Raw genomic sequence first — 112,249 nt, 5'->3', positions numbered from 1 at the left:
GTTCGACCTGCGTCGCACCGGTCGCCAGGGTCAGGCTACCCTGAGCCGCAGGCGCTGCGGGTTCCGCAGGTGCATCGGCTGTCGCGGCCGGATCGGCTGCGGGCTGCTCGCCCTGCTCTTGCGCGCGCAACTGCTCGGTCAGGGCGTCGAGGTCGCTTCCGACGGGTTCTTCAGCGGCATCCGCCGGCTGCTGGTCGTTTTGCGCGGCAGGGCGTGCGTTCGGACGCGGCTCCGCCGGAGCGTCGGCGGCAGGAGGCGCCTCGCGCTGCGGGTTGGCGCGCGGCGCGGCATCGCCGGCGGCCGGGGCCTCTGCGGCGGGCTCGGCGGCGCGGTTAGGATTTGGCGCGGGTGCGGCCTCGGGCTGGGGTGCAGGACGGGCCTCGGGCGCCTGGTCCGGCATCGCGTCAGGTGCGGGCGGCGGCGGGGTGCCATCCGGTGCGGGCTGCGGTACAGGTTCGGCTGCGGGGGCCGGCTGAGCTTCGGCTTCGGGCGCTGCTGCCTCGGGTGCCGCCGGGGGCGCGGGCTCTGCGGCGGGCGCCGGCTCGGCAGCCGGGGCGGCCTCTGCCGCGGGCGCGGGAGCAGGTTCCGCAGCGGGGGCAGGCTCCGCCTCTGCCGCGGGAGCTGCTTCCGGCGCCTCGGCAGGGGCCTTAGCAGGCTGCTCCGCCGGGGCTTCGGCCGGTGCTTCCTCGGGGGCAGGGGGCGCCTCGGCCGGGGCTTCCGGCGCGGGCTCCTCGACCGGCGCGGGCTCGGGCGCAGGCTCTTCCGCAGGCGCGGGCTCCGCCGGCGGCGGGTTCTGGGCCTGGTTCAAGTCGGCACCGTCCTGCGGTCCCTCCTCGCCGGGGGCCGCGGGCGGGGGCGGGACCTGACCTTCGGGCGCGGCCTGCGCCAGGATTAGGTTCTGGGGGGCCGCCTGATCGGGGGCGGGCATCGCGGTCTGGGCCATCGCAAGATGCGGCGCCATCAGCGACAGGCAGGCCGCGATGGCGGTTGTGTTATGGATAATCCGGCGCATGAGACGCTCCTTGTGGAAAATCGAATGACTGTCTTTGGTGCTTTAACAGGCACTTGCGCCAAGGGTTCCCAAACTTGCCGTGACCATCGCGTGATGGGCGGCGGTGCGCCATGCAAAAGGCCGCGCCGAAACGACGCGGCCCATGGGCGGTTCGATAGAAACGACGTCAGACGCCGTCGCCAACAAAGGCCTTTTCGACGACGAATTCGCGCGGTTCGGAATTCGCGCCCTCGTTCAGGCCGAACCCTTCCAGGACCGCCTTGACGTCGACGTTGAACGCCAGGCTGCCGCAGATCATCGCGCGATCCTGCGCCGGATCGATGGGCGGCAGGCCCAGATCCGACAGCACCTTGCCCGACGTCAGGTTGTCGGTGATGCGCCCCATAAACGGCGATGGCTCTCGCGTCGTCGTCGGATAGTATTTCAGCCGCTGGGCGAAATCGTCGCCATAGATCTCGGTCAGCAGCGGGTCGTGGCGCAGGTTGTTCACCAGCTCGGCGCCATAGACCAGCTCCTCACCGGTGCGGCAGGTATGCATCATGATGACCTGCTCGAACCGCTCATAGGTCTCGGGGTCGCGCATCAGGCTGGCAAAGGGCGCGAACCCCGTGCCGGTGGCCAGGAACCACAGCCGCTTGCCGGGCAGCAGCGCGTCCAGGACCAGCGTGCCCACGGGTTTCGGACGCAGGATGATCTGATCGCCCGGCTTGATGTGCTGCAGCTTGGAGGTCAGCGGCCCGTCGGGGACGATGATGGAATAGAATTCCAGCTCGTCGTCCCAGTTGGGCGAGGCGATGGAATATGCCCGCAGCAGCGGCTTGCCGTTGTCGCCCGGCAGGCCGATCATCACGAATTCGCCCGACCGGAAGCGCAGCGAGGCAGGCCGCGTCACCCGGAACGAAAACAGGCTGTCGGTCCATTTCGTGACCGAGGTCACGGTTTGGGCATCGGGAACGGTAATCTTGGCGGCCTCGGTCACGGGCAGATCCAGCGTCATTGTTGCAATCCTTGTCGTCTAATCGAAGGGGCGCGCGGGTGAAAGGGTCAGCCAGCCAGCTGCGCCCGATGGTCCCAGGCCTTCCAGTCGGCGCGGGCCAGCCATTGGTCCTGCGGCTGCCGGGCGGCGATGTCGGCGGCGACCTCGACCTCGTCGAAGCCCACCCGGCGCGCCATGGCGTATTGATCGGCGATCAGCCGCCCCGTCGCGCGCAGGCGACCGGTATAGCCCAGTTCGCGCAAGCGGCGGGCCAGCGTGAAACCGCGCCCGTCGCTGAAGGACGGAAAGGCGATGCCGATCAGCGGCTGATCCAGGTGGTCGGCCAGGGTCGCGGGGGCGGTGTCGGGGGCCAGCACCACGGCGGGCTGGTCGGTCACCGGATGAAACCCGTCGTCACGGGCCAGGACGGGTTCGCTGTTCAACTGCTCGCTCATGCCGAGACCTTTCCGCGGACCATGCGCCCGCCGATGAAATGGATGCCGCATTCGGATTTCTCCTGGCCGCGCCAGCGCCCGGAACGGGGGTCCTCGCCCGGCTTGACCGGCGAGGTGCAGGGCGCGCAGCCGATGGACGGATAGCCCTTGGCCACCAGCGGATGCCGGGGCAGGCGGTTCTCGACCATGTAGTCCTGCACGTCCTCGGGGCGCCAATGCGCCAAGGGGTTCACGCGCAGGCGCGACGGGGGTTCGGGCTCAAAGAACTCCAGCGCGGCGCGCTGGCCGTTCTGGAACCGCTTGCGGCCCGTGATCCACGCGTCATAGCCCGACAGCACGCGTTCCAGCGGCACCGTCTTGCGGAAATCGCAGCAGGCGTCGGGGTTCGACTTGTGCAGCGTTCCGTCCGGGTCATGGGCCGCGATCTCCGCCTCGCTGGCGGTGATGACCTGCACGTTGGTCAGCGAAAGCCGCTCCGCGACCTCCTGCTGATAGGCCAGGGTCTCGGGGAACAGCATCTGCGTGTCGATGAACAGCACCGGCAGGCCCGGTGCGACCCGGCTGACCATGTGCAGCAGCACGACCGATTCCGCGCCGAAGGACGACACCAGCGCCACCTGCCCCAGATCGGGGTCGGTGACCGCGCGGCGCAGCACCTCGATGGCAGCATGGTGGCGATAGCGGTCGTTCAGCCGCCCCGCGCGTGTGTCCAGGTTCCCGTCAAGCATCGGCGGCCACGGGATAGAGCGCGGCCTTGAACGGGGCCTGACCCAGACGGCGATAGGCGTCGATAAAGCGTTCGGACGCGTCCTCGCGGACCTCCAGATAGGCGCGCAGCAGCCGGTCGATGGCCGGGACGACCTGTTCGGCGGGGAAGCCCGCGCCCGCGCGCTCGCCGATGGCCGGGATGTCATAGGCATCGCCGCCAAGCGTGATCTGATAGTTTTCCACGCCCGCACGATCCAGCCCCAGGATGCCGATATGGCCCAGGTGGTGATGCCCGCAGGCGTTGATGCAGCCCGAGATGCGGATGTTCAGGTTGCCGATCTCCTCCTCCAGCCCGACGGAGCGGAAATGGTCGGCGATCTCCTCGGCGATGGGGATGGAACGCGCGGTGGCCAGCGCGCAGTAATCCATGCCGGGGCAGGCGATGATGTCGCTGGTCAGCCCGGCATTCGCGGTGGCAAGGCCCGCGGCGCGCAGCTCGGCGTACAGCGCCGGCAGGTCCGACTTGTGCACATGAGGCAGGGCCACGTTCTGGTCGTGCATCACGCGCAGGTCGTTGTGGCCAAACCGTTCGGCCAGATCGGCCAGCAGGCGCATCTGGTCGGCGCTGGCGTCGCCCGGCGTCTGGCCCGGCGCCTTGAAGGTCACGACGACGCTGGCATAGCCCTCGATCCGGTGCTGATGCAGGTTCGTATCAGACCAGCTGCGGAAGGCCGGGTTCGCCTGACGCTCGACCTCATAGCCATCGACGGGCGCGTTGCGGAAGGATGGCGCGCGGAAGCGATCCTTGAACACGGCCAGCGCATCGCGGTCGGCGCCGTGGAAATCGCGGCGGCGGGCGAGGAACTCTTCCTCGATCTCGGCGCGCATGACGTCCAGGCCGCGCTCCAGCACGGTGATCTTGATGCGGGCCTTGTACTTGTTGTCGCGGCGGCCGGCCAAGTTGTAGGTCGCGATGATCGCCTCGACGTAAGGCAGCAGGTCCTCCTCGGGCAGGAAGTCGCGGACGACCTGACCCAGCAGGGGCGTGCGACCCAGACCGCCGCCGATCCAGACCTCGAAGCCGGTCTTGCCGTTCTGTTCGGTCAGGCGCAGGCCGATGTCATGGGCGGCGATCACCGCGCGGTCCTTCTTGCCGCCGGAAATGGCGATCTTGAACTTGCGCGGCAGGAACTGGAATTCGGCGTGATCGGTCGACCAGCTGCGCAGCAGCTCCGCATAGGGGCGCGGATCGGCAGCCTCGTCAAAGGCCGCGCCGGCGAAGGCGTCGGTGGTCACGTTGCGGATCGTGTTGCCGCTGGTCTGGATGGCGTGCATGCCGACATCGGCCAGCGCGTCCAGCATGTCCGGGATGTCCACCAGCTTGGGCCAGTTGAACTGGATGTTCTGGCGGGTGGTCCAGTGGCCGTATCCTTTGTCCCACTTCTCGGCCAGCAGGGCCAGGGTGCGCATCTGGTCCGGGCTGATCGTGCCATAGGGGATCGCCACGCGCAGCATGTAGGCATGCAGCTGCAGATAGACGCCGTTCATCAGGCGCAGCGGCTTGAACTCGTCCTCGGTCAGGCTGCCGTCCAGACGGCGGGCGACCTGGGCACGGAACTCGGCCGCGCGCTGGCGGACATAATCGGTCTCGACGGGGCGGATATCAAACATGGGCGGTTTCCGTCTTCTGGGCGTCGGCTTGCCGATCGGCCTGGATGCCGTGGAAATAGTTGGACGGTCCGCGCTGGCGGAAGGCCTCGCGGAAATGGACGGGCTCGGGTCCGTCGGGACCGCGCCTGGCCTCGACCAGATAGGGACCGACGACGATCTCGGATTGCGCCACGGCCTGCAGCAGGTCCAGGTCGGCGATGGCCTCGTCGTCATAGACGGTCGCCTGGCGCGGATCGCGGGTCCAGCCGTCGGCGCACATCCACACATTGTGGCCTTCGCGAAGGTCGTTCGCGGTGATGACGCCGGGGCGTGCGGCCGACAGGGGGAAGGACTTGCTCATGACTGGACCTCGCGGTTTTGCTGACCACTATATAGAATTTCGTTCTGGATTCTGCACAGTGGTCGCGGCAAATAAGGACGATCGACCAAGGAGCGCGCCATGCCGGAACCGATTTCCCCCGATGCGGGCGCAGGCCAAACGCCTGTCCGCCTGGACGAGGTGGACCGCAAGATCCTGTCCCTGCTGCAGCAGGATGCCAGCCTGTCTCTGGACCAGATCGCCGATCGGGTGGGGGCCTCCAAGACCCCGGTCTGGAACCGAATCCGCAAGCTGCGAGAGGCAGGCGTGATCCGCCGTCAGGTCGCCATCCTGGACCCCGAGGCGCTGGGGCTGGAGGCCTGCTTTTTCGTGCTGATCCGCACCAGCGAACATGACCGCGACTGGGCCGCGCGCTTTCTGCGTGCGCTGCGTGAGCGGCCCGAGGTGGTCGAGGCACACCGTCTGGCGGGCGACATCGACTATATCCTCAAGGTGCAGGTCAGGAACGCCCGCGCTTATGACCGCTTTTACCAATCGCTGATCGGCGAGGTGAAGATCCACAACGTCACGGCCCTGCTGTCGATGGAGGAGATCAAGGCCACCAGCGCCCTGCCCATCCCGGACGGGGAGCGCTGAGATGGCCTGGGTGATCTGGCACAAGCCGACCTGCTCCACCTCGCGCTGGGTACTGGCCGCGCTGCGCGATGCGGGGATCGCACCCGAGGTGCGCGACTACATCGCCGCGCCGCCGTCCGAGGATGCGTTGCGCGATGCGCTGTCGCGTCTGGGCATCGGGGCGCGGGGGTTGCTGCGGCGCAAGGGAACGCCATTCGCGGAACTGGGGCTGGATGATCCCGGCCTGTCCGATGATGCGCTGATCGCGGCGATGGCGGCCCATCCGATCCTGATCGAACGGCCGGTCGTCTTTGCGCCGCATGGCGCCGTGCTGTGCCGGCCGAAGGAGCGGGTCAGTGAGCTGATCGCCCGCAATCACGCAGGTGGTCCGCCGTGATCCGGTGGGGGTGCGGGGTGCGAACCGACAGATGACGCCCAGACTGCGGCGACATCGGCAGATGCCTTAAGGATCGATCGGATCGAACGCCCCGACAGAGATGCCCAGCAGCAGCCAACGCCGCCCCTCCAGCCCCAGGACCAGGTCGAAGCTGACATGACGCGGCTGCAGCGGGACAAAGCCGGTCAGGCGCAGCTCCTGCCCGGTATCGGACAGCGCGCTGTCTAGGATGACCGGGTCGACGACCATCGCCTGCAGCAGGTCCAGCCGTTCCTCGCGCAGCGGCGTGAACAGGCCCGCCAGGCGCGTCGGATCGTTGGCCAGTGCGAATTCGGGGGCGGCGATGTCGCGCAGCACCGTGTAGTTGCCCGTCCAGTTGCCGTGGTTCACCGCCGCCAGCACGTCGCGGATCAGGGCGGTGGCATAGCTGGGTTCGACCAGGGGGGCCTCGGCCCGGGGTTCGGGCTGCGGTTCGGCGGGGGCGTCCTGCGCATGGGCGCTGGCGCCGACCAGGGCCAGCGCCATCGCGATGGCCAGGGACAGCGCATGCGCCGTCCCCGTCCGTGTTGCGGCGTGGCCTACCACGCGTAGGTCACGCCGATGCGGCCGCCGACCTGGTTGCGGTCGAAGCCATAGGTGATGCCCGCGTCGAACTGGGTGTTCGCGTCGAAGCGGTAGCCCATCGACGCGGCCAGTGCCTGCGATCCCTCGAAGCTGCCGATGCTGGTCGACACGGCATAGGTCTTGTCCTGGGGGACATAGGGTGTGTTCAGCGCCATCGCCATTGCGATGCCTTCCTTGTTGTCCTCGACCTGCTGGCCCAGAGAGCGCACGCGGCCGTTCAGCGACGACATGCTCTCGCCGATCGACCGGTCGACCGCCAGGTTGCCCTGCGCGTCCGAGGTCACGACGCCGATGGGGGTGCCCTGCGCCGCCGTGCTGGCATCCGACGCGATGCCCGCCGCGCGATAGGTGTTGGCACCGTTGCCCAGCACGAATTCGTTCGCGCGGGTTGCGGTCGCGCCATCACCGATGGCGACCGAGTTGTCGGCCGCAGCGACCGCCTGGTTGCCCAGCGCGATCGACCCCGATCCCATGGCCATCGCGGCCTCGCCGATGGCGGTCGAGCGCACGCCGCTGGCCGCTGCCAGGTGGCCGAAGGCATGGGCGCGTTCGGCGGTGGCCTGCGCCTGCCAACCGAAGGCGGTGGCGGCGGTGCCGTTCGCGACCGATTCACCGCCGACCGCGGTGGTCGACGTTCCGTTCGCGACCGAGGTATCGCCAATGGCCAGCGCGTCCGTGCCGTTGGCGATGGATTCGTTGCCGATCGCGGTCGAGAAATCCGACTGGGCGTCGGCATTCTCGCCCACGGCCAGCGAGCGGACACCCTGCGCGGTGGCCAGGTGGCCGATGGCCTGGGCGCGTTCTGCGGTCGCCATGGACTGCCAGCCGATGGCGCTGGCGCCCGGCCCGGTCGCGACCGACTCGCCACCGATGGCGGTGGTCGAGTTGCCGTTCGCCGCCGCCGTGTCGCCCACGGCCAGCGCATCGACGCCATTGGCGATGGATTCGTTGCCGATGGCGGTGGACAGGTCGGTCTGGGCGTCGGCATTCTCGCCGATGGCCATCGACCGGACGCCCTGTGCGGTGGCCAGGTGGCCGAAGGCCTGGGCGCGTTCGGCGGTGGCTTGGGCCTGCCAGCCGATGGCGCTGGCGCCGGGGCCGGTCGCGACCGATTCGCCGCCGACCGCGGTGGTCGAGTTGCCGTTCGCCGCCGCGGTGTCGCCCACGGCCAGCGCGTCAACGCCGTTGGCGACGGATTCGTTGCCGATGGCGGTGGACAGGTCGGTCTGCGCGTCGGCGTTCTCGCCCACGGCCAGGGACCGGACGCCTTGGGCGGTGGCCAGGTGGCCGATGGCCTGCGCACGTTCCGCGGTGGCTTGGGCCTGCCAGCCGATGGCGCTGGCGCCGGGACCGGTCGCGACCGATTCGCCGCCGACCGCGGTGGTCGAGGGGCCGGTGGCGGTCGCCTCTCCGCCGATGGCCACGCCGTCCACGGCGGTCGCATCGGTAGAGGCGTTGTCGCCGATTGCGACCGACAGCGGGCCATCGGCGATGGCGGTCGGGCCGCAGGCCAGCGATCCGGCGCCGCCTGCGCCCTGCTGGCATTCCTGTGCGGCGGCCGTGCCGACGGCGCCGATCATCGCGACGGCGGCAGCACCGCCGAGCAGCATGGCGCGGGTACGGGTCAGGTGGGTCATGGGATTCTCCTCATCCGTTGGACAGGGCCTTTTGCGGGCCTCTGACCGGGGGACGCGGGAAACCGCCGACCGGATGCAGGATTTGTCGAATTAATTCCCGTGCGGCCTCAGTCGTCCACGACGTTGAGGATCTTGGGCAGCGCGGGGCAGGGCAGGAGCTGGTTCTTCGCCACGTCGGCCAGCGTGTGATTGTGCAGGAAGACATAGACATGCGCGGACAGGCTTTCCCACAGCCGGTTCGACAGGGTCTGTGCCCGCGACCCGGAAATGCCGCCCGACGCGCCCGCGCCGATATGCATGGCGCTGACGGTCTCGTCCACGGCCTCCAGGATCTCGGCCACGCGGATCGTCTCGGGGGTGCGGGCCAGGCGGTATCCGCCGCCCGGACCGCGCACGGATGCCACCAGCCCCGCCCGGCGCAGGCGCACGAACAGCTGTTCCAGATAGGGCAGCGAGATGTCCTGGCGTTTCGAGATTTCGGCCAGCGAGGTCAGGTCGCCCCCCTTGGCGATGGCCAGGTCGGTCAGCGCGATGATCGCGTAGCGTCCCTTGGTGGACAGTTTCATGGCGCGTCTTCCCCCCGATGGTCCCTGCCGGGCCTGCCTTTGCATTGACGCGCGCCGTCGTCGCGCGCTATGCCCGGCCCAGCATGTTTCTTGCCAAACCTGTGCCGGCTGCCCAGATATCCCGTCTAGAAGCCATGCGCGCACGCGTCAAGAAACCCGACAGGACCTGTGAAGGACAACCATGCCCGAGCTGATTTTTCCCGGCCCCGAAGGCCGTCTCGAAGGCCGTTACCACCCTCAGCCCGGCAAGCCAGACGCCCCCATCGCCATCGTGCTGCATCCGCACCCGCAATATGGCGGGACGATGAACAACCGCGTCGTCTACAACCTGCACTATGCGTTCCACCGCATGGGATTCACGGTGATGCGGTTCAACTTCCGCGGCGTGGGCCGCAGCCAGGGCGAATTCGACCAGGGCATCGGAGAGCTGTCCGATGCCGCCTCGGCGCTGGATTACCTGCAGGCGATGAACCCCAATTCCAAGCATTGCTGGGTCGCGGGATTCAGCTTCGGTGCGTGGATCGGGATGCAGCTGCTGATGCGCCGCCCCGAGATCACCGGCTTCATCAGCGTGGCGCCGCCCGCGAACATGTACGATTTCAGCTTCCTGGCGCCGTGCCCGTCGTCGGGCCTGATCGTGAACGGCACCGCCGACCGCGTCGCCCCGCCCAAGGACACCGCCACCCTGGTGGGCAAGCTGCGCGAGCAGAAGGGCATCACCGTCACCCATGAGGAGATCGAGGGCGCGGACCATTTCTTCCGCGACGACGAGACCCACATGAAGCCGATGATCGACCTGGTGCAGGGTTACGTCAGGAAGCGCCTGACCGAGACGTCGCGCTGAGGGCTGCGGCCATGCTGGACGATGCGTTCGCCTTTCTGTGCGAGGCGGACCGGCTGAAGTCGGTCCACCGCGCCAGCGTCCTGATGGACCTGTCGCGCCCCGAGAACAGTGCAGAACACAGCTGGCACGTCGCCCTGTGGGCGATGGTGATGGGCGCCAGCGACCGCGCCATCGCGATGATCCTGATCCACGATCTGGTCGAGATCGACACGGGCGATCAGCCGATCCACCTGGATCATGACGTGGAAGGCCTGGCCATCGCCGAGGCCGCGGCGGCGGATCGCATCTTCGGTCTGGCACCGGACGGGGCGCGTCTGGCCGCCCTCTGGCGCGATTTCGAGGGGCGCGCGGACGCTGCCGCGGTGACTGCCAAGCGCATGGATCACGCACAGCCCATCTTTCAGGTACTCCAGGCGCGCGATCCGATCCCCGACCATGTCCGGATCGTGCGCGACAACCTGTCGGCCGGGCGCGCGGCGCGGTTCGAACGCGAATGGCCGCAGGGGTGGCAGGCCGCGCATGCGCTGCTGTCCGGACAGGAGGTCGCCCAGGGCGATCTGTCCCGCCGCCTGGCCTTTCTGGCCGAGGCCGACGCGCTGAAGGGCGTCCTGCGCGCAAACCGCCTGCTGGACGGATCGCGGCGCGAGAACAGCGCCGAGCACAGCTGGCACCTGGCGCTGTACGCGCTGGTGCTGGGCGGTCTGGCGGGGCCGGGCGTCGATCCGGGCCGCGTCATCCGCATGCTGCTGATCCACGATCTGGTCGAGATCGACGTGGGCGATGTGCCCCTGCATTCCGCCGGCGGGCAGGCGCATGGATCGGCGGCGATCCAAGCCGCCGAGGAGGCCGCCGCGCGGCGCCTGTTCGGCCTGCTGCCCGACCCGCAAGGACAGCAGATGCTGGCCCTGTGGCAGGAGTTCGAGGCGGCGGCCAGCCCCGATGCCGTTTTTGCCAAGGCGCTGGACCGCTGCCAGCCTGTGGTCCAGAACCTGCGGTCGGGCGGCGCGGGCTGGGTCGAATACGACGTGACCCTGGCGCAGGTGGAAAGCCGCGTGGGCCCTTGGATCGAACGCGGCTGCGCGCCGCTGTGGCAGTGGCTGCACCACGGCCTTTGCGCCCATTTTGCAGGCAGCTGATCACCGGACGGGCGTCTTGCATACCATCGCATACCGTCTTTCAATCGGACCCTTTTGCGGCTAGAAGCGGCGCGACCGTATCCACCGCACAAGGGGCAGTTCATGTCGAAGATCAAGGTTGCCAATCCCGTCGTCGAGCTGGACGGGGACGAGATGACGCGGATCATCTGGGACTTCATCAAGCAAAAGCTGATCCTGCCCTATCTGGACATCGACCTGAAATATTACGATCTGGGCATCGAGGAGCGCGACCGCACCAACGACCAGATCACCATCGACGCGGCCGAGGCGATCAAGCGCCACGGGGTCGGCGTGAAATGCGCGACCATCACCCCCGACGAGGCGCGGGTCGAGGAATTCGGCCTGAAGAAGATGTGGCGCAGCCCCAATGGCACGATCCGCAACATCCTGGGCGGCGTGATCTTCCGCGAACCGATCATCTGCAAGAACGTGCCGCGGCTGGTGCCGGGCTGGACGCAGCCGATCATCGTCGGCCGCCACGCCTTCGGCGACCAGTACAAGGCCACCGATTTCCGCTTCCCGGGCAAGGGCAAGCTGACCATCAAGTTCGTCGGCGAGAACGGTGAGACGATCGAGCACGAGGTCTATGACGCCCCCGCCGCCGGGGTCGCAATGGCCATGTACAATCTGGACGATTCGATCCGCGATTTCGCCCGTGCCTCGCTGAACTATGGCCTGGCGCGCGGCTATCCGGTCTATCTCTCGACCAAGAACACGATCCTCAAGGCCTATGACGGCCGCTTCAAGGACCTGTTCCAGGAGGTCTACGAGGCCGAGTTCCAGGACCGGTTCAAGAAGGCCGGCATCCATTACGAACACCGCCTGATCGACGACATGGTCGCAAGCGCGATGAAATGGTCGGGCGGCTATGTGTGGGCGTGCAAGAACTATGACGGCGACGTGCAGTCGGACACCGTCGCGCAGGGCTTTGGCAGCTTGGGCCTGATGACCTCGGTCCTGATGACCCCGGACGGCAAGATCGTCGAATCCGAGGCCGCCCATGGCACCGTCACCCGCCACTATCGCGAACACCAGAAGGGCAACGCGACCTCGACCAACTCGATCGCGTCGATCTTTGCCTGGACCGGCGGCCTCAAGCACCGCGCCAAGCTGGACGACAACGCCGCCCTGCTGACCTTTGCGCAGACGCTGGAGAAGGTGACCGTCCAGGCGGTCGAGGACGGCCACATGACCAAGGACCTGGCGCTGCTGGTGGGTCCCGACCAGAAATGGCTGACCACGATGGGCTATCTGGAAAAGGTCGACCAGTACCTGAACAAGGCGCTGAACTGATCACGAAGGCCGGGCAATCGCCCGGCCTTCTGCTTTCCGAGGGCGCAGGATGCATTTCTCCGTTGTCCAAATACCCCCGGGGGGATCGCCGCAAGGCGATGGGGGGCTGGCCCCCCTTTCTTTGGAACCCGGCCTGCGTTAAGGGCAGGGCGTCCCAAGCAGGAGTCCCGCGATGAAAGCCGCTGTCGTCACCTTTCCCGGATCGAATTGCGACCGCGACCTTGCCGTCGCGCTGGAACAGGCGGGGGCCGAGGTGGTGCGCGTCTGGCACAAGGACAGCCAGCTGCCCGACGGGATCGACCTGGTCGGCGTGCCGGGCGGGTTCTCCTATGGCGACTATCTGCGCTGCGGGGCGATCGCCGCGCATTCCCCCATCGCCGACGCGCTGCGGGCCCATGCGGCGCGGGGCGGCTATGTGCTGGGGATCTGCAACGGCTTTCAGGTGCTGACCGAACTGGGCCTGCTGCCGGGTGCGCTGATGCGCAACACCGGGCTGACTTTCCTGTGCAAGCCGTCGGTCCTGACCGTGGGCACCGCGGACAGCGCCTTCACCGGCGGTTACGCCAAGGGCCAGCGGATCAGCATTCCGGTGGCCCATCACGACGGCAACTATCAGATCGGCGCCGAAGGCCTGGCGCAGCTGCGCGATCAGGACCGCATCGCCTTCACCTATGCCCCGGCGATCAACGGGTCCGTCGGCGACATCGCGGGCGTGCTGTCGGAAAACCGGCGCGTCCTGGGCATGATGCCGCATCCCGAACGCGCCGCCGATCCGGTCACGGGCGGCACCGACGGGGCGGCGCTGTTCACGGGGCTGGCCACGGCGCTGACGCACGCCTGACTTGAGCCGGACCGTTCTTCGCCATAGATTGCGTCAGCCGATCTTGTGGGACGGGTCCGTGCGTGGTCACTGAGGATCATATCGAAGACAGCGCCGAACGCAGGCGCGGCAGGGTCGGCCAGCCGGTCAACCCTTGGTGGCTGCGTGCGACGATCGCGCTGATCTGCATGGCGGCGCTGGGCACGATCTGGGTCACCAACGCATGGCTGACCGATCGCTTCTCCGAGAACACGCGCGTGCGGTCCGAACTGCGTCTGGCGCTGTATTCGGGCAACCTGATGTCGGAACTGCAGCGCAATTCGGTCGTGCCCTTGCTGTTAGCACGTGACCCGGCGCTGATCGGGGCGCTGAACGGCAACGATTTTTCCACCACCTCGGCGCGGCTGATGACCGCGCAGAAGGAGATCGGCGCGGCCTCGATCCGCTTGCTGGACGCATCGGGGCGGGTCGTGGGTGCTACGGACCGCTATCAGATCGGCACGAACAGCGTCGCGGCCCCGCAATATGTCGAGGCGCTGCGGTCGCGCGACACGGTCTTCACCGTGTCCGAACTGGCATCGGGCGCCCACGAGTTCGCCTATTCCCGCGCCGTGGTGTCCGAGGGGCGGACGCTGGGTGTGATCGTCGTCGGCGCCGACCTGACCCGGCTGGAACGGTCCTGGGCGGGCATTTCCGATGCTGTGGCCGTCACCGACAGCGAGGGTGTGATCATCCTGTCGACCGAGCCGCGCTGGCGAGGCCTGACCGTCGCCGAGGCGCAGGCGGTTCGCGATGCACCCTCTGCGATCCGGCGGGCGTTCCAGGTGACGGCGGACTGGACCTCCAGCCCCGCCGACGCCTATGTCCAGGGCCGCGCGGTGATGCAGTCCGAGGCGCGGGTGCCGTTCCGCGGCTGGCGGATGATCAGTTTCACCGCTTATTCGTCCGTGCGCGAGCGCGTCAACGCCATCCTGGCGCTGCAGATCATGGGTTTCGCCATCCTGCTGGCGGGGGCGTTCTGGATGCTGTCGCGGCGCGCGCGCATCCAGAGCCAGGCCTATATGCGCGAGTCGGCCGACCTGCGCGCCCTGAACGCCCGCCTGACCCGAGAGATCGCGGAACGCGAGCGCGTGCAGAAGGAGCTGCGCGTGGCCGAGCAGACCATGCAGCAATCCTCCAAGCTGGCCGCCCTGGGAGAGATGTCGGCCGGCGTCAGCCACGAGCTGAACCAGCCCTTGGCCGCGATGAAGACCTATCTGGCGGGGGCGCGGCTGCTGCTGCAGCGCGGCCGCCCCGAGGAGGCGCTGTCCAGCTTTCAGCGCATCGACGACCTGATCGACCGGATGGGTGCGATCACCCGGCAGCTGAAGTCCTATGCCCGCAAGGGCGGCGAGGCGGTCGAGCCGGTCGATCTGCGCGCCGCGGTCAGCAGCGCGCTGACCATGATGGAGCCCCAGCTGCGCACCCGGCCCATCCGCATCATTCGCATCGTGCCGCGCGAGCGGGTGATGGTCATGGCCGACCGCATCCGGCTGGAACAGGTGCTGATCAACCTGCTGCGCAACGCGGTCGACGCGGTCAAGGGCCGCCCCGACGCCGCGATCGAGATCACGGTCGAGGCCGCGGCTCACGCCTATGTGTCCGTCCGCGATAACGGGCCGGGTGTCTCGGACCTGGAAAAGCTGTTTGAACCCTTCTGGACCACCAAGAAGCCCGGTGAGGGGACCGGGCTGGGGCTGGCGATCTCGTCCACGATCGTCGCCGATTTCGGGGGTCGCCTGACCGCCCATAACGAAAACACCGGCGGAGCGGTGTTCCGGGTCGAGCTGCCGCTGCACCGCCCCGGACAGCCCCGTCAGGCCCTGGCGGCCGAATGACGCAACACGAGAGGATGACAAGAATGTCCCGCAAGCTGAAGATCGCCATCGTGGATGACGAACCCGACATGCGCGAATCGATCAGCCAGTGGCTGGTCCTGTCGGGCTTCGAGACCGAGACCTTTGCCAGCGCCGAGGACGCGCTGAAGGTCATCGGGTCCGACTGGCCCGGCATCGTCGTCAGCGACATCCGCATGCCCGGCATGGACGGCATGGCCTTTCTGAAACGCCTGATGGGCCTGGATTCGAACCTGCCCGTCATCATGATCACCGGCCATGGCGACGTGCCCATGGCGGTCGAGGCGATGCGCCTTGGCGCGATGGATTTCATGGAGAAGCCCTTCAACCCCGACCGCATGACCCAGCTGGCCAAGAAGGCCACGCAGGCCCGGCGCATGACCCTGGACAACCGCGCCCTGCGCCGCGACCTGTCCGAAGGCCAGCAGGTCATGTCCAAGCTGATCGGCGCCAGCCCGGTGATGGAGCGCCTGCGCGAGGACATCCTGGACTTGGGCCAGGCCGACGGCCACGTGTTGATCGACGGCGAGACCGGCACCGGCAAGACGCTGGTGGCGCATGCCCTGCACGCGGTCGGGCCGCGCGCGTCCAAGAAGTTCGTGCCGGTCAGCTGCGCGGCCTATAACGACGAGGCCCTGGCATCGCGCCTGTTCGGGCCTATCGAGGACGGGCTGCCCGCCGTCGAGGAGGCCCGCGCCGGCACGCTGTGCCTGGAGGATGTAGAGGCCCTGTCCGAGGCACTGCAGGCCCGCCTGCTGGCCTTCATCAGCGAGCAGGGCACACCTGCCGAGACGCGCATCATCGCGATCAGCAACGCCCGTGGCGAGGGCCGCAAGGCCGAGGATTCGCTGCGTCCCGACCTGTTCTATCGCTTGTCGGCGCTGAAGATCACCCTGCCGCCGCTGCGCGCGCGGGGCGAGGACATCCTGGCGCTGTTCACCCGCATGACCGAGCAGTTCAGCGAGGAATACGGCTGCGAGCCGCCCCAGGTCAGCGCGCAGGAGGCCGCGCAGCTGCTGCAGGCGCCTTGGCCAGGCAACATCCGGCAGCTGATCAACGTGGCCGAACGCGCGGTCTTGCAGAACCGCCGCGGGTCGGGGTCGATCGCGTCGCTGCTGATGGCGGATGGCGAGGACAACCAGCAGGCCACCACCACCGAGGGCAAGCCGCTGAAGGAATATGTCGAAAGCTTCGAGAAGATGCTGATCGACAACACCATGCGCCGCCACAAGGGCAGCATTTCCGGGGTGATGGACGAACTGTGCCTGCCGCGCCGGACGCTGAACGAGAAGATGGCCAAGTACGGCCTGCAACGCGGCGACTATCTGTAAGGGACCATTGGGGGCGGCGCGACCTGCCGCCCCCAACTGTCCGGGTCCCGCCGTCCGAATAAACACGCGATGGTCACAGCAACACACTGGACCGCAGGAACCGTCTTCAGAAAACTTGTGACACGACCCCGCATCTGCGGGACACTGGTGAAAGCGGGGCGAAAGCCCCGTACCGGTTTTGGGTGAACATCACCCGACCGTGGTTCAACCATAGCTTGCGACCCGTCGGTTTCCAACTGTCCATTTGGACAGGAAGATCAAGCATCCCCCTGTAAACTAACCCTTTATCTGCATTTCCTGCAATTTGTCGGCTAGGCGACAGTTCGGCGCGCCCGGGGTCGCGGGACTTGCGAAAGATGCCTGTGGGGATTACGCCGCAGGAGACCACGGAAAGGCAGCCCGCATGAGCGTTTCGTCCGACGACAAGTTCACCCCCCGCTCCCCCCATCCCCGGACCCAGGCCGTCCATCACGGCACCCGGCGCAGCCAATATGGCGAGATGGCCGAGGCGATCTTCCTGACCCAGGGCTTCGTCTATCCCGACGCCGCCGCGGCCGAGGCGCGGTTCCAGGGCACCGGTCCGGACGAGTTCATCTATGCCCGTTACGGCAACCCCACCAGCCGCATGTTCGAGGACCGCATCGCCGCGCTGGAGGGGACCGAGGACGCCTTTGCCACCGCCAGCGGCATGGCCGCGGTCAACGGCGCGATGTTCGCGATGTGCAAGCCGGGCGATCACGTCGTCGCGGCGCGGGCGCTGTTCGGGTCCTGCCTGTACGTGCTGGATCTGCTGGTGCGGTTCGGGGTCAAGGTCAGCTATGTCGACGGCACCGATCTGGACCAATGGGCCGCGGCGATCACGCCCGGCACGCGGGCGGTGTTCTTCGAGAGCGTGTCGAACCCCACGCTGGAGGTGATCGACATCCGCGCCGTCGCGGACCTTGCCCATGCGGCGGGCGCGACGGTGGTGGTCGACAACGTGTTCGCGACCCCGGTCTTTTCGCGCGCGGTCGAGCAGGGGGCCGATGTGGTCGTCTATTCCGCGACCAAGCATATCGATGGCGGCGGGCGGGCGCTGGCCGGGGTGATCTGCGGCACGCGCCAGTTCGTGCGCGAGGTGGCCGAGCCCTATCTGAAGCATACCGGCGGCGCGATCAGCCCGTTTCATTCCTGGATCATGCTGAACGGGCTTCAGACCATGGACCTGCGCGTGCGCGCCCAGGCCGAGGCCGCCGCGGGCATCGCCGCCGCGCTGCACGGCCATCCGGCGCTGAGCCGCGTGATCTATCCGGGCCTGGCCGATCATCCGCAGCACGACCTGGCCATGCGGCAGATGGGGTCGGGCGGCACGATGATCGCTATGGAACTGGCGGGCGGCAAGGAGGCGGCATTCGCCGCGCTGGATCGTCTGCGGATCATCGCGATCTCGAACAACCTGGGCGATGCGAAATCCATCGTGACCCATCCGGCCACCACCACCCATTCGCGCCTGACCGACGAGGACAAGGCGCGCCTTGGCATCACGCCTGGCCTGTTGCGCCTGTCGGTGGGGTTGGAGGACGCGCGCGACCTGACCGCCGATTTGATGGACGCGCTGCAGGGCTGAGCCGGGCTGCGTCATCGTGGCGTGGCGCATCTGCAGGGGCGGGCTGACATTTGTTGTGCCGCCCCCTATATCTGTGGCGATCACGCCGGAGGCACCATGACCGAGATCCGCCCCCTGACCCCCGCCTATCCCGCGCTGGCGCGCAGCTATGACGCGGACTTCCGCGTGGACCCAGCCTACAAGGACAGCCTGCCGGACCTGCAGAACGGGCCTGCCAGCCTGATCGTGGGTGCGCGCACCGCGATCCAGCATGTGGGCATCTCGAACTTTCGGCTGCCGATCCGCTATCTGGTGCGTGACGGCGGAGAGATCACGCTGGAGACCAGCGTGACCGGCACCGTCAGTCTGGAGGCCGACCGCAAGGGCATCAACATGTCGCGGATCATGCGGTCATTCTATGGCCATGCCGATCATGCGTTCAGCCTGTCGGTGCTGGAGGCGGCGCTGGACGACTACAAGACCGACCTGGACGCGCTGGATGCGCGGATTCAGATGCGGTTTTCGTACCCGGTGCGGGTGGACAGCCTGCGGTCGGGCCTGTCGGGCTGGCAATATTACGACATCGCGCTGGAGGTGATCGACGTGGCCGGCGTGCGGCTGCGGGTCATGCATGTCGATTACGTCTATTCGTCGACCTGTCCCTGTTCGCTGGAACTGTCCGAGCATGCCCGACAGACGCGCGGGCGGCTGGCCACCCCGCATTCGCAGCGGTCGGTCGCGCGGATATCGCTGGTGATGGACGGCCCCGAGCGGATCTGGTTCGAGGATGTCATCGCGCTGTGCCGCGCAGCGGTGCCGACCGAGACACAGGTCATGGTCAAGCGCGAGGACGAGCAGGCCTTTGCCGAGTTGAACGCGGCGAACCCGATCTTTGTCGAGGATGCCGTGCGGGCCTTTGCGGGCCAGCTGATCGCCGATCCGCGGGTGGGCGATTTTCGTGTCGTGGCAAGCCATCAGGAATCGCTGCATTCGCATGATGCGGTCAGCCTGCTGACCAGCGGGCCGACCTTTGCCCAGGCATCGCTGGACCCTGCGACTTTTGCGGGGTTGCGCGCCTGATTTGCGTCCCGCGGTGGCCGGGGGAGCTGCGCGCCCCCCGGACCCCCTGCTGATGGGGCGCACCATTTCGGCACGGATGAGAACATAGGGCGAACGTCGGGCTTTCCTTGGCGCGCGGCGATGCCTATGTTGGCGGGATGGAGCATTTCGACGATTCCGATGATCTGGCGGCGGTGCCGCTGTCGCAGCGCGCGATGGCCGCGCGGCCCGCGCCGTATCTTGACGCGCTGAACGCCGCGCAGCGCGCCGCTGTCGAGGCGCTGGATGGGCCTGTCCTGATGCTGGCGGGGGCAGGCACCGGCAAGACGCGCGCACTGACCACACGGATCGCGCATCTGCTGATGCTGGGCAAGGCGCGGCCCGGGCAGTTGCTGGCCGTGACCTTCACCAACAAGGCCGCGCGCGAGATGAAAGACCGGATCGGCCGCCTGCTGGGCGATGCGGTCGAGGGGATGCCTTGGCTGGGCACCTTCCACAGCATCAGCGTCAAGATCCTGCGCCGCCATGCCGAGCTGATCGGGCACGGCAACCTGCACCTGAAGCCCAGCTTTACCATTCTGGACACGGACGACCAGATCCGCCTGCTGAAGCAGCTGATCGCGGCCGAGAACATCGACGAGAAACGTTGGCCCGCACGGCAGCTGGCGCATCTGATCGACGGGTGGAAGAACCGCTGCATCACGCCCGGCAACCTGCCCCGGGGCGAGGGTGAGGCGTTTGACGGTCATGGCGGCAAGCTGTACGCGGCCTATCAGGACCGGCTGCTGACGCTGAACGCGGTCGATTTCGGCGACCTGCTGATGCATTGCGTGACGCTGTTCCAGGCGCATCCAGACGTGCTGCGCCAATGGCAGGACCGGTTCCGCTATATCCTGGTGGACGAGTATCAGGACACCAACGTCGCGCAGTACATGTGGTTGCGGCTGCTGGCGCAGGCGCATCGCAACATCTGCTGCGTGGGCGACGACGACCAGTCGATCTATGGCTGGCGCGGGGCCGAGGTGGGCAACATCCTGCGGTTCGAGAAGGACTTTCCGGGCGCCGAGGTGATCCGGCTGGAGCAGAATTACCGGTCCACCCCGCAGATCCTGGCGGCGGCGTCCGGTCTGATCGCGGCGAACCAGGGGCGGTTGGGCAAGACGCTGTGGACGGATGCCGAACCGGGCGAACCGGTGCGCCTGATCGGGCATTGGGACAGCGAGGCCGAGGCCCGCTGGATCGGCGAGGAGATCGAGGCGTTCCAGGGCGGCCATCGACAGGCCCTGGGCCGCGTCAGCCTGAACGACATGGCGATCCTTGTGCGCGCGTCGCACCAGATGCGGGCGTTCGAAGACCGGTTCATGACCATCGGTCTGCCCTATCGGGTGATCGGCGGCCCGCGCTTTTATGAGCGACAGGAGATCCGCGACGCGATGGCCTATTTCCGGCTGGTGGTGTCCCCGGACGACGACCTGGCCTTCGAGCGGATCGTGAACACGCCCAAGCGCGGCTTGGGCGACAAGGCGCTGCAGACGGTCCAGCATGCGGCGCGGCGGAACGGCGTGAACCTGCTGGAGGGTGCGCGCATCGTCGTGGAGGAGAAGCAGCTGGGCGGCAAGGGCCTGGCGAACCTGCGCGATTTCGTGGCGCTGATCGGGCGGTCGCACATGGCGGTGCGCGACGGGGTGGGTCATGTGGAACTGGCCGAGCGGGTGCTGGACGAATCGGGCTATACCGCGATGTGGCAGAACGACAAGTCGCCCGACGCGCCGGGACGGCTGGACAACCTCAAGGAACTGGTCAAGGCACTGGAGGAATTCGAGAACCTTCAGGGCTTTCTGGAGCACGTGTCGCTGGTCATGGACCGCGACGACGGAGAGCAGGCCGAACAGGTCAGCATCATGACGCTGCACGGTGCCAAGGGGCTGGAGTTTCCGGTCGTCTTCCTGCCGGGCTGGGAAGACGGGCTGTTCCCGAACCAGCGTGCCATGGACGAACAGGGCACCAAGGGTCTGGAGGAGGAGCGGCGGCTGGCCTATGTCGGCATCACCCGCGCCGAACGCCTAGCCACGATCACCTTTGCCGGAAACCGGCGCATGTACGGGCAATGGCAGTCCAGCCTGCCGTCACGATTCATCGACGAACTGCCCCAGGAACATGTCGAGGTGCTGACCCCGCCGGGCCTGTACGGCGGCGGATACGGCGCGGCCATGGCGATGGCGGGCGGCACGCGGATGGACGAACGGGTGGCCAAGGCCGATGTCTATGCCTCTCCGGGATGGAAGCGGATGCAGGCGCGGGCCGCCGATCGCGGCCAGCCGGTGCATCGCACCCCCGTGACGATCAATGCGGCGCCCGCGTCGCGATTCACCGTGGGCAACCGCGTGACCCACGCCAAGTTCGGCGAGGGTCAGGTCATGGGCATCGCCGAGGACACGCTGACCGTTCAGTTCGAGGCCGGGTTCAAGAACATCAAGGCGGCCTATGTTCAGCCGGCGGGCGGGGGCGACGACGTCCCCTTCTGACGGCGGGACAGGCGGGGCTGTCCCGCGCGGGTCAGGGCCTGGGCATAGGCCGCGTCGACATCCGTGCCCGGATGGTTCTCTGCCAGGCGCAGCAGGCGGAAATGGATGTCTGCGACCCGCTCGTAGTAATCCAGGAAGGCGTAGTTGATCGCGGCCCCCGTCGCCGCGCCCAGGACCGGAACGGCCTGCGCGCCCAGCTTGGTCGTCAGGCGGGTCGCGAACTGACCGGCAAAGCGGGTGATCAGCGTTGACACGGTCTGCCCGTTGGTCAGCAGGCGGTTTGCCAGGAACGATTGCGCGGCCGCGTCGCCGTCCTGTCCGGGCTCGCCGTACTGGAACACCGCCAGGCATTCCAGCCGCACCCGCGGATCGGTGGTGTCAAAGCCATGCTTGCGCGCGACCTTCTGGATGGAATTGAAGATGACCGTGGTCGAGGCCACCAGGTCCGGCACGATGCCCGCCAGCCCGAACCATCCGCCCGTGGCCCCCGACATCACCGCCGCCGCCCTGTTGGCGACCAGCGGCGCGTCACGCACCACGCTGATCCCGTCGCCGCGCGCAGACAGGTCGTACAGTTGGCGGAACGCGCTTTCCATGACCTTCTCAAGTGACAGGGGCGACAGGCCCAGGACGGTGGTGGCCGCGCCTTCGGTCAGCCGGCCCACGGCCTCGACCCCGCGCATCAGCAGGCCGCGCCCGGCCAGCTGGCGGGCGGCCAGCCGGTCCAGTTCGGCCTGCAGGTCGGCGGTCGGGTCGGTCAGCGCGGTCGAGGTCATGGTCATGCTCCTGGTCAGTCGGCCCATTCCGGGTCGGTGGTAAACGCGATGGTCAGCCAACGGTTCGTGATGTCGCCGCCGATGGCCTCGCCGATCTGGTCGCGGATGGCGTCCCATTCCTCCAGCGGGCGGGGGGGCTGGCCCTGGGGGACGATGAAGTACAGCTCGATCTGGCGGCCGCGCCCGACACGGGCGACATAGGCGCGGTGGTCCAGAAAGCCGTGTTGGGCCACAACCTCGCGGGCCACGGCGTCGATCTCGGCCAGCATGTCGGAGGGCGTGATCAGCAGGATGTCGGCCAGCGCCCGGCGGATGGTCGGCACCGGCAGCGGGATCACAATCACGCAGACCAGCGCCAGCACGGCCGGATCGACATAGGGCGACAGGGGCGCCAGCGCCGTTCCCTGGATCGCCCAGCCAAAGACGAAGGCCGCCAGCAGCGCCCCCGTCAGCGCGGCCGAGATGGTCCAGCCCTGCACGTCCAGCGCCACGAAATTCGACCGGATCGACCGGTTGGCGTGACGGTTGTGGATCGCCATGCCGATGGCGACGATCAGCACCACCGTGGCATAGAGGATGGCCCGTCCGAACTGCAGCGGGTGGCCGCCGGTCAGCAGGCTGCCCACCGCCGTCACCAGCGCATAGACCGCGGCCCCCGACAGCAGGATGCCGTTCAGGCCCAGGACCATCGGCTCCAGGTGCCAGAAGCCCATCGTGAACCGCTGGACCAGCCGGGCCTGGCGGCGTTCCGACAGGCGTTGGGTGATCAGCGACGACACCAGCAGCGCGACCGACGTCATGACCGCATCCGTCAGCGAATAGATGCCGTCGAAGATGATCGACGCCGACCCCGACGCCACGCCGAAACCGATCCCCACCGCCGCCGCGACGAAGGTCATGGCGATCGACAGGCGCAGGACGGCTTGTTCGGACATCGGGCGGGTCATGGGGGTCCTTTCGGCCGCCGAACGCCGCACGCGTTCAAAGGGTTGCACGCTGCGCCGCCGTGACGCGACGCGACATCTGGCCCCTGCCGCGCGGGGCGTGCTAACGTGGTCGCCAATGATGACGGGGGCTTTGCGGTGGCGGTGATCCGGCTGTGGCTGTTCGTTCTGGCGGCGCAGGTGGTGTTCTATGTGCTGCTGCGCATGCATATCCGGTCCGGACAGGTCGAACGCCTTGAGAACCGGTGGGATGCCCGCCATCCCGACCAGGCCGGGAACACCGCCGCACGGCGCGCGTTCATCGCCAAGGCGATGGTCGGGTTCAACCGAACCCTGCGGGCGCGGCTGGCCGGCCTGGTCTTCGTGTTGCCCACGCTGGCCGTCGTGGTCATCGTCATCCTGGTCAACTGGCAATAGGAGCTGCCATGTATTATGTGCGCGTCGTCGCAGGCGTCCTGTTCGGCATCCTGGTCTTTGGCCTGCTGGATTACACCCTGCCGTCCCAGAACACGCTGCGGATCAGCAACACCTACAACCGCCTGACGGAGATCCCGCCCTCGGCCGCGATCTTCTGGGCCTCCGACAGCACCGGCACGGTCGAGAACGCCCAGGGCCAGCGCGACGTGCGCTTCATCGACGCGGTGCGGCCCGGCGGGCGGGTCTTCGTCTATCGAAACGAGGATACGGGCTGGGTCTGGCCGCCCTATTTCAAGTACGACAGCGCGAACCTGCAGGCCGAGGCCACGAACCTGCAATCCTCGGCGCGTGATCCGATCTGGGTCAGCGTGACCGCCTATGGTTGGCGTCTGCCGTGGATGTCGACCTATCCCAATGCGATTTCCATCAACACTGTGGCGGGCCCCGACGACCGCCCGACCAACTGGGCCGCGCTGATCGTCTGTGGCGTGCTGCTGGCATTGCTGACGTTGGTCTGGCGCATGTGGGCGCAGTTCCGTCAGCGCAGCACAAGGAGACCGGCATGACCAACCCCGGAACCGACCTGCACCCCGACTGGTTCGAGGGCATCCGCATCAACACCCCCGCGGTCGAACGCCGTGCGGCGACATTGCCCGCGCGCCGCAGCCTGAAGAAGGATCACCAGGCCGCGTGGCTTTTGAACGCGGTGCGCTGCATCGACCTGACCACGCTGGCGGGCGATGACACGCCCGACAGGGTCGCTCGTCTGTGCGCCAAGGCGCGCCAGCCCATCGCCGCCGATCTGCTGGAGGCCGTGGGCGTGACCGGGCTGACCACCGGCGCGGTCTGCGTCTATCCGACGATGGTCGCGCCCGCCAAGCGCGCCCTGGGCAACAGCGGCATTCCCGTCGCCAGCGTGGCGACGGGTTTTCCCGCAGGCCTGATGCCCCTGGACCTGCGCCTGGCCGAGATCCGCTATGCCGTGGATCAGGGCGCCGATGAGATCGACATCGTCATTACCCGCGCCCATGTGCTGCAGGGCAACTGGGCGGCGCTGTATGACGAATTGCGCGCCATGCGCGAGGCCTGCGGTGCGGCGCGGATGAAGGCGATCCTGGCCACCGGCGATCTGAAGTCGCTGGAGAATGTCGCCAAGGCCAGCCATGTGGCGATGCAGGCCGGGTCGGACTGGATCAAGACCTCGACCGGCAAGGAGGGCGTGAACGCGACCCTGCCGGTCAGTCTGGTCATGGTTCGCACCATCCGTGACTTTCATGCCCGCACCGGCATCAAGGTCGGCTTCAAGCCCGCGGGCGGCCTGCGCACCGCCAAGGACGCGATCAGCTGGCAGGTGCTGATGGCCGAGGAGCTGGGCCGCGACTGGCTGGCCCCGGACCTGTTCCGCATCGGCGCCTCCAGCCTACTGGGCGATATCGAGCGCCAGATCAGCCACCATGTGACGGGCCGCTATGCCGCCGCCCACCGCCAAGCGATTGCCTGAGGATCCGATGACCCAAGTGAGCGAGATCATGCAGACGATGGAATACGGCCCCTCGACCGAGGACGCGTCCGCGGCCCGCGACTGGCTGGCCCGGCGGGGGACGTTCGGCCATTTCATCAACGGCAGCTTCACCAAGCCGGGCGAGACGTTCGAGACCCGCGACCCCGCCACCGGCGAGGTTCTGGCCCGCGTGACGCAGGGAACGGCGGACGACGTCGCGACGGCGGTCAAGGCCGCGCGCCGCGCGCAGAAGGGCTGGGCCGCGCTGCCCGGCACCGAACGGGCGCGGCACCTCTATGCGCTGGCCCGGCACGTGCAAAAGCGCGAGCGCTTCCTGTCGGTCCTTGAGACGCTGGACAACGGCAAGCCGATCCGCGAGGCGCGCGACATCGACGTGCCGCTGGTCGCGCGGCATTTCTATCACCATGCGGGCTGGGCGGAACTGCGCGACACGCGGTTTCCGGGCCATGCCCCCTTGGGCGTCTGCGGGCAGATCATCCCGTGGAACTTTCCGCTGCTGATGCTGGCCTGGAAGGTGGCGCCGGCGCTGGCCGCGGGCAACACGGTCGTCCTGAAGCCCGCCGAATACACCCCCCTGACCGCCCTGGCCTTCGCCGAGATCTGCCAGGAGGTCGGCCTGCCCGCGGGCGTCGTGAACATCGTGACCGGCGACGGCACGACGGGCGCGGCCCTGGTCGCGGCCGAGGTCGACAAGATCGCCTTCACCGGCTCGACCGAGGTCGGGCGCGGCATCGCCACCGCCTTGGCCGGGACCGGGCGCAAGCTGACGCTTGAGCTGGGCGGCAAGTCGCCCTTCGTGGTGATGGAGGACGCCGATCTGGATGCCGCCGTCGAGGGCGTGGTGGACAGCATCTGGTTCAACCAGGGCCAGGTCTGCTGCGCGGGGTCGCGCATCATGGTGGCGGAATCCGTGGCCGCGCGGTTCGAAACGCTGCTGTCGGCCCGCATGGCGCGGCTGCGCGTGGGCGCACCGCTGGACAAGTCCACCGATATCGGCGCCATCGTCGATCCGGTACAAAAGGACCGCATTCTGTCGATCTGCCGTGCGGCGACCGATGCCGGGGCGGAGCTGGTCGGCGGGCAGGCGCAGGAGGGCTGCTTCATCGCACCCGGCTATCTGAAGAACATCGCCCCCGCCAATCCCGGCATGGAGCAGGAGATTTTCGGCCCCATCGCCACGCTGTCGACCTTCCGCACCGCGGATGAGGCGGTCGAGCTGGCCAACAACACCCGCTATGGCCTGGCCGGATCGGTCTGGTCGGAAAGCGCGACGGTCGCCACCGACATCGCCGCGCGGATCAAGGCCGGGGTGATCTGGATCAACGGCGCCAACATGTTCGACGCCGCGGCCCCCTTCGGCGGCTATCGCGAAAGCGGTTATGGCCGCGAGGGCGGGGCCGCGGGGATGCGCGACTATCTGGCCGAGCCGGCGGTGAAACCCGCGCGCGAGGTCGCCCCCAAACCCGCCGTCGCCGTGACGGACGGGGCCGCGCCGCAGCAGGGCATCGACCGCACGGCCAAGCTCTATTACGGCGGCGCGCAGAAGCGGCCCGATGGCGGCGCGATGTATGCGGTGCCGGGCGGGCTGGCCCCCCTGGGCAGCCGCAAGGACATCCGAAACGCCGTCGAGGCCGCGACGAAGGCGGGGAAATGGGCGGCGGCGGGCGGCCATGCCCGCGCGCAGGTCCTCTATTACATTGCCGAGAACCTGTCGGCGCGGGCTGCGGAATTCGCCGCCCGCACCAGCCGGGTCGAGGTCGATGCCGCCATCGCCCGCGCCTTCCACTATGCGGCCTGGGCCGACAAGTTCGACGGCGCGACCGTGCAGGCCAAGCCGGGCCATCTGGTCACCGTGATCCCCGAACCGATGGGCGTCATCGGCATCACATGCCCGAATGCGCAGCCGCTGGCGGGGTTCCTGTCGCTGGTGCTGCCCGCCATCGCCATGGGCAATGCGGTCGTGGCGATCCCCGCGCAGGACGACCCGCTGGCGGTGACGGACCTCTATCAGGTGTTCGACACGTCCGACCTGCCGGGCGGCGTGGTCAACATCGTGACCGGGGTCACCGCCGATCTGGCCGTGCCGCTGGCCGCCCATGACGAGGTCGCGGGCTTCTGGCACGCGGGCCCTGCGGCGGATCTGGCGGCAGTGGACCGGGCGGCGGCGGGGAACCTGAAGCCCGTCTGGGCGGTGCCCGGCCGCGACTGGACCGGCGTCCATGCGCAGGGCGAGACCTTCCTGCAGCACGCCACGCGGTCCAAGACGATCTGGCTGCCCTATGGCGCCCTGCCCGCGGGCAGCGGCAGCGCGGCCTATTGAAACGAAGAAGGGGGGCCGCTTGGCCCCCCTTTTCCGTCAGCGCCCCCGGATGCGGGGGTCCATGGCGTCGCGCAGCCCGTCGCCGATATAGTTCACGCACAGCACCGTCAGCGAGATCAGCAAGCCGGGGAAGATCACCCGCCACGGATACAGCACCATCTGGTCCACGGCGTCGAACAGCAGCCGTCCCCAGGTCGGGAAGTCGGGCGGAAAGCCCAGGCCCAGGAAGGACAGCGCGCTTTCGGTGATGATCGCGGTGGCAATGCCCAGGGTCGCGGCCACCATGATCGGCGACAGCACGTTGGGCAGGATGTGGCGCGTGATCATCCGGTGCGACGGCGTGCCGATGGACCGCGCGGCCAGGATGAACTCGCGTTCCTTCAGGCCCAGCACCTCGCCGCGCACGATGCGGGCGGCCTGCATCCAGCTGGTCGCGCCGATGGCCGTCACGATCAGGAAGAAGATGCCAAGCGCCGGGCCGAAGGTCTGCGACAGCGGCTCGCGGAACAGCGTCACCATCAGCAGCAGCAGGGGCAGCAGCGGCAGCGCCAGGAACAGCTCTGTCAGGCGCATCAGCGGTGCGTCCAGCCGGCGGAAGTAGCCCGACATCACGCCTATCAGGCTGCCCAGGAAGATCGCGATGATCATTGCGGTCAGGCCGACGGCGATGGACACCTGGCCGCCCGCCATCAGGCGCGCCAGCAGGTCACGGCCCAGCTGGTCGGTGCCCAGGGGATGGGCCGCGGAAAAGCCCGAGTTGCGGGCGCGGATGTCCACATAGGTCGGGTCGATCGTCCAGATCAGCGGTCCGACGGACACGAACAGGATGATCGCCACGAACAGCACCAGCGCCACCATCGCGCCGCGGTGGCTGCGGAACTGGCGCCAGACGTCAGACCACTGGCTGCGGGTCTCGACCGCGCCCTGGGGGGGCACGACCGGGGGGCTGGCGGCGGCGGGGACGGCGGCGTTGCCTGCGGCGGCGCGCAGGTCGTCGGGGGATTTGGGGTCAGTCATAGCGGATCCTCGGGTCCAGCACCCCATAGAGGATGTCTGCGATCAGGGTGAAGACGACGATCAGGATGGCAAAGATGAAGGTCAGCGTCAGGACCATCGGGATGTCGTTGCCGTGGATCGAGGTGATCAGCAGCTGTCCCAGCCCGTTCACCTTGAACACCTGTTCGGTGATGATGGCGCCGCCGAAGACCGCCGGCAGGCCAAGCGCGATCACGGTCACGACCGGGATCAGGCTGTTGCGCAAGACATGCTTCAACACGACGACGCGTTCGGACAGGCCCTTGGCGCGCGCGGTGCGGACATAGTCCTGGCCCAGGTTGTCCAGCATGGACGAGCGCATGAAGCGGCTGATCTGCGCCGCATTGTAAAGCGCCAGCACCGTCACGGGCATCACCATCTGGCGGGCCTGCTGCTTGAAGCTGGCCCAGTCGTCGACCTGCAGCGTGGTGTCATAGACCGACGGGAACCACTGCAGGTTCACCGCGAAGATGATGATCAGCACGACGCCGGTGAAGAAGGTGGGCATCGAGAACCCGATCATCGACACAAAGGTGCCGATCTGGTCGAACCAGCTGTACTGCTTGTAGGCCGAGATGATCCCGATGGGGATCGCGATGAGGATGCCCACCAGATAGGACATGCCGACCACGGTCAGGGTCTGCGGCACGCGCTGGGCGATCACGTCGAAGACGGGGCTGCGCGACTGGAAGCTGATGATGCGCTGGGCGCCGTCGCTGAAGTTCGTGCCGAACCACTGGTCGGTCCAGTACAGCGGCTCGACCCAGAAGAACTGCTTCAGCCACAGCAGGTAGCGGACCGGCCAGGGCTCGCCCAGGCCCAGGGCCGCGCGCATGCGTTCGCGGACCTCCGGGGGCACGGTCAGGGGCACGTCGCCCAAGGGATCGCCGGGCGAGGCTTCCAGCAGCAGGAAGATCACCAGCGAGATGAACAGCAATGTCGGAATGGCCAGCAGCAGCCGGCGGATGGTGAAACTCAGCATGGTGCCTCGATCCGGTGGTTTCTGGGCATCTGTGTCCCCCCGTCACGGTCCCGCGCGCCCGCGGGCCCCTGAGAGAGGGGCGCCGCCCCGGCGCAGGGCCAGGGCGGCAGGATGCATTACTGTTCGACGCGGGTCCAGTCCGCGACGTTCCAGATCTCGCTGTCCCAGGCGTTCAGCTGCACGCCGCCAAGCGTGTTCGAATGCGCCGAGGCCGTGCCGCGATAGACCAGCGGGATGATCGCGTTGCTGTCCTTGGTCAGCATGTCGTTCATCGTCCGGCCCATGGCGGCGCGTTCGTCGGCATCGACGATGCCTTCGATCTCGTCGACCATGCGGTCGTATTCCGGGTCGCAGAAGCGGCTGATGTTCTCGCCCTGCCACTGGTTGGCGGGCGAGGGCGCCTTGTCGCAGGTCCACTTGGACAGGTAGGGCGCCGGGTTGTTGCCGTCGAAGTTGTCGGCATACATCTCGACGTCGGCATAGAACTTCTGCAGCGTGTCGGGCGAGCCCGCATCCGAGCCGAAGAACACCGACGCGTCGACCGTCTTCAGCTCGGTCTGGACGCCGATTTCCGACCACCACTGCTTGATCAGCGCCTGGAAGTCCTGGCGAACCGCGTTGACCGAGGTCTGGAAGACCATGTTCAGCTGCACGCCGTCCTTCTCACGCACGCCGTTGCCGCCCATCGTCCAGCCTGCCTCGTCCAGCAGCGCGTTCGCACCGGCGATGTCCTGGGTCAGGCATTCGGTGTTGTCGGACGCCCAGGCCTCGGGGGCGGGGACATAGTTGCAGGTCGGCTGGCCCGACGTGCCATAGCCGATCTCTACCAGCAGGGCGCGGTCGATGGCCATGGACAGCGCCTTGCGCACCGCCGGGTCCGACAGGAACGGATGCGGATGTGCGGCGGTCGAACGCTCGCCCTCGGGCAGCGACGACGACGGGTCAGTCAGGTTGACGTGGATGCGTTCCACCAGCGTGCCGAACGCGGCAGAGACCTTGCCGCGGCCCGCGGCCTCCATGCCGGCGATGACGTCGGGGGCCAGCTGGGTGTTCCAGGCATAGTCGAACTCGCCCGTCTCCATGACCGACCGCGCGGCGCCGGCCGCGTCGCCGCCACCCTTGACCAGCACGGTCGCGAAGGCGGGCTTGGCCGCGTCGCGGTATTCCGGGTTCGCTTCGAGGCTGATCGTGTCGTTGGTCAGGAACTGGGTGACGCGGAACGGGCCGGTGCCGATCGGGCCAAAGTTCTGGTCGGTGCAGGTCGGTGCGTTCACGCCCTTGCAGGCCTCGAACTGGGCCTTCTGCAGAATCGGCGACTGCGATCCGACAAAGGCCGAGAACGGGTCGGCGCGCGGCGAATCGAAGGTGACCTTGACGGTCTGCGGATCGACCGCCTCGACCGCGGTGATGCCCTCGAACTTGGCCAGCTGCGCGCAGCCACCCTCGGGGTCCATGCAGTATTCGGCGGTGAAGACGACGTCATCGGCGGTCAGCGGCGTGCCGTCCGACCATTTCACGTCGTCGCGCAGCTTCCAGGTGACCGAGGTCAGGTCCTCGGCGATGCCGCCGTTCTCCAGCGACGGGATCTCGGTCACCAGGCGCGCATAGATCTGGCCTTCGGTGTCGTAGCCCGCCAGCGGTTCCAGGACCAGGCTGCCGGCGATGACTTCCTTGGTGCCGCCCGACAGATAGGGGTGCATCAGGGTCGGGGCCTGCCACATGATGATGTTCAGCTGGCCGTCGCTGCCGCGTTCCGCGAAAGCGGCAGGGGCCATCGCCAGCGTGGCGGCGGCGCCCATCAGACCGGTTCTCAGTTTCATTACACTCTCCTGTTGGGTGTTGCGGCCCGCGGGGGGTTCCACGCCACCTTCAGCCATTCGGGGGCTGATCGTCTTGTCGCGTCCCCGATTGTCCGGGTGGTTGTTCGTGTTGTCATCGTCCCTGCGGAATGCGCGCATCATCAAACGAAGCCTCTGCGAAAGGCAAGACCCATCGCACATGCGTTTGGGCTTTGACTTTCCCCGGGCAATGGCTAGCCTGCTGGCTTGATCTTTCCCGGGGGCCCCAGATGCTTGACGACAAACCTCTTGTTTCCATTGAGAAACTGCGGGTCGAATTCGAAACCAACGATGGGGTCGTGGTCGGCGTCAAGGATGTCAGCTTTAACATCAAGCCGGGCGAATGCGTCTGCGTGGTGGGCGAATCCGGGTCGGGGAAATCGGTCAGCTCGCTGTCGCTGATGCGGCTGGTGGAATTCGGCGGGGGCACCATCGCGGGCGGCCAGCTGATGTTCGAACAGGATGACGGCAAGGTCGTTGACTTGGCCCGCCAGAACAGCGCCGCGATGCGCGACATCCGCGGCAACCAGATCGGCATGATCTTCCAGGAGCCGATGACCGCGCTGAACCCGGTCTTCACCGTCGGCGACCAGCTGGTCGAGGGGTTGATCACCCATCGCGGCCTGAAGAAGGCCGAGGCCCGCGCCCGCGCGCTGGAGATCCTGCGCCAGGTCCGCATTCCCGAACCCGAACGCCGGCTGGACCAGTATCCGCACGAACTGTCGGGCGGCATGCGCCAGCGCGTTGTGATCGCCATCGCCATGGCCTGCGAGCCGCGCCTGCTGATCTGCGACGAGCCCACGACCGCGCTGGACGTGACGATCCAGGCGGAGATCCTGGCGCTGATCGACCGGTTGAAGCGGGAAAAGCAGATTGCCGTCCTTTTCATCACCCATGACATGGCCGTGGTCGCCCAGATGGCCGACCGCGTGGTGGTCATGTATCGCGGCGAGAAGGTCGAGGAAGGCCCGGTCGAGCAGATCTTCGAGAATCCTCAGCGGGATTACACCAAGATGCTGCTGGCCGCCGTCCCGCGCCTTGGCGAGATGACCGGCAAGGCCGCCCCCGAGCGCCTGCGCCTGATGAGCGACGGATCGACCGGCGCCCCCGAACCCATCGTCGTCGCCAACCCCACGCCGCTGCTGACGGTCAAGAACCTGACCACGCGGTTCAAGGTCAAGGGCGGCCTGCTGCGCCGCACCGTCGCGCGGGTGCACGCGGTCGAGGATGTCAGCTTTACCATCAACGCCGGCGAGACGCTGTCGCTGGTGGGGGAATCCGGCTGCGGCAAGTCCACCTGCGGGCGGTCGATCCTGCGCCTGGTCGAGCCCGAATCGGGCACGGTCGACCTGGGTGGCACCGACATCATCGGCCTGTCGGCGAACGCGCTGCGCAAGTCGCGCCGCGACATGCAGATGATCTTTCAGGACCCGTTCGCCAGCCTGGACCCGCACATGAAGCTCTACGACCAGGTCGCAGAACCGATGGAGAACTATGGCATCGGCAGCAAGTCCGAACGCCAGGACCGCATCGCGGCCCTGTTCGACCGGGTTGAACTGCCGCGCAGCTTCATGCGGCGCTATCCGCACGAGATGTCGGGCGGCCAGCGCCAGCGCATCGCCATTGCCCGCGCCCTGGCGCTGAACCCCAAGCTGATCATCGCGGACGAGGCCGTGTCGGCGCTGGACGTGTCGGTCCAGGCGCAGGTGCTGAACCTGCTGATGGAGCTGCAGCAGGACCTGGGCATATCGATGCTGTTCATCAGCCATGACATGGCCGTCGTCGAACGCGTCAGCCACCATGTGGGCGTGATGTATCTGGGCCGCATCGTCGAACTGGGCACCCGCCGGCAGGTCTTCGAGAACCCCCAGCACAGCTATACCCGCCAGCTGATGTCGGCCGTGCCGGTGGCCGACCCGCGCCAGAAGAAGATCAGCGAGGATCTGAGCTTCAAGCCCATCCCGTCGCCCATGCACCCGGTCGATTACGTGGCCAAGCTGTCCGTCTACCGAGAGGTCGCGCCGGGGCACCGCGTGCTGGTCGATCCGGTCACCCACGGCTGATCATTTTTCGGGCAGGGCGTGGCGGGGCGCCCCTTGCCCCTCTTGCAGATCGTGCAGGAAATCGCCAACCTGCGCCCGAAGGAGACAACCATGCCCGTCAAGAACCGCTTTGCCGAACTGCTGCCCGAAATCGCCGCCTGGCGCCGCGATTTCCACGAACATCCCGAACTGCTGTACGACGTCCACCGCACCGCGGGCCGCGTGGCCGACCTGCTGCGCGAATTCGGCTGTGACGAGGTGACCGAGGGCGTGGGCCGCACCGGCGTCGTCGGCGTCATCAAGGGCCGGACCGACAGCAAGGGCCGCGTCGTGGGCCTGCGCGCCGACATGGACGCGCTGCCGATCATCGAGCAGACGGGCGTGGAATACGCGTCAAAGACGCCGGGCAAGATGCATGCCTGCGGCCATGACGGCCACACCGCCATGCTGCTGGGTGCGGCCAAGTACCTGGCCGAGACGCGCAATTTCGACGGCACCGCCATCGTGATCTTCCAGCCCGCGGAAGAAGGCGGTGCCGGGGGCGAGGCGATGGTCTTGGACGGGCTGGTCGACCGCTGGAAGATCGACGAGTTCTACGGCATGCACAACATGCCCGGCATGCCGGTGGGCCAGTTCTCGATCCGGCCCGGCGCGATGATGGCGGCGGCCGATCAGTTCGACATCACCGTGACCGGCAAGGGCGGCCATGCCGCAAAGCCCCATGAATGCATCGACACCACCCTGACCGCCGCCCAGATCGTCGTGGCGTTGCAGTCGGTCGTGGCGCGCAACATCGACCCGCTGAAGAACGCGGTGATCTCGGTCTGCGTGGTGTCGACGGATTCGACGGCGCATAACGTGATCCCGCAGGTCGTCCAGCTGAAGGGCACCGCCCGCAGCTTGGCCCCCGAGGTCCGCGACCAGTTGGAGGAGGGGATCAAGCGCGTCGCCACCAACATCGCCGCCGCGATGGGCGCACGCGCCGATGTCGATTACCAGCGTGGCTATCCGGTCACCATGAACGACCCGCAGGCGACGGAATGGGCCGCCGACGTGGCGCGCGACATCTCGGGCGGGGTGAACATGGACATGCAGCCGATGATGGGCGGCGAGGATTTCAGCTATATGCTGAACGAACGTCCGGGCGCCTATATCTGGGTCGGCAACGGCGACACGGCGATGGTCCATCACCCGGCCTACAACTTCAACGACGATGCGATCCCGGCGGGCTCCAGCTGGTATGCAGGCATGGTCGAGGCGCGGCTGCCGGCGGCCTGATCCGGGCCGCCTGATGTCGCGGGCGGCCCCCCGCCGTCGCAAACGTGATTGCCCTTCGCGGGCAATGCGTTGAAATGCCGGTGGCGTTCGCGCCATCGGCAAAACGGGGACCCCATATGAAGACCTTCACCCTGCGCGTGACCTGCGCCTCGACCCGCGGCATCGTCGCGGCGATTTCCGGCGCGCTGGCGGATGCGGACTGCAACATCACCGACAGCGCCCAGTTCGACGACGTCGAGACGGGTCGGTTCTTCATGCGGGTCAGCTTCCGCTCCGAAGGGGCCGCGACGCTGGAGAGCCTGCGCGCGATGTTCGCGCCCATCGCCACGCGGTTCGGCATGGAGGTCGAGGTCACCGACGATGCCGTCAAGAAGAAGGTGCTGATCATGGTCAGCCGGTTCGGGCACTGCCTGAACGACCTTCTGTACCGCTGGCGCATCGGTGCCCTGCCGATCGAGATCGTTGGCGTCGTGTCGAACCACCACGAATACCAGAAGGTCGTCGTGAACCACGACATCCCCTTCCACATGATCCGCGTCACGCCCGAGAACAAGGCCGAGGCCGAGGCCCGCCAGATGGAGATCATCGACCAGACCGGGGCCGAACTGGTCGTGCTGGCGCGCTATATGCAGGTGCTGTCGGACCGGATGTGCCAGCAGATGTCGGGGCGGATCATCAACATCCACCATTCCTTCCTGCCCAGCTTCAAGGGGGCGAACCCCTACAAGCAGGCCTATGAGCGGGGCGTCAAGCTGATCGGCGCGACCAGCCATTACGTCACCGCCGACCTGGACGAAGGCCCGATCATCGAACAGGACACGGTCCGCGTGACCCATGCCCAGTCTCCCGGCGACTATGTCTCCCTGGGCCGCGACGTCGAGGCGCAGGTGCTGGCCCGCGCGGTCCATGCCCATATCCACGGCCGGGTCTTCCTGAACGCGGCCAAGACGGTGGTCTTCCCGCCGTCGCCCGGCAGCTATGCCAGCGAGCGGATGGGTTAACGCACCGCCTCGAACTCGGCCGCGTCGGCGTCGCGCTGATCCTGGACGGCCTGGTTTGCGCCGTCGCGCGCGGCCTCAAGGGTGCTGCGGATTTCTGCCGCGCGGGCGTCATGGGCGTCATGCGCGGCCGTCAGCGCGGCGCGCAGCGCGGCCTGCTGGTCGGGGGTCAGATCCTGGTCGCGTGACCAGGCACGCACCCGGTTGCTCTCGCGCAGCGAACGGCCACCGATGCAGTTGTTCAGCCGCAGCAGCGCACCTCCGGCGGCGTTGGAATTGCGCAGCTGGGTCATCGACGCTTGGTTGTTGGTTCTCAGCATCTCGAAGCTGTTGGCGTTCCAGCGACGCCTTTCCTCGATCTCGCGCGCCAGCTCGCTTTGCGTGGTGATGGAGGTGAACAGGCCGCCCCCGGCCTGGGCCACGGCCTCCAGCTGGGCGCGTTCGTCGGCGGGCAGGTCCAGGCCCAGGATGTTGACGACGGCGCGGATGTCGCCGTCATGCAGGGCGCGCGCCTGTTCCACGGGATCGCCGCCGCAGGTCTCCTCTCCGTCCGACACGACATAGACGACCTGTTCGCCCACCGCGTCTGACGGCGCCAGCTGCGTCCCGGCGGCGGCCAGTGCATCGGCCAAGGGCGTCCAGCCCGCCGGTTCCAGCGCCTGCACCGCGGCCTTCAGCGCCGTGGTATTGTCGGTGGCAGGCACCAGGGTCTCGACCCCCGCACAGCTTTCGGCGCGACCGGCATCATCGTTCGTGCCCCGATGGCCAAAGGCCACCAGGCTGGCGGTCACGTCATCGGGCAGGTCGTCCAGCAGGGCATCGACCGCCTGCCGTGCCGCCGCCATCTTGGTGTCGCTGCCAAGCGCACCCGCCATCGACCCGGATGCGTCGAAGGCCACCACAAGTCGCCGCAGGGGCACCGGGGCGTCCGTCGCACCCCGGAAGTCGGCATCGCGCTGGTCGTCGCGCATCTGTGGCATGTCGGTGAAGCAGGCGTCGATATCCTCGCCCCGGTCCTGCAGAAAGCGCGCCAGCAGCGCGTCGGCGTCCTGCGCCAGGGCAGGGGCGGTGGACAGCAGCAGGGCGGTCAGGGCAAGCAGGCGCATCAGGCGGCCTCCGGTATCGGTTGCGCACAGTATCGCCGGGGTCGCGGCCGGATGTCATCATCGCGGCCGGGCCTGCGCGGGATGTCGCCGGAACGACGAACGCCCCGGCCTTTTCGGACCGGGGCGCGCAGGGTGTCGGTCAGGGCCGCTTACTGCGGGATCTGGGCGGTGATGCCTTCGACGTAGAAGTTCATCGACTGCAGGTCCGCGTCGCTGGCGGTCTCTCCCTCGGCCAGCCAGACGGTGCCGTCGGCCTTGTTCAGCGGCCCGGTGAAGGGGTGGTATTCGCCCGCGCCGATGGCGTCGCGCAGGGCCTCGGCCTCTGCCTTGACCTCGGCGGGGACGGCGTCGGTGATCTCTCCGATCACGACCTCTCCGTCACCGATGCCCGCCCAGCTGGACCCGCTTTCCCAGGTGCCGTCCAGCACCGCGCCGACGCGCTTGATGTAATAGGGCGACCATTCATCGATGATCGAGGCCACCCGCGGGCTGGGCTTGAACGCCGCCATGTCGCTGGCCTGACCGAATCCGATGGCGCCGGCCTGCTGGGCCTGGGCCAGGGGCGCGGTCGAATCGGTGTGCTGCAGGATCACGTCCACGCCCTCGGCCAACAGCGCCGACGCGGCCTCGGCCTCCTTGGCGGGGTCGAACCAGCTGTAGGCCCAGACGACGCGCATCTCCACGTCCGGGTTCACCTTGCGGGCATGGATGAAGCTGGAGTTGATGCCCTGGATCACCTCGGGGATCGGGAAGGACCCGATATAGCCGATCTTGTTCGATTCCGTCATGCGGCCCGCGATGGTGCCGATGACTGCCCGACCCTCGTAGAAGCGCGCGTCATAGGTCGCGACGTTCTCGGCGGTCTTGTAGCCGGTGGCATGTTCGAACTTGATGTCGGGGAACTTGGCCGCGACGTTCATCACCGGGTCCATGAAGCCGAAGCTGGTCGCGAAGATCAGCTCGTTCCCGGCCAAGGCCAGCTGGGTCAGGGCGCGTTCGGCGTCGGCACCTTCCGGCACGCTCTCGATGAAGGTGGTCTCGACGCGGTCGCCAAACTCGGCCTCGACGGCCTGGCGGGCCAGGTCGTGCTGGTAGGTCCAGCCGCCGTCGCCCACGGGGCCAACATAGATGAAGCCGACCTTCAGGGGCTCGTCCTGGGCCATGGCCGGGGCGGCCATCGCGGTCATCAGGGCGGCGGCCGTGGCCAGAAGATGTCTGCGGTTCATGGTATCCCTCTTGGTTGGTATGGCCGCGGTTCTACCGCAGCGCGTGGAAGTTGGTCCCAAGCGAGCCGGGGGCAGCCGCCCCCGCGCGCCGCGAGTATTTCTGCCGGGCCGAGATGGCCACCAGCACGATGATGGTCGCCAGATAGGGCGCCATCGACAGCAACTGCACCGGCACCTGCACGCCCGCCGCCTGCAGGCGCAGCTGCAGCACGGTGACGCCGCCGAAAAGCCAGGCCCCCGCCAGGACGCCCGCCGCCGTCCAGTTCGAGAAAACCACGATCGCCAGCGCAATCCAGCCCGCACCGGCGGTCATCCCCTCGGTCCATTGCAGGACCGTCGCGATCGAGATGAATGCCCCGCCGATCCCCGCCATCGCGCCGCCGAAGGCGATGGCCGCCAGACGGGTCAGGCGCACGTCATAGCCCAGGGCGTGGGCGGCCTCGTGGTTCTCTCCGACGCCGCGCAGGACCAGGCCGCGCCGGGTGCGGTTCAGGAACCACCAGACGACCGGCACCATCGCCAGCCCCAGCCACACGATCCAGTTGATGCGCAGCGGCCCGATCGGCATGGGCGGCGCCTTGACCCCCTCGAACGGCTTGCCGAACATCGCGGCCAGGCCCAGGCCGAACAGGGTCAGCGCCAGGCCCGATGCGACCTGGTTGGCCAGGAACAGCTGCGTCAGCGCCGCGAACAGCAGCGATATGGCCGCCCCCGCCACGGCCGCGACCAGAAACCCCAGGAACGGATTGCCGCTGGCATAGGCGGCGGCGAAACCGGCCAGTGCGCCGGTGATCATCATCCCCTCGACCCCCAGGTTCAGGACGCCCGCGCGTTCCACGACCAGTTCGCCCAGGGCGGCGAACAGGATCGGGGTCGAGGCCGAGATCAGCAGCAGGAAGACGGACAGGGGGTCGATCATGCGGTGCGCCTTCTGCGGATCTGATAGCGGGTCAGGACGTCGAAGCCCAACAGGAAGAACAGCAGCATCCCCTGGAACACCTGCACGGTCGCGGCGGGCAGCGACATGGTCAGCTGAGCCAGTTCGCCCCCGATATAGGTCAGCGCCAGCAGCAGTCCCGCCAGCAGGATGCCCACCGGGTGCAGCCGTCCCAGGAACGCCACGATGATCGCGGTGAACCCGTATCCCACGCCCAGCTTGTCGGTGATCTGGCCCGCGGGGCCCGCGACCTCGAACAGGCCCGCGGCACCGGCCAGCGCGCCCGACAGGCCCAGGCAGAACGCGACCAGCATCTGCGGCCGCACGCCCGCGAACCGCGCGGCACGGGGTGCGGTACCGGCGGCGCGGATGTGGAACCCGCGGATGTGGCGGCTCATCAGGAACCACGTGGCCAGGACCGCGGCGGCGGCGGCCACGACCCCCCAATGCGCGCCGGTCCCGGCGATCAGTTCGGGGTTGGCGGCGGAGGGGTATTGCTGCAGGTTGCGCGATCCGGGAAAGCCCATGCCCTGCGGGTTGCGCATCGGGCCGAAGGCCATCCATGCGGCGATCCGCTGCGCGACATAGACCAGCATCAGCGACACCAGGATTTCCGATGCGCCGAACCAGTTCCTGAGTATCGCGGGGATCATGCCCCAGGCCCAGCCCCCGGCCAGTCCGGCCGCGACCATCAGCGGAAACAGCCACCACGCCTCCAGCGGGTAAAGCGCCAAGGCGACCGCGGCGCCGGTGATGCCGCCGATGATGTACTGTCCCTCGGCCCCGATGTTCCAGATGCCGGCGCGAAAGCCGATGGCCAGCCCCGAGGCGATCAGGATCAGCGGCGCGGCCTTGATCAGCAGCTGCGGCCGGGAATAGCCGGCGGCAGGACCGAACAGCGGGTCCCAGAAGATCGTGCGGATCGCCGCGACCGGGTCATGCCCCAGCATCGCGAACAGCAGCCCGCCGGCGATCATCGTGGCCAGCACGGCCATGACCGGCGTCGCGACCTGCCAGCCGGTCGAGGCGCTTTGGCGCGGGATCAGCGTGATCATAGATGCGCCTCTTCCATGCCATGCGCACCGCCCAGCATCAGGCCGATGCGGTCCAGCGTCAGGCCGTCGGTGGGCACGGGGGGCGACAGGCGGCCTTCGTTCAGGGCGCAGAAACGGTCGGACAGTTCCAAAAGCTCATCCAGATCCTGAGAGATGACGATGACGCCCGCGCCCTGGCGGGCCAGGTCCAGCAGCGATTGCCGCACGCTGGCTGCCGCCCCCGCATCCACGCCCCAGGTGGGCTGGTTCACGACCAGCACGCGCGGGTTCTGCATGACCTCTCGGCCGATCACGAATTTCTGCAGGTTGCCGCCGGACAGGGCGCGGGCCGCGACATGGGGGCCGGGGGTGCGGACGTCGAACCCGTCGATCACCGCCAGCGCATAGTCGCGCGCGGCCTTGTGGTCGATCAGCCCGCCGCGGACCAGGGACTTGCGGCTGCCCGCGGTCAGCAGCGTGTTCTCGGTCAGGCTGAAATCGGGGACGGCGGCATGGCCCAGCCGGTCCTCGGGCGCGCTGAGCAGGCCCTTGACGCGGCGCGGTTCGGGGCCGGCGGCGGACAGGTCCGCGCCCTCCAGCGTGACGGTGCCGGGCGCGCTGCGGACCTCGCCCGACAGGGCGGCCAACAGCTCCTCCTGGCCGTTGCCGGCGACGCCGCCGATGCCCAGGATCTCTCCGGCCCGCAGGGACAGGGCGATGTCCTTCAGCGCCGTGCCCTCGGCATTGGGAGCGGGCTGGGACAGGGCGCGCACCTCCAGCAGGACGGCGCCGGGCTGGCGACCGCTGCGGTCGATCTGGCGCATCTGGCCGCCGACCATCATCGCGGCCAGGTCGCGGGCGGAATGGGCGCGGGGATCGCAGCTGTCGACGACCTTGCCGTGCCGCAGGATCGTGGCGCGGTCGCAATGGCTGCGAATCTCGTCCAGCTTGTGGCTGATGTACAGGATCGCGGTGCCTTGCGCCGCCAGCTTGCGCAGGGTCGCGAACAGCAGCTCGGCCTCCTGCGGGGTCAGCACGCTGGTCGGTTCGTCCATGATCAACAGGCGGGGGTTCTGCAACAGGCAGCGGATGATCTCGACCCGCTGGCGTTCGCCGGCCGACAGGGTGACGATGCGCCGCGCGGGGTTCAGCGGCAGGCCGAAATCATGGCTGACCTTGGTGATGCGCGCCGACAGTTCGCGCCGCGGCGGCGGGTTCTCCATCCCCAGGGCGATGTTCTCGGCGACCGTCAGCGCGTCGAACAGGCTGAAATGCTGGAACACCATCGCCACGCCCGCCGCGCGCGCCGCCCGCGGATCGGAGGGCGCATGGGCGCCGTCGCCTAGCCACATCTGCCCGTCATCGGGGCGCACCAGCCCATAGATCATCTTGACCAGCGTCGACTTGCCCGCGCCGTTCTCGCCCAGCAGGGCGTGGATCTCTCCGGGCATGACGTGGAACGACACGTCGTCATTGGCGCGGACGCCGGGATAGGACTTGCCCAGACCCCTGGCGCGGAACACGGGCATGTCGGTCAATTCTGTCCCCTTGGTCAAATTCCTGACCTGCTTAGACCGCAATTCGGCAGCCGCGCAATTGCACTGTTTGGTCACGCTGCGATACTGTCCCGATCATGGCCGCAAAATCCCCCCGATTCATCCATCTTCGCACACATTCCGAGCATTCTTTGCTGGAAGGTGCCATTCCAGTAGGCAAATTGCCAAGCCTTGCCTTCGAGGCAGGCATGCCGGCGGTCGCGCTGACCGACACGAACAACATGTTCGCCGCGCTGGAATTCAGCGTGAAGGCCCGCGACAAGGGCATCCAGCCCATTATCGGTTGTCAGGTGACCCTGATGGCCGAGGCCACCGGGCCGGTCGTCCTCCTGGCGCAGAACCAGGCGGGGTGGATGAACCTGATGGCGCTGTCCACCTGCCTCTATCTGCGCGAGGGCGGGGCGCTGCCGCATGTGACGGTCGACGAGCTGTGCGCCAAGGCCGAAGGGCTGATCTGCCTGACCGGGGGCGCGACGGGTCCCTTGGGCCTGCTGATCGCGCAGGGCCAGATGCCCAAGGCCGAGGCGCTGGCCGACCGGCTGGCGGCGTCCTTCGGCGACCGGCTCTATGTCGAACTGCAGCGCCATCCCGGCGAGAACGGCCAGCTGATGGCCGCCGAGGCCGCGTCCGAGGGCGGTCTGGTCGATCTGGCCTATGCCAAGGGTCTGCCGCTGGTGGCGACGAACGATGTCTATTTTCCCAAGACCACCATGTACGAGGCGCATGACGCGCTGATCTGCATCGCCGAGAAAGCCTATGTCGACCAGTCCCAACCCCGTCGCCGCCTGACGCCCCAGCATTACTTCAAGTCCGCCGAAGAGATGGCGGTCCTGTTCGCCGACCTGCCCGAGGCGATCGAGAACACCGTCGAGATCGCCCGCCGCTGCGCCTTTGCGGTGTCCAAGCACGCGCCGATCCTGCCCAGGTTCGCCGATGACGAGGTGACCGAACTGCGTCGCCAGGCCCATGCCGGCCTGGCCGAGCGGCTGAAGGTCATTCCCCACGCGGTCACGGTCGAGGAATACACCGCGCGCCTGGATTTCGAACTGGGCATCATCGAGCAGATGGGTTTTCCCGGCTACTTCCTGATCGTGGCCGATTTCATCTACTGGGCCAAGGAGCAGGGCATCCCGGTCGGTCCCGGCCGCGGGTCGGGCGCCGGGTCGCTGGTCGCCTATGCGCTGACCATCACCGACCTGGACCCGCTGCGCTACAACCTGCTGTTCGAGCGGTTCCTGAACCCCGAACGGGTCAGCATGCCGGATTTCGACATCGACTTCTGCATGGACCGCCGCGAGGAGGTGATCCGTTACGTGCAGGGCAAGTACGGGGCCGACAAGGTGGGCCAGATCATCACCTTCGGCGCGCTTCTGTCCAAGGCTGCGGTGCGCGACGTGGGCCGCGTGCTGCAGCTGCCCTTCGGCCAGGTGGACCGCCTGTCCAAGATGATCCCGGTCGAGGGCGTGAAACCCGTCAGCATCGCCAAGGCCCGCGCCGACGAGCCGCGCCTGCGCGAGGCCGCGCGCGAGGAGGTGGTGGCCCGCCTTCTGGATTACGCCGAACAGCTGGAGGGGCTTTATCGCAACGCCTCCACCCACGCGGCGGGGGTGGTGATCGGGGACCGGCCACTGGACCAGCTGGTGCCGCTGTACCGCGATCCGGCATCCGACATGCCGGCGACCCAGTTCAACATGAAATGGGTGGAGCAGGCCGGCCTGGTCAAGTTCGACTTCCTGGGCCTCAAGACGCTGACGGTGATCCAGAATGCGGTCGACCTGATCAACGGTCAGGGCCGTCCGCTGCACATCGCCGCCGACGGGCGGCAGTTGTACGACCCCGCGCCGGGGACGGAAAACCAGATCAACCTGATCCCGCTGGACGACAAGGCCAGCTATGACCTGTTCGCCAGCGCGCGCACGGTCGCGGTGTTCCAGGTGGAATCCAGCGGCATGATGGACGCGCTGCGCCGCATGAAACCCACCTGCATCGAGGACATCGTGGCGCTGGTGGCGCTGTACCGTCCCGGCCCGATGGAGAACATCCCGACCTATTGCGAGGTCAAGAACGGCCTGCGCGACCTGGAATCGATCCACCCGACCATCGACGACATCCTGGCCGAAACCCAGGGCATCATCGTCTATCAGGAACAGGTGATGCAGATCGCCCAGGTCATGGCGGGCTATTCGCTGGGCGGCGCCGACCTGCTGCGCCGGGCGATGGGCAAGAAGATCGCGGCCGAGATGGCCAAGGAGCGGCCCAAGTTCGTCAAGGGCGCGGTCGCCAACGGCGTGCCCGACAAGAAGGCCGGAGAGGTCTTCGACCTGCTGGAAAAGTTCGCCAACTACGGCTTCAACAAGTCGCACGCGGCCGCCTATGCCGTGGTCAGCTATCAGACCGCGTGGCTGAAGGCGAACCACCCGGTCGAATTCATGGCCGCGGTGATGAACTGCGACATCCACCTCACCGACAAGCTGGCCGTCTACAAACGTGAATGCGATCGGATGGGGATCGAGATCGTGCCGCCCTGCGTCAACCGCTCGGCGCCGACCTTCACCGTGGGGCCGGGGCGCATCCACTATGCCCTGGGCGCGCTGAAGGGCGTGGGCCTGGAGGCGATGCGGCTGATCCATGATGCGCGCGGGGACCAGCCGTTCCGCGACATCCACGACCTGGCACGGCGCACCGACATGAAGCGGGTGGGCAAGCGCCCGCTGGAGATGCTGGCCCGCGCCGGCGCCTTCGATGGGCTGGACGACAACCGCGCCCGGGTGATGAAGTCGCTGGACGGGTTGGTCGCCTGGTCGGCGGCGGTCCAGAGCCAGGCCGCCTCCAGCCAGACGTCGCTGTTCGGGGGCGGAGAGGATCTGCCGCCGCCGCGTGCCCCCCTGTCGGGCATCTGGCTGCCGACCGAGAAGCTGGGAGAGGAGCACAAGGCCGTCGGATTCTACCTGTCCGGGCATCCGCTGGACGACTATCTGCCGGCCCTGCGCCGCAAGAAGGTGATGACCTTGGCCGAGATCAGCCAGGACGCACTGAACGGCCCGCTGGTCGCCCAGATCGCGGGCACGATCGCCGCGCGGATGGAGCGCAAGTCCGCCAAGGGCACCGCCTATGCCTTCGTCAGCCTGTCGGACCCCACGGGGCTGTATGAGGTCACGGTGTTCTCGGACCTGCTGACCGCCAGCCGCGACAAGCTGGAACCGGGCGCCAGCGTCGTGCTGCAGGTCAAGGTCGAGCCGTCGGGCGATCAGGTTAAGATGCTGGCCAATTCGGTCACCGCGCTGGAGGACGCCGTGGCCGACGCGGGTGCAGGCTGCCTTGCGGTCGAGATGCAGGGCGCCGACACGATCCCGCGCCTGGTCGAGGTGCTGACCCGCATCCGCACCGACATCATCGTGCCGCCCCGGTCGCGCGGCCCGATCCGCCTACGCATCCGCGAGGGCGACGAGATCATCGAGATCGAGGTCGCCAACGACGCCCCCCTGACCACCCCCGCGCGCCAGGCGCTGCGCGCGGTGCCCGGCGTGCTGGACGTGGTCGAGGAGTGAGCCGGGCGTCTTCGTCGTTCGAATACCCATGGCCCGACGTGGCATGCCCCTAGCCAGATGTTCGCGCTTCGTGCTAGCAATCGGAAAAAAGAGGGCAGCATGAAGGTCTTGGGTATCGATCCCGGTTTGCGGAACATGGGCTGGGGGATGATCGAGGTGGACGGATCGCGCATCCGGCACATCGCCAACGGCACCATCCATTCGGACGGCGCGCAGGATCTGGGCGCGCGGCTGTCGGTTCTGTTCCGGGGTCTATGCGCGGTCATCGCGACCCATGCCCCCGACGAGGCCGCGGTCGAGCAGACCTTCGTCAACAAGGACGCGACCGGGACGCTGAAGCTGGGGCAGGCGCGGGGCGTGGCCCTGCTGGCGCCAGCCGAGGCCGGGATATCGGTCGGGGAATACGCGCCCAACGCCGTCAAGAAGACCGTCGTGGGCGTGGGTCACGCGGGCAAGGAGCAGGTCCAGCACATGGTGCGCATCCAGTTGCCCGGGGCTGTCTTCGACAGCGCGGACGCGGCGGATGCGCTAGCCATCGCCATCTGTCACGCCCGTCATCTGCAGGGACGGTCGCTGCGGGTCGCCACGCCCAAGCGGGGCGCGGCATGATCGGGCGGATCGCGGGGGTCATCCTGCACCGGGCGCGCGATCACGTGCTGATCGACGTGCGGGGCGTGGGATACATCGTGCATGTCAGCGAGCGGACGGCGGCGGGGCTGCCGCCGGTGGGGCAGGCGGCGGCGCTGTATACCGAGCTGGTGGTGCGCGAGGATCTTTTGCAGCTGTTCGGATTTCCGACCATGCTGGACAAGGAGTGGCACCGGCTGCTGACGTCGGTCCAAGGGGTCGGTGCCAAGGTGTCGCTGGCGATCCTGAGCACGCTGGGCCCCGAGGGGCTGGGCCGGGCGATCGCGCTGGGGGACTGGGCGTCGGTTCGCAAGGCGAACGGGGTCGGTCCCAAGCTGGCGCAGCGGATCGTGCTGGAACTGAAGGACAAGGCGCCGTCGGTCATGGCCCTGGGCGGCGCGCTGACAATCGATGCGGGGGACGTTGCCGCGGGCGGTCATGCGGAGGAACCGGGCATCGAGCCCGGCCCCTCCGCGGCATCCGCGCGCGGTCGCGCCGATGCCCCCGCCCCCGCGACCGGCGCGCATCAGGGTCAGGCGATGGCGGATGCGCTGTCGGCGCTGACCAATCTGGGCTATGGTCCGTCCGAGGCGGCATCCGCCGTGGCCGAGGCGCAGGCGCGGGAACCGGCGGCGGCCATGCCCGCGTTGATCCGCGCGGCGCTGCGTCTGCTGGCGCCCAAGGACTGAACCGGAGGTCTGAACATGGCAGGAAACGTCAAGGTCTTCATGCTGATGGCGGCGCTGACCGCGCTGGTCATGGCCTTGGGCTGGATGCTGGGCGGATCGGGCGGTGCGGTGATGGCGCTGGTGATCGCGGGGGGCATGAACTTCTTCAGCTACTGGAACAGCGACAAGATGGTCCTGCGCCAGCAGGGGGCGGTCGAGTTGTCGCCCCAGCAGGGGGCCGAACTGCACGCGATGACCGCGCGGCTGGCCGAGCGCGCGCAGATGCCCATGCCCAAGCTGTACCTGCTGCCGACCCAGCAGCCCAATGCCTTTGCCACCGGGCGCAATCCGCAGAACTCTGCCGTGGCGGTAACGCAGGGGCTGCTGAACCACCTGTCCGCCGACGAGATCGAGGGCGTGATCGCCCATGAGCTGGCCCATATCCGGCACCGCGACACGCTGACCATGACCGTCACCGCGACCATGGCCGGCGCCATCGCGATGATGGGGAACATGATGCTGTTCGCGGGAAACCGCGAGGGGCGGGGCGGCGTGATCGGCGGCATCCTGGCGATGATCCTGGCGCCGATGGCCGCGATGATGGTGCAGATGGCGATCTCTCGTGCGCGGGAATACGAGGCGGATGCGACCGGCGCGCAGATCAGCGGCAAGCCGCGGGCGCTGGCCTCGGCCCTGAGCCGGATCGCGCAGGCGGCGGGGCGCAGCGTGAACCTGCCGGCCGAGAAGAACCCCGCCGCGGCGGCGATGTTCATCATCAACCCGCTACACGCGATGCGGGCCGACCGGCTGTTCACCACCCACCCCCCGACCGAGGAGCGGATCGCCCGGCTGATGGCGATGGATGGCACGGCTCCGCGTGACTCTGCCCCCGCCGCCGGACCAAGCCGCATCCCCCGCACCGGCGCCGCGCCGCGCACGCCCTGGGGCCGCGGATGAGCGCACCGGACCCCGACCTGCGCCCCGAAAAGCTGGACAGCGATGTCGAGGATCGCGCGCTGCGCCCGCAGAACCTGTCCGAATTCGTGGGCCAGGCCGAGGCGCGCGCGAACCTGAAGGTGTTCATCGAAAGCGCCAAGATGCGCGGCAAGGCGATGGACCACACGCTGTTCTTCGGCCCCCCGGGACTGGGCAAGACCACGCTGGCGCAGATCATGTCGCGCGAACTGGGGGTGAACTTCCGCATGACATCCGGGCCGGTCATCGCGCGGGCGGGGGATCTGGCCGCGATCCTGACCAACCTCGAGGCGCGCGACGTCCTGTTCATCGACGAGATCCACCGCATGAACCCTGCGGTCGAGGAGATCCTGTATCCCGCGATGGAGGATTTCGAGCTGGATCTTGTGATCGGCGAGGGCCCGGCCGCGCGCACCGTTCGGATCGAGCTGCAGCCCTTCACGCTGGTGGGGGCGACCACGCGGCTTGGTCTGCTGACCACGCCGCTGCGCGACCGGTTCGGCATTCCGACCCGGCTGCAGTTCTATGAGATCGCGGAACTGGACCTGATCGTGCAGCGCGGCGCGCGGCTGATGGGGATCAGCGCCGATCCCGAAGGCACGATGGAGATCGCGCGCCGCGCCCGCGGCACGCCCCGCATCGCGGGCCGGCTGCTGCGCCGCGTGGTCGATTTCGCGCTGGTGGAGGGGAACGGCCGCCTGACGCGCGAGATTGCCGATATCGCGTTGAACCGGCTGGGGGTGGACGATCTGGGCCTGGACGGGGCCGACCGGCGGTACCTGACGCAGATGGCGCAGCATTACGCGGGCGGACCCGTGGGGGTCGAGACGCTGTCCGCCGCCCTGTCCGAGAGCCGCGACGCCATCGAGGAGGTGATCGAGCCCTATCTGCTGCAGCAGGGCCTGGTCGCGCGCACCCCACGCGGGCGCATGCTGACCCAGGGGGCCTGGCGCCATCTGGGCCTGGACATGCCGGTCCCCACCGGTCAGGCGACGCTGTTCGACGTCTGATTGCGGACGGGACCGATCGCGCGTATTTTGGCCCCCATGAGCCATCACCTGACATTGCGCGTCTATTACGAAGACACCGACCTGGCCGGGATCGTCTATTATGCAAACTATCTGAAATACATCGAGCGGGGGCGGTCCGAATGGATGCGCGCCACCGGCATCGACCAGATGCGCATGAAGGAGACGTCGGGCCATGTCTTCGCCGTCCGCCATATCGAGGCCGACTATCTGCGCCCCGCGCGCTTCGACGACCTGCTGACCGTGGTCACCGACCTGTCGCACGCCACGGCCGCGCGGATCGTGGTCGACCAGCAGGTGCTGCGCGGCGATGAGGTGCTGTTTTCGGCGCGGGTGACGATCGTCAGCCTGGACGGGCGGGGACGCCCCGTGCGCCTGCCCGCCGCCCTGTCGCGGGCGCTGCCGGAGGGCTGAACCCGTGGCCTCTGCCGCGCGGATGCGGCAACACGGACGCAGGTTGATGAAAATTGACGCCATTGTGTTGCCGCGGGGGCTGAAACCCGTGGCAATTACAGGGTAACAGGCCGCAACGCCGGGCTGCCAGGGGGCAGTTGCGGCCCCTGATGATGAGGCAATAGACCATGGAACCCATTCAGGCCGCCGAGGCCATCGACTTTTCGGCCGTGGCTTTGTTCTGGCGATCCTCGCTGACGGTGCAGGTGGTGATGATCATGCTGATCGCGGCCTCGTTCTGGTCGTGGGCGATCATCGTGCAGAAGTTCCTGACCTTTGCGCAGGCGCGCAAGGAGGCCGCCCGCTTTGACCGCGCCTTCTGGTCCGGAGAGCCCTTGGACGATCTTTATGACCGGCTTGGCGACCGTCCCAAGGGGCCGTCGGAACGGATCTTTTCCGCGGGCATGACCGAATGGCGCCGCAGCCACCGCGATGACGGGCGGCTGATCGCGGGCGGCATCGGGCGCATCGATCGGGCCATGAACGTGGCCATCCAGCGCGAGGAACAGCGCCTGTTCCGCGGCCTGTCCTTCCTGGCGACCGTGGGGTCGACCGCGCCCTTCATCGGCCTGTTCGGCACCGTGTGGGGCATCAAGTCCGCATTCGAGGGCATCGCCCTGACCCAGGATACCAGTCTGGCCGTCGTGGCGCCGGGCATCGCCGAGGCCCTGCTGGCGACCGCTCTGGGCCTGGTCGCAGCCATCCCGGCCGTCGTCTTCTACAACAAGCTGTCGGGCGATGCGGAACGCATCACCGGCGGATGGGAGGCGTTCTCGGACGAGTTCTCGACGCTTCTGTCGCGTCAGATGGACGAGGCCTGACATGGCATCCGGGGTCGTCAAGCGCGTCCGCAGCAAGGGCCGTCGGCGCAACCTGCCGATGTCCGAGATCAACGTCACGCCCTTCGTGGACGTGATGCTGGTGCTGCTGATCATCTTCATGGTCGCGGCGCCGCTGATGACGGCGGGCGTTCCGCTGAACCTGCCCGAAACCGCCGCCAACGCCGTCCCCAACGAGGACGAGGAGCCGTTGATGGTGTCGATCCCGGTCGAGGGGTCGCTGACGATCATGGACCAGCCGGTGGCGGACGAGCAGGTCGTGACGACGCTGCGCACGATCCTGGCGGAACGGCAGTCGGGCCGGGTGTTCCTGCGTGCCGACGGCACCATCCCCTATGCCCGCGTGGTCCAGATCATGGGCGCGTTGAACGCGGCGGGCATCACCGACATCGTGCTGGTCACCGAGACCGGCGGACCGCGGATGGACGGCTGAACCATGGACGAACGCGAAGGGCGCATCGGTTACTGGGTCTCGGGGGTCGCGCACGGCTCTCTGATCCTGTGGGCGATCCTGGGCGGGGCGCTGTTTCGTCCGCAGCCCAGCCCGATGGTGCGCACGACCCAGGTCTCGACCATCAGCGGCGCCGAGTTCGAGGCGATGGCCGCCGCCGCCCGCGGGGCGGGGCCGGTGGGTGCCGATTCGACCGCGGTGGCCACCTTGCCCGACCCCGTCGACCCGGCCGAGGACGGTGCGGCGCGGCCCGTCGATGCGATCCCCCCGCAATCGGGGCAGGCCGCGGCGCTGGAACAGCCCGATACGGCCGAATCCGTGCCCGACCTCAGCGATTTCGCGCCCGCCGCCCCGGTCGAGGTCGCGACCGATCTGCCCGCGCCGCGCCCGAACCAGACCGACGGCGCCGAGACCGCCCCGCAGGTCCCGGACACCCCCCCGGCCCCCGTGGCAGAGGCCCAGCCTAACCGCCCGGCGCTGCCGACGCCCGACGCCGCGGCCGTTCCGGTCGCCCCGCGATCGGCGCTGGCGCTTGACGCCTCGCGCCGCCCCGAGGACCGGCCGGCCGACCTGGTCGAATCCTTCAACCGCCGCGTGGCAGAGGCGGCTGCGGCCGAGGCTGCGCGTCAGGCGGCCGCGGACGCGGCTGCCGCCGCCGCGCGTCAGGCCACAGCCGATGCGGCCGCCGAAGCCGCAGCCGAGGCGGAACGCCAGGCTGCCGCCGAGGCAGACCGCCAAGCCGCCGCCGAACGCGAGCGCCAGGCCGCGGCGGACGCTGCCGCGGAAGCCGAACGTCAGGCCGCGGCAGAGGCGGAGCAGGAACGGCGCGCAGCGGCAGAGGCCGCGGAAGAGCGCCGCGCGGAAGCCGCGCGCCAGGCTGCGGAGGAGGAACGGCAGGCAGCCGACGCCGCCGCCGCAGAGGCCGAACGCCGCGCCGCGGCCGAAGCGGAAGAGGCGCGTCGTGCCGCCGCAGAGGCCGCGGCCGAGGAGGAGCGCCGCGCCGAAGCCGCACGTCAGGCCGCGGAGGCCGAGCGCCTGGCCGCTGAGGAGGCGGAGCGCCGTGCTGCCGCAGAGGCGGAGGAGGAGCGCCGCGCCGCTGCAGCGGCCGAGGAAGAACGTCGCGCCGAAGCCGCACGCCAGGCCGAAGAAGCAGAGCGCCAGGCCGCCGCGGAGGCGGAACGCCGCGCTGCCGCAGAGGCCGAGGAAGAGCGCCGTGCCGCCGCCGAAGCCGCCGCAGAGGCAGAGCGCCAAGCCGAGGCCGAGCGTCAGGCCGCTGCCGAACAGGCCGCGCGCGAGGCGGCGGATCGGCAGGCGCTGGAGGACGCGCTGCGCGATGCGCAGGGCGGGGCAGGGGGGCAGGACGCCGCCTCTGGCTCCGACACGGCCGGCAGCCCGTCGCAGACCATCGAGGGCGGCAGCGGCGCCTCGGCCGGGCTGGACCCGCTGGCCGCCGCGCTGGCGGGGGCCATGGCGGGGACCGGGGCCGCGGCGGATCCGGCGAACGACCCCTCGGGCCCGCCGGCCGATATGATGCAGCTGACCCCCAGCCCGATCCAGGCGACGCCCCTGCCCGATGCGGCCCAGGGCCTGCCTTTGGGCGACCCGCTGACGCTGTCGGAACGCGACGGGCTGCGCTTTGCGATCCAGGACTGCTGGAACCTGGGCGCGCTGTCGGTCGAGGCGTCGCAGATGACCGTCTCTGTCGGGTTCACGCTGTCGCCGGACGGGGTGCCCGACCAGAACAGCATGCGCATCGCCGGCTATCAGGGCGGCAGCGAATCCGCAGCCCAGCAGGGGTTCGAGGTCGCGCGCCGCGCCATCCTGATGTGCGGACGCGCCGGGTTCGATCTGCCCGCATCGAAATACGGACGCTGGCGCGATGTCGTGGTGGACTTCCGCCCCGACGGCGTCGCGTTCCAATGACTGACCGGCGGGGCCACCTTCCGCTGTTCGCCGAAAAAAGGTAGTGATGACGCCATGTTCCGCAGATTGATCCTTGCCCCTGCCTTCCTGCTGGCCGCAGCGTTGCTGCCGGCAGGGCCCGTGTTGGCGCAGGACACCCCCCTTCGCATCGAGATCACCGACGGCGTGATAGAGCCGATGTCGATCGCCATTCCGGCCTTTCACGGCGATGCCGAGATCGCGGCCCGCATCCGTCAGGTCGTGGCGGACGACCTGACCGGCACCGGCCTGTTCAGCGAGATCCCCGTCGAGACGCATGTCGCCCGCCCCGCCAGCTTTACCGAGGCCGTCAGCTATGACGACTGGCGGGCGGTGAACGCGCAGGCGCTGGTCTCGGCCGAGGTGCGGCAGATGGGCGACAACATCAGCGTGGGCTTTCGGCTGTTCGACGTCGTGTCGGGCCAGCCGCAGGGCGACGGGATGCAGTTCGACGCCCGCGCCGCCGACTGGCGCCGCGCGGCCCACAAGATCGCCGACCAGATCTATGCCCGGTTGACCGGCGAAAAGCCCTATTTCGACAGCCGCGTGGCCTTCGTCCAGGAAACCGGCCCCAAAAGCGCGCGGATCAAGCGGATCGGCGTGATGGATTACGACGGCGCGAACATCCTGTGGATGACCGACAGCTCGTCCCTGGTGCTGGCGCCGAAATTCTCGCCCGACGGGCGCCGCCTGCTGTTCACCAGCTATGACAGCGGCTTTCCCCAGATCCAGCTGATGGACGTGGCGACCGTCAGCGCCCGGCCGCTGACTCGCGATGCCAGCACGATGGCTTTTGCGCCGACCTTCAGCCCGGACGGGCGGTGGGTCGCCTATTCGCGCGAACAGGGCGGCAATACCGACATCTGGCTGATGGACGTGGCCACCGGCGCCCAACGCGCGCTGACCAATTCGCCGGCCATCGACACCTCTCCGGGGTTCAGCCCGGACGGGCAGCGCATCGTGTTCGAAAGCGACCGGTCCGGCGCGCCGCAGCTGTACATCATGGGGCTGGACGGGGCCGAGCCGTCGCGCATCAGCTTTGGCGACGGGCGTTACGGCACGCCCACCTGGTCGCCCAAGGGGGACCTGATCGCGTTCACCAAGCAGATCGGCGAACGCTTTCACATCGGCACCATGCGCACCGACGGATCGTCCGAGCGCATGCTGACCGAAAGCTTCCTGGACGAAGGCCCGACCTGGGCCCCGAACGGTCGGGTGGTGATGTTCACGCGCGCCACCCCCGGCGGAAACGGCCAGCCGCGTCTGCATTCGGTGGACATCACCGGGCGCAACATGCGACCGATGAATCTTGACTTTGCCGCCTCGGACCCGTCCTGGGGTCCCCTGTTGCCATGAGGATGAGATGATGAACGCCGCGACCAAGCCTGTCCTGCTGGCCGCCCTTCTGGGGCTGGCGGCCTGTGCCCAGCCCGCGCCGACGGTGGCGCCGCCCGTGGTCGACCCCTATGCCAGCACGGGCGGGGGCGCGGTGTTCCAGGGCGATCTGGCCGGCGGCGTCCTGGGCGCCGAGGCGACGGCCCAGTATTTCCGCGGCACGGTCGGTGACACGGTCCTGTTTCCCGCCGACCAGACGACCCTGACCCCCGAGGCGCGGTCCATCCTGGCGGCGCAGGCCGCCTGGTTGACGCGCCACACCGCCTTTACCGCCGTGGTCCAGGGCCATGCCGAGGAGACGGGCACCCGCGAATACAACCTTGCGCTTGGCGCGCGGCGGGCCAGCGCGGTGCAGGAATACCTGGTCGCGCAGGGCGTGGCACCGGGCCGCATCCGCACGCTGTCCTTCGGCAAGGAGCGTCCCGCAGCGACCTGTTCGGACGAGGGCTGCTATGCCCAGAACCGCCGTGCCGTCACCGTCGTGACCGAAGCCGCACCCCCCGCTGTGGCGATGGCCCCCGTGGCAAGCGCCGCCCCTGCCGGGGGCGTCGTCGGGGCAGGCATGTGATGCGGCTGATCCCCGCGCTGATCCTGGCCCTGACGCTTGGGGCACCTGTTCAGGCCGCCCCCGACGCCGCGACGCTGGCCGACATGCGTCAGCAGGTCACGCAGCTGCGCAGTCAGCTGCAGGGATTGCGGGGCGAACTGGTCGCGTCGGGCGCCGCCGGGTTCCAGGCGGCGGGCGGGGCCAGCGCCATCGACCGCATGAACGCGATGGAGGCGCAGCTGATGCGCCTGACGAACCAGGCTGAACAGCTGCAGAATCGCATCAACCGGATCGCGGGCGACAGCGAACGGCGCCTGTCCGACCTGGAATTCCGCCTGTGCGAGGCCGAACCCGGCTGCGATCTGTCGGCGCTGACCGTGCCGCAGGCGCAGGCGGGGCTCAGCCCGCAGCTGGCGCCCTCGGCCCCGGCGGATGGCGGGGCGGGGCAGCCGGCCTCGACCGCGGCCGAGCAGACCGATTTCGACGCGGCCCGCGCCGCGATGGACGCCGGCGATCACGCCCGTGCGGCGCAGATGTTCGCCGATGTTGCAGAAACCCATGCCGGCGGTCCCCTGACCGCCGAGGCGCTGTTCCTGCGCGGTCAGGCGCTGGATCTGGCCGGCCAGCCGCGCGATGCTGCAGCCGCTTGGCTGGAGGGGTTCGCCGCCGATCCGGACGGCGCACGGGCGGGCGAGAGCCTGCTGGGCATCGCTCGCGTGATCGAGGCGCAGGGTGACGCGACCGCCGCCTGCCTGTACCTGGCAGAGATTCCTGCCCGATTTCCCGGCAGCCCGCAGGCCGTCGAGGCCGAGGGCCACGTGACCCGCCTTGGCTGCGGCGTCAGCGACCTGGGCGTTCTGGACCCGCTGCTCGATCCGTCGATGGACCCCGAAGCGGCGGCCGATCTGGCCGAATACCCGTGATCCGCGACCCCGGCGCCCGCATCAGGTCTGTCCTGGACCGGCTGGCGGGGGACCTGCCGGCGCTTGGACTGGCGGTGTCGGGGGGCGGTGATTCCATCGCCCTGATGCAGGTGGTCGCCGAATGGGCGCAGGGGCGGCGCGTCATGGTCGCCACCGTCGATCACGGCCTGCGCGAGGGCAGCGCGGCCGAGGCCGACGAGGTCGCCCGCGCCGCGAGTGCCTTGGGCCTGTCGCATGCGGTGCTGCTGTGGCGGCGCGACACGCAGGTCGGCAACCTGATGGCGCAGGCCCGCGATGCGCGGCTGCGGCTGCTGTCGGGCTGGGCGCGGCGCAACGACCTGCCGGCGGTGGCGCTTGGCCACACGGCCGACGATCTGGCCGAGACGCTGCTGATGCGCCTGGCGCGCGGGTCCGGCGTGGACGGGCTGTCGGCGATGGCGGAATGGCGCGACGCGTTCGACATGCGCTGGCTGCGGCCGATGCTGGGCACCGGGCGGGCCGAGCTGCGCGACTGGCTGACGGCGCGCGACATCACCTGGATCGACGATCCGACGAACGACAATGCCGACTATGACCGCATCCGGGCGCGCCAGGCCATCGCGGCCCTGGGGCTGGAGGTGTCGGGCCTGGCCCGATCCGCCGCCCATATCGCCGACGCGCGCGACGCGCTGGCCGATTACGCGGCCCTGCTGAGCGCCGATGCCAAGGTCGACCGCGGCAGCCTGATCCTGTCGCGCGGCCCCCTGCGCGACGCGCCGCCAGAGATCCGCCGCCGCATTCTGGTCGCCGCCTGCCGGTGGGTGACGGGCGCCGACTATCCGCCGCGCCGCGCGACGCTGGTCCATGCGCTGGAGGCGATGCTGGCGCAGGGACGGGTGACGCTGGACGGGGCGATGATCTCTCCGACGGGCGGGGGGCTGCGGGTCACGCGTGAGGCCGCGGCCGCGCTGCGCACCGGCCCAACGCCGGACCAGGTCTGGGACCGCCGCTGGCGGGTGCGCGGCCTTGCCCCCGGCCAGACGATCGCGGCCTTGGGGACCGAGCCGCTGGCCCGCCTGGCGTGGCGCGATTCGGGCCTGCTGCGCGACGAGGCTGCGGCCAGCCCCGGCATCTGGCAGGACGGACGGCTGATCGCCGCGCCGCTGCTGCGCGACCACCCCGGAATCACCCTGATTCCAGTCCGGGGCGCGGCAGATTTCCGCAGGTTGGTGAAGGCGCATTGAACCTGTCGCGATAATCCCTATTTTCAAGTCAAACCGCATTCCGTCGGAGGACCCGTATTGGGCAATGCTCGCAACTTCGCCTTCTGGGTGGTTCTGTTCCTGATGATCCTCGCGCTGTTCAATCTGTTCAGCGACGGGTCGGGCACCATGAACAGCCGCCAGATCAGCTATTCCGACTTCATCGAACGGGTGCAGAACGACCAGGTCAGCGCCGTCACGATCGACGGAGAGGACGTGGCCATCACCGGCACCAACGGCGAACAGTACGCGACCGTGCGCCCGATGGGCGAGGATATCAGCGACCGGCTGATCCAGCAGGGCGTGGACGTGCGCGTAGTCAAGCAGCAAAGCAGCGGCTTCATGTCGATGCTGGGCGTCTGGCTGCCGTTCATCCTGCTGATCGGGGTGTGGATCTTCTTCATGAATCGCATGCAGGGCGGCGGCAAGGGCGGCGCAATGGGCTTTGGCAAGTCCAAGGCCAAGCTGCTGACCGAAAAGCACGGTCGCGTGACCTTTGACGACGTCGCAGGCATCGACGAAGCCAAGGAGGAGCTTGAGGAGATCGTCGAGTTCCTGCGCAACCCGCAGAAGTTCAGCCGCCTTGGCGGCAAGATCCCCAAGGGCGCGCTGCTGGTGGGCCCTCCGGGCACCGGCAAGACGCTGCTGGCGCGGGCCATCGCGGGCGAGGCGGGCGTGCCGTTCTTCACCATCTCGGGATCGGACTTCGTCGAGATGTTCGTGGGCGTCGGTGCCAGCCGCGTGCGCGACATGTTCGAGCAGGCCAAGAAATCGGCCCCCTGCATCCTGTTCATCGACGAGATCGACGCCGTGGGTCGCGCCCGTGGCGTGGGCATCGGCGGTGGCAACGATGAGCGCGAACAGACACTGAACCAGCTGCTGGTCGAGATGGACGGCTTCGAGGCGAACGAAGGCATCATCATCATCGCTGCAACCAACCGCAAGGACGTCCTGGACCCCGCGCTGCTGCGTCCGGGCCGGTTCGACCGCACGATCCACGTGCCGAACCCCGACATTAAGGGCCGCGAGCGGATCCTGTCGGTCCATGCGCGCAAGGTCCCGGTCGGACCGGATGTCGACCTGCGCCTGATCGCGCGCGGTACGCCCGGCTTTTCGGGCGCGGACCTGATGAACCTGGTGAACGAGGCTGCCCTTGGTGCGGCGCGGATCGGTCGTCGGTTCGTCAGCATGGCTGATTTCGAGAATGCCAAGGACAAGGTGATGCTGGGTGTAGAGCGTCGCAGTCTGGTCCTGACGCCCGAGCAGAAGGAAAAGACCGCCTATCACGAGGCAGGCCACGCCGTTGTCGGCCTGTCGCTGCCGAAATGCGATCCGGTCTACAAGGCCACGATCATCCCGCGCGGCGGCGCCTTGGGCATGGTCGTCAGCCTGCCCGAGATGGACCGCCTGAACTTCCACAAGGACGAGGCCAAGCAGAAGATCGCCATGACCATGGCCGGCAAGGCTGCCGAGATCATCAAGTACGGCGAGGAGGGCGTCTCGAACGGCCCCGCCGGCGACATCCAGCAGGCCAGCGCGTTGGCCCGCGCGATGGTGATGCGGTGGGGCATGTCGGACAAGGTCGGCGCAGTCGACTATGCCGAAGCGCATGAGGGCTACAACGGCAGCACCGGCGGCTTCTCGGTGTCGGCCTCGACCAAGGAACTGATCGAGCAGGAGGTTCGCGACCTAATCGAGGAGGGCTATCAGGAAGCCCGCCGCATCCTGCTGGAGAAGGAGGTCGAGTTCGAGCGCATGGCCAAGGGCCTGCTGGAATACGAGACCCTGACCGGAGAGGAAATCGCCCGCATCCTGCGCGGTGATGCGATCGGCGGGGATGACGACGACACCCCGGCCAGCGTGATCCCCTCGGTCACGGCCATCCCGCGGACAAAGCCCGCGCCGGGTGGCGACCCCGCCCCTGCCTGAGACGACAAAACCCCGGTCCGATGGACCGGGGTTTTTTCTTGGATCACACCAGAGTCGGCGTGATGGTCAGCGTGCCGGCCGTGGCATGCGAATAGGGACAGACCTTGTGACCGCCCTCGATCAGGTCCTGCGCCACGGCGGGGTCCAGGCCGGGCAGGGACACGGCGATCTGGACGTCCAGTCCGAAGCCCGGATCGCTGCGGGGGCCGATGCCGACGCTGACATTGACCGCCGCATCATCCGGCACCTTGACCTTTTGCGACGCAGCGTAATGGCGCATCGCGCCCATGAAGCAGGCGGCATAGCCGAGCGCGAACAGCTTTTCCGGGTTGAGCCCGTCGCCGCCGGGACCGCCCAACTCCTTCGGAACGACCAGGTCGATGGCCGAAGTGCCGTCATTTAAGGCGGTTTTGCCGTCACGGCCGCCCCCGGTGGCCGTCGCGGCGGTCCGATAGAGGATCTTTTCCGGCATCGCATTTCCTTTCTTCGATAATAGATAGCACGCTATATAAATTAACCCTTCGAAATTGCAACAGTTGCGGACTGCGCTTTGTGCAATTACACCATGTGCATGAGCGATGATCCCGCCTTGTCCAGCCTGTCGCCTTTCGATCAGATGCTGTGCTTTGACGTCTATGCCGTCAATCTTGCCTTTGGGCGGATCTACAAGCCGTTGCTGGACCCGCTTGGGCTGACCTATCCGCAGTTTCTGGTGATGATGGCGTTGTGGGCCAATGATCATCAGTCCGTCGGCGGCATCGGCGACAGCCTCGGGCTGGACAGCAGCACCCTGACCCCGCTGATCAAGCGGCTGGAGGCGGCGAACCTGGTCACCCGACAGCGGGATTCGCGCGACGAACGCCGGGTGATCGTGTCGCTGTCCCCGCAGGGCGCCGACCTGCAAAGCCAGTCCGAACGCGTCATCGCCTGCGTGACCGGCAATACCGGGCTGGATGACCGGACCGCCCAGGCACTGCGCGAACAGCTACGACGCCTGCGACGTCAGCTGCAGCAGAGCCCGCAGGGCTAGGCTGGGCCTTGCGATTTTGCGCGCGACGGTGCATGGGACGGACACCATGACCCGGACCTGTGACATCCCCGACATGCCCGCGCTGCGGGCTCAGATCGACCAGCTGGACGAACAGCTGATGGCGTTGCTGGCGCGACGCCATGCGCTGATCGACCGCGCCGCGCAGATCAAGGCCGGCAACGGCATGCCCGCGCGCATCGATGCCCGCGTCGAGGAGGTCGTGGCGAATGTCCGCCGCCACGCCGAGGGTCACGGCCTGGACCCCCAGCTGTACGATCGCCTTTGGCGGCAGCTGATCGAGGCCGCCATCGCCCAGGAAGAACGCCAGCTGAACAAGGACCGCCCATGACCGCCCAGACCCTTGACGGCAAGGCCTTTGCCGCCCGCCTGCGCGCCCGGATTGCCACGCAGGTCGCCGATCTTGCAGGGCAGGGCATCGTGCCCGGCCTGGCCGTCGTCCTGGTGGGCGAGGATCCGGCCAGCCAGGTTTATGTCCGGTCCAAGGGGCGCATGACGCGAGAGGTCGGCATGACCTCGTTCGAACACCGGCTGCCGGCGTCGACGGATCAGGCCACGCTGATGGCGCTGATCGCCAAGCTGAACGCCGATCCGGCCGTGAACGGCATCCTGGTCCAGCTGCCCCTTCCAAAGGGCATGGACGAGGCGGCGGTCATCAATGCCATCCTGCCCGAAAAGGACGTGGATGGGTTCCACATCCTGAACGTCGGGCGCCTGGCCACCGGGCAGAAGGCGATGGTGCCCTGCACGCCGCTTGGCTGCCTGATGCTGCTGCGCGACCATCTGGGGTCGCTGTCCGGCCGCAATGCGGTGGTCATCGGGCGCAGCAATATCGTGGGCAAGCCCATGGCGCAGCTGCTGCTGCGCGACAGTGCGACCGTGACGGTGGCGCATTCGCGCACGACCGATCTGGCCGCGCTGTGCCGTCAGGCCGACATTCTGGTCGCTGCCGTCGGGCGGCCGCATTTCGTGCAGGGCGACTGGATCAAGCCGGGCGCCACCGTCATCGACGTGGGCATCAACCGGACCGATGACGGGCTGGTGGGCGATGTCGACTTTGCCGCGGCAGTGCAGGTGGCCGGTGCGATCACCCCGGTTCCCGGGGGCGTGGGGCCGATGACCATCGCCTGCCTGTTGGCCAATACGCTGACCGCGACCGCGCGCAGCCACGGCCTGCCCGACCCCGAGGGGCTGACCCCCTAGGCGGCCATCCGCGCCGACAGCCGGAGCGCATGGGCCGGCTGTGTCGCGGCCACCGGCAGCACCGGGTCATAGGCGACCCGGATCAGCGCCGCCAGCGCGACGGATGGCGTCACCTCGGTGGAAAAGGTCAGCGCGGATTGCATCGTGATGCGTTCCGCAAGGGCCGCTGGATGCGCGTCGGCCAGCGCGCCCCCCATCCTGACGAAGGTCAGGCAGGCGCGGATGCCGCCCGCCTCGTCAAAGCGGAACAGCCGGTACTGGTCGGCGCTCTGGCCCGCCAGACGGTCCGGCAGGCCGGGAAGACCCGTCAGCCGGTCCAGATCGGGCACCCCGGCCAGTTCGGACCAGTCCCGCACGAAGAACAGCATCAGGTTCGCGCCGGTTTCGGGGTCGGTGTCGACCACCGGGTGGCGCGCATGCGCAAAGCCCGCACGGATCGCGCCGCGAAAGATGTCCAGGCTGTCATCGGCCAGACCGAACACCACGGGCGCCACCGGGCGGCCCCACCGCGCGCACAGGAAGCTGCCGTCGGGGCGGGTGAACAGGGTCTCTATCGCGGCGGGGTCCATGGCGTCTTTCCTGGGCATGAGAACGGGGGGCGAATGCCCCCCGGTCGGTGGTCGGTGCGAATGGGTCAGACCAGCGTGGCCTGGGTCGCGGCGCGGATCTCGTCCTCGGTGATGCCGTCGGCCAGCTGGACGATGCGCAGCCCGCCGGGCACCACGTCCAGGACGCCCATGTTGGTGATGATCCGGTCGACCACGGCCTTGCCGGTCAGCGGCAGGGTGCACGATTTCAGCACCTTGGACTCGCCCGCCTTGTTGGTGTGGTCCATGACCACGATCACGCGGCCCACGCCCGCGACCAGGTCCATCGCGCCGCCCATGCCCTTGACCAGCTTGCCGGGGATCATCCAGTTGGCCAGATCGCCCTCCTCCGAGACCTCCATCGCGCCCAGGATCGCCGCGGCGATCTTGCCGCCGCGGATCATGCCAAAGCTGGTGGCGCTGTCGAAATAGCTGGTGCGCGACAGTTCGGTGATGGTCTGCTTGCCGGCGTTGATCAGGTCGGGATCCTCGTCGCCCTCGAACGGGAAGGGGCCCATGCCCAGCATGCCGTTCTCGGACTGGAGCGTGATGTCCTTGTCGCCGACATAGTTCGCGACCAGGGTCGGGATGCCGATCCCCAGGTTGACGTACCAGCCGTCTTCCAGCTCCTCGGCCGCGCGGGCGGCCATCTGGTTGCGGTCCCAGCCTTTTGCTGCCTCGGTCATCACACGGCCTCCTTCTTGCGGGTGGTGCGCTGTTCGATGCGCTTTTCGTGCGACCCCTGGATGATCCGGTGGACATAGATGCCGGGCAGGTGGATCAGGTCGGGGTCCAAGCTGCCGCGCGGGACGATCTCCTCGACCTCGGCGACGCAGACGCGGCCGCACATCGCGGCGGGCGGGTTGAAGTTGCGCGCGGTCTTGCGGAACACCAGGTTGCCGGTGTCGTCGGCCTTCCAGGCCTTGACGATGGACAGGTCGGCCACGATCCCGCGTTCCAGGATGTAGTCCTGGCCGTCGAAATTCTTGACCTCCTTGCCCTCGGCGATGACGGTGCCGACGCCGGTCTTGGTATAGAAGCCCGGGATGCCGGCGCCGCCCGCACGCATGCGTTCGGCCAGGGTGCCCTGCGGGTTGAACTCCAACTCAAGCTCTCCGGACAGGTACTGACGCATGAATTCGGCGTTCTCGCCGACATAGCTGCTGATCATCTTCTTGATCTGACGTGTGTCCAGCAGCTTGCCCAGGCCGAACCCGTCCACGCCGCAATTGTTGCTGGCGATGGTCAGATCCTTGACCTCGGATTCGACCAGGGCGTCGATCAGCAGCTCGGGGATGCCGCACAGGCCGAACCCCCCTGCCGCGATGAACATCCCGTCATGCAAAAGCCCGTCCAGAGCCTCGCCCGCAGTGGCATAGACCTTTTTCATCGGTCCTCCCGTCCTTGATCCCGTTATCGGCCCAAGTTGTTGCGTGCGCTGGCGCAAGTGTCAATCGCGGGGGCGGCGTGTTAGCGCCGCCACCCGGTCCTACTCGGCCTCGGGCTTGGCCGCGGCCTTTTTCGCGGCAGGCTTCTTGGCCGCGGGCTTCTTTGCCGCCGGTTTCTTGGCGGCAGGCTTCTTGGCGGCTGCCTTGGGCGCGGCCTTCTTGGCGGCCGGTTTCTTGGCCTTGGACGGCGATTTCGCAGCCTTGGCCGCGATCAGCTCCAACGCCTGTTCGACGGTCAGATCCTCGGGGGTGACGTCGCGGGGCAGGGTCGCGTTGACCTTGGCCCACTTGACATAGGGGCCGTACTTTCCGCCCAGGATCTGGATCGGACCGCCGTCCGGATGCTCTCCCAGCTCGCGCAGCGGTGCGGCCGCTGCGGCGCGGCCGCGGGTCTGCTTGGCGGCCAGCACCTCGACCGCGCGGTTCATGCCAATGGTGAAGACCTCGTCGACATCGGCGATGTTGGCGTATTTCGACCCGTGCTTCACATAGGGGCCAAAGCGGCCGATCCCGGCCTCGATCAGCACCCCGTCCTCGGGGTGGGGACCGACGGGGCGGGGCAGGGCCAGCAGCTGCACAGCCTGGTCCAGGTCCAGGGTCGCGACCTCCCATCCCTTCGGGATCGACGCGCGGGGGGGCTTGGGGGCCTCCTCGGTCGCCTCGCCGCGCTGGACATAGGGACCGAAACGCCCGGTCTTGAGGCTGATCTGATCGCCCGCATCCTCTCCCAGCACGCGGTCGCCGATGGGCGCCTCTCCGTCCGGGGCGGACAGGGGGCGGGTGTAGCGGCATTCCGGATAGTTGGTACAGCCGATGAAGGCCCCGCCCGACCGCGCGGTCTTGAGGTTCAGGCGGCCCTGACCGCACAGCGGGCATTCGCGCGGATCGCCCCCATCCGCCCGCGGCGGATAGAGATGCGGCGCCAGCGCGTCGTCGATCGCCTCCAGCACCTCGGTGATGCGCAGCTCGGACGTGCCCTCCAGTGCTTTGGAGAAGTCCTTCCAGAAGCGGCTCAGAACCTCGCGCCACAGGCGGTCGCCGGCGCTGATCTCGTCCAGCTCGTTCTCCAGGTCGGCGGTGAAGTCATAGCTGACGTATCGCGGGAAATACTTCAGCAGGAAGATCGTCACCAACCGGCCCTTGTCCTCGGCGATCAGGCGGTTCTTGTCCTTGCGGACATATTCGCGGTCCTGGATCGTGGTGACGATGCTGGCATAGGTCGACGGGCGTCCGATGCCCAGCTCCTCCATCCGCTTGACCAGCGTGGCCTCGGTATAGCGCGGCGGGGGCTGGGTGAAATGCTGTCGCGCTGCGGCCTGGGCCTTGTCGCTGACCAAGAGGCCCGGCCCGGCCTTCAGCCCCGCGGGGGCCGCGACCGCGTCGCCGCCCTTCTCGCGGGCCTTGGCCAGTTCGTCGTCGAAAGCGTCGGCGACCAGACGCGCGGCCTCGCCCTCGGTGATCGCGGGCAGGCGGGCGCTGTCCTCTCCGTCGTCGTCGTCGCGACCCTGGTCATAGACGCGCAGGAAGCCGTCGAACAGCATCACCTGGCCGGTGGCGCGCAGGCCGACCTGGTCGTCGGGGCTGGCGATCTCGACCGTGGTCCGCTCCATCCGGGCGGCCTCCATCTGGCTGGCGATGGTCCGCTTCCAGATCAGGTCGTACAGCTTGCGCTGATCGTCCGCGGTGATCTTCAGCTTGTCCGGCGACAGCATCATGTCGGTCGGCCGGATGCACTCATGCGCCTCCTGCGCGTTCTTGGCCTTGTTCTTGTACATGCGCGGCGATTTCGGCAGGTACTTGTCGCCGAACTTGGCCTTGATCGCGTCGCGGGCGGCCATCACGGCCTCGGGGGCCATGTCGATGCCGTCGGTCCGCATGTAGGTGATCAGCCCGGCCTCGTACAAGCGCTGCGCCGCCGACATGCAGGCCTTGGCGCCCATGCCCATCTTGCGGCTCGCCTCCTGCTGCAGGGTCGAGGTCATGAAGGGCGGCCAGGGGTTGCGGCTGGCGGGCTTGGCGGCGACCGACGCGACTTTCAGGTCGCGGCTTGCCACTGCGCTCAGCGCCATCGCGGCCTGATCAGCGGCGGCCAGGTCGAACCGGTCAAGCTTCTTGCCGGCCAGCGACACCAGCGTGGCGTCGTATTCGTCGCCGCCCGGGGTCGCCAGGCGGGCATGGACCGACCAGTATTCGCGTGCCTTGAAGGCCTCGATCTCCATCTCGCGGTCGACGATCAGGCGCAGGCAGACGGACTGGACGCGGCCCGCCGACTTTGCGCCCGGCAGCTTGCGCCACAGGACCGGCGACAGCTTGAACCCCACCAGATAATCCAGCGCGCGGCGCGCCAGATAGGCGTCGACCAGCGGCTGGTCGATCTGGCGCGGCTTGGCCATCGCCTCGGTCACGGCGGTCTTGGTGATGGCGTTGAAGGTCACGCGGCTGACCGCGCTGCCCTTCTTCAGGGCCGGGGCCAGCGCCTCCAGCAGGTGCCAGCTGATCGCCTCGCCCTCGCGGTCGGGGTCGGTGGCCAGAATCAGCGTCTGGTCGTCCTTCAGCGCGTCCTTGATCGCCTTGAGGTGCTTGCGGCTGTCGGCCGCGACCTCCCATTTCATGTCGAAATCATGGTCGGTGTCGACACTGCCGTCCTTGGGCGGCAGGTCGCGGACATGGCCGAAGCTGGCCAGAACCCGATAGTCGGAACCCAGGTATTTCTCGATGGTCTTGGCCTTGGCCGGGGATTCGACGACGACGACGGGCATGATGACCTCGGACAACTGCAATGGGGCGGCAAGATGGGTGCCGGGCGGGGCAGTGTCAACGGGGGGTGACAGCACAAGACCGCAAGACGGGGGGTCAGGACAGCGCCAGACGCCCCCCGGCCAGCCGCGTGACGCGGCCCTGCAGTTCCAGCGACAGGATCACCGCGCTGGCCGTCGCCGCCGGCACGCCCAGATCGCGGATCAGGTCGTTTTCCTCGGTCGGAGAGGGGGACAGGCGCTGCAGGATGCGGCTTTCCAGCTGGATCGGACCGCCCTGGTCACGCGGCGGGGGCGGCAGGGGGTCGGGCGCGGCCATCACGACGGGCGCGGGCAGGGGCCGGGTCTGCGCCAGCGCGTCGGCCACGTCCGCGGCGCTGCGCACCAGCGTCGCCCCGTCGCGGATCAGCGCGTTGCAGCCCGCCGCCCGTGCATCCATCGGATGTCCGGGCACGGCCATGACCTCTCGTCCCTGGTCCAGCGCGTTCCGGGCGGTGATCAGGGTGCCGGACCGCTGCGCGGCCTCGATCACCACGACGCCCTGTGACAGGCCTGACACGATGCGGTTGCGGGTCGGGAAATGCCGCGCCGCCGGTTCCGTGCCGGGCGGCTGTTCGGACACCAGCACGCCGCATTCGGCGATCCGCGCGGCCAGATCGGCATTTTCGGCCGGATAAATGACGTCGACGCCCCCGGCCATCACGGCGATGGTCCCGGTGGGCAGGGCCGCGGCATGGGCGGCGGTATCGACGCCGCGCGCCAGCCCGGCGGCCACGATGAACCCGGCCTCTCCCAGCCCGGCGGCCATGCCGCGCGCCATGCGCAGCCCCAGGGACGATGCGTTGCGCGCCCCGATCACCGCCATCACGTCGCGCGACAGCCAGGCCGGATCGCCCCGGACCCAAAGGATCGCGGGGGCGCCGTCGATCTGGCGCAGGCTGTCGGGATAATCGGCGCTGTCATGGCGGATCAGGCGCGCGCCCGCCCGCCGACCGGCGGCCAGTTCGGCCGCGGCGACGCCTTCGGGGCAGACGGCATAGTCGGCGATGCCGGACTGGGCCGCGATCCCGGGCAGCGCCTCCAGCGCGGCGCGGGCGCTGCCATGTTCGGCGATCAGGCGGTGGAACGTGGTGGGGCCCACGCGGCGCGACCGGATCAGCCGCAGCACGGACAGGTCGTCGTCGACGGCCGAGGCGGGCAGGCCGAAACGGGCAGGGGCAAGTCCGATGGTCATGGGGCACCTTCTGCAGGACGGCCCCAGGATAGCCCCGTGGTGGTTAACAATCGGTTAGCGCGCGCCCTCAGGCGGCCGAGCCGCCGACCGTCAGGCCGCCGATCATCAGCGTGGGCTGGCCCACGCCGACGGGCACCCATTGCCCCTGCTTGCCGCAATTGCCGATGCCGGGGTCCAGCGCCATGTCGTTTCCGATGGCGCGCACCTGCTGCAGCGCGGTCGCCCCGTCGCCGATCAGCGTCGCGCCGCGAATCGGGTCGCCGACGACACCGTTCCTGACGCGATAGGCCTCGGTGCAGCTGAAGACGAACTTGCCGTTGGTGATGTCCACCTGGCCGCCGCCGAAACCCACCGCATAGATGCCGTCGCGCAGGTCGGCCAGGATCGCCGCGGGATCCGCGTCGCCGCCCGGCATGAAGGTGTTGGTCATTCGCGGCATCGGGACATTCGCGAAGCTTTCGCGCCGGCCGTTGCCGGTGGGCGCCACGCCCATCAGCCGCGCGTTTTGGCGGTCCTGCATGTATCCGGTCAGGATGCCGTCCTCGATCAGCACGTTGCGGGCGGGGGGCGTGCCCTCGTCGTCGATGTTGATGCTGCCGCGGCGGCCCGCGATGGTGCCGTCATCAACCACGGTCACGCCGGGGGCCGCGACGCGCTGGCCCATCAGGCCCGCAAAGGCAGAGGCCTTCTTGCGGTTGAAATCACCCTCCAGCCCGTGGCCCACGGCCTCGTGCAGCAGGATGCCGGGCCAGCCCGGCCCCAGCACGACGTCCATCACCCCCGCCGGCGCGGGGATCGACCGCAGGTTGACCAGGGCGATGCGCAGCGCCTCGTGGACCAGCCCCTGCCAATGGTCGGGGGCCATCAGCTGTTCCAGCCCGTGACGTCCGCCGCCGCCGGCGCTGCCGCTTTCGCGGCGGTCGTTGTTCTCGACGATCACCGCGACGTTCAGGCGCGCCATGGGGCGGATGTCGGTGGCAAGTCCGCCCTCGGGGCGCAGGATGGCGATCTCCTGCAGGCTGCTGCCCATGGAAATGGTCACCTGCACGACCCGCGGGTCCAGCGCACGGGCAAAGGCGTCGATCTCGCGCAGCAGAGCGATGCGGCGGGCGGTCGAGATGCCCTCGGCCGGGTCGATCGCAGGATAGAGGTTCACCGGCTCCATCGCGGGGCGCATCGCGGCCGTTCCGCCGCCGCGGCCCACGGCCAGGCGCGCGGTCTCGGCCGCGCGGCGCAGCGCGGCCTCGGAGATGTCGGTCGAATGGGCATAGCCCGTGACCTCGCCCAGAACCGCGCGCAGGCCGAAGCCGCGCCCGGCCATGAAGCTGGAATTGCGCAGCCGGCCATCGTCGAAGACCAGCGATTCCTGCTGGCTGCGTTCCAGGAACAGCTCTCCGTCATCGGCGCCGGCCACGGCATCGCGCAGGATCCGCAGCGCGCCGTCCCGGTCCAGATCGGTCGAGAACGGGTCGAAGGACGGACGGGTCATGGCGGATCTCCTGGCGGTTGGCGGGCGGGGACGGGCCCTTGGACGGGCGCGGCAGGGGGTCGCGTTTCCTTCGGGCGGGGAAATGCTGTAGGTATGTCTTGCCCGTAAGGGCGAGATATGGTCATAGAACGGTCACTGTGAAAGGAAAAGGGGCAGCCTCCCGGCAGCCCCTGCGGTCATTGGGGCCGGGCCACTGCAACGGGATGGAATGATGGCAAAAGCGATGATGGGCCGTGCATTCGCGGCAGCGACAGGGTTCGCGACGGCGGGCATGTTGGCCGGGACTGCGATGGCACAGGACGTGCTGGGCGATCTGCCCACGATCGGCAAGCCGGTCGCAAGGGGCATGGGCTTTCAGCCGGCGTCCACGGAACTGGCGCGCGATCAGCAATGGCTGGACCATTTCGTGCTGATCATCATCACGGTCGTGACGGTCTTCGTCTGCCTGCTGCTGCTGTTCGTGATCTTCCGGTTCAACGCCAAGGCGAACCCGGTGCCCGCGAAATACACCCACAACACCCCGCTGGAGATCGGCTGGACCCTGGTCCCGGTGCTGATCCTGGTGGCCATCGGCGCCTTCTCCCTGCCGATCCTGTTCCGCAGCCAAGAGATGCCGGAAAATCCCGATGTCGTGATCAAGGCCACCGGCCACCAGTGGTACTGGTCCTATGAATATCCCGACAACGGCATCGCATTCGATTCGCTGATGCTGCCCGAGGAGGAGCTGGCCGAGAACGGCTATGCCCCCGACGAATACCTGCTGGCGACCGATACCACGGTGGTCGTGCCCGTCGGCCAGACCGTGCTGCTGCAGGTGACCGCCAGCGACGTGATCCATTCCTGGACCATCCCGGCCTTTGCCGTGAAGCAGGACGCCGTTCCGGGTCGCATCGCCCAGGCCTGGTTTAACGTCGAGCAGGAAGGCACCTATTTCGGTCAGTGCAGCGAGCTGTGCGGCATCAACCACGCCTACATGCCGATCGTCGTCAAGGCCGTCAGCCCCGAGGTCTATGCGGCCTGGGTCGCCGAGCAGGGCGGCACCATGGGCGACGAACCCGCACCGACCGCCAGCCTGGACGGCGCGGCCAAGGTCGACCTGGCCCGCGCCGACTGAGGTCGGACCCACCCAGGCCCGTGGCGGCATCCTGCCGGCACGGCCAAGGAACAGAGATTGCAGGCGCGATGACCGATATCAACGCATATGACGCCGCCCCCGAGGGCGAGTTCCGCGATTACGTCGCGCTGCTGAAGCCGCGTGTGATGTCGCTGGTCGTGTTCACCGCCTTTGTCGGTCTGTTCGTCGCCCCCGTCGACGTGCATCCCTTCATCGCCTTCTGTTCGGTGCTGTTCATCGCCCTGGGCGGCGGCGCGTCGGGCGCGCTGAACATGTGGTACGACCGCGACATCGACGCGATCATGAACCGCACGCAAAGCCGCCCCATCCCGTCGGGCCGGGTCGAGCACAGCGCGGCCCTGGGCCTGGGGCTGGTCCTGTCGATCATCTCGGTCATGATGCTGGGCCTGGTGGCGAACTGGTTCGCGGCCGGGTTCCTGGCCTTCACCATCTTCTTCTATGCCGTCGTCTATACGGTCTGGCTCAAGCGCTGGACGCCCCAGAACATCGTCATCGGCGGCGCCGCAGGCGCCTTTCCCCCTATGATCGGATGGGCCTGCGCGACGGGCGGGATCAGCATCGAATCGCTTCTGATGTTCGCCCTGGTCTTCTTCTGGACGCCGCCCCATTTCTGGGCGCTGGCGCTGTTCATGAAGGAGGACTATCACAACGCGGGTGTCCCGATGCTGACCGTGACCCACGGTCGCCGCGCCGCGCGCCGCCACATCTTCGCCTATACGCTGGTCCTGGCGCCCTTCGCGCTGTGGCTGGGCGTGACCTCGGTCGGCGGGCCGCTCTACATGGCGGTCGCGGTCGTGCTGAACGCGGCCTTCATCCGCGGCGGCTGGCAGGTTCTGCGCCGCGACGAGGACGCCGCGATCGCCGACGGCTATCTGGTCGAACGGCGCGTCTTCAAGCTGTCGCTCTATTATCTGTTCCTGCATTTCCTGGCCCTGCTGGTGCAGAGCTGGATGGGAGGCTGGTGATGGCCCTGCGCACCGAACACGAGATCCACCGCCGCCGCCGGTCCCGCAACGTGGGGCTGGGCATCGTGCTGCTGGGCTTTGTCGCGCTGGTCTTTGGCCTGACGGTGGTCAAGGTCCAGGAGGGCGGCCTGGTCGAGGGTTTCGACCACCAGCCGCGCGTGTCGCTGACCCCGATGGAACCGCAGGCCCCGGCCCAGGGCCAGGCCCCCGTGCAGGAGGTGACCGAATGAAGCGTCTGAGCCCCGAGGGCCGCACCGTCGCGATGCTGCTGGGCGTCGTCGTCACGATGGGCGCGCTGGCCTGGGCCGCCGTGCCCTTCTATGACTGGTTCTGCCGGGTGACCGGGTTCGGCGGCACCACGCAGGTGTCCGAGACCGCATCGGACCAGATCCTGGACGAGGTCGTGCGCGTCCGGTTCGACGCCAACACCGATTCCAACCTGGAATGGACCTTCCGCCCGATGCAGGCCCGCATGGACCTGAAGATCGGCGAAAGCGGACTGGCCTTCTACGAGGCCGTGAACAATTCCGACGTGCCGCTGACCGGAACGGCCAGCTACAACGTCGCCCCCGAGGTCTCGGGCTATTACTTCATCAAGGTCGAGTGCTTCTGCTTCACCGAGCAGACGCTGCAGCCGGGTGAACGGGTCGAGATGCCGGTCAGCTTCTACGTGGACCCCGAGTTGGTGGACGACCGCGACGCCGGTCATGTCCGCGACATCACGCTGTCCTATACCTTCCATCGGACCGAGCCGCGCAGCGCTGCGCTTGACAGCGGCGCGGCCGACACCATCAACTAAGACGAATACACGAGGGAGCCGACGGGGATCCGACATGGCGCACGCAAAGAACCACGACTATCACATCCTACCGGCCTCGGTCTGGCCGTTCCTGACCGCGATCGCGGTCTTCGTCATGCTGTTCGGCGCCGTGGCCTGGATGTCCGGAGAGGTGACCGTCATGGGCGTGCCGGTGACCGGCCCCTGGATGTTCGCGATCGGCCTGGTCGGCACCTTCTACGTGGCCTTCGCCTGGTGGGCTGACATGGTGCGCGAGGCCGAGCAGGGCGACCACACCCCGGTGGTCCGCATCGGCCTGCAGTACGGCTTCATCCTGTTCGTGATGTCCGAGGCGATGCTGTTCGTGTCGCTGTTCTGGAACTTCATCAAGCACGCGATGTACCCGATGGGCGAGAACAGCCCCATCACCGACGGCGTCTGGCCGCCGCAGGGCATCGAGACCTTCGACCCCTGGCACCTGCCGTTCATCAACACGCTGATCCTGCTTCTGTCGGGCGTGGCCGTGACCTGGGCGCACCATGCCTGGGCGCATGAGGGCGACCGTCGCACCACCATCAATGGCCTGGCGATCGCCGTGGTCCTGGGCCTGGTCTTCACCGGCCTGCAGGCCTACGAATACAGCCACGCGGCCTTTGGTCTGGCCGACACGGCCTATGCGGCGGCCTTCTACATCGCGACGGGTTTCCACGGCCTGCACGTGATCATCGGGACGATCTTCCTGGCCGTCTGCCTGCTGCGCTTCCAGAAGGGCCAGATGACCAAGGACCAGCATCTGGGGTTCGAGGCCGCCGCTTGGTACTGGCACTTCGTCGACGTGATCTGGCTGGTGCTGTTCGCCGTCATCTATGTCTGGGGCAGCTGATCCCCGACGGTGACCGTTCAAGGCGCGCGGGGCGATCGTCCCGCGCGTTTTTCGTTGTCCTTGCCCCCCGGAGCGCCCCATGCGCCGCTATCTGTTTCCCCTGATCCTCGGCGTCGTCGGCTGTGCCGTCCTGATCTATCTGGGGCTGTGGCAGCTGGACCGCCGCGCCTGGAAGGAGGACATGCTGGCAGACATCACCGCGGGCATTCAGGCCAATCCCGTGCCCTTGCCGGACGCGATCGACCCGTCGATGAAATACCTGCCGGTGACGGTCAGCGGCACCACCACCGGGGCCGAGATCGACGTGCTGTCCCACACCCGCGAACAGGGCGCCGGCTATCAGATCGTGTCGCGCTTCGTCACCGATGACGGACGCGCGATCCTGCTGGACCGGGGCTTCGTCCCGCAGGAGGCGCGTCGCATCGACCGGCCCCCCGTCCGCCTGCAGGTGACGGGAAACCTGCACTGGCCGCAGGATGCCAGCAGCTCGACCCCGGCGCCGAACATGGACGAGAACATCTGGTTCGCCCGCGACGTGGACGCGATGGCCCTGACGCTGGACACGCTGCCCGTGCTGGTCGTCGCCAGCGCCGTCGAGGGCGACAATCAGGGCGCCCGTCCCCTGCCGGTGGCCATCGAGGGGATTCCCAACAACCACCTGTCCTATGCGGTGCAGTGGTTCCTGATCGCGGCCACCTGGGCGGTGATGACACTGGCGTTGATCTGGCGTATCAGGCAGCGCAGCTACTGAAGGATTTCCGATGCGTTACGTCTCGACGCGGGGCCAGGCCCCGGTGCTGAATTTCGAACAGGCCATGCTGTCGGGGCTGGCGCGCGACGGGGGCCTGTACCTGCCAGAGACGATCCCGGCCTTCGAGGGGCTGGAGCAACTGGACGGCCTGTCCTACGAGGAGGTGGCGTTCCGCGTGGTGCGCCCCTTCACCGACGACAGCTTCAGCGATGATGAATTGCGCGGCGCCATCGACCGCGCCTATGCGCGCATCAGCCACGATGCCCGCGCGCCGCTGGTCCAGCTGGCCCCCGGCCATCACCTGCTGGAGCTGTTCCACGGGCCCACGCTGGCCTTCAAGGATTTTGCGATGCAGCTGATCGCACAGCTGTTCCAGATCGCCCTGACGCGGTCGGGCCAGCGGATCACCATCGTGGGCGCCACCTCCGGCGACACCGGATCGGCCGCCATCGAGGCCTTCCGCGGCATAGACAACGTGGACGTGTTCATCATGTATCCGCATGGCCGTGTGTCCGAGGTCCAGCGCCGCCAGATGACCACGCCCCCCGCCGCCAACGTCCATGCGCTGGCCGTGACCGGGCATTTCGACGACTGCCAGGCGCGGCTCAAGGACCTGTTCAACGACCATGCCTTCCGCGACGGGGTGGGGCTTGCGGGCGTGAACAGCATCAACTGGGCCCGCGTCGTGGCGCAGATCGTCTATTACTTCACCGCGACCGCGTCGCTTGGCATGCGGCCCACCGATTTCTGCGTGCCGACAGGCAATTTCGGCGACATCTTCGCGGGCTCCATCGCGCGCCAGATGGGCCTGCCGATCCGCCGTCTGATCGTCGCCACGAACCAGAACGACATCCTGCACCGCGCGTTGACCAGCGGCGAATACCGCATGGGCGAGGTCGAGCCCTCGATCAGCCCGTCGATGGACATCCAGGTCAGCTCGAACTTCGAACGCGCGCTGTATCTGGCCTACGGCCAGGACGCGGGCGCGATCCGGCAGCTGATGGAGGAGCTGAAACAGGGCGGCTTCGCGATCAGCCAGGGCGCGCTGGAGGCCCTGCGCGAGCAATATGTCTCGGGCCGCGTGTCCGAGGAGGAGACGCTGGACACGATCCGCGCCATGCGCGAGCGGACCGGAGAGATCCTCTGCCCGCACAGCGCCGTGGGCGTCGCCGTGGCCGAGCGCCATCTGGAGCCTGGCGTGCCGATGGTCACGCTGGCCACCGCGCATCCGGCCAAATTCCCCGATGCGGTGGAACGCGCCATCGGGGTGCGCCCCGGCCTGCCGCCGCATATGGCGGACCTGTTCGACCTGCCCGAGCGCCTGACCCGGGTTGAAAACGACGTGGACGCGCTTAAGTCCCTGATCCTTGAACGGAGGACCGCGTGAGCCAAGACCCCACCCCGCGCCTGACCACGCTGCCCAACGGGCTGCGCATCGTGACCCGGCAGATGCCCGGACTGCATTCGGCGGCCCTGGGCATCTGGGTCAGCGCGGGCGGGCGCAATGAACGCGCCGACCAGAACGGCATCGCGCATTTCCTGGAGCACATGGCCTTCAAGGGCACCGCAACCCGCAGCGCACTGCAGATCGCCGAGGCGATCGAGGATGTGGGCGGGTATATCAACGCCTATACCTCGCGCGATGCGACGGCCTATTACGTCCGCGTGCTGGAGGATGACGTCGATCTGGCCTTCGACGTGATCAGCGACATCGTCCTGAACCCCGTCTTCGACGAACGCGAGATCGAGGTCGAGCGCGGCGTGATCCTGCAGGAGATCGGGCAGTCGCTGGACACGCCCGACGACATCATCTTCGACTGGCTGCAGGAGGCAGCCTATCCGGACCAGCCGATGGGCCGCACCATCCTGGGCCCCGCCGAACGCGTCAGCAGCTTTGGCCGCGCCGATCTGGCCGGTTTCGTGACCGAGAATTATGGCCCCGGCCAGATGGTCGTGGCCGCCGCCGGGTCGGTCGATCACGATCGCATCGTGCGGCTGGCCGAAGAGGTGCTGGGCCATATCGTGCCGCGTCCCCAGGGTCCGCGCGAACAGGCCCGCTGGCAGGGGCTGGAGAGCCGGACAGTCAAGCCGCTGGAGCAGGCGCATTTCGCGCTGGCGCTGGAAGGGCCGGGCTATCTGGCGCCCGATTTCTATGCCGCCCAGATCTTCTCCTCCGCCCTTGGCGGGGGGATGTCGTCGCGGCTGTTCCAGAAGATCCGCGAGGAACGCGGGCTGTGCTATACAATTTTTGCGCAGTCGGGTTTCCATGACGACACGGGGATGCTGACCATCTATGCCGGCACCGGCGCCGAGGATCTGGGCGATCTGGCGACCCTGACCATCGACGAGGTCCGTCGTGCGGCCGACGACATGTCCGAGGCCGAGATCGCCCGCGCCAAGGCGCAGCTGCGGGCGGGACTGCTGATGGGGCTGGAAAGCCCCTCCGGCCAGGCCGAGCGCATGGCGCGCAGCCTGGCGATCTGGGGCCGCGTCCCGGACCCGGCCGAGGTTGCCGAACGCATCGCCGCGGTCACCGCCGCGGACGTGCGCGCGCATGCCGAGGCGCTGCTGGCCAATGCCCGCCCGGCGTTGGCGCTTTATGGTCCGGTGGACGGTGCGCCGTCGCGCGAGGCCCTGGCCGAACGGCTCGCCGCATGATCCTGGCGCGGCGCCGTGCCTTTCGGCTGGATGCCGAACGCATCGCGCTGCGCCTGCCATTGCATTCCGATTTCGGCGCGTGGCGGACGCTGCGCGATGACAGCCGCGCCTTTCTGACCCCGTGGGAGCCGGTCTGGTCCCCCGACCATCTGTCACGCAAGAGCTTTACCAACCGCGTCTATTGGGCGGCCCGCTCTGCCAGGGCGGGGACCGCCTATCCGCTGTTCCTGGTCCATCGCGACGGCACGTTGCTGGGCGCGATCACGCTGGACAACATCCGCCGCGGCCCCGCGCAGTCGGGCACCATCGGATACTGGATCGGGCAGGAGCATGCCCGACATGGCTATATGCGCGAGGCGATCGGGGCGCTGGTGCATCACGCCTTCACCGCGTTGGACCTGAGCCGAATCGAGGCCGCCTGCCTGCCCGAGAATGCCGCATCGCGGGGCGTGCTGGAACGGTCGGGCTTCAAGTACGAGGGCGTGGCCCAGAGCTATCTGCAGATCGACGGTCGCTGGCGCAACCATGTGCTTTACGCCAACCTGCGCAGCGACCGGCGCGGAAAGACCGAGGTGCGCTGATGCTGATCCCCGCCGACAAGACCCTGGCCGCGGCCCTTCCCGCGGGCGTGCTGCGCGACCCGTCCCCCGTCTATACCGAGGAACCGCGGGGCCGGTATCACGGGCAGGCGGGCCTGGTCGCCGCGCCCCGCGACACGCAGGAATGCGCCGCGATCATCCGCGCCTGTGCCGCGGCACGCGTCCCGGTGGTGCCCCGCGGTGGGGGCACCGGGCTGGTCGGGGGGCAGGTGATAACGGACGGCCCCGCGCCCCTGATTCTGTCGATGGAGCGGATGACAGCGATTCGCGGCACCTTTGCCGAGGAAGGGGTGATGATCGCCGAATCGGGCGTGACGCTGCAGGCGGCGCGGCAGGCGGCGGCGGGCGCGGGACGGCAGTTCCCACTGTCGCTGGCCTCGCAGGGCTCGGCCCAGATCGGTGGCGTGCTGTCGACCAATGCGGGGGGCGTGAACGTCCTGCGATACGGCAATGCCCGCGCGCTGTGCCTGGGGCTGGAGGCGGTGCTGCCCGACGGGTCGGTGATGCACGACCTGAAGCGCCTGCGGAAGGACAACACCGGATACGATCTGCGCGACCTGCTGATCGGGGCTGAGGGCACCCTGGGCATCATCACCGCCGCCTCGCTGGTCTTGGCCCCGGTGCCTGCAGAGACCGGCGTCGCGATGCTGGTGGTGGACAGCCCCGCCGCCGCCCTGTCGCTGCTGTCACTGGCGCAGGCCCGCATGGCGGGCGGCGTCACGGCCTTCGAACTGATCTCGGGCCAGAGCCTGCATTTCCTGGACGCGGCCTTTCCTGACATGCGCCAGCCGTTCGACACGCGGCCCGACTGGCTGGTTCTGATCGAGGTCGGCCTGCCCGCGGGCCTGTCGGCCGACGCGGCGCTGGAGGGGCTGTTCACCGCGGGGGCCGAGGCCGGTCTGGTCCATGACGGCGTCATCGCGCAATCGGGCCAGCAGGGCGCGGACCTGTGGGCGCTGCGCGAGCATATCCCGCTGGCCAACCGCCATGTCGGCGCCATCGCCAGCCATGACATCAGCCTGCCTCTGTCCGAGGTCGCCCGCTTCATCGACGATGCGGGGGCCTGGCTGGCGGGGCAGGGGGACATGCGCGTCAACTGCTTCGGCCATCTGGGCGACGGCAACCTGCATTACAACCTGTTCCCGGCGGCGGGCCGAACCCGCGACGACTACGAAACCATCCGCCGCGACCTTTCGCGCAGGCTGCACGAAATGGTCGTGGCGCGTGGCGGGTCGTTCTCGGCCGAACATGGCGTGGGGCGGCTTAAGGCCGCCGATCTGGCGCGGTGGGGCGATCCGGCGCGGCTGGCGGCGATGCGGGCGATCAAGGGGGCGCTGGACCCCCTTGGCATCATGAACCCCGGCGCGGTGCTGGCCTAGGCCCCCTCGAACTCGCAGAGCGCGTGGACCGGCATGTCCATGCCCTCCAGAACCTTGCGCCCGCCCAGTTCGGGCAGGTCGATCACGAAGGCGCAACCGATGACCTCGGCGCCCAGCCTGCGGCACAGCGTGATCGCCGCCGCCGCCGTGCCGCCGGTGGCCAGCAGGTCGTCCACGATCAGGACCTTTTCGCCGGGCTTCAGCGCGTCGTCATGAATCTCCATGATCGCCTCGCCATATTCCAGCTGATAGGCCTCGGAGATGACGGTGCCGGGCAGCTTGCCTTTCTTGCGGATCGGCACGAAGCCGGTCGACAGCTGATGCGCCACCGCGCCGCCCAGGATGAAGCCGCGCGCCTCCAGCCCCACCACCTTGTCGATACGGGTCCCGGCATAGGCGTGCAGGATCTGGTCCACCGCCATGCGGAACCCGCGCGCATCCGCGAACAGCGTAGTCACGTCGCGGAAGATGATCCCCTCATGCGGGAAATCATGGATGGAGCGGACATAGTCCTTGACGGTGCGGCTCATGCAGGGCGGTCCATTTCGAAAAGATCGGTCACCGCGGCATAGTCCTTGTATCCCAGACGCGCAATCCAGCCGCCCGCGGCACGCGGATCGAACCGCCCGTCCACGACGCAATCGTCGCGCATGTGGATGCCGGTAACCACGCCGAAGACGGCAAAGTTCGCCTGGCCGGCCAGCGGCACGATCTGGGTCATGCGGCATTCCAGCGCCGCCGCAGCGCCTGCCACGCGCGGACAGTCGATGGTGGTGCAATCGGCGGCCTCGATCCCGGCGGCTGCGAATTCGCTGGCCCCCGCGGGCAGCGGGGCCGAGGTCGCGTTGACCGCGTCGCGCAGATCGCCCGTGGCGATGTTCACGCAGAAGACGCCCGTCTCGATGATCTGGGCCACGCTGTCCTTGGTGCCGGGGCGGTCGCCCTTGGCGCCGGTCGAGGCGAACATCACCTGCGGCGGCACATAGGCCACGGCGTTGAAGAAGGAATAGGGCGCCAGGTTGTCGCCCTGCGACCCGCGGGTCGAGATCCAGCCGATCGGGCGGGGGGCGATGATCGCGTTGAAGGGATTGTGCGGCAGGCCGTGTCCGGCTTCGGGGCGATAGAACATGGGCGGCCTCCTTGTGGGTTCGGGCGCCAACCTGCCCCGCTTTTTCGCGCGACGCAATGTTTCGCCCGCCTTGCACCCGTGCTAAACGCCCGCCCGACAGCAAGGAGGCGCGATGTACGAGATCTGCCCCGAGACGCCCGCCGACGAACCCGAGGTCGAGGGCCTGTACGATCTGTGCTTTGCGCCGGGTCGCACCGCGCTGTCGTCCTATCGCCTGCGCGACGGGGTGCCGCGGGTGGCCGAACTGTGCCTTGTGCTGCGCGATGCGGGCGGCACGCTGATGGCCGCGATCCGGTTCTGGCCGGTGCGCGTGGACGACCGGCCCGTGCTGCTGCTGGGGCCCATCGCCGTGCACCCCACCGCGCAGGGAGAGGGTCTGGGCGGGCTACTGATGCGCGACAGCCTGACGCGCGCGCGCCGGATGGGGTTCGACCGGGTCCTGCTGGTGGGCGACGCGCCCTATTACAGCCGTTTCGGCTTTCAGCGCCTTGACGATGTGGTGATGCCGCCGCCTACGAACCCCGACCGGGTGCTGGGGCTGGAACTTCGGCCGGATGCATGGGTTAACGTGGCAGGCCCCGTCCAGCGAGAGACCCGGCCCCCCGCAGACCCGCCCGCGCCGGACCCCACGGCTTGCACCCAGGTCGACCCTCCGAAAAGGCCCGCTGATGACAGAACCGAAACCCCTCGTCCTTCCCCCCATCACTGATCCGGCGCTGCACGCCCAGATCGATCGTCTGGCGTTGCGCTATCTGGAGGCCGGGGGTCTGGGGATGCAGATCATGTCCCGCATCGGCAACGGCGCCGAAGGGCTGATCGAACGCCTGCCGGGCTTCGTGCGGTCGCGGCTGGACAGCGTCACGCGGGCCGCGCTGACGCGGGCGTTTGGTGCCGCCAGCCAGTCGCGCAAGGTGGTGCGGGACCGGGGCGATTGGTTCAACCGCATGGCCTCGACCGTCAGCGGTGCGGCGGGCGGGGTCGGCGGTTTCGCGGGCGCGCTGGTCGAACTGCCGTTCACGGTCACGCTGCTGCTGCGCGCCATGCTGGACATCGCCGCCGAACACGGCCTTGATCCCGAAAGCGAGGAAGTGCGCCTGGAATGCCTGCGCATCTTCGCCGCCGCGGGTCCGATGGCCGATGACGATCAGACCGACCTGGGCATGCTTGCGGCACGCTTGTCGGTGACCGGCCAGACGGTGCAGAGCATGGTCAGCAAGGTCGCCCCGCGCCTGTCCGTCTCGCTTGGGCAGAAGATGGCGGCGCAGGCGGCGCCGGTGTTCGGCGCGGTGGTCGGCGCGTCCATCAACTATACCTTTGCCCGCTACTATCAGGAACTGGCCCGCGTCCATTTCGGCGTCATGCGCCTGTCCCATGAAACCGGCATTCCGCAGGAGGCCCTGACCGAAGCGCTGCGCCTGTCCATCCGGCGCCAGACGCCCCCCGACCGATCATCGCGCTGACCGCAGGGGGGGCCGGGGGGCGGCAGCCCCCCGGCGTCGCGGGACGCAATCACGCTTCCTCGGCGTCCAGTGCCAGGGGCGCGGACGGGGCCGCCAGATCGTCCGTCGTCAACGGCCCTGCGGGCCGCGCCAGCCGTGCCTTGGTCACCCAGTACAGCCTCTCCTGCGCCCGGGTGATGGCGACATAGGTCAGCCGCTTCCACAGCTGGACCCCAGCCTCGGACCGGTTCGACCAAGCGGCGGCGCTGATGTCGGGGCCGAACACCTGCACCTCGGGCCACTGGCTGCCCTGCGCCTTGTGGATCGTGACCGCCGCCCCGTGCAGAAAAGCCGCGCCCATCCGCGCCGCAAAGGGGATGAAGGGTTCGTCCTCGTCCGGCATCTCGATCTTGACGATGCTGGCGGCCGACAGGCGCGGGTCCTCGGCCCCGATCACGTGCAGGCGCGAAAAGCCCGGCTTGCGGCCCGGCCCCAGATAGACCACTTGCGCTCCCTTGATTAGGCCGCGCGCCTCCAGATCGATCCGCTTCTTGCGATGCTTCAGCGGCAGCTCCAGCCCGTCGCAGATCAGCGGCTCTCCGGGCAGCAGCGCGTCCCCTGGCGCGCCGAAGGCCGTGCGGAAGGCATGGATCAGCCGGATGCGCGTCGCGTTGCGCCAGACCAGGACCGGGCTGCGCGCCATCAGGTCGCTTTCCACCCGCTCGGCCCAGACCACGCGGTCGTCCTTGCGCGCCGCATCGCGGATCATCTGCTCGAAATCGTCAAAGCCCAGCTGATCGTCGGCCAACGCATGGGCCAGGTCCAGAATCGGGTTGTCGTCGGCCTGGCGGTGAATGCGGCTCAGCATCAGGCGCTGCGCCGGCGCCAGCTTGTCGAACACCATCTCTCCGGACTGGCCGACCGGGGCCAGCTGGGCGGGGTCGCCGAACAGGACTAGCACGGGAAAGATCTCGCGCAGGTCCTCGAACTGCTTCTCGTCCAGCATCGAGGCCTCGTCGATCAGCCCGACGTCCAGCCCCTCCTCGCGCCTGGTCCAGCCGCGGATGAAATCCGACCCGCGCAACCCGGCCGTGGCCAGCGCCCCGGGGATCGAGGCATGCTGGTCATAGAACGCCTTGGCCCGGTCCAGTGCCGTGTCCGACAGTTCCGCGATGACCGGGCGTTCGGCCGCCCCGGTCAGCCATTCGGCGATCTTCTCGTATTGCGGATCATAGACCGGGGTGTACAGGATCCGGTGGATCGTCGTGGCGGGCACGCCGCGCATGCGCAGAACGAACGCCGCCTTGTTCGTCGGCGCCAGGATGGCGACGCTACGCCGGTCCTTGCGGCGCCGCCCTTCGTAATCTGGGCTGATCAGCTCGACCCCCGCCTCCAGCAGGGCCTTGGTGATCTGCGACAGCATCAGCGTCTTGCCCGATCCGGCCTTGCCGATGACCGCCATGACGCGACCTTTTCCCGACTGGGGCGGATGCAGTTCCTCTGCGATGATGTCGATGCCCGCCGCGCCGAAGGTTTCGGCCAGCGCGTCCCAGGCATCGGCCTGATCGCGCGAAAGGGTCGGGGCGGGGACGGGACTGTTCATGCCAGACCCTTAGCCTGCCTTCGCGGCCAAGGCAAAGCGCCGTGCAACTTTTCCGCCCCGGGCACCGTGCCTGCGGGCACCCCAACAGGAGAGACGCGATGATCGAACTGTTCTTCGTCACCTGCCTGCTCGCCGACCCACAGCGCTGCAGCGATCACAGCCTGCTGTTCGAGGAACGGAACGGCCTGTTCACCTGCATGCTGCAGAGCCAGTCCGAGCTGGCGAAATGGGTGGCCACCCATCCGACCGAACAGGTTCGCGAATGGAAATGCCGCCGCGCTGGAGAGGGCGACCGCAAGGTCTGACCCCATGCACCGCCGCGCGGGGGGTCCGGGGGGCGGCAGGCCCCCCGGCACGTCGCGGGACGCAGGTCAGCGCCGGCCGGCCTCCAGCGCATCCTCGAAGGTGCGCAGCCCGGTCCGCGGCGATTGGACCAGCACCGCCATGTTGCCCGGCTTGTGCTGGTTGCGCAGCATCATCATGTGCGCGGCCGGGATCTCGGCCCAGGGGAAGACCTCGGACATGCAGGGGTCCAGGCGGCGTTCCAGCATCAGCTTGTTCGCGGCGCTGGCCTGCTTCAGATGGGCGAAATGCGACCCCTGGATGCGCTTCTGATGCATCCACAGGTACCGCACATCAAAGGTGCAGTTGAACCCCGTGGTACCCGCGCATATCACGACCATCCCGCCCTTCTTGCAGACCAGCGTGCTGACCGGGAAGGTTGCCTCGCCGGGATGTTCAAAGACGATGTCGACATTGTTGCCCTTGCCGGTGATGTCCCAGATCGCCGCGCCGAACTTGCGCGCCTCGTTGAACCACTCCTTGTATTCCGGCGTGTTCACAGTGGGCAGCTGCCCCCAGCAGCGGAATTCCTTGCGGTTGATGACCCCTTTCGCGCCCAGCCCCATGACGAAGTCGCGCTTGTCCTCCTCGGAGATCACGCCGATGGCGTTGCCGCCCGCCGCGTTGATCAGCTGGATCGCATAGGAGCCAAGCCCCCCCGACGCGCCCCAGACCAGCACGTTCATGCCCGGCTTCAGCTCATGCGGCTCGTGCCCGAACAGCATCCGGTACGCCGTGGCCAGCGTCAGCGTATAGCAGGCCGATTCCTCCCAGGTCAGGTGGCGCGGCCGGGGCATCAGCTGCTGGGCCTGCACGCGGGTGAACTGGGCAAAGCTGCCGTCCGGCGTCTCGTATCCCCAGATCCGCTGCGTGGGCGAGAACATTGGATCGCCGCCGTTGCAATGCTCGTCGTCACCGTCGTCCTGGTTGCAGTGGATGACGACCTCGTCACCGACCTTCCACCGCTTGACCTTGTCGCCCACCGCCCAGACGATCCCCGACGCATCCGATCCGGCGATATGATAGGGCTGCTTATGCACGTCGAACATGCTGATCGGCTTGCCCAGGCCCGCCCAGATCCCGTTGTAGTTGACGCCCGCCGCCATCACCAGGACCAGAACCTCGTTGCTGTCGATGGCGGGGGTGTCCACGACCTCCAGCTGCATGGCCTGATCGGGCTCTCCCTGCCGTTCGCGGCGGATCGCCCAGGCATGCATGCGCGCAGGCACATGGCCCAGGGGGGGCATCTCGCCCACGGCGTACAGGTCTTTGACCGGGGCGTCGTAGGGCGCGATCGGGGTGGGTGCGTCGAGAGCCATCGTCTTTCTCCTGTCCTGTGCCGCAGTGCAGAATCACCGCGCCGATTTGCTCTGTCCTACGACATGAAAAGCAACAATGCAACTATCAGACACTATTACGCGCAATAATATGTCGGAATGATCAGAACTGCGCCGCGCTGCGGCGAATTGACGGCGCAGCTTTGTGTCTGTATCGATACTATTGATGACATTTTCTTGCGAGGGCATGATGGCCGACAAGGACAAACCCTGGCTGTTCCGCACCTATGCGGGCCATTCCACGGCGGCGAAATCCAATGCGCTGTACCGGACGAACCTGTCGCGCGGACAGACCGGCCTGTCGGTGGCCTTCGACCTGCCCACGCAGACCGGTTACGACAGCGATCATATCCTGGCGCGCGGAGAGGTCGGCAAGGTCGGCGTCCCCGTCTGCCATCTGGGAGACATGCGCGCACTGTTCGACCAGATCCCGCTGGAGCAGATGAACACCTCGATGACGATCAACGCGACCGCGCCGTGGCTTCTGTCGCTGTACATCGCCGTGGCCGAGGAGCAGGGGGCCGATGTCAGCCGCCTGCAAGGCACCGTCCAGAATGACCTGATCAAGGAATACCTGTCGCGCGGGACCTATATCTGTCCGCCTGCGCCGTCGCTGGCGATGATCACCGACATCGCCGCCTATACGCGGCAGCACCTGCCGAAATGGAACCCGATGAACGTCTGCAGCTATCACCTGCAGGAGGCCGGGGCGACGCCGGAACAGGAGCTGGCCTATGCGCTGGCCACCGCCGTGGCCGTGCTGGACGATCTGCGGGACAAGGTGCCCTCCGACAGCTTTCCCGAGATGGTCGGGCGGATCAGCTTCTTCGTGAACGCGGGCATCCGCTTCGTCACCGAGCTGTGCAAGATGCGCGCCTTTACCGAGCTGTGGGACGAGATCACCCGCGACCGCTATGGCATCGCGGATGAGAAATACCGTCGGTTCCGCTATGGCGTGCAGGTCAACAGCCTGGGCCTGACCGAGCAGCAGCCCGAGAACAACGTCTATCGCATCCTGCTGGAGATGCTGGCCGTCACGCTGTCCAAGAACGCCCGCGCCCGCGCCGTGCAGCTGCCCGCCTGGAACGAGGCCTTGGGCCTGCCGCGGCCCTGGGATCAGCAATGGTCGCTGCGGATGCAGCAGATCCTGGCCTATGAGACCGACCTGCTGGAATATGGCGACCTGTTCGACGGCAATCCGGTGATCGCCGCCAAGGTCGAAACCCTCAAGCAGGGCGCGCGGGACGAATTGGCGCTGCTGGACCAGATGGGCGGTGCGATTGCGGCCATCGACTACATGAAGGCGCGGCTGGTCGAATCGAACGCGGCCCGCCTTGGCCGGATCGAGACGAACGAGACGGTCGTGGTCGGCGTCAACCGCTGGCAGCAGGCCGAGCCTTCGCCGCTGACGGCGGGCGATGGCGGCATCATGGTCGTCGACCCCGCGGTCGAGGCCGATCAGGTCGGCCGCCTGGCCGCCTGGCGCGCGGAACGCGACGCAAGCGCGGTCGAGGCGGCGCTGGCCGCGCTGCGCCGCGCCGCGCAGTCGGGCGCGAACATCATGGGGCCGTCCATCGCCGCCGCCCGCGCGGGCGTCACCACCGGCGAATGGGCGGGCGTGATGCGCGCGGTTCATGGCGAATACCGCGGCCCGACGGGGGTGTCGCAGGCGCCCTCGAACCGGACCGAGGGGCTGGAGGAGATTCGGGATGCGGTCGATGCGGTCAGCGCCCGGCTGGGGCGGCGCCTGAAGTTCCTGGTGGGCAAGCCGGGCCTGGACGGCCATTCGAACGGCGCCGAACAGATCGCCTTCCGCGCCCGCGACTGCGGCATGGACATCACCTATGAGGGCATCCGCCTGACCCCGGAGGAGATCGTCGCGCGTGCCCGCGAACAGGACGTCCATGTCGTCGGCCTGTCGATCCTGTCGGGCAGCCACCTGCCGCTGATCGAGGATCTGATGGCGCGCATGCAGGCCGCCGGGATGGGCCATGTGCCGGTGATCGTCGGCGGCATCATTCCCGACGACGACGCCGCGCGCCTGACGGCGATGGGCGTGGCGCGGGTCTATACGCCCAAGGATTTCCAGCTGAACACGATCATGATGGACATCGTCGGGCTGGTCGCGCCGGGCGCCGCTGCCGCGTGACCGGGCAGGGCGCAGATAACGCGCCCTGCGGGTGAACCGGACGGGCCTTTGGCCGTTGACAGGGCTGCACGACAAAGGCCGGCCCATGACATCTCAGACCCGGCGCAACAGCGCCATCGACCCGTTGCGCATCCTTCTGGCACTGACGGTCATCGCCCTGCATAGCGCATTTCCCGAGGCCGCGCCGCCGCTGGTCAAGCAGGTGCTGTTCAACGGCCTCTATCGTCTGGCGGTGCCGGTCTTCGCCTTGATCTCGGGGTACTTCTTCCTGTCAGCCATGCGCGGCGGGCGCAGTGGGCCGTATCTGCGCCGCATCCTGGCGTTGTACCTGCTGTGGATGACGATCTATCTGCCGATCTATGGTCCGGACCTGACCGGGGCGGGGCATGCGCTGCAGACGCTGGTGTTCGGCTATTTCCATCTGTGGTTCCTGCCGGGCCTGATGGTATCGGCGGTGATGGTCATGGTACTGCGCCGACAGATGCGGATCGCGGTCGCGGCGGCGCTTCTGGCGGGCACGGGGCTGGCCCTGCAGCTGCTGGTCCTGACCGGGCAGGCAGAGATCCAGCTGGACCATTACCGCAACGGGGTCTTCACCATCTTTCCGTTCTTTGCGCTTGGCGTTCTGCTGGCGCATGGCTGGGGTGCGGGGCTGCGGCGGTGGGCCATGCCGTTGGCCGGTCTGGCGCTGCTGGCGGTGATGGGGGAAAGCCTGGTCTGGCGGGTGATCGCGGGCGGGGGCTGGGGCGTCGACATGATGCTGTCGCTGCTGGCGGCGGCGCCGCTGCTGTTCCTGGCTGCGCAGCAGGTGCAGGGGGCGTGGGACGGCAAGCGCGCGGCCAGCACCGCGGCCTTCGTCTATTTCGTGCATGTCATGATCATGATCTGCGCCAGCCGGTTCGGGCTGGAGGGGGACACCAAGGCGCTGACCGTCATGGCGGTCTGCCTGGCCTTGGCCACCTGGCTGGGGATGGCAGAGCGCCGCCGCGTGCTGGCGTTTTTCACCTGACCCCGGAATGCGAAACGCCGCCCCGAGGGGCGGCGTCTGCGACGTCGATCGTGGCGTGGATCAGAAACCCAGGCCCGCGTATTTCGACTTGAACTTGGTCACGCGGCCGCCGGCATCCATCAGGCGCGACGAACCACCGGTCCAGGCCGGGTGCGAGGTCGGGTCGATGTCCAGCGACATGCTGTCGCCCTCGGCGCCCCAGGTCGAACGGGTCTGGTAGGTGGTCCCGTCCGTCATCTTGACCGAGATCGTGTGGTAATCGGGGTGAATCTCTTTTTTCATGGCGTGACCTCTGCTCAGGCTTTCGCGTCCGACAGCGGACGGTAGTTGGTCTTTTCGACGATACGGGCCGACTTGCCGCGACGATCGCGCAGATAGTACAGCTTGGCGCGACGGACCTTGCCGCGACGGACGACCTCGATCGTGGCGATGTTGGTCGAATACAGCGGGAACACGCGCTCCACGCCTTCGCCGAAGCTGATCTTGCGGACCGTGAAGCTGGCCGCGATGTTCGCGCCGCCACGGCGCGAGATGCAGACGCCTTCGTAGTTCTGGACGCGGGTACGGGTACCCTCGGTCACTTTGTAGCCGACGCGGATGGTGTCGCCGGCCTTGAAGTCGGGAATGGACTTGCCAAGCTCGGCGATCTGCTCGGCTTCGAGTTGTGCGATCAGGTTCATCGCTTTGGTTCCTTGTCATGCTCGCGGTACATCCGCGATTGGTCTGATGCGCCCGAGCGCTGTCGGTCCTTAGCCGGGTCCACATGCGTTTCCGCATATGCCCGCCACAGATCGGGGCGGCGTTCTTGTGTCAGCCTCTCGGCCTCACCGGACCGCCATGCGGCGATGGCTGCGTGATTGCCCGACAACAGCACGGGCGGTATCTCGCGGCCATCCCAGAGGGCGGGCTTGGTGAACTGCGGCGCTTCCAGAAGACCCCGGTTGCCGATGGAAAAGGACTCCTCGGCCAGGGAATCATGATTGCCCAGCACGCGCGGTATAAGCCGGACCGTCGCGTCGATCAAGACCTGTGCGGCGATCTCTCCGCCGGTCAGGACATAATCCCCGATGCTGATCTCATCGATGGCGTGCTTGTCCAGCACGCGCTGGTCGATTCCCTCGAACCGGCCGCAGATCAGCGTGACGCCCGGCCCCTGCGCCAGCGCCCGGGCACGGGCCTGGGTCAGCGGCCTGCCGCGCGGCGACATGTAAAGGACGGGCAGGGTCGGCCCCGGTCCTGCCTGCGCCTCGGTCAGGGCTGCGTCCAGCACGTCCGCGCGGATGACCATGCCGGCCCCGCCGCCCGCGGGCGTGTCGTCGACATTGCGATGCCGGCCCATGCCGAAGTCGCGAAGGCCGATGGTGCGCAAGTTCCACAAGCCCTGCGCCAGCGCCTTGCCGGTCAGGGACAGGCCCAGGATGCCGGGAAAGGCTTCGGGGAACAGCGTGACGATCCGCGCGGTCCATGCGCCCGCCACCTGCGGTTCCGCCATCAGCTCGCGCGGGCGCAGGCTGGGACGGGCGGTCAGGCGGCCATGCGACTTGGGACTGGGCGCGTCGCTCATTCGTCGTCGCCGGGCGGGTCCACCACGATGCGACGCGCGGCCAGATCGACGGTCGGCACGACGGCACGGGTAAAGGGCAGCATCAGCACCTGCGTGCCGCCCACCACCTCGATGATGTCGCCGGCGCCGTGATCGTACAGGGCACGCACCCGGCCCAAGGATTTGCCGCCGGTATCGACGACCTCCAGCCCGATCAGGTCGGCATGATAGAATTCGTCATCCGGCAGCGCGGGCAGGGCACTGCGCGGGGCCCACAGGGTCACGCCGCGCAGGGCGTCGGCATCCTCCTTGGTGGCGATGCCCTTGATGCGCGCACCCAGGGCGCCCGTCACCTCGCGCGTCAGCGACACCTCGAACCGGCGGGTGCCGTCCTCGGACGTCAGGGGGGAATAGGTCGCGATATCGGCAGGGTCCGAGCAGAAGCTTTTCAGCCGCACCTCTCCGTGGACCCCGAAAGCCCCCGCGATGGCGCCGACGCAGATGCGGTCTTCGGTCATGTCACACCCTTGCAATAAAGGACTGGCGGGGTTTCCCCCGCCAGCGTCAGATCATTCGGCTTCGGCGGGCGCCGCGGCCTTCTTGGCGCGCTCGTCGGCGCGGGCCTTGGCTTTCTTGCCGGGCTCTGCCTTCTTCATGTTCTTGCGCTCGGCCTTTTCCTTGACGCCCGCGGCTTCCAGGAAGCGTGCGACACGGTCGGTCGGCTGCGCGCCGTGGCTCAGCCAGTACTGGATGCGCTCGACGTCCATCTTGACGCGGTCTTCGCTGTCCTTGGCCAACAGCGGGTTGTAGGTGCCCAGCTTCTCGATGAAGCGGCCGTCGCGCGGCATGCGCGAATCCGACGCGACGATGGCATAGTGCGGGCGCTTCTTGCTGCCACCACGGGCCAGGCGGATCTTCATGGACATCAGATAGTCTCCTTGGGTTGTCGTCCGGTCAGGACTGATAATGTTCGTGGTGCCGAATGACTTCGGCGATCACGAAGGTCAGGAATTTGCGCGCGAATTCCGGGTCGAGATCGGCCTCGCGCGCGAGGCGTTCCAGGCGTTCGATCTGGCTTGCCTCGCGCGAGGGATCGGACGGCGGAAGGTCGTGCCGGGCCTTCAGGCGGCCGACGGACTGGGTGTGCTTGAAGCGTTCGGCCAGCGTATAGACCAGGATGGCGTCAAGCCGGTCGATGCTGGCACGGTGGTCGCGCAGCAGGTCGGCCGCGCGGGTGGTTGCGTCGTTCATGCGGCCTCCGGGCTGTGACGATAGACGAGGCAGGGCTTGTCGAAGACCGGCTGCCGCGCGCCGCGGTCGCGCACTGCGCCAAGCCGTTCGGCCAGCGCGATCGACCGGGCATTGTCCGGGTCGATATAGCTGACGGCCGTGGTCCAGCCCAGGTCACGGAACGCATGCGCGCGCACCGCACGGGCGGCCTCGGCGACATAGCCGCGGCCTTCGGCGGCCTGCGACCAGACGGTCCAGCCCAGCTCATGCTCGGGCCAGCCGTCGGGGTACCACGGGCCGGTCATGCCCAGGGGCGTATCATCGCCTTTAAGGCAGAACACGAACATCCCGAAGCCGCGCATCACCCAATGGCCGGTCAGGTGGCCGAAGGCCCGCCAATAGGCGCCGGGCTTGGGTTCGGGCGAACCGCCGCCCACGAACTGCGCGCGATCCGACTGATAGAAGCTGCGCCAATGCGGCCAGTCGCTGCCCAAGGGCGCGCGCAGGGTCAGCCGTTCCGTCTCCAGAACCGGGGTGGGGGACAGCGTGATCATTTCTTGCCGAACAATCCGCCCAAGCCGGCAGGCAAACCCGCGCGGCCCAACTGGCCGCCCAGGCCCTTGGGATCGGCCAGCATCTTCTGGGCCTCGGCCATCTTGGCGGGGTCCAGGTTCTCCATGTCGGGCAGGCCGCCGGCCTTGCCGGTCATGGCGCGCATGGCCTGCTTCATCAGCCCGCCCTTGCCCATCTTGCCCAGCTTCTTCATCGTGTCGGCCATCTGCTTCTGCATCTTCAGCAGCTTGTTCAGGTCCGACACGTCCAGACCTGCGCCCGCAGCAATGCGCTTTTTCCGGCTGGCCTGCAGCAGGTCGGGATTGGCCCGTTCCTTCTTGGTCATCGAATTGATCAGGGCGATCTGGTGGCGGACGACCTTGTCGTCATAGCCCGCGGCCTCGGCCTGCTTGGCCATCTTGGCCATGCCGGGCATCATCCCCATGACCGAGGACATGCCGCCCATCTTCTGCATCTGCTCCAGCTGGCCGCGCAGGTCGTTCATGTTGAAGAGGCCCTTCTGGAACCGCTTCATCATGCGCTCGGCCTGCTCGACCTCCAGCACCTGCTGGGCCTTCTCGACCAGGGCCACGATATCGCCCATGCCCAGGATGCGCCCCGCGACGCGGCTGGCGTCGAAGGTCTCCAGCGCGTCCATCTTTTCGCCCAGACCCACGAAGCGGATCGGCTTGCCGGTCACGGCGCGCATCGACAAGGCCGCGCCGCCGCGCCCGTCGCCGTCCATCCGGGTCAGCACCACGCCGGTGACGCCGACCTTGGCGTCGAACTCGGTCGCGACGTTCACGGCGTCCTGGCCGGTCAGGCCGTCGACGACCAGCAGCGTCTCGCGAGGGTTCGCGATGTCGCGGACCTGCTGGACCTGGGTCATCAGCGCCTCGTCGATATGCAGGCGGCCGGCGGTGTCCAGCATCACCACATCATAGCCACCAAGCGAGGCCTGCGTCTTGGCGCGCTGCGCGATCTGCACGGCGGTCTGGCCCATCACGATGGGCAGCGTGTCGACGCCGATCTGCTGGCCCAGGATGGCCAGCTGCTCCATCGCGGCGGGGCGGTTGGTGTCCAGGGACGCCATCAGCACGCGCTTCTTCTCGCGGTCCTTCAGGCGCAGGGCCAGTTTCGCGGTCGTGGTGGTCTTGCCCGAACCCTGCAGGCCAACCATCAGGATGGCGGCGGGCGGGTTGTCGATGCGCAGCGCCTCGGGGGCGTCGTCGCCCTGCAGGACCTTGATCAGCTCGTCATGGACGATCTTGACGACCTGCTGGCCGGGGCTGACCGATTTCGTGACCGCAGCGCCGGTGGCCTTGGCCGTGACGGCCTTGACGAAGTTGCGCGCCACCGGCAGCGAGACGTCCGCCTCCAGCAGGGCCACGCGCACCTCGCGCATGGCGGCGGTGACGTCCTCCTCGGACAGGGCGCCCTGCTTGGTCAGCCGGTCGAAGACGCCGCCCAGGCGATCGGAAAGGTTCTCGAACATGGCCGGGCCTCCTATGGCTCCAAATCGGTTTAGCCCCCGTGGGCGCAACGCGCTGACGGGGGGCGATCCCCGCATCTGGCGCAGGGACCGGAAGGCTGTGCTTCCGGGAATCCGGGGTCTTGTACAGGGCAGGGGGGTTCCTGTCAACGCAGGCCCGGTCGGATCACGGGGTCCCGACGTTGACCGGCAGAACGAAGCTGGCGCTGCCCTGCGGCATGTCCTCCGTGAAGGGCGGCATCCGGGGCATGTCCATGATGCTGTTGCGCAGGGCATGATCCATTATCGGGTTGCCCGAGGACTACATGGTCCGCACGTCGATGATCATGCCGTCCTGGGCCACGACGATGACGAATTGGGCGGCGTTGGTCGCGCTGACGGTCGCCGCTTGCAGAAGGGCCACATGGCTTTGGCGGGCGGCGTTGTCGCGCAGCAGCTTGGTCCATTCGATCATGTCACGGGGGCGGTGCGTGGCGATTTCGTTGACCGGGGTCTGCGCCACGGCCGGGGTGTAAAAAACCGCCAGCCCTGTCAGCAGGGCGGCGGTCGCAATCGTGAAACGCATGGCGGCAATGTCCCCGAAGGATGCAATGCCGCCATATGAGGATGGGGTGAACCTGCGCAACAGCGCAGACCGGTCAGGCCGCGATCTGCTCCAGCGCCTGTTGTGCGCGTGCCATGCCGGCCTCGCGGTCCATTGCAAGGCCGTCGGCGGCCACGAAGGTCACGTCGGTGATGCCCAGGAAGCCCAGCATATGGCGCAGATAGCCCGACGCGTGGTCCAGGTCCGAACCCATCGGCGTGCCGGCGGCGGTATAGGCCACGAAGGCGCGCTTGCCCGTCAGCAGGCCCTCGGGGCCCTCGGCGGTATAGCGGAAGCTGACACCGGCGCGGGCGATCTGGTCCAGCCAGGTCTTCAGCTGCGACGGCAGGAAGAAGTTGTAGACCGGCAGCCCGATCACCAGCGTATCGGCGGCCTGAACCTCGGCCAGCAGCGCGTTCGAGGTGTCGATCTGCGCCTGCTGCTGCGGGGTCGGATCGTCGGTGCCCACGCGCACGGCCTTGAACCATGCGGTGTCGATGGCGGGGACGCCCGTGCTAAGATCGCGATAGGTCACCGTCGCGTCGGGATTGGCAGCGGTCAGGCGGGCCAGGATGTCGGCGGTTAGCTGGCGCGAGACCGAGGCGTCGGCGGTGATGGCGCTGTCGAGATGCAGGATGTTCATGGCAAGCTCCCAGAGAGTTGTTTCTGCGTTGCAGCAGATTTAGGTCTATGCACCTGCGAACGTAAGGGGGATAACTGCGCATTCACTGTGCGGGGATGCACATGCAGATCGAATCGTGGGACGATATCCGCGTGGCACTGGCCGTCGCGCGCACCGGAACGGTCAGCGGGGCGGCCGCCGATCTTGGCGTGCACCACGCCACGGTGATCCGCCGCATCGACGCGCTGGAATCGGCCCTGCGTGCCCGGTTGTTCCAACGCCACACCCGCGGCTATGCCCTGACCGAGGCCGGGCGCACCCTGCTGGATGCGGCGGGGGCTGCGGATGAACGCTTTGCCCAGATGGCCGCGCAGATCGCCGGCGCCGGAGAGCGGATCGAGGGAGAGCTGGTCGTGACCTCGCTGCCGGAACTGGTGGATCTGGTCATGCCGCGGCTGATCGCGCTGATGGCGCGCCATCCCGACCTGCGCCTGACCTATGCCACGGACGCGCGCCTGTTCCGGCTGGGCGCCGGAGAGGCGCATGTGGCCATCCGCGGCGGGGCCGAACCGACCGAGCCCGACTATGTCGTGCGTGCGATGGGGCGGATGGGGCATGTGATGTATGCCGCGGCCTCGTACCTGGACCGGCACGGGCCGGTCGACAATCCGCGCGACCACCGCTTTGCCCTGCCGGGACCAGAGGCGCGCGGCGCCCCCTACATGCGCTGGCTGCAGGACCGCATCGGCCCCGAGAACATCCTGGTCACCGCCAACGAGGCCACTGCGCGCGAGGCGGTGATCCGCGCCGGGCTGGCGGTCGGTGCCCTGCCCGACAGCCTGGCGCATGGCCTTCTGCCCGCGCTGAGCCTGCCGGAATGGGATTCCAACCTGTGGCTGGTCACCCATGTCGATCTGCATCGCACCCCGAAGGTTCAGGCCGCGCTGGCGGCGCTGCGCGACGGCTGAGCCCTTTCCCTCGGCCCCGGCTTGGGGCAGCGTGCGCCGCAGGAGGACCCATGACCCATTCCCGCCCGTTGCCAGACCGGACCGTCCGATGATCACCGCGCGGATGAGCGCATCCGACTGGGGCCTTCTGCTGCTGCTGTCACTGATCTGGGGCGGGTCGTTCTTCCTGATCGCGCTGATCGTGGGGCATATGCCGGTCCTGTGGGTGGTGGCGCTGCGCGTGATGATCGCCGCCGCGGTCCTATGGGCCATCGTGCTGGCGACCGGGCGGGCACTGCCGCGCGGCGCGGGGCTGTGGGGCGCGTTCCTGGTGATGGGCGTCCTGAACAACGCCATCCCCTTTGGGCTGATCGTCTGGGCGCAGGGGTTCATCCCGGCAGGGCTGGCGTCCATCCTGAACGCGACGACGCCGTTGTTCACGGTGCTGGTCTCGACCCTGGTGCTGGCGGATGAGCGCGCGGGGCTGATGCGCCTGGCCGGGGTCGCCCTGGGCCTGGGCGGTGTCGCAGTGATGATCGGCGTGGACGAACTGGCGGGTCACGGCCATGGCGTGCTGCCGCAACTGGCGATGCTGGGCGCCGCGATCAGCTATGCCTGGGCCGCGGCCTTTGGACGGCGGTTTCGTGCGCAGGGCGTCGACCCGCTGGTCACGGCGGCAGGCATGGTGACGGGCACCAGCGTCGTGCTGCTGCCGCTGGCATTGGCGCATGACGGGCTGCCGCCGGCGGCACCTGCCCAGGTCTGGCTGGCGATCAGCCTGCTGGGGCTGGTCTGCACAGGGCTGGCCTATGTGCTGTTCTTTCGCATCCTGGGCCGGGCGGGGGCCACGAACATCTCTCTGGTGACGTTCCTGGTACCGGTGTCGGCGATCCTGCTGGGCTGGCTGTTCCTGGACGAGGTTCTGGGCCTGCCGCAGCTGCTGGGCATGGCGGTCATCGGGCTTGGGCTGGCGATGATCGACGGACGGCTGATGCGGCGCTAGGGCTGCCGGGGCGGCTTTCCATCCGGCGGCGCGGTCGCTAGGTTTCCCGTCGGGACAGGACAAGAGGCTGCTTGTGGCGCATATCATCGTGGTCGGAAACGAAAAGGGCGGCTCGGGCAAGTCGACCACCTCGATGCATGTGGCGACCGCGCTGGCGCGGATGGGGCACCGGGTCGGCGGGCTGGACCTGGACGTCCGCCAGCGCAGCTTTGGCCGCTATCTGGAGAATCGCGCCGCCTTCCTGGTGCGCAAGAGGCTGGACCTGCCCATGCCCGTGCTGGCGCCGCTTGGCGAGGGCGCCGATCCCCTGACGCCCGCTTTGCGGCAGCTGGAGGCGACGTGCGATTTCATCCTGCTGGACTGCCCCGGGTCGCACACCAAGCTGAGCCAGATGGCGCATACGGTCGCCGATACGCTGATCACGCCCCTGAACGACAGTTTCGTCGACTTCGACCTGCTGGCGCGCCTGTCGCCCGACGGTGACGTGCTTGGTCCCTCGATCTATGCCGAGATGGTATGGGGCGCACGCCAGCTGCGCGCGCAGGCGGGGGCAGGGCCCATCGACTGGCTGGTGCTGAGAAACCGCCTTGGCACCCAGCAGATGCACAACAAGCGCAAGGTCGGCGGCGCGTTGGCCGACCTGTCCAAGCGCATCGGGTTTCGGGTGGCGCCCGGATTTTCGGAACGCGTGATCTTTCGCGAGCTGTTTCCGAACGGGCTGACCCTGCTGGATCTGAAGGATGTCGGCACCGAGGCCATGAGCATGTCCCAGATCGCCGCGCGGCAGGAGTTGCGCGACCTGATCAAGGAATTGCGCCTGCCGGGCGTCGCCGTCACGTTCTGACAACGAAAAACGGCGGGCTGATGGCCCGCCGTCTGTTCCGTTCGAATGCTGGTCAGGCCAGCATGCCCATCGGGTTTTCCAGATGGGCGACGATCGCCTCCAGCAGTTGCGCGCCAAGCGCACCGTCGATCACCCGGTGGTCCACCGACAGCGTCATCGACATGACGTTGCGCACCACGACTTCGCCCTTTTCGACGACCGGGGTCGGGATGCCCGCACCCACGGCCAGGATCGCGCCATGCGGCGGGTTGATGACCGCGTCGAAGTTCTCGATGCCGAACATGCCCAGGTTGCTGATCGCGAAGCTGCCGCCCTGGTATTCATGGGGGGCCAGCTTCTTGGACTTGGCGCGCGCGGCCAGATCCTTCATCTGCGCCGACAGCGCCGACAGGGTCTTCTGATGCGCGTCCTTCAGCACGGGCGTGAACAGCCCGCCCTCGATGGCCACGGCCACGGCGACGTCCGACGGTTTCAGCTTGAGGATGCGATCCCCCGCCCAGACCGCGTTCGCGTCAGGCACCTGCTGCAGCGCCAGGGCGCTGGCCTTGATGATGAAGTCGTTGACAGACAGCTTTACGCCACGGCTCTCCAGCTGCTTGTTCAGCGTGGCCCGGAACTCCATCAGCGCATCCAGCTTGGCCGAACGGCGCAGGTAGAAATGCGGGATGGTCTGCTTGGCCTCGGACAGGCGGGCGGCGATGGTGCGGCGCATGCCGTCCAGCGCGACCTCCTCGGTCTCGCGGTCGGCATACATCTTTAGCACGGCCTCGGTCGACAGGCCCTTGGGGGCCTGAGCCGGGGCTGCGGCTGCCGCGGGGGCCGCCTTCGCCTCGGGCTGTGCCGCAGCCGCCGCTGCGGGCTTGGCCTCACCTGCCTTGGCGTTCTCGACATCGGCCTTGACGATGCGGCCACGGGGGCCGCTGCCCTGGATCTGCGACAGGTCCAGACCCTTGTCCTTGGCGATGCGCCGCGCCAGGGGTGAGGCGAACACCCGGTCGCCCTTGGGTGCGTCGGCCTTGGCATCGCCGGCGACCGGTGCGCCGATCGGGCCGCCATAGCCCTTCTCGGCCGGTTCGGGCTCGGCATCCGCCTTGGGCTCTTCCTTGGCCTTGGGCGCGCTGATGTCGCCCGCCTCCTCGCCGTCCTCCAGCAGGACCGCGATGGCGGTGTTGACCTTGACCGCCGAGGTGCCCTCGGCGATCAGGATCTTGCCGATGCGGCCTTCGTCGACGGCCTCGAACTCCATCGTGGCCTTGTCGGTCTCGATCTCGGCGATGACGTCGCCGGACTTGACCTCGTCGCCTTCCTTGACCAGCCACTTGGCCAGCGTGCCCTCCTCCATGGTCGGGGAGAGGGCGGGCATCAGGATTTCCGTGGGCATCGCGCAGCTCCCTTACTTGTAGGTGACTTTTTTCACGGCTTCGACGATCTCGGCGGGCGTGATCAGCGCGTGCTTTTCCAGATTGGCGGCATAGGGCATCGGCACGTCCTTGCCGGTGCAGTTGATGACGGGCGCGTCCAGATAGTCGAACGCGTTCTCCATCAGATAGGCCGAGATGTGGTTGCCGATGGCGCCCACGGGGAAGCCCTCCTCGACGGTCACGCAACGGTTGGTCCGCTTGACCGATTCCAGGATCGCGTCATAGTCCAGCGGCCGCAGGGTGCGCAGGTCGATCACGTCGGCCTCGATGCCCTCCTCGGCCAGCTTGGCCGCGGCCTCCAGCGCATGCGCCACACCGATGCCGAAGCTGACCAGCGTCACGTCGTCGCCCGACCGGACCGTGTTGGCCTTGCCGAAGGGAATGGTGAAGTCCTCAAGGTCCGGCACCTCGAAGCTGCGGCCATACAGGATCTCGTTCTCCAAGAAGATGACCGGGTTGTTGTCGCGAATCGCCTGCTTCATCAGGCCCTTCGCGTCGGCGGCCGAATAGGGCATCACGACCTTGAGGCCCGGAATGGCCGCGTACCATGCGGCGTAATCCTGGCTGTGCTGCGCGCCCACGCGGGCAGCGGCGCCGTTCGGGCCGCGGAACACGATCGGGCAGCCCATCTGGCCCCCCGACATGTACAGCGTCTTGGCGGCCGAGTTGATGATGTGGTCGATCGCCTGCATGGCGAAGTTGAAGGTCATGAACTCGACGATCGGGCGCAGGCCGGCCAGGGCCGCCCCGGTGCCGATGCCGGCAAAGCCGATCTCGGAGATGGGCGTGTCCACGACGCGGCGGGGGCCGAACCGCTCCAGCAGGCCCTGGCTGATCTTGTAGGCGCCTTGGTATTCGCCCACTTCCTCGCCCATCAGGAAGACGGTCTCGTCGCGGTCCATCTCTTCGGCCATGGCCTCGCGCAGGGCTTCCCGCACGGTCATGGTCTTCATCTTGGTGCCTTCGGGCCAGTCGGGGCTGCGCGGCTTGGGCTGCGGGGTCACGACCTCCTCGATGGCGGATTCGCCGGGCTGGGCGCCGTCATCCTTCTTGGGGGCTTCGGCCGGCTTGGCCTCGGCCTTGGGGGCAGGGGCCGCGTCGGCGTCCTCTCCCTCCTCGACCAGCACCGCGATGGGGGTGTTCACAGCGACGCCCTGGGTGCCCTCGGCCACCAGCAGCTTGCCCATGATCCCCTCGTCGACGGCCTCGAACTCCATCGTGGCCTTGTCGGTCTCGATCTCGGCGATGACGTCGCCGGATTTCACCGCGTCGCCCTCTTTCTTCAGCCATTTCGCCAGCGTGCCTTCCTCCATCGTGGGGGACAGGGCGGGCATCAGGATTTCAATTGCCATGTGACGGTCCCCCTTAGGCGTTCTCTTCGGCGCTGCCCTGGGGCAGTTCGTCGGCATAGATGTCGGTCCACAGCTCGGCCAGGTCGGGCTCGGGGCTGTCCTTGGCGAATTCCGCGGAATCGTTGACGATGTCCTTGATTTCCTTGTCCAGCGCCTTGAGGTCCTCCTCGGTGGCATGCTTGCCGGTCAGCAGCATCTCACGGATGTTCTCGATCGGGTCACGCTCGTCGCGCATCTTCTGGACCTCCTCGCGGGTCCGGTACTTGGCCGGGTCCGACATCGAATGCCCGCGATAGCGATAGGTCATGACCTCCAGGATGTAGGGGCCCTTGCCGGCGCGGCAATGCGCCACGGCCTTTTCGCCCGCCGCCTTGACCGCCAGCACGTCCATGCCGTCGACCTGTTCGCCGGGGATGCCGAAGGCCTCTCCACGGCCGAAGAAGGTGGTAGATTTCGTCGACCGCTTGACCGACATGCCCATGGCATACTGGTTGTTCTCGATCACGAAGACGACCGGCAGGTCCCACAGCTCGGCCATGTTGTAGGTCTCGTAGACCTGGCCCTGGTTCGCCGCGCCATCGCCGAAATAGGTGAAGGTGACGTTGTCGTTGCCCAGATACTTGTCCGCGAAGGCAAGGCCCGCGCCAAGGGGCACCTGCGCGGCGACGATGCCGTGGCCGCCATAGAAATGCTTTTCGCGGCTGAACATGTGCATGCTGCCGCCCTTGCCCTTGGAATAGCCGTCCTGACGCCCGGTCAGCTCGGCCATGACGCCGCGCGCCTCCATCCCGCAGGCCAGCATGTGACCGTGGTCACGATAGCTGGTGATGCGCTTGTCGCCGTCCTTGGCGCAGGCCTCCAGACCCACCACGACGGCTTCCTGGCCGATATAAAGGTGGCAGAACCCGCCGATCAGGCCCATGCCGTACAGCTGGCCGGCCTTCTCCTCGAATCGGCGGATCAGCAGCATGTCGCGATAGTATTTCAGCAACTCTTCCTTCGACGTGTTCGAAGGAGCCTCCTGCTGGGGGCTTGGTTTTCTGGCCATGCGGCGTGTCCTCCTGGAAGCGTGGCGGATAGTTCAGCGTTAAACTATCCGTAGCGCATCACCGACAGCCGTGCAATCCCGGCCCTACCGCAGCAGGATCTCGTCCGCGCGCAGCAGGCCCAGCACCTCGCGGGCGCGTTCGTCCAAGAGGTCCAGGTCCAGATAATCGTCCGACAGGCGGCGGGTCAGGTTCTGCATGCGGGTCACGTCGGCCTGCAGCAGGTCGCGGGCCTCGCGCAGATCCTCGGTCTCGGCCTGGATCTGGATCCGGCGCAGGATGCCCGACGGGCCCTGCACCGCGGCATAGGCGAAATACAGGCCGACCAGGACGGTGAGGACCAGGAACACGGTGGCGCCGATGGACAGACGTTGAGGCATGGCAGGGAATCCTTGTGGCCGGGCCGATCATGGCACAGCGCAATCGGCGGGGGAATCCCCGTCAGGCGCGCTCGCGGAACATCGCCTCGATCTGGCGGGCGTGCTCGGCCAGGCCCCAGGGGGCGTTGAGCACGAACATGCCCGATCCGATCATCGAATGACCTGGACGGGCAGGGGGAAACGACACCTCGGACAGCAGGGCATCGGGGAAATCGCTGACCAGCTGCGCGGTCATGCCCATGTGGCGGTGATCGGTCAGGATCGGATACCACAGCGCGATGACCCCCACGTTCCACTTGCGCGCGATCAGGCCGATCTGGCGCGGGATCGCGGCATAGTCTGCCTTGACCTCATAGCTGGGGTCGATCAGCAGCAGGCCGCGGCGCGGATCGGGCGGACAGACCGCCTGTGCCATCGCGAAGCCGTCCTGCTGGTGCAGGGTGGCAAAGCCCGCCACGCGGCGCAGGGCCTGAAATTCGGCGGGGTGCAGTTCGGCCAGGTGGGCCTTGTCCTCGTGGCGCAGGAAATGCCCTGCGATCAGCGGTGAACCGGGATAGGCCTGCGCGCCTCGCAGGTCGCGCACGGCCCGCAGCGCCTGCATCAGCGGGTGATCCTGCGGCAGCCAGTGTTCGACCGTGGCACGGGCGATGCCCTGCGCGGCCTCCTGCGTCTTCTGCGCCTCGGCGCCGGTCAGGTCATAAAGGCCCCGTCCCGCATGGGTTTCCAGATAGGAAAGCGGCTTGTCCTTGCGGGTCAGGTAGTCCAGCGCGACCGCCAGCAACCCGTGCTTGTGCAGGTCGGCCAGGTTCCCGGCATGATAGGCATGTTGATAGCTGAGCATCCGCCAGCCTTAGCGTGGGCGCACGGCGGGGAAAAGACGTCAATCGGCGCGGCGCAGTTCTGACCGGCCCTTCAGCACCTGGTCGCCGTCATCCTGTTCGATCAGGTAGGCGGGATCGTCCTTGGATGCGTTTCGGCTGATCTTGCTGCCCTTGATCGTCCGTTCGACGTCATCGGTGAAGATGTCCGTGATCTTTCCGGTCGCCTTGTGGCCCGACCAGTCCCATTCCACCTTGGTGCCCTTGCGCAGAATCATGCGGCCTCCGATTGCGTGTCGGGGGCAATGCGTCATGGGGGCGCTGGGTTCCGGAGGAGGGGCGCGGCGACCTCCAGGGAGGAGGAGGGAGGTCGCCGCTGAACGCTGGCCCAGGGAGGAGGAGGGGCCGCGTATGGGTCGCGGTTCCGGCCAGGGAGGAGGAGAGGCCATCACCGCTTACGACCGGGCAGGGAGGAGGAGAGCCCGTCGTATCCGTGTGCCGCGATCGGGGCGGCTATGAAGGCGCGGCGACCTCCAGGGAGGAGGAGGGAGGTCGCCGCTGAACGCTGGCCCAGGGAGGAGGAGGGGCCGCGTATGGGGTGCGGTAGGGCCAGGGAGGAGGAGAGGCCGTACCGCGAACGCCGGGTCCGGGAGGGAGGAGGAGAGGACCGGGCGTATCAGCGTGCCGCGAATGGGGCGGCTATGAAACTTTTTGCGGCGACCCCTGGGAGGGAGGAGTGGGGCCGCCGCCTGGCACGTGAACCCGGGGAGGAGGATCGGGTTCCAGTGCGTCTTTTGGGCGGCACCCTCCAGGGAGGAGGAGAGGAGGATGCCGCCGGTCCCGGACCCAGGGAGGAGGAGAGGGCCGGGAATGCAAATTCTTGGTGTCCCAGAATTACTGGGCCGAACCCCATGCCGCTTCGTGCGCCAGGCGGGTGATCATCGAGCGGCTGATGCCCAGATCGTCCAGATCGCGGGTGGTCAGGGCATTCAGTTCGCGCACGGTCTGGCGGTAAACGGCGCGGCGGGCGCGGTTTTCCTGCATCCGCTGGATCGCGCTCAGCAGGCGGCCACGCAGGCCGGCGTCGGCGGTGGCGTTGTGTGCTTGGGCGATAACAGCCATGGTCGTATCCTTTCGGTTCATCTCGTCTGCGCCGTTCCCGGATTGGCCCGGCGTTTCGTTGAGTTGAAGATGGCCCCATCGACGGCGTTTCACAACGGATGGTTTCGTAATGCTGCCATGCAGCAATTGCATAGCCAAGGCTGACCTATTGCCTTCTTTAACGATGAATTAACGACATAAAATTGACACGATACATCTGTTAGCGATCACGCCGCGGGCGCAAAAATCATCTGTTTGAAAGCGGTTAGCGCCGTGCGGTACGGATTGTCGCAGGGGGTGTTGAGGGTCCCGTCTCTATGCTTCATGCTGCCGGGCGAACAAAGACACAGGTCCCTCACATGCCCGTCACACGCGAAACGATCCTTACGGCAATCTCGGATATTGCCCTTCCGCAGGGAGGGACGCTGGGTCAGGCCGACCTGATCCGCGCGCTGACCATCGACCAGGAGACGGTGCGATTCGTGCTGGAGGTCGAGAATGCGGCCACCGCGCAGGCCATGGCCCCGGTCGAGGCCGAGGCCCGTGCCCGGCTGGAACGTATCCCCGGTGTGGCCAAGGTCCAGATCGTCATGACCGCCCCCGCCAAGCCCGCGCCGCCCAAGGCCGTATCCGGGCAGGGCGCCGCCCCGTCCCTGAAGATCGGCGGGCATCCCACGCCCCAGGCCGGTCCGCAGGCGATTCCCGGCGTGCGCCACATCATCGCCGTCGGATCCGGCAAGGGCGGTGTCGGGAAATCCACCGTCACCTCGAACCTTGCCGTCGCCTTGGCGCGCGCGGGGCGCAAGGTCGGCCTGCTGGATGCCGACATCTATGGCCCCTCGCAGCCGCGGATGATGGGCGTCTCGGGCCGGCCTGCCAGCCCGGATGGACAGCGGATCGATCCGATGCATGCGCATGGCGTCACCGTCATGTCGATCGGCCTGATGCTGAAGGAGGGCGAGGCGCTGGTCTGGCGCGGCCCGATGCTGATGGGCGCGTTGCAGCAGCTGCTGCAGCAGGTGAACTGGGGCGAACTGGACGTCCTGCTGATCGACCTGCCGCCCGGTACCGGCGACGTGCAGCTGTCGCTGTGCCAGAAGGCCCCCGTCACGGGTGCGATTATCGTCTCCACGCCGCAGGACGTGGCGCTGCTGGACGCGCGCCGTGCGATCGACATGTTCGGCAAGCTGAAGACACCGGTCCTGGGCCTGGTCGAGAACATGTCTACCTATATCTGTCCCAAATGCGGGCACGAGGCGCATCTGTTCGGCCATGGCGGCGTCGCGGCCGAGGCCGAGGCGCTTAACCTGCCGTTCCTGGGCGCCCTGCCGCTGGAGCTTGAGGTCCGGCTGGCCGGCGATTCGGGACGACCGGTGGCCTTGGGCGATGGAGCCGTGTCCGAGGCGTATGCCCGCCTGGCCGACCGTCTGGTGCAGGGCGGCATCGCCTGATCTGCGCGAAATCCGGGCTTGCTTTGGGAATGCACGGGACGGTCGGGAAATTGCGGGAAGTAAGGCTCGAATGACCTCTCGATTTCGTGATCGTCCGTGATCTGTTCCAAAAGTTTTGCAACGCTGCCCGGATTTTCGACTTGCAGGGCTTTGAACTGTGGTGAAATGGACCCAGTGACCGGCAAAATGCGTTTGTTACTCGCCTTCTAGATGTAGTGTGGCTTTCGCGTCACGCCACCAAACTTTGCCGCATCACTGCCGCCTCTGCGGCATTTTTTGATTCGGGCTCAGGCAAAAGCTGCGGCGGAATGCGGCTGGTGGCCCAAGAATACCGTTGCTTCCCATGAAATCCCATGTCACAACCGGATCACGAAAACGGGCAGTTCAAGGGGCGCCAAGACCCCGGACAGGCGAAGCAGACTTCATACAGGCAACCGTTTTCCAACATAGCCGGCCCGCGTCCGCGAGCAGCACCTCCCCCAGGTGGCGTGCGACGGGTCGGCAACCAACCCCGCAAAGGGGCCCGGGTAAATCGGGAACGAGGGCGGCGGATCGGGCAGTGGCAGCGGCCCGATCCGCCCTTTCTCTTTCGGACGTCCCGAAAGAGCAGGACAGTGAGGGCGGGCCCAGGTGGCGCGGAAGTTCAGAGGCACCGAAACCGTCAAGGTCGATGGCAAGGGTCGGATGTCGATCCCGGCCCGGCTGCGCCGCGTGTTCGATGCCGGCGACCCGTCATTCTCGGGGACGAACACCGGGCGCACGCAGCTGGTGGCGGTCTATGGCCCTGACTGGTGGAACTGGCTGGAGCTGTACACCATCGAGGCCATCGAGCAGATCGACGAGCAGATCGACCGCCTGACCCGCGGCAGCCAGGAGCGCCGCTGGCTGGAGCTGCTGATGAACGGACAGTCCACCGACCTTGAGATCGACCGCGAGGGCCGCCTGGTCCTGCCCGCAAAGCTGCGCGACAGGCTGGGCTTTGCCGACGGGACCGAGACGATCTTTGAATCGCGCGGCGACTACATCCAGGTCTATCACCCCGAATCGCGTCCCAAGGACGTGCAGGCGCTGGAGGATTTCGCGGCCAGCAAGGGCCCCGAATTCGACCCCCGCGCCTTCCTGCAGCAATCCTCCGAGGGCTAGGGCATGGCGGATCCGCATATTCCGGTCCTGCTGGCGCCGCTGCTGCGCGCGACCGCACCCATCGGGGGCGTCTGGCTGGACGGCACGTTCGGCGCGGGCGGCTATGCCCGTGGCCTGCTGGATGCGGGGGCCGACCTGGTCATCGGCGTCGACCGCGATCCGTCGGTGTTTCGCATGGCCGAGGCATGGCGCGGCCAGTACGGCGACCGCCTGCGCCTGGTCGAGGGTACGTTTTCCGACATGGACGCCTTGGCCGGTCAGGCGCTGGACGGGGTGGTGCTGGACCTCGGCGTCAGCTCGATGCAGCTGGACCAAGCGGATCGCGGGTTCTCGTTCATGCGGGACGGGCCGCTGGACATGCGGATGGGCGGCGATGTGCCGTCCGCCGCGGACCTTCTGAACAGCGCCGAAGAATCGGACATCGCCGACGTGCTGTATCATTACGGAGAGGAGCGTGCCGCGCGCCGCATCGCGCGCGCCATCGTGGCCGCGCGCCCGCTGACCCGGACCACGCAGCTGACCCAGGTGGTCACCGGCTGCCTGCCGCGCGCCAAGCCGGGGCAGAGCCATCCCGCGACGCGCAGCTTTCAGGCGATCCGCATCTGGGTGAACGACGAGTTCGGTCAGCTGGTGGCGGGCCTGTCGGCCGCCGAACGCGCGTTGAAGCCGGGCGGCCAGCTGGCCGTCGTCAGCTTTCATTCGCTGGAGGACCGGATCGTCAAGCGCTTCATGCAGGCGCGGTCCGATGCGGGCGGCGGCGGCAACCGCTATGCGCCGGTCACGCAGGTCGTGGAGCCGGCCTTCCGCCTGCCCTTCCGCCGTGCGATCGGTCCCGACCCCGAGGAGCTGGACGTGAACCCGCGTGCGCGTTCAGCCTTGCTGCGCGTGGCCGTGCGCACCGACGCCGCGGCGGGCGCGGTCGATGCCCGGTCGCTGGCCATGCCGCATCTTCCGGGAGCTGCGTGATGCGGTCGTTGACCTGTCTGGCCTGCGTGCTGATGCTGATGGGACTGGCCTTCTGGGCCTATCGCGAGAACTATGCCACCCAGGCCGCCATCGGAGAGATGTCCCAGGTCCAGCGCCAGATCGCGGGCCTGCGCGAGGAGCTGGGCGTGCTGCGGGCCGAATGGGCCTTCCTGAACCGCCCCGACCGCCTGCGCCAGCTGGTCGACCTGAACTTCGACCGGCTGGAACTGGGTCCGGTCGAATCGGGGCAGTTCCTGGACCTGGACCACATCGACTATCCCAAGCCGCCCCCGCCGTCGGCCGACCTGGTCACCGACCTTCTGCCCGAAACCGATCCTGCCGAGGAGCCTCAGCCATGATCCGCACCCCCCTGCGCCCCCTGGCCCGCATCCTGAGAGCGCGCGAGCGCGGCGAGAACCCCGACGACATCGAGGCCGAGAACCGCCGCCGCCGCCACGAACAGATCCAGGACCGCGCCCGCAGGCGCGCCGAAGGTCGGCTGATCGTCATGGCGGGCTGTTTCATGCTGGCCTTCGGCACGGTCGCGGTGCGCATGGGGACGCTCGCCTCCAGCGCGGCGGCAGAACCGCGCGCGCAGGTGCTGTCGTCGCAGATCATCTCTCAGCGCGCGGACATCACCGACCGGCGGGGCAGGGTGCTGGCCACGAACCTGCTGACCCATTCGGTCTATGCCCATCCCCACCAGATGGTCGATCCCATCGGCACCGCGCAGGGCCTGGCCGAGATCTTTCCCGACCTGGACGTGCAGCGCCTGACCCGCGACTTCACCGGCAACCGCAAGTTCATGTGGATCAAGCGCAAGATCAGCCCCGAGCAGATGCAGGCCGTCCACGACCTGGGCGAGCCCGGCCTGCTGTTCGGCCCGCGAGAGATGCGCATCTATCCCAATGCCGACCTGGCCAGCCACATCCTGGGCGGGTCTGGCTTCGGCAGCGAAGGCGTGAACAGCGCCGAGGTCATCGGCGTCGCAGGCGTCGAGAAGGCGTTCGACGCCTGGCTGCGCGATCCCGGCAACGAGGGGGCGCCGCTGGCCCTGTCCATCGACCTGACGCTGCAGCAGGCGATGGAGGACGTGCTGGCCTCGGGCATGAACGTCATGAACGCCAAGGGCGCGACTGGCATCCTGATGGAGGTCGAGACCGGAGAGATCCTGGCCATGGCCAGCCTGCCCGATTTCGACCCCAATGACCGCCCCCGCCCGCTGCTGACCGGAGAGCCGTCGGACAGTCCGCTGTTCAACCGCGCCGTCCAGGGCCAGTACGAGCTGGGTTCGACCTTCAAGATCTTCCCGGTCGCGCAGGCGCTGGACCTGGGGCTGGTCAACCCCGCGTCGGGCATCAATGCTGCAGCACCCATGCGGATCGGCCGGTTCCTGATCAACGATTTCCACAATTACGGCAAGGAACTGAGCGTGACGGACGTCATCGTGAAGTCCTCGAACGTGGGAACGGTGCGCATCGCGCAGCTGATCGGGCCCGAGCGGCAGAAGGATTTCCTGGAGAAGCTTGGCCTGTTCGTGCCGACCTCCATCGAGATGGTCGAAGCCCCCACCGGTCAGCCGCTGGTGCCCACGCGCTGGCCCGCCGTCACTGCGGCGACGGTCAGTTTCGGCCACGGGCTGGCGGCCAGCCCGCTGCACCTGGCGGCCGCCTATGCGACGATCGCGAATGGCGGCAAGCGCGTGACGCCCACGCTGGTGCATGGACGACAACGCCCCGAGGGTGAACAGGTGCTGTCGCCCCGTGCCGCCGCGATGGCTGTCGACATGTTGCGCCAGGTCGTCACCCGCGGCACCGCCCGCCAGGCCGAGGTGCCGGGATACGAGGTCGCCGGCAAGACCGGTTCGGCGGACAAGCCCAGAGCCGCAGGCGGGTACTACGAGAACAAGATCATCGCGACCTTTGCGTCGGTCTTTCCGGCCAGCGATCCGAAATACGTCCTGATCACCATGCTGGACGAGCCGTCAACGACCATCAACGGGACTGCGGTGCGTACCGCAGGTCATACCGTCGCGCCCGTCGCCGCGGAAATGGTCCGCCGCATCGGCCCGCTGCTGGGGCTGGAGCCGATCACCGACGAAATCCTGCCGACGATCACCGCGCGCTTCGAACCGCGTGTTGAACCCGACGAGGAGGCTGCGGTAAGGCTCGTCGCAAATCAATGACGGGTGGGACTGTGGACAAGGACGACGTGACGCTGTCGCAGCTGGGGCTGCGCGCCCCCGGTGGGCGTGACCCGCGGATCACGGGGCTGTCCATCGACAGCCGCACGGTCAAGCCCGGGCACCTGTTCGCGGCCCTGCCGGGATCGGCCGTCCATGGCGGCGAATTCATCCAGTACGCGCTGCGCATGCAGGCCGCCGCCGTCCTGACCGACCGCCAGGGCGCCGAGATCGCCGCCGACGTTCTGTCAGGCTGGGACGGGGCGTTGATCGTGGCCGAGGATCCGCGCGCCGCCCTGGCCGGCGCGGCGTCGCTGTGGTTCGCCGATCAGCCCGCCCATGTCGTGGCCGTCACCGGCACCAGCGGCAAGACCAGCGTGGCCAGCTTCACCCGCCAGATCTGGCAGGCGCTGGGCCACAAGGCGATCAGCCTGGGCACTATGGGGGTCGAGGGCGATCACCAGGCAAAGCTTGCCCATACCACCCCCGATCCGCTGACCCTGCACCGCGTCCTGGCCGAGGCGGTCGCCGCGGGCGTCACCCATGCCGCGATGGAGGCCTCCAGCCACGGACTGGATCAGCGCCGCCTGGACGGGGTGCGGGTCGAGGCCGGGGCCTTCACCAATTTCAGCCAGGATCACCTGGATTACCACGCTGGCTTTGACGAATATTTCGCGGCCAAGGCCCTTTTGTTCAACCGCGTGCTGGAGGACGGCGCCGCTGCCGTCATCAACATCGACAGCCAGCGCGGCCGCCAGATGGCCGACATCGCGACCGATCGCGGCCTGGCCCTGACCACCGTCGGCACCGGAGAGGCCGCGATGCTGCGCATCCTGGGCCAGCGCTATGACGCGACGGGGCAGGATCTGCGGTTCTCGGTGATGGGGCGGGCGCATCTGGTGCGGCTGCCGCTGATCGGCGGGTTCCAGGCGGAAAACGTGCTGGCGGCGATGGGCCTGTGCCTGGCCTCGGGCGACAGCGCCGACGACATCCTGCGCGTGCTGCCGCAGCTGACCACCGTACGGGGCCGGATGCAGCTGGTCGCGCAGCGCGAGAACGGTGCGGCGGTCTTTGTGGATTACGCCCACAAGCCGGGCGCGGTGGTCGCGGCGCTGCAATCGCTGCGTCCGCATGTGATGGGGCGCATCGTCTGCATCATCGGTGCGGGTGGCGACCGCGACCGGGGCAAGCGCCCGCTGATGGGCGAAGCCGCGCGCGATCATGCCGACGTGGTGATCGTCACCGACGACAACCCCCGGACCGAGGATCCGGCCCTGATCCGTGCCGCCATCATGGCCAGCGCGGGCCCCGACGCGACCGAGATCGCCGACCGGGCCGAGGCGATCCTGCGCGGTGTCGATGCGCTGCAACCGGGCGACGCGCTGCTGATCTGCGGCAAGGGTCATGAGACCGGCCAGATCGTGGGGCAGGACGTCTATCCCTTCGACGATGCCGAACAGGCCTCGGTCGCGGTCGCGGCACTGGACGGACGGATATGACACTCTGGACATCCGATGACGCCGCCGCCGCCACCGGCGGGCGGGTGACGGCCGCATGGGCCGCGACGGGTGTGTCCATCGACACGCGCACCATCGCCCCCGGCGATCTGTTCGTCGCGCTGCAGGCCGACCGCGACGGGCATGATTTCGTGGCGCAGGCCCTGGCCAGGGGGGCGGCCGCCGCGCTGGTCAGCCGCATCCCGGACGGCGTGGCGTCTGACGCGCCGCTGCTGGTGGTGCCCGACGTGCTGCGCGGCTTGGAGGATCTGGGCCGGGCGGGCCGCGCGCGCATGACGGGCCGGGTCATCGCCATCACCGGGTCGGTCGGCAAGACCTCGACCAAGGAGATGGCGCGTACCGCGCTGGCGGGGCAGGGCGTGATCCACGCAGCCGAAGCCAGCTACAACAACCATTGGGGCGTGCCGCTGACCCTGGCGCGCATGCCCGCGAACACCGATTTCGCCATCATCGAGATCGGCATGAACCATCCCGGAGAGATCGCGCCCCTGTCGCGCATGGCGCGGCCGCATGTGGCGCTGATCACCACGGTGGCCGCCGCCCATCTGGAGGCCTTTGGCGCGATCGAAGGCATCGCCCGCGAAAAGGGTGCGATCTTCGAGGGGCTGCAACCCGTGGGTCACGCGATCCTGCCCGAGGATCTGCCCGTGACCCAGATCCTGCGGGATTGCGCGGACCGGGCCGGTGCGGTGGTCGTGGGTTTTGGCGAACATGGCGTGGCGCGTCCGCTGCGCATCGTGCCGCAGGACGGGGCGCTGTCCTGCCATGCCCGCATCATGGGCGACACGCTGGCCTTCACCCTGCCCACCACGGGGCGGCATTTCGCGATGAACGCCGTCGGCGTGCTGGCCGCGCTGGCGGCGGCGGGGGCCGACCTTGCGCAGGCGGCGGCACATCTGTCCGACTGGCACCCCCCGCAGGGGCGCGGCGCGGTCGAGACGCTGGGCGGCATCCGCCTGATCGACGACGCCTTCAACGCCAATCCGGCATCGCTGTCCGCGGGGCTTGCCACGCTGGCGGGCCTGCAGGGCGGGCGGCGCGTGGCGATTCTGGGCGACATGCTGGAACTGGGCACGGAAGAGGTCGCGATGCATCGCGCCGTGGCCGACGATCCCTCCATGGCCGCAATCGACCTGGTCCATTGTGCCGGCCCCCTGATGCGGCACCTGCACGAGGCCCTGCCTGCGGACAAGCGCGGGCAATGGACGCAAACGGCGGCCGAACTGGCCGCCCAACCCGACAAACTGATTTCCGCCGGCGACATCGTGCTGGTGAAAGGCTCGAAATCCTCACGGATCTCGATGGTGGTCCAGGCGCTGCGCGCCGGTGCCGCCCAAGACAAAGGATAATGCCATGCTCTACTGGCTCAGCAACCTGTCCGAGGGCGGGGATTTCTTCAACCTGTTCCGATACATCACCTTCCGGGCGGGGGCCGCGTTCTTCACCGCGCTGTTCTTCGGCTTCATCTTCGGACGGCCGCTGATCAACTATCTGCGCCGCGTCCAGAAGAAGGGCCAGCCGATCCGCGACGACGGCCCGCAAAGCCACCTGGCCAAGGCGGGCACGCCGACGATGGGCGGGTTGCTGATCCTGTCGGCGCTGCTGTTCTCGACCCTTCTGTGGGCGCGGCTGGACAACGGCTATGTCTGGATCGTGCTGCTGGTGACCGCGGGCTTTGCGATGATCGGATTTGCCGACGACTATGCCAAGGTGACCAAGCACAACACCAAGGGCGTCAGTTCGCGCATGCGGATGCTGCTGGGTCTGGGCATCGCGGCCTGCGCCGGGATCGCGGCGTCGCTGCTGCATCCCGCGGGGCTGACCAACCAGCTGGCATTGCCGATCTTCAAGGATGTCCTGGTCAACCTGGGCTGGTTCTTCGTGCCCTTTGCGATGATCGTGATCGTGGGCGCGGCCAATGCGGTCAATCTGACCGACGGTCTGGACGGGCTGGCGATCATGCCCGTGATGATCGCCGCGGGCACCCTGGGCATCATCGCCTATACGGTGGGGCGCGTCGACTTCACCGAATATCTGGGCGTCCACCACGTTCCCGGCAGCGGAGAGATCCTGATCTTTGTCGCCGCCCTGATCGGCGGGGGACTGGGCTTTCTGTGGTACAACGCCCCGCCGGCTGCGGTGTTCATGGGCGATACCGGATCGCTGGCCCTGGGCGGCGCGCTGGGCGCCATCGCCGTCGTCACCAAGCATGAGATCGTGCTGGCCATCGTCGGTGGCCTGTTCGTGGTCGAGGCCCTGTCGGTCATCATCCAGGTGCTGTATTTCAAGCGGACCGGCAAGCGGGTCTTCCTGATGGCCCCCATCCACCACCATTTCGAGAAGAAGGGCTGGGGAGAGGCGCAGATCGTCATCCGCTTCTGGATCATCGCGCTGATTCTGGCGCTGATCGGCTTGGCGACGCTGAAGCTGCGCTGATACCGTCCCGTTTTCGCAAGGAGCCAACCCATGATCCCCGTTCAGGGCGTCGAAGAACTGACCGTCGCGGTGCTGGGGCTTGGCCGGTCCGGCAAGGCGACCGCCGCGGCTCTGGCCGCGGGCGGGGCGCGGGTCGTGGCCTGGGATGACGGCGTCGATACGCGCGACGCGGCCCAGGCCGATGGCCTGAGCATCCTTGACCTGACGCGCGAGGCGAACTGGCAGTGCATCGCGATGCTGATCGTCAGCCCCGGCATCCCGCATCTGTATCCCCGTCCGCACCCGGCCATCGCGATGGCATGGCAGCTTGGCGTTCCGGTCGATAACGACATCGGCCTGTTCTTCCGCAGCTATGCGACCCGCGACTGGGACCAGTTCGATCGCGCGCCACGGGTGATCGCGGTCACCGGGTCGAACGGCAAGTCGACGACCACCGCGCTGATCCATCACGTGCTGGAGGAATGCGGCCGCCCCACGCAGATGGGCGGCAATATCGGCACGGGCGTGCTGTCGCTGGAGCCAGCGGTCGAGGCCGAGGTCGTGGTGCTGGAGCTGTCCAGCTATCAGACCGAACTGGCGCGGGCGCTGACGCCCGACGTGGCGGTCATGACCAACCTGTCGCCCGACCACCTGGACCGCCATGCCGGCCTGGGCGGCTATTTCGCGGCAAAACGGCGGCTGTTCTCCGAGGGCGGTCCGGACCGGGCCGTGATCGGCATCGACGACCCCGAGGGGTCGTATCTGGCCAACCAGCTGTCGATGGGTCCCACCGACGACCGGGTGATCCGGGTGTCGTCGGGACAGAAGCTGGACCGGGCGGCGTGGTCGGTCTTTGCGCGCAAGGGTTTCCTGTCCGAATATCGCAAGGGGCGGCAGGCGGCATCGATTGACCTGCGCGCGATGCAGGGCCTGCCCGGTGCGCACAACCACCAGAACGCCTGCGCAGCCTATGCCGCCTGCCGCGCGGTGGGCCTGGCGCCGCGCGAGATCGAGGCCGCGTTCCACAGCTTTGCGGGCCTGCCGCATCGCAGCCAGACGGTCGCCCAGATCGACGGCGTCCGGTATGTCAATGACAGCAAGGCCACCAACGTCGATGCCGCCGCCAAGGCGCTGCAGGCCTTTCCGCGAATCCGCTGGATCGCCGGAGGCCTGGGCAAGGAGGGCGGCATCGCGGCCCTGCAGCCGCATTTGGGCGCGGTCGCCAAGGCCTATCTGATCGGCCATTCCGCGCGCGACTTTGCGCTGGAGATCGGCCAGACCCCGTACGAGATCGCCGACACGATGGAGCAGGCCGTCGCCCGTGCCGCGGCCGAGGCCGAGCCGGGCGACACCGTCCTGCTTGCTCCCGCCGCCGCCAGCTTTGACCAGTATCCGAACTTCGAAAAGCGCGGAGAGCATTTCGTGGCGCTGGTCCAGGCACTGGCCGCAGGGGCCTGAAGGTCAGGTCCAGTTCGGCGGGCGCTTTTCCAGAAAGGCGCCGATCCCCTCGACCGTTTCGGGCAGGGCCATGTTCGTGCACATGACCTGCGCCGTGGCCGCATAGGCGGCGGCGGTTCCCTGTCCCAGCTGGTCGTGGAAGGCCCGCTTGCCCATGCGGATCACCTGGGGCGGCTTGGCCGCGATACTGTCGGCCA

The 112,249-nt window shown here is 68.0% G+C and carries 110 protein-coding genes (2 of these 110 running past the window's edge); 62 read left to right on the top strand and 48 right to left on the bottom strand.

Annotated features, from left to right (window positions below):
- The 6 genes from PRL19_RS02060 to PRL19_RS02035 all read right to left on the bottom strand — a co-directional run.
- A protein-coding gene (locus PRL19_RS02060) for an OmpA family protein (protein WP_273743718.1) crosses the window boundary here: on the bottom strand, positions 1-1,012 show its beginning. Its footprint begins 1,337 nt before the window's first position; only the first 1,012 of its 2,349 coding nucleotides appear in the window; the start codon lies at positions 1,010-1,012; the stop codon falls past the left edge of the window.
- A gap of 166 nt (positions 1,013-1,178) precedes the next feature.
- Positions 1,179-2,009 (bottom strand): ferredoxin--NADP reductase, encoded by an 831-nt coding sequence (locus PRL19_RS02055; protein WP_045981424.1) that lies wholly within the window; start codon positions 2,007-2,009, stop codon positions 1,179-1,181.
- Between the two features lie 47 nt (positions 2,010-2,056).
- Positions 2,057-2,443: a DUF934 domain-containing protein gene (locus PRL19_RS02050; RefSeq protein WP_045981425.1), complete on the bottom strand. Its 387-nt coding sequence runs from the start codon at positions 2,441-2,443 to the stop codon at positions 2,057-2,059.
- Positions 2,440-3,171 (bottom strand): phosphoadenylyl-sulfate reductase, encoded by a 732-nt coding sequence (locus tag PRL19_RS02045; RefSeq protein ID WP_127899130.1) that lies wholly within the window; start codon positions 3,169-3,171, stop codon positions 2,440-2,442. Before PRL19_RS02045 ends, PRL19_RS02050 begins: the two co-directional genes overlap by 4 nt.
- The gene (locus PRL19_RS02040) at positions 3,164-4,822 is read right to left on the bottom strand and encodes a nitrite/sulfite reductase (protein WP_273743717.1); all 1,659 of its coding nucleotides are present in this window, start codon (positions 4,820-4,822) and stop codon (positions 3,164-3,166) included. The genes PRL19_RS02045 and PRL19_RS02040 overlap by 8 nt, the downstream gene beginning before the upstream one ends.
- A complete protein-coding gene (locus PRL19_RS02035) occupies positions 4,815-5,162 on the bottom strand; it encodes a DUF2849 domain-containing protein (protein WP_045981428.1) in 348 nt (115 codons plus the stop codon). Before PRL19_RS02035 ends, PRL19_RS02040 begins: the two co-directional genes overlap by 8 nt.
- A gap of 99 nt (positions 5,163-5,261) precedes the next feature.
- Between PRL19_RS02035 and PRL19_RS02030 the strand changes: the two genes are divergently transcribed.
- Positions 5,262-5,777: an Lrp/AsnC family transcriptional regulator gene (locus tag PRL19_RS02030; RefSeq protein ID WP_045981429.1), complete on the top strand. Its 516-nt coding sequence runs from the start codon at positions 5,262-5,264 to the stop codon at positions 5,775-5,777.
- Position 5,778: 1 nt separating this feature from the next.
- Positions 5,779-6,153 carry an arsenate reductase (glutaredoxin) gene (gene arsC / locus PRL19_RS02025; RefSeq protein WP_273743716.1) on the top strand — a complete coding sequence of 125 codons (375 nt, stop codon included), beginning with the start codon at positions 5,779-5,781 and terminating at the stop codon, positions 6,151-6,153.
- A gap of 66 nt (positions 6,154-6,219) precedes the next feature.
- On the opposite strand, the gene PRL19_RS02020 is transcribed toward arsC, so the two are convergent.
- From PRL19_RS02020 to iscR, 3 genes are all read right to left on the bottom strand, one after another.
- Positions 6,220-6,738 (bottom strand): hypothetical protein, encoded by a 519-nt coding sequence (locus PRL19_RS02020; RefSeq protein WP_127899126.1) that lies wholly within the window; start codon positions 6,736-6,738, stop codon positions 6,220-6,222.
- Entirely contained in the window at positions 6,732-8,414 is a 1,683-nt protein-coding gene (locus tag PRL19_RS02015) for a YadA-like family protein (RefSeq protein ID WP_273743715.1), read from the bottom strand. Before PRL19_RS02015 ends, PRL19_RS02020 begins: the two co-directional genes overlap by 7 nt.
- A 107-nt stretch (positions 8,415-8,521) precedes the next feature.
- On the bottom strand, positions 8,522-8,980 hold the full coding sequence (gene iscR, locus PRL19_RS02010; protein ID WP_045981432.1) for a Fe-S cluster assembly transcriptional regulator IscR: 459 nt from the start codon (positions 8,978-8,980) through the stop codon (positions 8,522-8,524).
- A 181-nt stretch (positions 8,981-9,161) separates the two neighbouring features.
- Between iscR and PRL19_RS02005 the strand changes: the two genes are divergently transcribed.
- The 9 genes from PRL19_RS02005 to PRL19_RS01965 all read left to right on the top strand — a co-directional run bounded on the left by PRL19_RS02005 (position 9,162) and on the right by PRL19_RS01965 (position 21,489).
- Positions 9,162-9,824: an alpha/beta hydrolase gene (locus tag PRL19_RS02005; protein ID WP_045981433.1), complete on the top strand. Its 663-nt coding sequence runs from the start codon at positions 9,162-9,164 to the stop codon at positions 9,822-9,824.
- Between the two features lie 11 nt (positions 9,825-9,835).
- Entirely contained in the window at positions 9,836-10,960 is a 1,125-nt protein-coding gene (locus PRL19_RS02000; protein ID WP_273743714.1) for an HD domain-containing protein, read from the top strand.
- 102 nt (positions 10,961-11,062) lie between these two features.
- Entirely contained in the window at positions 11,063-12,274 is a 1,212-nt protein-coding gene (locus PRL19_RS01995) for an NADP-dependent isocitrate dehydrogenase (protein ID WP_273743713.1), read from the top strand.
- A gap of 172 nt (positions 12,275-12,446) precedes the next feature.
- Positions 12,447-13,115, top strand: coding sequence for a phosphoribosylformylglycinamidine synthase subunit PurQ (gene purQ / locus PRL19_RS01990; RefSeq protein ID WP_273743712.1), 669 nt, complete (start codon positions 12,447-12,449; stop codon positions 13,113-13,115).
- 167 nt (positions 13,116-13,282) lie between these two features.
- Positions 13,283-14,971, top strand: a complete 1,689-nt coding sequence (locus tag PRL19_RS01985) for a sensor histidine kinase (RefSeq protein ID WP_084693898.1) — start codon at positions 13,283-13,285, stop codon at positions 14,969-14,971.
- 23 nt (positions 14,972-14,994) lie between these two features.
- On the top strand, positions 14,995-16,320 hold the full coding sequence (locus PRL19_RS01980; RefSeq protein WP_045981437.1) for a sigma-54-dependent transcriptional regulator: 1,326 nt from the start codon (positions 14,995-14,997) through the stop codon (positions 16,318-16,320).
- A gap of 403 nt (positions 16,321-16,723) precedes the next feature.
- A complete protein-coding gene (gene metZ / locus PRL19_RS01975) occupies positions 16,724-17,926 on the top strand; it encodes an O-succinylhomoserine sulfhydrylase (RefSeq protein WP_273743711.1) in 1,203 nt (400 codons plus the stop codon).
- Positions 17,927-18,022: 96 nt separating this feature from the next.
- On the top strand, positions 18,023-18,985 hold the full coding sequence (gene folE2, locus PRL19_RS01970) for a GTP cyclohydrolase FolE2 (RefSeq protein WP_273743710.1): 963 nt from the start codon (positions 18,023-18,025) through the stop codon (positions 18,983-18,985).
- A gap of 137 nt (positions 18,986-19,122) precedes the next feature.
- A complete protein-coding gene (locus tag PRL19_RS01965; RefSeq protein WP_273744437.1) occupies positions 19,123-21,489 on the top strand; it encodes an ATP-dependent helicase in 2,367 nt (788 codons plus the stop codon).
- On the opposite strand, the gene PRL19_RS01960 is transcribed toward PRL19_RS01965, so the two are convergent.
- Positions 21,453-22,271, bottom strand: coding sequence for an EcsC family protein (locus tag PRL19_RS01960; RefSeq protein ID WP_273743709.1), 819 nt, complete (start codon positions 22,269-22,271; stop codon positions 21,453-21,455). The genes PRL19_RS01965 and PRL19_RS01960 overlap by 37 nt on opposite strands.
- Before the next feature lie 8 nt (positions 22,272-22,279).
- Positions 22,280-23,212: a cation diffusion facilitator family transporter gene (locus PRL19_RS01955; protein WP_273743708.1), complete on the bottom strand. Its 933-nt coding sequence runs from the start codon at positions 23,210-23,212 to the stop codon at positions 22,280-22,282.
- Between the two features lie 105 nt (positions 23,213-23,317).
- Here PRL19_RS01955 and PRL19_RS01950 point away from each other — a divergent pair, with 105 nt between their 5' ends.
- From PRL19_RS01950 to PRL19_RS01935, 4 genes are read left to right on the top strand one after another with little or no spacing between them, the layout of a single operon-like run.
- Complete coding sequence (locus PRL19_RS01950; protein WP_052714614.1) at positions 23,318-23,626, top strand: hypothetical protein; 309 nt, start codon at positions 23,318-23,320, stop codon at positions 23,624-23,626.
- Between the two features lie 8 nt (positions 23,627-23,634).
- Positions 23,635-24,192 (top strand): DUF1523 family protein, encoded by a 558-nt coding sequence (locus PRL19_RS01945; RefSeq protein WP_273743707.1) that lies wholly within the window; start codon positions 23,635-23,637, stop codon positions 24,190-24,192.
- Positions 24,189-25,127 (top strand): deoxyribose-phosphate aldolase, encoded by a 939-nt coding sequence (gene deoC / locus PRL19_RS01940; RefSeq protein ID WP_139598786.1) that lies wholly within the window; start codon positions 24,189-24,191, stop codon positions 25,125-25,127. The genes PRL19_RS01945 and deoC overlap by 4 nt, the downstream gene beginning before the upstream one ends.
- A gap of 7 nt (positions 25,128-25,134) precedes the next feature.
- A complete protein-coding gene (locus PRL19_RS01935; protein WP_273743706.1) occupies positions 25,135-27,468 on the top strand; it encodes an aldehyde dehydrogenase family protein in 2,334 nt (777 codons plus the stop codon).
- A gap of 36 nt (positions 27,469-27,504) precedes the next feature.
- Here PRL19_RS01935 and PRL19_RS01930 read toward each other — a convergent pair whose 3' ends face one another.
- From PRL19_RS01930 to PRL19_RS01920, 3 genes are all read right to left on the bottom strand, one after another.
- Positions 27,505-28,485: an ABC transporter permease gene (locus PRL19_RS01930; RefSeq protein ID WP_045981443.1), complete on the bottom strand. Its 981-nt coding sequence runs from the start codon at positions 28,483-28,485 to the stop codon at positions 27,505-27,507.
- Positions 28,478-29,485: an ABC transporter permease gene (locus PRL19_RS01925; RefSeq protein ID WP_045981444.1), complete on the bottom strand. Its 1,008-nt coding sequence runs from the start codon at positions 29,483-29,485 to the stop codon at positions 28,478-28,480. Before PRL19_RS01925 ends, PRL19_RS01930 begins: the two co-directional genes overlap by 8 nt.
- A 116-nt stretch (positions 29,486-29,601) precedes the next feature.
- Positions 29,602-31,305: a peptide ABC transporter substrate-binding protein gene (locus PRL19_RS01920; protein ID WP_046001364.1), complete on the bottom strand. Its 1,704-nt coding sequence runs from the start codon at positions 31,303-31,305 to the stop codon at positions 29,602-29,604.
- Between the two features lie 248 nt (positions 31,306-31,553).
- Between PRL19_RS01920 and PRL19_RS01915 the strand changes: the two genes are divergently transcribed.
- The 3 genes from PRL19_RS01915 to purU all read left to right on the top strand — a co-directional run bounded on the left by PRL19_RS01915 (position 31,554) and on the right by purU (position 35,644).
- Complete coding sequence (locus PRL19_RS01915) at positions 31,554-33,386, top strand: ABC transporter ATP-binding protein (RefSeq protein ID WP_273743705.1); 1,833 nt, start codon at positions 31,554-31,556, stop codon at positions 33,384-33,386.
- 90 nt (positions 33,387-33,476) lie between these two features.
- The gene (locus PRL19_RS01910; RefSeq protein WP_273743704.1) at positions 33,477-34,643 is read left to right on the top strand and encodes a M20 aminoacylase family protein; all 1,167 of its coding nucleotides are present in this window, start codon (positions 33,477-33,479) and stop codon (positions 34,641-34,643) included.
- Positions 34,644-34,759: 116 nt separating this feature from the next.
- Entirely contained in the window at positions 34,760-35,644 is an 885-nt protein-coding gene (gene purU, locus PRL19_RS01905) for a formyltetrahydrofolate deformylase (RefSeq protein WP_045981447.1), read from the top strand.
- Here purU and PRL19_RS01900 read toward each other — a convergent pair.
- From PRL19_RS01900 to PRL19_RS01880, 5 genes are all read right to left on the bottom strand, one after another.
- Positions 35,641-36,747 (bottom strand): vWA domain-containing protein, encoded by a 1,107-nt coding sequence (locus PRL19_RS01900; RefSeq protein WP_273743703.1) that lies wholly within the window; start codon positions 36,745-36,747, stop codon positions 35,641-35,643. The two genes, purU and PRL19_RS01900, sit on opposite strands and share 4 nt — an antisense overlap.
- A gap of 149 nt (positions 36,748-36,896) precedes the next feature.
- Entirely contained in the window at positions 36,897-37,973 is a 1,077-nt protein-coding gene (locus PRL19_RS01895) for a BMP family ABC transporter substrate-binding protein (protein ID WP_046001367.1), read from the bottom strand.
- Between the two features lie 31 nt (positions 37,974-38,004).
- On the bottom strand, positions 38,005-38,892 hold the full coding sequence (locus PRL19_RS01890; RefSeq protein ID WP_045981450.1) for an ABC transporter permease: 888 nt from the start codon (positions 38,890-38,892) through the stop codon (positions 38,005-38,007).
- Positions 38,889-39,965, bottom strand: coding sequence for an ABC transporter permease (locus PRL19_RS01885; RefSeq protein WP_273743702.1), 1,077 nt, complete (start codon positions 39,963-39,965; stop codon positions 38,889-38,891). Before PRL19_RS01885 ends, PRL19_RS01890 begins: the two co-directional genes overlap by 4 nt.
- Positions 39,962-41,473 carry an ABC transporter ATP-binding protein gene (locus PRL19_RS01880; protein WP_273744436.1) on the bottom strand — a complete coding sequence of 504 codons (1,512 nt, stop codon included), beginning with the start codon at positions 41,471-41,473 and terminating at the stop codon, positions 39,962-39,964. Before PRL19_RS01880 ends, PRL19_RS01885 begins: the two co-directional genes overlap by 4 nt.
- Positions 41,474-41,577: 104 nt before the next feature.
- Between PRL19_RS01880 and dnaE the strand changes: the two genes are divergently transcribed.
- The 14 genes from dnaE to ftsH all read left to right on the top strand — a co-directional run bounded on the left by dnaE (position 41,578) and on the right by ftsH (position 58,065).
- The gene (gene dnaE / locus PRL19_RS01875; protein ID WP_273743701.1) at positions 41,578-45,048 is read left to right on the top strand and encodes a DNA polymerase III subunit alpha; all 3,471 of its coding nucleotides are present in this window, start codon (positions 41,578-41,580) and stop codon (positions 45,046-45,048) included.
- A 99-nt stretch (positions 45,049-45,147) separates the two neighbouring features.
- Positions 45,148-45,657, top strand: a complete 510-nt coding sequence (gene ruvC / locus PRL19_RS01870) for a crossover junction endodeoxyribonuclease RuvC (protein WP_045981454.1) — start codon at positions 45,148-45,150, stop codon at positions 45,655-45,657.
- Positions 45,654-46,364 (top strand): Holliday junction branch migration protein RuvA, encoded by a 711-nt coding sequence (ruvA, locus tag PRL19_RS01865; RefSeq protein ID WP_045981455.1) that lies wholly within the window; start codon positions 45,654-45,656, stop codon positions 46,362-46,364. Before ruvC ends, ruvA begins: the two co-directional genes overlap by 4 nt.
- A gap of 15 nt (positions 46,365-46,379) precedes the next feature.
- Positions 46,380-47,300 (top strand): zinc metalloprotease HtpX, encoded by a 921-nt coding sequence (gene htpX / locus PRL19_RS01860; RefSeq protein WP_273743700.1) that lies wholly within the window; start codon positions 46,380-46,382, stop codon positions 47,298-47,300.
- Positions 47,297-48,328, top strand: coding sequence for a Holliday junction branch migration DNA helicase RuvB (gene ruvB, locus PRL19_RS01855; protein ID WP_273743699.1), 1,032 nt, complete (start codon positions 47,297-47,299; stop codon positions 48,326-48,328). The genes htpX and ruvB overlap by 4 nt, the downstream gene beginning before the upstream one ends.
- Positions 48,329-48,364: 36 nt before the next feature.
- Positions 48,365-48,760: a tol-pal system-associated acyl-CoA thioesterase gene (ybgC, locus tag PRL19_RS01850; protein WP_127899105.1), complete on the top strand. Its 396-nt coding sequence runs from the start codon at positions 48,365-48,367 to the stop codon at positions 48,758-48,760.
- Positions 48,761-48,927: 167 nt separating this feature from the next.
- Positions 48,928-49,620: a protein TolQ gene (tolQ, locus tag PRL19_RS01845; RefSeq protein WP_045981459.1), complete on the top strand. Its 693-nt coding sequence runs from the start codon at positions 48,928-48,930 to the stop codon at positions 49,618-49,620.
- 1 nt (position 49,621) lies between these two features.
- Positions 49,622-50,071 carry an ExbD/TolR family protein gene (locus tag PRL19_RS01840; RefSeq protein WP_046001374.1) on the top strand — a complete coding sequence of 150 codons (450 nt, stop codon included), beginning with the start codon at positions 49,622-49,624 and terminating at the stop codon, positions 50,069-50,071.
- A gap of 3 nt (positions 50,072-50,074) precedes the next feature.
- A complete protein-coding gene (locus PRL19_RS01835; protein ID WP_273743698.1) occupies positions 50,075-52,012 on the top strand; it encodes a hypothetical protein in 1,938 nt (645 codons plus the stop codon).
- Between the two features lie 54 nt (positions 52,013-52,066).
- Positions 52,067-53,386 carry a Tol-Pal system beta propeller repeat protein TolB gene (gene tolB / locus PRL19_RS01830; protein WP_273743697.1) on the top strand — a complete coding sequence of 440 codons (1,320 nt, stop codon included), beginning with the start codon at positions 52,067-52,069 and terminating at the stop codon, positions 53,384-53,386.
- A 7-nt stretch (positions 53,387-53,393) separates the two neighbouring features.
- Positions 53,394-53,993 carry a peptidoglycan-associated lipoprotein Pal gene (gene pal / locus PRL19_RS01825; RefSeq protein ID WP_337960266.1) on the top strand — a complete coding sequence of 200 codons (600 nt, stop codon included), beginning with the start codon at positions 53,394-53,396 and terminating at the stop codon, positions 53,991-53,993.
- The gene (locus PRL19_RS01820; RefSeq protein WP_045982843.1) at positions 53,993-54,895 is read left to right on the top strand and encodes a tetratricopeptide repeat protein; all 903 of its coding nucleotides are present in this window, start codon (positions 53,993-53,995) and stop codon (positions 54,893-54,895) included. The genes pal and PRL19_RS01820 overlap by 1 nt, the downstream gene beginning before the upstream one ends.
- Positions 54,892-56,118: a tRNA lysidine(34) synthetase TilS gene (gene tilS / locus PRL19_RS01815; protein WP_273743696.1), complete on the top strand. Its 1,227-nt coding sequence runs from the start codon at positions 54,892-54,894 to the stop codon at positions 56,116-56,118. Before PRL19_RS01820 ends, tilS begins: the two co-directional genes overlap by 4 nt.
- Positions 56,119-56,175: 57 nt before the next feature.
- Positions 56,176-58,065 carry an ATP-dependent zinc metalloprotease FtsH gene (ftsH, locus tag PRL19_RS01810; RefSeq protein WP_045982844.1) on the top strand — a complete coding sequence of 630 codons (1,890 nt, stop codon included), beginning with the start codon at positions 56,176-56,178 and terminating at the stop codon, positions 58,063-58,065.
- Between the two features lie 43 nt (positions 58,066-58,108).
- Here the strand turns inward: ftsH and PRL19_RS01805 are convergent, their stop codons facing one another.
- A complete protein-coding gene (locus PRL19_RS01805; protein ID WP_127899102.1) occupies positions 58,109-58,537 on the bottom strand; it encodes an organic hydroperoxide resistance protein in 429 nt (142 codons plus the stop codon).
- A 99-nt stretch (positions 58,538-58,636) separates the two neighbouring features.
- Between PRL19_RS01805 and PRL19_RS01800 the strand changes: the two genes are divergently transcribed.
- From PRL19_RS01800 to folD, 3 genes are read left to right on the top strand one after another with little or no spacing between them, the layout of a single operon-like run.
- On the top strand, positions 58,637-59,095 hold the full coding sequence (locus tag PRL19_RS01800; RefSeq protein ID WP_273743695.1) for a MarR family winged helix-turn-helix transcriptional regulator: 459 nt from the start codon (positions 58,637-58,639) through the stop codon (positions 59,093-59,095).
- A 46-nt stretch (positions 59,096-59,141) separates the two neighbouring features.
- Entirely contained in the window at positions 59,142-59,444 is a 303-nt protein-coding gene (locus PRL19_RS01795; protein WP_045982896.1) for a chorismate mutase, read from the top strand.
- Positions 59,441-60,316: a bifunctional methylenetetrahydrofolate dehydrogenase/methenyltetrahydrofolate cyclohydrolase FolD gene (gene folD, locus PRL19_RS01790; protein WP_273743694.1), complete on the top strand. Its 876-nt coding sequence runs from the start codon at positions 59,441-59,443 to the stop codon at positions 60,314-60,316. The genes PRL19_RS01795 and folD overlap by 4 nt, the downstream gene beginning before the upstream one ends.
- On the opposite strand, the gene PRL19_RS01785 is transcribed toward folD, so the two are convergent.
- From PRL19_RS01785 to tldD, 6 genes are all read right to left on the bottom strand, one after another.
- Positions 60,313-60,885, bottom strand: coding sequence for a hypothetical protein (locus PRL19_RS01785; protein ID WP_273743693.1), 573 nt, complete (start codon positions 60,883-60,885; stop codon positions 60,313-60,315). The two genes, folD and PRL19_RS01785, sit on opposite strands and share 4 nt — an antisense overlap.
- A gap of 65 nt (positions 60,886-60,950) precedes the next feature.
- Positions 60,951-61,589: a 3-oxoacid CoA-transferase subunit B gene (locus tag PRL19_RS01780; RefSeq protein WP_046001381.1), complete on the bottom strand. Its 639-nt coding sequence runs from the start codon at positions 61,587-61,589 to the stop codon at positions 60,951-60,953.
- Positions 61,589-62,293 carry a CoA transferase subunit A gene (locus PRL19_RS01775; RefSeq protein ID WP_273743692.1) on the bottom strand — a complete coding sequence of 235 codons (705 nt, stop codon included), beginning with the start codon at positions 62,291-62,293 and terminating at the stop codon, positions 61,589-61,591. The genes PRL19_RS01780 and PRL19_RS01775 overlap by 1 nt, the downstream gene beginning before the upstream one ends.
- A gap of 99 nt (positions 62,294-62,392) precedes the next feature.
- Positions 62,393-65,110, bottom strand: a complete 2,718-nt coding sequence (gene topA, locus PRL19_RS01770) for a type I DNA topoisomerase (RefSeq protein ID WP_273743691.1) — start codon at positions 65,108-65,110, stop codon at positions 62,393-62,395.
- A 94-nt stretch (positions 65,111-65,204) separates the two neighbouring features.
- Positions 65,205-66,341 (bottom strand): DNA-processing protein DprA, encoded by a 1,137-nt coding sequence (gene dprA, locus PRL19_RS01765; RefSeq protein ID WP_273743690.1) that lies wholly within the window; start codon positions 66,339-66,341, stop codon positions 65,205-65,207.
- Between the two features lie 67 nt (positions 66,342-66,408).
- Positions 66,409-67,830, bottom strand: coding sequence for a metalloprotease TldD (tldD, locus tag PRL19_RS01760; RefSeq protein ID WP_273743689.1), 1,422 nt, complete (start codon positions 67,828-67,830; stop codon positions 66,409-66,411).
- A gap of 208 nt (positions 67,831-68,038) precedes the next feature.
- Here tldD and coxB point away from each other — a divergent pair, with 208 nt between their 5' ends.
- From coxB to PRL19_RS01710, 10 genes are all read left to right on the top strand, one after another.
- Positions 68,039-68,944, top strand: coding sequence for a cytochrome c oxidase subunit II (gene coxB / locus PRL19_RS01755; RefSeq protein ID WP_084693889.1), 906 nt, complete (start codon positions 68,039-68,041; stop codon positions 68,942-68,944).
- A gap of 68 nt (positions 68,945-69,012) precedes the next feature.
- Positions 69,013-69,930: a heme o synthase gene (gene cyoE / locus PRL19_RS01750; protein ID WP_046001386.1), complete on the top strand. Its 918-nt coding sequence runs from the start codon at positions 69,013-69,015 to the stop codon at positions 69,928-69,930.
- On the top strand, positions 69,930-70,160 hold the full coding sequence (locus tag PRL19_RS01745) for a hypothetical protein (RefSeq protein WP_046001387.1): 231 nt from the start codon (positions 69,930-69,932) through the stop codon (positions 70,158-70,160). The genes cyoE and PRL19_RS01745 overlap by 1 nt, the downstream gene beginning before the upstream one ends.
- On the top strand, positions 70,157-70,729 hold the full coding sequence (locus tag PRL19_RS01740) for a cytochrome c oxidase assembly protein (RefSeq protein WP_045982854.1): 573 nt from the start codon (positions 70,157-70,159) through the stop codon (positions 70,727-70,729). Before PRL19_RS01745 ends, PRL19_RS01740 begins: the two co-directional genes overlap by 4 nt.
- A gap of 34 nt (positions 70,730-70,763) precedes the next feature.
- Positions 70,764-71,591, top strand: coding sequence for a cytochrome c oxidase subunit 3 (locus PRL19_RS01735; protein WP_045982855.1), 828 nt, complete (start codon positions 70,764-70,766; stop codon positions 71,589-71,591).
- A gap of 79 nt (positions 71,592-71,670) precedes the next feature.
- Entirely contained in the window at positions 71,671-72,342 is a 672-nt protein-coding gene (locus PRL19_RS01730) for an SURF1 family protein (RefSeq protein WP_273743688.1), read from the top strand.
- A 10-nt stretch (positions 72,343-72,352) separates the two neighbouring features.
- Positions 72,353-73,729, top strand: coding sequence for a threonine synthase (gene thrC / locus PRL19_RS01725; RefSeq protein ID WP_273743687.1), 1,377 nt, complete (start codon positions 72,353-72,355; stop codon positions 73,727-73,729).
- Complete coding sequence (locus tag PRL19_RS01720) at positions 73,726-75,000, top strand: M16 family metallopeptidase (RefSeq protein ID WP_420704404.1); 1,275 nt, start codon at positions 73,726-73,728, stop codon at positions 74,998-75,000. The genes thrC and PRL19_RS01720 overlap by 4 nt, the downstream gene beginning before the upstream one ends.
- On the top strand, positions 75,000-75,581 hold the full coding sequence (locus PRL19_RS01715) for a GNAT family N-acetyltransferase (protein WP_273744433.1): 582 nt from the start codon (positions 75,000-75,002) through the stop codon (positions 75,579-75,581). The genes PRL19_RS01720 and PRL19_RS01715 overlap by 1 nt, the downstream gene beginning before the upstream one ends.
- Positions 75,581-76,978, top strand: a complete 1,398-nt coding sequence (locus PRL19_RS01710) for an FAD-binding oxidoreductase (protein ID WP_273743686.1) — start codon at positions 75,581-75,583, stop codon at positions 76,976-76,978. The genes PRL19_RS01715 and PRL19_RS01710 overlap by 1 nt, the downstream gene beginning before the upstream one ends.
- Here PRL19_RS01710 and PRL19_RS01705 read toward each other — a convergent pair.
- Positions 76,975-77,508 (bottom strand): adenine phosphoribosyltransferase, encoded by a 534-nt coding sequence (locus PRL19_RS01705; RefSeq protein WP_148911375.1) that lies wholly within the window; start codon positions 77,506-77,508, stop codon positions 76,975-76,977. The genes PRL19_RS01710 and PRL19_RS01705 overlap by 4 nt on opposite strands.
- The gene (locus PRL19_RS01700; protein ID WP_045982860.1) at positions 77,505-78,107 is read right to left on the bottom strand and encodes a flavin reductase family protein; all 603 of its coding nucleotides are present in this window, start codon (positions 78,105-78,107) and stop codon (positions 77,505-77,507) included. The genes PRL19_RS01705 and PRL19_RS01700 overlap by 4 nt, the downstream gene beginning before the upstream one ends.
- A 112-nt stretch (positions 78,108-78,219) precedes the next feature.
- On the opposite strand from PRL19_RS01700, the gene PRL19_RS01695 reads away from it, so the two are divergent.
- Positions 78,220-78,816 carry a GNAT family N-acetyltransferase gene (locus PRL19_RS01695; RefSeq protein WP_273743685.1) on the top strand — a complete coding sequence of 199 codons (597 nt, stop codon included), beginning with the start codon at positions 78,220-78,222 and terminating at the stop codon, positions 78,814-78,816.
- Entirely contained in the window at positions 78,776-79,567 is a 792-nt protein-coding gene (locus tag PRL19_RS01690) for an EcsC family protein (RefSeq protein ID WP_273743684.1), read from the top strand. The genes PRL19_RS01695 and PRL19_RS01690 overlap by 41 nt, the downstream gene beginning before the upstream one ends.
- 49 nt (positions 79,568-79,616) lie before the next feature.
- On the opposite strand, the gene PRL19_RS01685 is transcribed toward PRL19_RS01690, so the two are convergent.
- Positions 79,617-81,149, bottom strand: a complete 1,533-nt coding sequence (locus PRL19_RS01685) for an ATP-dependent DNA helicase (RefSeq protein WP_273743683.1) — start codon at positions 81,147-81,149, stop codon at positions 79,617-79,619.
- A 98-nt stretch (positions 81,150-81,247) separates the two neighbouring features.
- Here PRL19_RS01685 and PRL19_RS01680 point away from each other — a divergent pair, with 98 nt between their 5' ends.
- The gene (locus tag PRL19_RS01680) at positions 81,248-81,454 is read left to right on the top strand and encodes a hypothetical protein (RefSeq protein ID WP_045982863.1); all 207 of its coding nucleotides are present in this window, start codon (positions 81,248-81,250) and stop codon (positions 81,452-81,454) included.
- A 66-nt stretch (positions 81,455-81,520) separates the two neighbouring features.
- Here PRL19_RS01680 and ccrA read toward each other — a convergent pair whose 3' ends face one another.
- A complete protein-coding gene (ccrA, locus tag PRL19_RS01675) occupies positions 81,521-82,810 on the bottom strand; it encodes a crotonyl-CoA carboxylase/reductase (RefSeq protein WP_046001395.1) in 1,290 nt (429 codons plus the stop codon).
- Between the two features lie 208 nt (positions 82,811-83,018).
- Between ccrA and PRL19_RS01670 the strand changes: the two genes are divergently transcribed.
- Positions 83,019-84,977 (top strand): protein meaA, encoded by a 1,959-nt coding sequence (locus PRL19_RS01670; protein WP_273744432.1) that lies wholly within the window; start codon positions 83,019-83,021, stop codon positions 84,975-84,977.
- An 85-nt stretch (positions 84,978-85,062) separates the two neighbouring features.
- Entirely contained in the window at positions 85,063-85,986 is a 924-nt protein-coding gene (locus tag PRL19_RS01665; protein WP_273743682.1) for an acyltransferase family protein, read from the top strand.
- A gap of 60 nt (positions 85,987-86,046) precedes the next feature.
- Here the strand turns inward: PRL19_RS01665 and rpmE are convergent, their stop codons facing one another.
- From rpmE to PRL19_RS01615, 10 genes are all read right to left on the bottom strand, one after another.
- The gene (gene rpmE, locus PRL19_RS01660) at positions 86,047-86,268 is read right to left on the bottom strand and encodes a 50S ribosomal protein L31 (protein WP_042249018.1); all 222 of its coding nucleotides are present in this window, start codon (positions 86,266-86,268) and stop codon (positions 86,047-86,049) included.
- A gap of 14 nt (positions 86,269-86,282) precedes the next feature.
- On the bottom strand, positions 86,283-86,666 hold the full coding sequence (gene rplS / locus PRL19_RS01655) for a 50S ribosomal protein L19 (protein ID WP_045982866.1): 384 nt from the start codon (positions 86,664-86,666) through the stop codon (positions 86,283-86,285).
- Positions 86,663-87,550, bottom strand: a complete 888-nt coding sequence (gene trmD / locus PRL19_RS01650) for a tRNA (guanosine(37)-N1)-methyltransferase TrmD (RefSeq protein WP_273743681.1) — start codon at positions 87,548-87,550, stop codon at positions 86,663-86,665. Before trmD ends, rplS begins: the two co-directional genes overlap by 4 nt.
- Positions 87,547-88,047, bottom strand: a complete 501-nt coding sequence (gene rimM, locus PRL19_RS01645) for a ribosome maturation factor RimM (protein ID WP_046001398.1) — start codon at positions 88,045-88,047, stop codon at positions 87,547-87,549. Before rimM ends, trmD begins: the two co-directional genes overlap by 4 nt.
- Positions 88,048-88,098: 51 nt before the next feature.
- Positions 88,099-88,455, bottom strand: coding sequence for a 30S ribosomal protein S16 (rpsP, locus tag PRL19_RS01640; protein ID WP_045982869.1), 357 nt, complete (start codon positions 88,453-88,455; stop codon positions 88,099-88,101).
- Between the two features lie 28 nt (positions 88,456-88,483).
- Entirely contained in the window at positions 88,484-88,780 is a 297-nt protein-coding gene (locus PRL19_RS01635) for a chorismate mutase (protein WP_273743680.1), read from the bottom strand.
- Entirely contained in the window at positions 88,777-89,313 is a 537-nt protein-coding gene (locus PRL19_RS01630) for a GNAT family N-acetyltransferase (protein ID WP_045982870.1), read from the bottom strand. Before PRL19_RS01630 ends, PRL19_RS01635 begins: the two co-directional genes overlap by 4 nt.
- A complete protein-coding gene (ffh, locus tag PRL19_RS01625; RefSeq protein ID WP_273743679.1) occupies positions 89,310-90,806 on the bottom strand; it encodes a signal recognition particle protein in 1,497 nt (498 codons plus the stop codon). The genes PRL19_RS01630 and ffh overlap by 4 nt, the downstream gene beginning before the upstream one ends.
- Before the next feature lie 298 nt (positions 90,807-91,104).
- The gene (locus tag PRL19_RS01620; protein ID WP_273743678.1) at positions 91,105-91,368 is read right to left on the bottom strand and encodes a hypothetical protein; all 264 of its coding nucleotides are present in this window, start codon (positions 91,366-91,368) and stop codon (positions 91,105-91,107) included.
- Positions 91,369-91,441: 73 nt separating this feature from the next.
- Positions 91,442-92,029 (bottom strand): FMN-dependent NADH-azoreductase, encoded by a 588-nt coding sequence (locus tag PRL19_RS01615; RefSeq protein ID WP_046001400.1) that lies wholly within the window; start codon positions 92,027-92,029, stop codon positions 91,442-91,444.
- A gap of 101 nt (positions 92,030-92,130) precedes the next feature.
- Here PRL19_RS01615 and PRL19_RS01610 point away from each other — a divergent pair, with 101 nt between their 5' ends.
- The 3 genes from PRL19_RS01610 (at position 92,131) to PRL19_RS01600 (ending at position 94,802) form a co-directional block, all read left to right on the top strand.
- On the top strand, positions 92,131-92,976 hold the full coding sequence (locus PRL19_RS01610; RefSeq protein WP_273743677.1) for a LysR family transcriptional regulator: 846 nt from the start codon (positions 92,131-92,133) through the stop codon (positions 92,974-92,976).
- 88 nt (positions 92,977-93,064) lie between these two features.
- Entirely contained in the window at positions 93,065-93,958 is an 894-nt protein-coding gene (locus PRL19_RS01605) for a DMT family transporter (RefSeq protein WP_273743676.1), read from the top strand.
- Between the two features lie 73 nt (positions 93,959-94,031).
- Positions 94,032-94,802, top strand: a complete 771-nt coding sequence (locus PRL19_RS01600) for a division plane positioning ATPase MipZ (protein ID WP_273743675.1) — start codon at positions 94,032-94,034, stop codon at positions 94,800-94,802.
- A gap of 52 nt (positions 94,803-94,854) precedes the next feature.
- Here PRL19_RS01600 and PRL19_RS01595 read toward each other — a convergent pair whose 3' ends face one another.
- The 7 genes from PRL19_RS01595 to PRL19_RS01565 form a co-directional block, all read right to left on the bottom strand.
- Positions 94,855-96,183 (bottom strand): pyruvate dehydrogenase complex dihydrolipoamide acetyltransferase, encoded by a 1,329-nt coding sequence (locus PRL19_RS01595; protein ID WP_273743674.1) that lies wholly within the window; start codon positions 96,181-96,183, stop codon positions 94,855-94,857.
- A gap of 12 nt (positions 96,184-96,195) precedes the next feature.
- Entirely contained in the window at positions 96,196-97,575 is a 1,380-nt protein-coding gene (locus tag PRL19_RS01590; RefSeq protein WP_046001404.1) for a pyruvate dehydrogenase complex E1 component subunit beta, read from the bottom strand.
- Positions 97,576-97,588: 13 nt separating this feature from the next.
- Positions 97,589-98,623 (bottom strand): pyruvate dehydrogenase (acetyl-transferring) E1 component subunit alpha, encoded by a 1,035-nt coding sequence (pdhA, locus tag PRL19_RS01585; RefSeq protein WP_045982878.1) that lies wholly within the window; start codon positions 98,621-98,623, stop codon positions 97,589-97,591.
- An 84-nt stretch (positions 98,624-98,707) separates the two neighbouring features.
- On the bottom strand, positions 98,708-99,001 hold the full coding sequence (locus tag PRL19_RS01580; protein ID WP_045982879.1) for an FtsB family cell division protein: 294 nt from the start codon (positions 98,999-99,001) through the stop codon (positions 98,708-98,710).
- 61 nt (positions 99,002-99,062) lie between these two features.
- Entirely contained in the window at positions 99,063-99,842 is a 780-nt protein-coding gene (gene rlmJ / locus PRL19_RS01575; protein ID WP_273743673.1) for a 23S rRNA (adenine(2030)-N(6))-methyltransferase RlmJ, read from the bottom strand.
- 39 nt (positions 99,843-99,881) lie between these two features.
- A complete protein-coding gene (locus PRL19_RS01570) occupies positions 99,882-100,097 on the bottom strand; it encodes a hypervirulence associated TUDOR domain-containing protein (protein ID WP_252928688.1) in 216 nt (71 codons plus the stop codon).
- A gap of 616 nt (positions 100,098-100,713) precedes the next feature.
- Complete coding sequence (locus PRL19_RS01565; protein WP_045982882.1) at positions 100,714-100,941, bottom strand: DUF1127 domain-containing protein; 228 nt, start codon at positions 100,939-100,941, stop codon at positions 100,714-100,716.
- A gap of 338 nt (positions 100,942-101,279) precedes the next feature.
- Between PRL19_RS01565 and PRL19_RS01560 the strand changes: the two genes are divergently transcribed.
- The 9 genes from PRL19_RS01560 (at position 101,280) to murD (ending at position 112,052) form a co-directional block, all read left to right on the top strand.
- Positions 101,280-102,371, top strand: coding sequence for an Mrp/NBP35 family ATP-binding protein (locus PRL19_RS01560; protein WP_127899077.1), 1,092 nt, complete (start codon positions 101,280-101,282; stop codon positions 102,369-102,371).
- Positions 102,372-103,001: 630 nt separating this feature from the next.
- The gene (locus PRL19_RS01555) at positions 103,002-103,514 is read left to right on the top strand and encodes a division/cell wall cluster transcriptional repressor MraZ (protein WP_045982884.1); all 513 of its coding nucleotides are present in this window, start codon (positions 103,002-103,004) and stop codon (positions 103,512-103,514) included.
- A gap of 3 nt (positions 103,515-103,517) precedes the next feature.
- Entirely contained in the window at positions 103,518-104,480 is a 963-nt protein-coding gene (gene rsmH / locus PRL19_RS01550) for a 16S rRNA (cytosine(1402)-N(4))-methyltransferase RsmH (protein WP_273743672.1), read from the top strand.
- Positions 104,480-104,839 carry a cell division protein FtsL gene (gene ftsL, locus PRL19_RS01545; RefSeq protein ID WP_173404292.1) on the top strand — a complete coding sequence of 120 codons (360 nt, stop codon included), beginning with the start codon at positions 104,480-104,482 and terminating at the stop codon, positions 104,837-104,839. Before rsmH ends, ftsL begins: the two co-directional genes overlap by 1 nt.
- Positions 104,836-106,665: a peptidoglycan D,D-transpeptidase FtsI family protein gene (locus tag PRL19_RS01540; protein WP_045982887.1), complete on the top strand. Its 1,830-nt coding sequence runs from the start codon at positions 104,836-104,838 to the stop codon at positions 106,663-106,665. The genes ftsL and PRL19_RS01540 overlap by 4 nt, the downstream gene beginning before the upstream one ends.
- Positions 106,662-108,161 carry a UDP-N-acetylmuramoyl-L-alanyl-D-glutamate--2,6-diaminopimelate ligase gene (locus PRL19_RS01535; protein ID WP_273743671.1) on the top strand — a complete coding sequence of 500 codons (1,500 nt, stop codon included), beginning with the start codon at positions 106,662-106,664 and terminating at the stop codon, positions 108,159-108,161. The genes PRL19_RS01540 and PRL19_RS01535 overlap by 4 nt, the downstream gene beginning before the upstream one ends.
- The gene (locus PRL19_RS01530) at positions 108,158-109,528 is read left to right on the top strand and encodes a UDP-N-acetylmuramoyl-tripeptide--D-alanyl-D-alanine ligase (protein ID WP_045982888.1); all 1,371 of its coding nucleotides are present in this window, start codon (positions 108,158-108,160) and stop codon (positions 109,526-109,528) included. Before PRL19_RS01535 ends, PRL19_RS01530 begins: the two co-directional genes overlap by 4 nt.
- A 4-nt stretch (positions 109,529-109,532) precedes the next feature.
- Positions 109,533-110,615 carry a phospho-N-acetylmuramoyl-pentapeptide-transferase gene (gene mraY / locus PRL19_RS01525; RefSeq protein ID WP_046001410.1) on the top strand — a complete coding sequence of 361 codons (1,083 nt, stop codon included), beginning with the start codon at positions 109,533-109,535 and terminating at the stop codon, positions 110,613-110,615.
- A gap of 30 nt (positions 110,616-110,645) precedes the next feature.
- Positions 110,646-112,052 carry a UDP-N-acetylmuramoyl-L-alanine--D-glutamate ligase gene (gene murD / locus PRL19_RS01520; RefSeq protein ID WP_273743670.1) on the top strand — a complete coding sequence of 469 codons (1,407 nt, stop codon included), beginning with the start codon at positions 110,646-110,648 and terminating at the stop codon, positions 112,050-112,052.
- Between the two features lie 3 nt (positions 112,053-112,055).
- Here murD and PRL19_RS01515 read toward each other — a convergent pair whose 3' ends face one another.
- Positions 112,056-112,249: the final stretch of an enoyl-CoA hydratase gene (locus tag PRL19_RS01515; protein ID WP_273743669.1), read on the bottom strand. The gene runs 568 nt beyond the window's last position; 194 of the gene's 762 nt are visible here — the last part of the coding sequence; the start codon falls outside the window, past its right edge — the gene reads right to left on this strand; the stop codon is at positions 112,056-112,058.

The sequence above is a fragment of the Paracoccus marcusii genome, assembly GCF_028621715.1.
In the GTDB taxonomy this organism is placed as follows: domain Bacteria; phylum Pseudomonadota; class Alphaproteobacteria; order Rhodobacterales; family Rhodobacteraceae; genus Paracoccus; species Paracoccus marcusii.
Note: the sequence above shows the minus strand (reverse complement) of the source record. Positions and strands in the feature narration are given on the sequence as shown.

Bases quoted from the DNA above. Each gene is read 5' to 3' on its own strand.
- PRL19_RS01925 (WP_045981444.1), bottom strand. From the start codon at position 29,485: ATGCTGAGTTTCACCATCCGCCGGCTGCTGCTGGCCATTCCGACATTG.
- PRL19_RS01565 (WP_045982882.1), bottom strand. From the start codon at position 100,941: ATGGCTGTTATCGCCCAAGCACACAACGCCACCGCCGACGCCGGCCTG.
- rimM (WP_046001398.1), bottom strand. From the start codon at position 88,047: ATGACCGAAGACCGCATCTGCGTCGGCGCCATCGCGGGGGCTTTCGGG.
- PRL19_RS01710 (WP_273743686.1), top strand. From the start codon at position 75,581: ATGCTGATCCCCGCCGACAAGACCCTGGCCGCGGCCCTTCCCGCGGGC.
- PRL19_RS01570 (WP_252928688.1), bottom strand. From the start codon at position 100,097: ATGATTCTGCGCAAGGGCACCAAGGTGGAATGGGACTGGTCGGGCCAC.
- PRL19_RS01995 (WP_273743713.1), top strand. From the start codon at position 11,063: ATGTCGAAGATCAAGGTTGCCAATCCCGTCGTCGAGCTGGACGGGGAC.
- PRL19_RS01895 (WP_046001367.1), bottom strand. From the start codon at position 37,973: ATGAACCGCAGACATCTTCTGGCCACGGCCGCCGCCCTGATGACCGCG.
- PRL19_RS01915 (WP_273743705.1), top strand. From the start codon at position 31,554: ATGCTTGACGACAAACCTCTTGTTTCCATTGAGAAACTGCGGGTCGAA.
- PRL19_RS02005 (WP_045981433.1), top strand. From the start codon at position 9,162: ATGCCCGAGCTGATTTTTCCCGGCCCCGAAGGCCGTCTCGAAGGCCGT.
- PRL19_RS01920 (WP_046001364.1), bottom strand. From the start codon at position 31,305: ATGAAACTGAGAACCGGTCTGATGGGCGCCGCCGCCACGCTGGCGATG.
- PRL19_RS01700 (WP_045982860.1), bottom strand. From the start codon at position 78,107: ATGTTCTATCGCCCCGAAGCCGGACACGGCCTGCCGCACAATCCCTTC.
- PRL19_RS01695 (WP_273743685.1), top strand. From the start codon at position 78,220: ATGTACGAGATCTGCCCCGAGACGCCCGCCGACGAACCCGAGGTCGAG.
- ybgC (WP_127899105.1), top strand. From the start codon at position 48,365: ATGAGCCATCACCTGACATTGCGCGTCTATTACGAAGACACCGACCTG.
- PRL19_RS01610 (WP_273743677.1), top strand. From the start codon at position 92,131: ATGCAGATCGAATCGTGGGACGATATCCGCGTGGCACTGGCCGTCGCG.
- PRL19_RS01560 (WP_127899077.1), top strand. From the start codon at position 101,280: ATGCCCGTCACACGCGAAACGATCCTTACGGCAATCTCGGATATTGCC.
- PRL19_RS01985 (WP_084693898.1), top strand. From the start codon at position 13,283: ATGGCGGCGCTGGGCACGATCTGGGTCACCAACGCATGGCTGACCGAT.
- PRL19_RS01885 (WP_273743702.1), bottom strand. From the start codon at position 39,965: ATGATCACGCTGATCCCGCGCCAAAGCGCCTCGACCGGCTGGCAGGTC.
- murD (WP_273743670.1), top strand. From the start codon at position 110,646: ATGATCCCCGTTCAGGGCGTCGAAGAACTGACCGTCGCGGTGCTGGGG.
- PRL19_RS02050 (WP_045981425.1), bottom strand. From the start codon at position 2,443: ATGAGCGAGCAGTTGAACAGCGAACCCGTCCTGGCCCGTGACGACGGG.
- PRL19_RS01730 (WP_273743688.1), top strand. From the start codon at position 71,671: ATGCGCCGCTATCTGTTTCCCCTGATCCTCGGCGTCGTCGGCTGTGCC.
- cyoE (WP_046001386.1), top strand. From the start codon at position 69,013: ATGACCGATATCAACGCATATGACGCCGCCCCCGAGGGCGAGTTCCGC.
- PRL19_RS01960 (WP_273743709.1), bottom strand. From the start codon at position 22,271: ATGACCATGACCTCGACCGCGCTGACCGACCCGACCGCCGACCTGCAG.
- ruvB (WP_273743699.1), top strand. From the start codon at position 47,297: ATGAGCGCACCGGACCCCGACCTGCGCCCCGAAAAGCTGGACAGCGAT.
- PRL19_RS01615 (WP_046001400.1), bottom strand. From the start codon at position 92,029: ATGAACATCCTGCATCTCGACAGCGCCATCACCGCCGACGCCTCGGTC.
- PRL19_RS01630 (WP_045982870.1), bottom strand. From the start codon at position 89,313: ATGATCACGCTGTCCCCCACCCCGGTTCTGGAGACGGAACGGCTGACC.
- pdhA (WP_045982878.1), bottom strand. From the start codon at position 98,623: ATGGCCAGAAAACCAAGCCCCCAGCAGGAGGCTCCTTCGAACACGTCG.
- PRL19_RS02040 (WP_273743717.1), bottom strand. From the start codon at position 4,822: ATGTTTGATATCCGCCCCGTCGAGACCGATTATGTCCGCCAGCGCGCG.
- ruvA (WP_045981455.1), top strand. From the start codon at position 45,654: ATGATCGGGCGGATCGCGGGGGTCATCCTGCACCGGGCGCGCGATCAC.
- PRL19_RS01880 (WP_273744436.1), bottom strand. From the start codon at position 41,473: ATGCCCGTGTTCCGCGCCAGGGGTCTGGGCAAGTCCTATCCCGGCGTC.
- PRL19_RS01890 (WP_045981450.1), bottom strand. From the start codon at position 38,892: ATGATCGACCCCCTGTCCGTCTTCCTGCTGCTGATCTCGGCCTCGACC.
- trmD (WP_273743681.1), bottom strand. From the start codon at position 87,550: ATGAGCGACGCGCCCAGTCCCAAGTCGCATGGCCGCCTGACCGCCCGT.
- PRL19_RS01965 (WP_273744437.1), top strand. From the start codon at position 19,123: ATGGAGCATTTCGACGATTCCGATGATCTGGCGGCGGTGCCGCTGTCG.
- pal (WP_337960266.1), top strand. From the start codon at position 53,394: ATGATGAACGCCGCGACCAAGCCTGTCCTGCTGGCCGCCCTTCTGGGG.
- PRL19_RS01690 (WP_273743684.1), top strand. From the start codon at position 78,776: ATGACAGAACCGAAACCCCTCGTCCTTCCCCCCATCACTGATCCGGCG.
- PRL19_RS01745 (WP_046001387.1), top strand. From the start codon at position 69,930: ATGGCCCTGCGCACCGAACACGAGATCCACCGCCGCCGCCGGTCCCGC.
- PRL19_RS01705 (WP_148911375.1), bottom strand. From the start codon at position 77,508: ATGAGCCGCACCGTCAAGGACTATGTCCGCTCCATCCATGATTTCCCG.
- PRL19_RS01955 (WP_273743708.1), bottom strand. From the start codon at position 23,212: ATGACCCGCCCGATGTCCGAACAAGCCGTCCTGCGCCTGTCGATCGCC.
- htpX (WP_273743700.1), top strand. From the start codon at position 46,380: ATGGCAGGAAACGTCAAGGTCTTCATGCTGATGGCGGCGCTGACCGCG.
- PRL19_RS01535 (WP_273743671.1), top strand. From the start codon at position 106,662: ATGACGGGTGGGACTGTGGACAAGGACGACGTGACGCTGTCGCAGCTG.
- PRL19_RS01685 (WP_273743683.1), bottom strand. From the start codon at position 81,149: ATGAACAGTCCCGTCCCCGCCCCGACCCTTTCGCGCGATCAGGCCGAT.
- tldD (WP_273743689.1), bottom strand. From the start codon at position 67,830: ATGACCCGTCCGTCCTTCGACCCGTTCTCGACCGATCTGGACCGGGAC.
- PRL19_RS01935 (WP_273743706.1), top strand. From the start codon at position 25,135: ATGACCCAAGTGAGCGAGATCATGCAGACGATGGAATACGGCCCCTCG.
- PRL19_RS01805 (WP_127899102.1), bottom strand. From the start codon at position 58,537: ATGCCGGAAAAGATCCTCTATCGGACCGCCGCGACGGCCACCGGGGGC.
- deoC (WP_139598786.1), top strand. From the start codon at position 24,189: ATGACCAACCCCGGAACCGACCTGCACCCCGACTGGTTCGAGGGCATC.
- tolQ (WP_045981459.1), top strand. From the start codon at position 48,928: ATGGAACCCATTCAGGCCGCCGAGGCCATCGACTTTTCGGCCGTGGCT.
- PRL19_RS01635 (WP_273743680.1), bottom strand. From the start codon at position 88,780: ATGAACGACGCAACCACCCGCGCGGCCGACCTGCTGCGCGACCACCGT.
- PRL19_RS02030 (WP_045981429.1), top strand. From the start codon at position 5,262: ATGCCGGAACCGATTTCCCCCGATGCGGGCGCAGGCCAAACGCCTGTC.
- ccrA (WP_046001395.1), bottom strand. From the start codon at position 82,810: ATGGCTCTCGACGCACCCACCCCGATCGCGCCCTACGACGCCCCGGTC.
- arsC (WP_273743716.1), top strand. From the start codon at position 5,779: ATGGCCTGGGTGATCTGGCACAAGCCGACCTGCTCCACCTCGCGCTGG.
- topA (WP_273743691.1), bottom strand. From the start codon at position 65,110: ATGCCCGTCGTCGTCGTCGAATCCCCGGCCAAGGCCAAGACCATCGAG.
- PRL19_RS01785 (WP_273743693.1), bottom strand. From the start codon at position 60,885: ATGGACCCCGCCGCGATAGAGACCCTGTTCACCCGCCCCGACGGCAGC.
- rpsP (WP_045982869.1), bottom strand. From the start codon at position 88,455: ATGTCCATGAAGATCCGCCTGGCCCGTGGTGGCAGCAAGAAGCGCCCG.
- ruvC (WP_045981454.1), top strand. From the start codon at position 45,148: ATGAAGGTCTTGGGTATCGATCCCGGTTTGCGGAACATGGGCTGGGGG.
- dprA (WP_273743690.1), bottom strand. From the start codon at position 66,341: ATGACCATCGGACTTGCCCCTGCCCGTTTCGGCCTGCCCGCCTCGGCC.
- rsmH (WP_273743672.1), top strand. From the start codon at position 103,518: ATGGCGGATCCGCATATTCCGGTCCTGCTGGCGCCGCTGCTGCGCGCG.
- PRL19_RS01595 (WP_273743674.1), bottom strand. From the start codon at position 96,183: ATGCCCACGGAAATCCTGATGCCCGCCCTCTCCCCGACCATGGAGGAG.
- folE2 (WP_273743710.1), top strand. From the start codon at position 18,023: ATGACCGAGATCCGCCCCCTGACCCCCGCCTATCCCGCGCTGGCGCGC.
- PRL19_RS01800 (WP_273743695.1), top strand. From the start codon at position 58,637: ATGAGCGATGATCCCGCCTTGTCCAGCCTGTCGCCTTTCGATCAGATG.
- metZ (WP_273743711.1), top strand. From the start codon at position 16,724: ATGAGCGTTTCGTCCGACGACAAGTTCACCCCCCGCTCCCCCCATCCC.
- dnaE (WP_273743701.1), top strand. From the start codon at position 41,578: ATGGCCGCAAAATCCCCCCGATTCATCCATCTTCGCACACATTCCGAG.
- PRL19_RS01930 (WP_045981443.1), bottom strand. From the start codon at position 28,485: ATGACTGACCCCAAATCCCCCGACGACCTGCGCGCCGCCGCAGGCAAC.
- purU (WP_045981447.1), top strand. From the start codon at position 34,760: ATGAAGACCTTCACCCTGCGCGTGACCTGCGCCTCGACCCGCGGCATC.
- PRL19_RS01530 (WP_045982888.1), top strand. From the start codon at position 108,158: ATGACACTCTGGACATCCGATGACGCCGCCGCCGCCACCGGCGGGCGG.
- PRL19_RS01740 (WP_045982854.1), top strand. From the start codon at position 70,157: ATGAAGCGTCTGAGCCCCGAGGGCCGCACCGTCGCGATGCTGCTGGGC.
- rplS (WP_045982866.1), bottom strand. From the start codon at position 86,666: ATGAACCTGATCGCACAACTCGAAGCCGAGCAGATCGCCGAGCTTGGC.
- PRL19_RS01835 (WP_273743698.1), top strand. From the start codon at position 50,075: ATGGACGAACGCGAAGGGCGCATCGGTTACTGGGTCTCGGGGGTCGCG.
- PRL19_RS01680 (WP_045982863.1), top strand. From the start codon at position 81,248: ATGATCGAACTGTTCTTCGTCACCTGCCTGCTCGCCGACCCACAGCGC.
- PRL19_RS01665 (WP_273743682.1), top strand. From the start codon at position 85,063: ATGACATCTCAGACCCGGCGCAACAGCGCCATCGACCCGTTGCGCATC.
- PRL19_RS01605 (WP_273743676.1), top strand. From the start codon at position 93,065: ATGATCACCGCGCGGATGAGCGCATCCGACTGGGGCCTTCTGCTGCTG.
- PRL19_RS01540 (WP_045982887.1), top strand. From the start codon at position 104,836: ATGATCCGCACCCCCCTGCGCCCCCTGGCCCGCATCCTGAGAGCGCGC.
- PRL19_RS01620 (WP_273743678.1), bottom strand. From the start codon at position 91,368: ATGCGTTTCACGATTGCGACCGCCGCCCTGCTGACAGGGCTGGCGGTT.
- coxB (WP_084693889.1), top strand. From the start codon at position 68,039: ATGATGGCAAAAGCGATGATGGGCCGTGCATTCGCGGCAGCGACAGGG.
- PRL19_RS01945 (WP_273743707.1), top strand. From the start codon at position 23,635: ATGTATTATGTGCGCGTCGTCGCAGGCGTCCTGTTCGGCATCCTGGTC.
- PRL19_RS01735 (WP_045982855.1), top strand. From the start codon at position 70,764: ATGGCGCACGCAAAGAACCACGACTATCACATCCTACCGGCCTCGGTC.
- folD (WP_273743694.1), top strand. From the start codon at position 59,441: ATGACCGCCCAGACCCTTGACGGCAAGGCCTTTGCCGCCCGCCTGCGC.
- ffh (WP_273743679.1), bottom strand. From the start codon at position 90,806: ATGTTCGAGAACCTTTCCGATCGCCTGGGCGGCGTCTTCGACCGGCTG.
- PRL19_RS02055 (WP_045981424.1), bottom strand. From the start codon at position 2,009: ATGACGCTGGATCTGCCCGTGACCGAGGCCGCCAAGATTACCGTTCCC.
- PRL19_RS01840 (WP_046001374.1), top strand. From the start codon at position 49,622: ATGGCATCCGGGGTCGTCAAGCGCGTCCGCAGCAAGGGCCGTCGGCGC.
- purQ (WP_273743712.1), top strand. From the start codon at position 12,447: ATGAAAGCCGCTGTCGTCACCTTTCCCGGATCGAATTGCGACCGCGAC.
- PRL19_RS01900 (WP_273743703.1), bottom strand. From the start codon at position 36,747: ATGCGCCTGCTTGCCCTGACCGCCCTGCTGCTGTCCACCGCCCCTGCC.
- PRL19_RS01780 (WP_046001381.1), bottom strand. From the start codon at position 61,589: ATGACCGAGGCAGCAAAAGGCTGGGACCGCAACCAGATGGCCGCCCGC.
- iscR (WP_045981432.1), bottom strand. From the start codon at position 8,980: ATGAAACTGTCCACCAAGGGACGCTACGCGATCATCGCGCTGACCGAC.
- PRL19_RS01980 (WP_045981437.1), top strand. From the start codon at position 14,995: ATGTCCCGCAAGCTGAAGATCGCCATCGTGGATGACGAACCCGACATG.
- PRL19_RS01775 (WP_273743692.1), bottom strand. From the start codon at position 62,293: ATGAAAAAGGTCTATGCCACTGCGGGCGAGGCTCTGGACGGGCTTTTG.
- PRL19_RS01910 (WP_273743704.1), top strand. From the start codon at position 33,477: ATGCCCGTCAAGAACCGCTTTGCCGAACTGCTGCCCGAAATCGCCGCC.
- ftsL (WP_173404292.1), top strand. From the start codon at position 104,480: ATGCGGTCGTTGACCTGTCTGGCCTGCGTGCTGATGCTGATGGGACTG.
- PRL19_RS01670 (WP_273744432.1), top strand. From the start codon at position 83,019: ATGGCCGACAAGGACAAACCCTGGCTGTTCCGCACCTATGCGGGCCAT.
- PRL19_RS02035 (WP_045981428.1), bottom strand. From the start codon at position 5,162: ATGAGCAAGTCCTTCCCCCTGTCGGCCGCACGCCCCGGCGTCATCACC.
- PRL19_RS01820 (WP_045982843.1), top strand. From the start codon at position 53,993: ATGCGGCTGATCCCCGCGCTGATCCTGGCCCTGACGCTTGGGGCACCT.
- rpmE (WP_042249018.1), bottom strand. From the start codon at position 86,268: ATGAAAAAAGAGATTCACCCCGATTACCACACGATCTCGGTCAAGATG.
- thrC (WP_273743687.1), top strand. From the start codon at position 72,353: ATGCGTTACGTCTCGACGCGGGGCCAGGCCCCGGTGCTGAATTTCGAA.
- PRL19_RS02015 (WP_273743715.1), bottom strand. From the start codon at position 8,414: ATGACCCACCTGACCCGTACCCGCGCCATGCTGCTCGGCGGTGCTGCC.
- PRL19_RS01590 (WP_046001404.1), bottom strand. From the start codon at position 97,575: ATGGCAATTGAAATCCTGATGCCCGCCCTGTCCCCCACGATGGAGGAA.
- PRL19_RS01795 (WP_045982896.1), top strand. From the start codon at position 59,142: ATGACCCGGACCTGTGACATCCCCGACATGCCCGCGCTGCGGGCTCAG.
- PRL19_RS01580 (WP_045982879.1), bottom strand. From the start codon at position 99,001: ATGCCTCAACGTCTGTCCATCGGCGCCACCGTGTTCCTGGTCCTCACC.
- tolB (WP_273743697.1), top strand. From the start codon at position 52,067: ATGTTCCGCAGATTGATCCTTGCCCCTGCCTTCCTGCTGGCCGCAGCG.
- rlmJ (WP_273743673.1), bottom strand. From the start codon at position 99,842: ATGCTCAGCTATCAACATGCCTATCATGCCGGGAACCTGGCCGACCTG.
- mraY (WP_046001410.1), top strand. From the start codon at position 109,533: ATGCTCTACTGGCTCAGCAACCTGTCCGAGGGCGGGGATTTCTTCAAC.
- PRL19_RS02000 (WP_273743714.1), top strand. From the start codon at position 9,836: ATGCTGGACGATGCGTTCGCCTTTCTGTGCGAGGCGGACCGGCTGAAG.
- PRL19_RS02045 (WP_127899130.1), bottom strand. From the start codon at position 3,171: ATGCTTGACGGGAACCTGGACACACGCGCGGGGCGGCTGAACGACCGC.